114 protein-coding genes, 1 tRNA gene, 2 pseudogenes and 1 riboswitch (1 of these 118 cut by a window edge) are annotated in these 114,670 nt (G+C 41.8%); of the genes and pseudogenes, 70 read left to right on the top strand and 47 right to left on the bottom strand.

Annotated features, from left to right (window positions below; all coding sequences use genetic code 11):
• The 6 genes from ACFVS1_RS18275 to ACFVS1_RS18250 form a co-directional block, all read left to right on the top strand.
• Window positions 1-570: the 3' portion of a GTP cyclohydrolase II gene (locus ACFVS1_RS18275; RefSeq protein WP_387549585.1), read on the top strand. The gene continues 180 nt to the left of window position 1, outside the view; 570 of the gene's 750 nt are visible here — the last part of the coding sequence; its start codon lies beyond the left edge, outside the window; its stop codon occupies window positions 568-570.
• A gap of 13 nt (window positions 571-583) precedes the next feature.
• Window positions 584-1,684: a bifunctional diaminohydroxyphosphoribosylaminopyrimidine deaminase/5-amino-6-(5-phosphoribosylamino)uracil reductase RibD gene (gene ribD, locus ACFVS1_RS18270; RefSeq protein WP_387549583.1), complete on the top strand. Its 1,101-nt coding sequence runs from the start codon at window positions 584-586 to the stop codon at window positions 1,682-1,684.
• 17 nt (window positions 1,685-1,701) lie between these two features.
• The gene (locus ACFVS1_RS18265) at window positions 1,702-2,799 is read left to right on the top strand and encodes an FAD-dependent monooxygenase (RefSeq protein WP_387549581.1); all 1,098 of its coding nucleotides are present in this window, start codon (window positions 1,702-1,704) and stop codon (window positions 2,797-2,799) included.
• Window positions 2,800-2,814: 15 nt separating this feature from the next.
• Window positions 2,815-3,378 carry a 5' nucleotidase, NT5C type gene (locus ACFVS1_RS18260; RefSeq protein WP_241592773.1) on the top strand — a complete coding sequence of 188 codons (564 nt, stop codon included), beginning with the start codon at window positions 2,815-2,817 and terminating at the stop codon, window positions 3,376-3,378.
• Between the two features lie 116 nt (window positions 3,379-3,494).
• A complete protein-coding gene (locus ACFVS1_RS18255) occupies window positions 3,495-3,893 on the top strand; it encodes a hotdog fold thioesterase (RefSeq protein ID WP_352928006.1) in 399 nt (132 codons plus the stop codon).
• A gap of 98 nt (window positions 3,894-3,991) precedes the next feature.
• Window positions 3,992-4,711, top strand: a complete 720-nt coding sequence (locus tag ACFVS1_RS18250; RefSeq protein WP_387549578.1) for an MOSC domain-containing protein — start codon at window positions 3,992-3,994, stop codon at window positions 4,709-4,711.
• 53 nt (window positions 4,712-4,764) lie between these two features.
• On the opposite strand, the gene mnhG is transcribed toward ACFVS1_RS18250, so the two are convergent.
• The 7 genes from mnhG to ACFVS1_RS18215 are packed head-to-tail and all read right to left on the bottom strand — an operon-like array spanning window position 4,765 to window position 10,493.
• Window positions 4,765-5,103: a monovalent cation/H(+) antiporter subunit G gene (gene mnhG / locus ACFVS1_RS18245; RefSeq protein WP_387549576.1), complete on the bottom strand. Its 339-nt coding sequence runs from the start codon at window positions 5,101-5,103 to the stop codon at window positions 4,765-4,767.
• Window positions 5,087-5,359, bottom strand: a complete 273-nt coding sequence (locus ACFVS1_RS18240; RefSeq protein ID WP_370023645.1) for a Na(+)/H(+) antiporter subunit F1 — start codon at window positions 5,357-5,359, stop codon at window positions 5,087-5,089. Before ACFVS1_RS18240 ends, mnhG begins: the two co-directional genes overlap by 17 nt.
• An 11-nt stretch (window positions 5,360-5,370) precedes the next feature.
• Window positions 5,371-5,847, bottom strand: a complete 477-nt coding sequence (locus ACFVS1_RS18235; protein ID WP_101223618.1) for a Na+/H+ antiporter subunit E — start codon at window positions 5,845-5,847, stop codon at window positions 5,371-5,373.
• Window positions 5,848-5,853: 6 nt separating this feature from the next.
• A complete protein-coding gene (locus ACFVS1_RS18230; protein ID WP_387549574.1) occupies window positions 5,854-7,335 on the bottom strand; it encodes a Na+/H+ antiporter subunit D in 1,482 nt (493 codons plus the stop codon).
• Window positions 7,328-7,669, bottom strand: coding sequence for a Na(+)/H(+) antiporter subunit C (locus tag ACFVS1_RS18225; protein WP_076368129.1), 342 nt, complete (start codon window positions 7,667-7,669; stop codon window positions 7,328-7,330). The genes ACFVS1_RS18230 and ACFVS1_RS18225 overlap by 8 nt, the downstream gene beginning before the upstream one ends.
• On the bottom strand, window positions 7,669-8,091 hold the full coding sequence (locus ACFVS1_RS18220) for a Na(+)/H(+) antiporter subunit B (RefSeq protein WP_352927998.1): 423 nt from the start codon (window positions 8,089-8,091) through the stop codon (window positions 7,669-7,671). The genes ACFVS1_RS18225 and ACFVS1_RS18220 overlap by 1 nt, the downstream gene beginning before the upstream one ends.
• Window positions 8,088-10,493, bottom strand: coding sequence for a Na+/H+ antiporter subunit A (locus tag ACFVS1_RS18215; RefSeq protein WP_387549572.1), 2,406 nt, complete (start codon window positions 10,491-10,493; stop codon window positions 8,088-8,090). The genes ACFVS1_RS18220 and ACFVS1_RS18215 overlap by 4 nt, the downstream gene beginning before the upstream one ends.
• A gap of 331 nt (window positions 10,494-10,824) precedes the next feature.
• Here ACFVS1_RS18215 and ACFVS1_RS18210 point away from each other — a divergent pair, with 331 nt between their 5' ends.
• Window positions 10,825-11,382: a DUF5366 family protein gene (locus ACFVS1_RS18210; RefSeq protein WP_387549570.1), complete on the top strand. Its 558-nt coding sequence runs from the start codon at window positions 10,825-10,827 to the stop codon at window positions 11,380-11,382.
• 886 nt (window positions 11,383-12,268) lie between these two features.
• On the opposite strand, the gene ACFVS1_RS18205 is transcribed toward ACFVS1_RS18210, so the two are convergent.
• The gene (locus ACFVS1_RS18205) at window positions 12,269-14,128 is read right to left on the bottom strand and encodes a transglycosylase domain-containing protein (RefSeq protein WP_387549568.1); all 1,860 of its coding nucleotides are present in this window, start codon (window positions 14,126-14,128) and stop codon (window positions 12,269-12,271) included.
• Window positions 14,129-14,389: 261 nt separating this feature from the next.
• Between ACFVS1_RS18205 and kapD the strand changes: the two genes are divergently transcribed.
• Window positions 14,390-15,013 (top strand): 3'-5' exonuclease KapD, encoded by a 624-nt coding sequence (gene kapD, locus ACFVS1_RS18200; protein WP_387549566.1) that lies wholly within the window; start codon window positions 14,390-14,392, stop codon window positions 15,011-15,013.
• 40 nt (window positions 15,014-15,053) lie between these two features.
• Here kapD and kapB read toward each other — a convergent pair whose 3' ends face one another.
• Window positions 15,054-15,440 (bottom strand): kinase-associated lipoprotein KapB, encoded by a 387-nt coding sequence (kapB, locus tag ACFVS1_RS18195; protein ID WP_350300444.1) that lies wholly within the window; start codon window positions 15,438-15,440, stop codon window positions 15,054-15,056.
• A gap of 189 nt (window positions 15,441-15,629) precedes the next feature.
• On the opposite strand from kapB, the gene ACFVS1_RS18190 reads away from it, so the two are divergent.
• The 4 genes from ACFVS1_RS18190 (at window position 15,630) to ACFVS1_RS18175 (ending at window position 17,860) form a co-directional block, all read left to right on the top strand.
• The gene (locus ACFVS1_RS18190; RefSeq protein WP_098371439.1) at window positions 15,630-16,220 is read left to right on the top strand and encodes a peptidylprolyl isomerase; all 591 of its coding nucleotides are present in this window, start codon (window positions 15,630-15,632) and stop codon (window positions 16,218-16,220) included.
• A 135-nt stretch (window positions 16,221-16,355) separates the two neighbouring features.
• Window positions 16,356-16,580 (top strand): hypothetical protein, encoded by a 225-nt coding sequence (locus ACFVS1_RS18185; RefSeq protein ID WP_137016354.1) that lies wholly within the window; start codon window positions 16,356-16,358, stop codon window positions 16,578-16,580.
• A gap of 148 nt (window positions 16,581-16,728) precedes the next feature.
• Window positions 16,729-17,205 (top strand): GNAT family N-acetyltransferase, encoded by a 477-nt coding sequence (locus tag ACFVS1_RS18180; RefSeq protein ID WP_352926552.1) that lies wholly within the window; start codon window positions 16,729-16,731, stop codon window positions 17,203-17,205.
• Between the two features lie 40 nt (window positions 17,206-17,245).
• On the top strand, window positions 17,246-17,860 hold the full coding sequence (locus ACFVS1_RS18175; RefSeq protein ID WP_352926538.1) for a PH domain-containing protein: 615 nt from the start codon (window positions 17,246-17,248) through the stop codon (window positions 17,858-17,860).
• 40 nt (window positions 17,861-17,900) lie between these two features.
• On the opposite strand, the gene ACFVS1_RS18170 is transcribed toward ACFVS1_RS18175, so the two are convergent.
• Complete coding sequence (locus ACFVS1_RS18170; RefSeq protein WP_352926535.1) at window positions 17,901-18,758, bottom strand: manganese catalase family protein; 858 nt, start codon at window positions 18,756-18,758, stop codon at window positions 17,901-17,903.
• A 143-nt stretch (window positions 18,759-18,901) separates the two neighbouring features.
• Here ACFVS1_RS18170 and ACFVS1_RS18165 point away from each other — a divergent pair, with 143 nt between their 5' ends.
• A complete protein-coding gene (locus tag ACFVS1_RS18165; protein ID WP_352926532.1) occupies window positions 18,902-19,657 on the top strand; it encodes a TraR/DksA C4-type zinc finger protein in 756 nt (251 codons plus the stop codon).
• Between the two features lie 40 nt (window positions 19,658-19,697).
• Here ACFVS1_RS18165 and ACFVS1_RS18160 read toward each other — a convergent pair whose 3' ends face one another.
• Window positions 19,698-20,882 carry a MalY/PatB family protein gene (locus ACFVS1_RS18160; protein ID WP_352926549.1) on the bottom strand — a complete coding sequence of 395 codons (1,185 nt, stop codon included), beginning with the start codon at window positions 20,880-20,882 and terminating at the stop codon, window positions 19,698-19,700.
• 93 nt (window positions 20,883-20,975) lie between these two features.
• On the opposite strand from ACFVS1_RS18160, the gene ACFVS1_RS18155 reads away from it, so the two are divergent.
• On the top strand, window positions 20,976-21,236 hold the full coding sequence (locus ACFVS1_RS18155; protein WP_387549562.1) for a DUF1871 family protein: 261 nt from the start codon (window positions 20,976-20,978) through the stop codon (window positions 21,234-21,236).
• Between the two features lie 101 nt (window positions 21,237-21,337).
• Window positions 21,338-21,673, top strand: coding sequence for a hypothetical protein (locus ACFVS1_RS18150; RefSeq protein WP_387549560.1), 336 nt, complete (start codon window positions 21,338-21,340; stop codon window positions 21,671-21,673).
• Here ACFVS1_RS18150 and ACFVS1_RS18145 read toward each other — a convergent pair.
• Entirely contained in the window at window positions 21,635-22,477 is an 843-nt protein-coding gene (locus tag ACFVS1_RS18145; protein ID WP_387549558.1) for an alpha/beta fold hydrolase, read from the bottom strand. The genes ACFVS1_RS18150 and ACFVS1_RS18145 overlap by 39 nt on opposite strands.
• A gap of 297 nt (window positions 22,478-22,774) precedes the next feature.
• On the opposite strand from ACFVS1_RS18145, the gene ACFVS1_RS18140 reads away from it, so the two are divergent.
• Window positions 22,775-23,275, top strand: coding sequence for an Lrp/AsnC family transcriptional regulator (locus ACFVS1_RS18140; RefSeq protein WP_352926521.1), 501 nt, complete (start codon window positions 22,775-22,777; stop codon window positions 23,273-23,275).
• On the top strand, window positions 23,272-24,441 hold the full coding sequence (locus ACFVS1_RS18135; RefSeq protein ID WP_387549556.1) for an aminotransferase: 1,170 nt from the start codon (window positions 23,272-23,274) through the stop codon (window positions 24,439-24,441). Before ACFVS1_RS18140 ends, ACFVS1_RS18135 begins: the two co-directional genes overlap by 4 nt.
• Window positions 24,442-24,599: 158 nt before the next feature.
• On the opposite strand, the gene ACFVS1_RS18130 is transcribed toward ACFVS1_RS18135, so the two are convergent.
• Together ACFVS1_RS18130 and ACFVS1_RS18125 are read right to left on the bottom strand one after the other, a co-directional pair.
• On the bottom strand, window positions 24,600-24,953 hold the full coding sequence (locus ACFVS1_RS18130; RefSeq protein WP_387549554.1) for a helix-turn-helix domain-containing protein: 354 nt from the start codon (window positions 24,951-24,953) through the stop codon (window positions 24,600-24,602).
• A 139-nt stretch (window positions 24,954-25,092) separates the two neighbouring features.
• Window positions 25,093-26,436 carry a sodium-dependent transporter gene (locus ACFVS1_RS18125; protein ID WP_387549552.1) on the bottom strand — a complete coding sequence of 448 codons (1,344 nt, stop codon included), beginning with the start codon at window positions 26,434-26,436 and terminating at the stop codon, window positions 25,093-25,095.
• Window positions 26,437-26,781: 345 nt separating this feature from the next.
• Here ACFVS1_RS18125 and yugI point away from each other — a divergent pair, with 345 nt between their 5' ends.
• Complete coding sequence (gene yugI / locus ACFVS1_RS18120; protein WP_034310304.1) at window positions 26,782-27,186, top strand: S1 domain-containing post-transcriptional regulator GSP13; 405 nt, start codon at window positions 26,782-26,784, stop codon at window positions 27,184-27,186.
• A 156-nt stretch (window positions 27,187-27,342) separates the two neighbouring features.
• On the opposite strand, the gene ACFVS1_RS18115 is transcribed toward yugI, so the two are convergent.
• The gene (locus ACFVS1_RS18115; protein WP_063234087.1) at window positions 27,343-27,576 is read right to left on the bottom strand and encodes a DUF378 domain-containing protein; all 234 of its coding nucleotides are present in this window, start codon (window positions 27,574-27,576) and stop codon (window positions 27,343-27,345) included.
• A gap of 203 nt (window positions 27,577-27,779) precedes the next feature.
• On the opposite strand from ACFVS1_RS18115, the gene ACFVS1_RS18110 reads away from it, so the two are divergent.
• The 3 genes from ACFVS1_RS18110 (at window position 27,780) to ACFVS1_RS18100 (ending at window position 31,041) form a co-directional block, all read left to right on the top strand.
• The gene (locus tag ACFVS1_RS18110) at window positions 27,780-28,943 is read left to right on the top strand and encodes an iron-containing alcohol dehydrogenase (RefSeq protein WP_387549549.1); all 1,164 of its coding nucleotides are present in this window, start codon (window positions 27,780-27,782) and stop codon (window positions 28,941-28,943) included.
• Between the two features lie 147 nt (window positions 28,944-29,090).
• Window positions 29,091-30,437, top strand: coding sequence for a glucose-6-phosphate isomerase (locus tag ACFVS1_RS18105; RefSeq protein WP_387549547.1), 1,347 nt, complete (start codon window positions 29,091-29,093; stop codon window positions 30,435-30,437).
• Between the two features lie 199 nt (window positions 30,438-30,636).
• Window positions 30,637-31,041 carry a YugN-like family protein gene (locus tag ACFVS1_RS18100; protein WP_137016332.1) on the top strand — a complete coding sequence of 135 codons (405 nt, stop codon included), beginning with the start codon at window positions 30,637-30,639 and terminating at the stop codon, window positions 31,039-31,041.
• Here ACFVS1_RS18100 and ACFVS1_RS18095 read toward each other — a convergent pair.
• Entirely contained in the window at window positions 31,038-32,030 is a 993-nt protein-coding gene (locus ACFVS1_RS18095; protein ID WP_387549545.1) for a potassium channel family protein, read from the bottom strand. The two genes, ACFVS1_RS18100 and ACFVS1_RS18095, sit on opposite strands and share 4 nt — an antisense overlap.
• A 244-nt stretch (window positions 32,031-32,274) precedes the next feature.
• Window positions 32,275-33,561 carry a glycoside hydrolase family 18 protein gene (locus tag ACFVS1_RS18090; RefSeq protein ID WP_352926504.1) on the bottom strand — a complete coding sequence of 429 codons (1,287 nt, stop codon included), beginning with the start codon at window positions 33,559-33,561 and terminating at the stop codon, window positions 32,275-32,277.
• 166 nt (window positions 33,562-33,727) lie between these two features.
• Here ACFVS1_RS18090 and ACFVS1_RS18085 point away from each other — a divergent pair, with 166 nt between their 5' ends.
• A complete protein-coding gene (locus ACFVS1_RS18085) occupies window positions 33,728-33,937 on the top strand; it encodes an alpha/beta-type small acid-soluble spore protein (protein WP_034310322.1) in 210 nt (69 codons plus the stop codon).
• 60 nt (window positions 33,938-33,997) lie between these two features.
• On the opposite strand, the gene ACFVS1_RS18080 is transcribed toward ACFVS1_RS18085, so the two are convergent.
• A complete protein-coding gene (locus tag ACFVS1_RS18080) occupies window positions 33,998-34,747 on the bottom strand; it encodes a glycerophosphodiester phosphodiesterase (RefSeq protein ID WP_387549542.1) in 750 nt (249 codons plus the stop codon).
• Between the two features lie 147 nt (window positions 34,748-34,894).
• Between ACFVS1_RS18080 and ACFVS1_RS18075 the strand changes: the two genes are divergently transcribed.
• The 4 genes from ACFVS1_RS18075 to ACFVS1_RS18060 all read left to right on the top strand — a co-directional run bounded on the left by ACFVS1_RS18075 (window position 34,895) and on the right by ACFVS1_RS18060 (window position 39,190).
• Window positions 34,895-35,722, top strand: coding sequence for an undecaprenyl-diphosphate phosphatase (locus ACFVS1_RS18075; RefSeq protein WP_387549540.1), 828 nt, complete (start codon window positions 34,895-34,897; stop codon window positions 35,720-35,722).
• Between the two features lie 376 nt (window positions 35,723-36,098).
• Window positions 36,099-37,421, top strand: a complete 1,323-nt coding sequence (locus tag ACFVS1_RS18070) for an APC family permease (protein ID WP_387549538.1) — start codon at window positions 36,099-36,101, stop codon at window positions 37,419-37,421.
• Between the two features lie 148 nt (window positions 37,422-37,569).
• Complete coding sequence (locus ACFVS1_RS18065) at window positions 37,570-38,760, top strand: MFS transporter (RefSeq protein WP_387549536.1); 1,191 nt, start codon at window positions 37,570-37,572, stop codon at window positions 38,758-38,760.
• Between the two features lie 100 nt (window positions 38,761-38,860).
• Entirely contained in the window at window positions 38,861-39,190 is a 330-nt protein-coding gene (locus ACFVS1_RS18060; protein ID WP_387549534.1) for a hypothetical protein, read from the top strand.
• 107 nt (window positions 39,191-39,297) lie between these two features.
• Here ACFVS1_RS18060 and ACFVS1_RS18055 read toward each other — a convergent pair whose 3' ends face one another.
• The gene (locus ACFVS1_RS18055) at window positions 39,298-39,441 is read right to left on the bottom strand and encodes a hypothetical protein (protein WP_158226130.1); all 144 of its coding nucleotides are present in this window, start codon (window positions 39,439-39,441) and stop codon (window positions 39,298-39,300) included.
• Between the two features lie 144 nt (window positions 39,442-39,585).
• On the opposite strand from ACFVS1_RS18055, the gene ACFVS1_RS18050 reads away from it, so the two are divergent.
• The 3 genes from ACFVS1_RS18050 (at window position 39,586) to ACFVS1_RS18040 (ending at window position 43,673) form a co-directional block, all read left to right on the top strand.
• Entirely contained in the window at window positions 39,586-40,449 is an 864-nt protein-coding gene (locus ACFVS1_RS18050) for an STAS domain-containing protein (RefSeq protein WP_352926492.1), read from the top strand.
• Between the two features lie 177 nt (window positions 40,450-40,626).
• Entirely contained in the window at window positions 40,627-41,064 is a 438-nt protein-coding gene (locus ACFVS1_RS18045) for a hypothetical protein (RefSeq protein ID WP_387549531.1), read from the top strand.
• Between the two features lie 239 nt (window positions 41,065-41,303).
• A complete protein-coding gene (locus ACFVS1_RS18040; RefSeq protein WP_387549529.1) occupies window positions 41,304-43,673 on the top strand; it encodes a penicillin acylase family protein in 2,370 nt (789 codons plus the stop codon).
• Window positions 43,674-43,728: 55 nt separating this feature from the next.
• On the opposite strand, the gene ACFVS1_RS18035 is transcribed toward ACFVS1_RS18040, so the two are convergent.
• Both ACFVS1_RS18035 and ACFVS1_RS18030 read right to left on the bottom strand, forming a co-directional pair.
• A complete protein-coding gene (locus tag ACFVS1_RS18035) occupies window positions 43,729-43,947 on the bottom strand; it encodes a hypothetical protein (RefSeq protein ID WP_241592828.1) in 219 nt (72 codons plus the stop codon).
• Entirely contained in the window at window positions 43,940-44,563 is a 624-nt protein-coding gene (locus tag ACFVS1_RS18030; protein WP_387549527.1) for a sigma-70 family RNA polymerase sigma factor, read from the bottom strand. The genes ACFVS1_RS18035 and ACFVS1_RS18030 overlap by 8 nt, the downstream gene beginning before the upstream one ends.
• Before the next feature lie 156 nt (window positions 44,564-44,719).
• Here ACFVS1_RS18030 and ACFVS1_RS18025 point away from each other — a divergent pair, with 156 nt between their 5' ends.
• The 3 genes from ACFVS1_RS18025 to ACFVS1_RS18015 all read left to right on the top strand — a co-directional run bounded on the left by ACFVS1_RS18025 (window position 44,720) and on the right by ACFVS1_RS18015 (window position 46,613).
• Complete coding sequence (locus ACFVS1_RS18025; protein WP_081088496.1) at window positions 44,720-44,884, top strand: YvrJ family protein; 165 nt, start codon at window positions 44,720-44,722, stop codon at window positions 44,882-44,884.
• A gap of 410 nt (window positions 44,885-45,294) precedes the next feature.
• On the top strand, window positions 45,295-46,113 hold the full coding sequence (locus ACFVS1_RS18020; RefSeq protein ID WP_352926481.1) for a GNAT family N-acetyltransferase: 819 nt from the start codon (window positions 45,295-45,297) through the stop codon (window positions 46,111-46,113).
• A gap of 41 nt (window positions 46,114-46,154) precedes the next feature.
• Window positions 46,155-46,613, top strand: coding sequence for a DinB family protein (locus tag ACFVS1_RS18015; protein ID WP_352926478.1), 459 nt, complete (start codon window positions 46,155-46,157; stop codon window positions 46,611-46,613).
• A 191-nt stretch (window positions 46,614-46,804) separates the two neighbouring features.
• On the opposite strand, the gene ACFVS1_RS18010 is transcribed toward ACFVS1_RS18015, so the two are convergent.
• Window positions 46,805-47,290 (bottom strand): DUF2798 domain-containing protein, encoded by a 486-nt coding sequence (locus tag ACFVS1_RS18010; RefSeq protein WP_387549524.1) that lies wholly within the window; start codon window positions 47,288-47,290, stop codon window positions 46,805-46,807.
• 592 nt (window positions 47,291-47,882) lie between these two features.
• Between ACFVS1_RS18010 and ACFVS1_RS18005 the strand changes: the two genes are divergently transcribed.
• Window positions 47,883-51,701 (top strand): bifunctional 2',3'-cyclic-nucleotide 2'-phosphodiesterase/3'-nucleotidase, encoded by a 3,819-nt coding sequence (locus ACFVS1_RS18005; RefSeq protein ID WP_387549522.1) that lies wholly within the window; start codon window positions 47,883-47,885, stop codon window positions 51,699-51,701.
• A 64-nt stretch (window positions 51,702-51,765) separates the two neighbouring features.
• Here the strand turns inward: ACFVS1_RS18005 and ACFVS1_RS18000 are convergent, their stop codons facing one another.
• On the bottom strand, window positions 51,766-52,224 hold the full coding sequence (locus ACFVS1_RS18000; protein WP_387549520.1) for a TspO/MBR family protein: 459 nt from the start codon (window positions 52,222-52,224) through the stop codon (window positions 51,766-51,768).
• Between the two features lie 143 nt (window positions 52,225-52,367).
• Between ACFVS1_RS18000 and ACFVS1_RS17995 the strand changes: the two genes are divergently transcribed.
• Complete coding sequence (locus ACFVS1_RS17995; protein WP_352926465.1) at window positions 52,368-53,234, top strand: DUF4349 domain-containing protein; 867 nt, start codon at window positions 52,368-52,370, stop codon at window positions 53,232-53,234.
• 44 nt (window positions 53,235-53,278) lie between these two features.
• On the opposite strand, the gene ACFVS1_RS17990 is transcribed toward ACFVS1_RS17995, so the two are convergent.
• From ACFVS1_RS17990 to ACFVS1_RS17975, 4 genes are all read right to left on the bottom strand, one after another.
• Window positions 53,279-54,646, bottom strand: coding sequence for an amino acid permease (locus ACFVS1_RS17990; protein WP_387549518.1), 1,368 nt, complete (start codon window positions 54,644-54,646; stop codon window positions 53,279-53,281).
• Window positions 54,647-54,962: 316 nt separating this feature from the next.
• The gene (locus ACFVS1_RS17985) at window positions 54,963-56,120 is read right to left on the bottom strand and encodes an endonuclease (RefSeq protein WP_352926460.1); all 1,158 of its coding nucleotides are present in this window, start codon (window positions 56,118-56,120) and stop codon (window positions 54,963-54,965) included.
• A gap of 575 nt (window positions 56,121-56,695) precedes the next feature.
• Entirely contained in the window at window positions 56,696-57,043 is a 348-nt protein-coding gene (locus ACFVS1_RS17980; RefSeq protein ID WP_352926458.1) for a phage holin family protein, read from the bottom strand.
• A gap of 450 nt (window positions 57,044-57,493) precedes the next feature.
• On the bottom strand, window positions 57,494-58,384 hold the full coding sequence (locus tag ACFVS1_RS17975) for a TetR/AcrR family transcriptional regulator (protein WP_352926456.1): 891 nt from the start codon (window positions 58,382-58,384) through the stop codon (window positions 57,494-57,496).
• A 614-nt stretch (window positions 58,385-58,998) separates the two neighbouring features.
• On the opposite strand from ACFVS1_RS17975, the gene katA reads away from it, so the two are divergent.
• From katA to ACFVS1_RS17960, 3 genes are all read left to right on the top strand, one after another.
• Window positions 58,999-60,453, top strand: a complete 1,455-nt coding sequence (gene katA, locus ACFVS1_RS17970) for a catalase KatA (protein WP_352926454.1) — start codon at window positions 58,999-59,001, stop codon at window positions 60,451-60,453.
• A 202-nt stretch (window positions 60,454-60,655) separates the two neighbouring features.
• Window positions 60,656-62,191: a glycosyltransferase family 2 protein gene (locus tag ACFVS1_RS17965; RefSeq protein ID WP_352926452.1), complete on the top strand. Its 1,536-nt coding sequence runs from the start codon at window positions 60,656-60,658 to the stop codon at window positions 62,189-62,191.
• Between the two features lie 79 nt (window positions 62,192-62,270).
• Window positions 62,271-63,464 (top strand): M14 family metallopeptidase, encoded by a 1,194-nt coding sequence (locus tag ACFVS1_RS17960; protein WP_352926450.1) that lies wholly within the window; start codon window positions 62,271-62,273, stop codon window positions 63,462-63,464.
• Window positions 63,465-63,904: 440 nt separating this feature from the next.
• On the opposite strand, the gene ACFVS1_RS17955 is transcribed toward ACFVS1_RS17960, so the two are convergent.
• Window positions 63,905-64,231 (bottom strand): hypothetical protein, encoded by a 327-nt coding sequence (locus ACFVS1_RS17955; RefSeq protein ID WP_387549514.1) that lies wholly within the window; start codon window positions 64,229-64,231, stop codon window positions 63,905-63,907.
• Window positions 64,232-64,506: 275 nt separating this feature from the next.
• Between ACFVS1_RS17955 and purT the strand changes: the two genes are divergently transcribed.
• The 10 genes from purT (at window position 64,507) to rpsN (ending at window position 72,873) form a co-directional block, all read left to right on the top strand.
• Entirely contained in the window at window positions 64,507-65,664 is a 1,158-nt protein-coding gene (gene purT, locus ACFVS1_RS17950; RefSeq protein WP_387549512.1) for a phosphoribosylglycinamide formyltransferase 2, read from the top strand.
• 677 nt (window positions 65,665-66,341) lie between these two features.
• Window positions 66,342-67,709, top strand: coding sequence for an alkaline phosphatase (locus tag ACFVS1_RS17945; protein ID WP_352926441.1), 1,368 nt, complete (start codon window positions 66,342-66,344; stop codon window positions 67,707-67,709).
• Between the two features lie 22 nt (window positions 67,710-67,731).
• Window positions 67,732-68,379 (top strand): DUF4352 domain-containing protein, encoded by a 648-nt coding sequence (locus tag ACFVS1_RS17940; protein WP_352926438.1) that lies wholly within the window; start codon window positions 67,732-67,734, stop codon window positions 68,377-68,379.
• 103 nt (window positions 68,380-68,482) lie between these two features.
• Window positions 68,483-68,635 (top strand): YpzG family protein, encoded by a 153-nt coding sequence (locus tag ACFVS1_RS17935; RefSeq protein ID WP_072272311.1) that lies wholly within the window; start codon window positions 68,483-68,485, stop codon window positions 68,633-68,635.
• 200 nt (window positions 68,636-68,835) lie between these two features.
• Window positions 68,836-69,216: a nucleotide excision repair endonuclease gene (locus ACFVS1_RS17930; protein ID WP_170971597.1), complete on the top strand. Its 381-nt coding sequence runs from the start codon at window positions 68,836-68,838 to the stop codon at window positions 69,214-69,216.
• Between the two features lie 154 nt (window positions 69,217-69,370).
• Window positions 69,371-69,541: a hypothetical protein gene (locus tag ACFVS1_RS17925; RefSeq protein ID WP_156500230.1), complete on the top strand. Its 171-nt coding sequence runs from the start codon at window positions 69,371-69,373 to the stop codon at window positions 69,539-69,541.
• A 420-nt stretch (window positions 69,542-69,961) separates the two neighbouring features.
• Window positions 69,962-71,155, top strand: a complete 1,194-nt coding sequence (locus ACFVS1_RS17920; protein WP_387549508.1) for a GTP-binding protein — start codon at window positions 69,962-69,964, stop codon at window positions 71,153-71,155.
• Window positions 71,156-71,177: 22 nt separating this feature from the next.
• On the top strand, window positions 71,178-71,327 hold the full coding sequence (gene rpmG, locus ACFVS1_RS17915; RefSeq protein WP_034310390.1) for a 50S ribosomal protein L33: 150 nt from the start codon (window positions 71,178-71,180) through the stop codon (window positions 71,325-71,327).
• Window positions 71,328-71,394: 67 nt separating this feature from the next.
• Window positions 71,395-72,564 carry a SidA/IucD/PvdA family monooxygenase gene (locus ACFVS1_RS17910; RefSeq protein ID WP_387549505.1) on the top strand — a complete coding sequence of 390 codons (1,170 nt, stop codon included), beginning with the start codon at window positions 71,395-71,397 and terminating at the stop codon, window positions 72,562-72,564.
• Window positions 72,565-72,621: 57 nt separating this feature from the next.
• The gene (rpsN, locus tag ACFVS1_RS17905; protein ID WP_387549503.1) at window positions 72,622-72,873 is read left to right on the top strand and encodes a 30S ribosomal protein S14; all 252 of its coding nucleotides are present in this window, start codon (window positions 72,622-72,624) and stop codon (window positions 72,871-72,873) included.
• Between the two features lie 134 nt (window positions 72,874-73,007).
• On the opposite strand, the gene ACFVS1_RS17900 is transcribed toward rpsN, so the two are convergent.
• Complete coding sequence (locus tag ACFVS1_RS17900) at window positions 73,008-74,651, bottom strand: alkaline phosphatase (protein ID WP_387550121.1); 1,644 nt, start codon at window positions 74,649-74,651, stop codon at window positions 73,008-73,010.
• A gap of 173 nt (window positions 74,652-74,824) precedes the next feature.
• Window positions 74,825-75,229: a VOC family protein gene (locus ACFVS1_RS17895; RefSeq protein ID WP_352926418.1), complete on the bottom strand. Its 405-nt coding sequence runs from the start codon at window positions 75,227-75,229 to the stop codon at window positions 74,825-74,827.
• A gap of 289 nt (window positions 75,230-75,518) precedes the next feature.
• Between ACFVS1_RS17895 and ACFVS1_RS17890 the strand changes: the two genes are divergently transcribed.
• The 3 genes from ACFVS1_RS17890 (at window position 75,519) to ACFVS1_RS17880 (ending at window position 78,212) form a co-directional block, all read left to right on the top strand.
• Window positions 75,519-75,788, top strand: a complete 270-nt coding sequence (locus ACFVS1_RS17890) for a DUF1292 domain-containing protein (protein ID WP_137020263.1) — start codon at window positions 75,519-75,521, stop codon at window positions 75,786-75,788.
• Between the two features lie 381 nt (window positions 75,789-76,169).
• Window positions 76,170-76,598 (top strand): cell wall hydrolase, encoded by a 429-nt coding sequence (locus tag ACFVS1_RS17885; protein ID WP_387549501.1) that lies wholly within the window; start codon window positions 76,170-76,172, stop codon window positions 76,596-76,598.
• A 147-nt stretch (window positions 76,599-76,745) separates the two neighbouring features.
• On the top strand, window positions 76,746-78,212 hold the full coding sequence (locus tag ACFVS1_RS17880; protein WP_387549499.1) for a PAS domain-containing sensor histidine kinase: 1,467 nt from the start codon (window positions 76,746-76,748) through the stop codon (window positions 78,210-78,212).
• Between the two features lie 37 nt (window positions 78,213-78,249).
• On the opposite strand, the gene ACFVS1_RS17875 is transcribed toward ACFVS1_RS17880, so the two are convergent.
• On the bottom strand, window positions 78,250-79,242 hold the full coding sequence (locus tag ACFVS1_RS17875) for an NADPH:quinone oxidoreductase family protein (RefSeq protein ID WP_352926409.1): 993 nt from the start codon (window positions 79,240-79,242) through the stop codon (window positions 78,250-78,252).
• Window positions 79,243-79,404: 162 nt separating this feature from the next.
• On the opposite strand from ACFVS1_RS17875, the gene ACFVS1_RS17870 reads away from it, so the two are divergent.
• Entirely contained in the window at window positions 79,405-79,845 is a 441-nt protein-coding gene (locus tag ACFVS1_RS17870; protein WP_095679904.1) for a peptidylprolyl isomerase, read from the top strand.
• A 77-nt stretch (window positions 79,846-79,922) separates the two neighbouring features.
• On the opposite strand, the gene ACFVS1_RS17865 is transcribed toward ACFVS1_RS17870, so the two are convergent.
• Together ACFVS1_RS17865 and ACFVS1_RS17860 are read right to left on the bottom strand one after the other, a co-directional pair.
• The gene (locus ACFVS1_RS17865) at window positions 79,923-80,861 is read right to left on the bottom strand and encodes an oxidoreductase (protein ID WP_352926407.1); all 939 of its coding nucleotides are present in this window, start codon (window positions 80,859-80,861) and stop codon (window positions 79,923-79,925) included.
• Window positions 80,862-80,958: 97 nt separating this feature from the next.
• Window positions 80,959-81,729, bottom strand: coding sequence for a TSUP family transporter (locus ACFVS1_RS17860; protein WP_387549496.1), 771 nt, complete (start codon window positions 81,727-81,729; stop codon window positions 80,959-80,961).
• 212 nt (window positions 81,730-81,941) lie between these two features.
• On the opposite strand from ACFVS1_RS17860, the gene ACFVS1_RS17855 reads away from it, so the two are divergent.
• Window positions 81,942-82,724, top strand: coding sequence for a TrmB family transcriptional regulator (locus tag ACFVS1_RS17855; protein WP_387549494.1), 783 nt, complete (start codon window positions 81,942-81,944; stop codon window positions 82,722-82,724).
• 64 nt (window positions 82,725-82,788) lie between these two features.
• Here ACFVS1_RS17855 and ACFVS1_RS17850 read toward each other — a convergent pair whose 3' ends face one another.
• A complete protein-coding gene (locus tag ACFVS1_RS17850; protein WP_352926400.1) occupies window positions 82,789-83,142 on the bottom strand; it encodes a hypothetical protein in 354 nt (117 codons plus the stop codon).
• Between the two features lie 184 nt (window positions 83,143-83,326).
• On the opposite strand from ACFVS1_RS17850, the gene nagZ reads away from it, so the two are divergent.
• Window positions 83,327-84,565, top strand: a complete 1,239-nt coding sequence (gene nagZ / locus ACFVS1_RS17845; RefSeq protein WP_387549492.1) for a beta-N-acetylhexosaminidase — start codon at window positions 83,327-83,329, stop codon at window positions 84,563-84,565.
• Between the two features lie 91 nt (window positions 84,566-84,656).
• A complete protein-coding gene (locus ACFVS1_RS17840) occupies window positions 84,657-84,845 on the top strand; it encodes a hypothetical protein (protein WP_352926395.1) in 189 nt (62 codons plus the stop codon).
• A gap of 167 nt (window positions 84,846-85,012) precedes the next feature.
• Here ACFVS1_RS17840 and ACFVS1_RS17835 read toward each other — a convergent pair whose 3' ends face one another.
• Both ACFVS1_RS17835 and ACFVS1_RS17830 read right to left on the bottom strand, forming a co-directional pair.
• Window positions 85,013-85,414, bottom strand: coding sequence for an SET domain-containing protein (locus tag ACFVS1_RS17835; protein ID WP_034310428.1), 402 nt, complete (start codon window positions 85,412-85,414; stop codon window positions 85,013-85,015).
• A gap of 263 nt (window positions 85,415-85,677) precedes the next feature.
• The gene (locus ACFVS1_RS17830; protein WP_387549489.1) at window positions 85,678-87,303 is read right to left on the bottom strand and encodes a M4 family metallopeptidase; all 1,626 of its coding nucleotides are present in this window, start codon (window positions 87,301-87,303) and stop codon (window positions 85,678-85,680) included.
• A gap of 443 nt (window positions 87,304-87,746) precedes the next feature.
• On the opposite strand from ACFVS1_RS17830, the gene ACFVS1_RS17825 reads away from it, so the two are divergent.
• The 3 genes from ACFVS1_RS17825 (at window position 87,747) to ACFVS1_RS17815 (ending at window position 91,456) form a co-directional block, all read left to right on the top strand.
• Window positions 87,747-89,228, top strand: a complete 1,482-nt coding sequence (locus ACFVS1_RS17825; RefSeq protein ID WP_387549487.1) for an amino acid permease — start codon at window positions 87,747-87,749, stop codon at window positions 89,226-89,228.
• A 239-nt stretch (window positions 89,229-89,467) separates the two neighbouring features.
• Window positions 89,468-90,571 (top strand): CaiB/BaiF CoA transferase family protein, encoded by a 1,104-nt coding sequence (locus ACFVS1_RS17820; protein ID WP_387549485.1) that lies wholly within the window; start codon window positions 89,468-89,470, stop codon window positions 90,569-90,571.
• 360 nt (window positions 90,572-90,931) lie between these two features.
• Window positions 90,932-91,456 carry a hypothetical protein gene (locus tag ACFVS1_RS17815; protein ID WP_387549483.1) on the top strand — a complete coding sequence of 175 codons (525 nt, stop codon included), beginning with the start codon at window positions 90,932-90,934 and terminating at the stop codon, window positions 91,454-91,456.
• 107 nt (window positions 91,457-91,563) lie between these two features.
• Here ACFVS1_RS17815 and ACFVS1_RS17810 read toward each other — a convergent pair whose 3' ends face one another.
• The gene (locus ACFVS1_RS17810; protein ID WP_387549481.1) at window positions 91,564-93,024 is read right to left on the bottom strand and encodes an aldehyde dehydrogenase family protein; all 1,461 of its coding nucleotides are present in this window, start codon (window positions 93,022-93,024) and stop codon (window positions 91,564-91,566) included.
• A gap of 115 nt (window positions 93,025-93,139) precedes the next feature.
• Between ACFVS1_RS17810 and ACFVS1_RS17805 the strand changes: the two genes are divergently transcribed.
• A complete protein-coding gene (locus ACFVS1_RS17805) occupies window positions 93,140-94,018 on the top strand; it encodes a LysR family transcriptional regulator (protein ID WP_387549479.1) in 879 nt (292 codons plus the stop codon).
• A 55-nt stretch (window positions 94,019-94,073) separates the two neighbouring features.
• On the opposite strand, the gene ACFVS1_RS17800 is transcribed toward ACFVS1_RS17805, so the two are convergent.
• Window positions 94,074-95,177 (bottom strand): 5-methyltetrahydropteroyltriglutamate--homocysteine S-methyltransferase, encoded by a 1,104-nt coding sequence (locus ACFVS1_RS17800; protein ID WP_352926377.1) that lies wholly within the window; start codon window positions 95,175-95,177, stop codon window positions 94,074-94,076.
• Between the two features lie 82 nt (window positions 95,178-95,259).
• Window positions 95,260-95,361: riboswitch (SAM riboswitch) on the bottom strand.
• A 156-nt stretch (window positions 95,362-95,517) separates the two neighbouring features.
• On the opposite strand from ACFVS1_RS17800, the gene ACFVS1_RS17795 reads away from it, so the two are divergent.
• The 4 genes from ACFVS1_RS17795 to glpK all read left to right on the top strand — a co-directional run bounded on the left by ACFVS1_RS17795 (window position 95,518) and on the right by glpK (window position 99,223).
• A complete protein-coding gene (locus ACFVS1_RS17795; protein WP_352926374.1) occupies window positions 95,518-95,946 on the top strand; it encodes a hypothetical protein in 429 nt (142 codons plus the stop codon).
• 172 nt (window positions 95,947-96,118) lie between these two features.
• Window positions 96,119-96,661, top strand: coding sequence for a glycerol-3-phosphate responsive antiterminator (locus ACFVS1_RS17790; RefSeq protein ID WP_048683275.1), 543 nt, complete (start codon window positions 96,119-96,121; stop codon window positions 96,659-96,661).
• A gap of 225 nt (window positions 96,662-96,886) precedes the next feature.
• Window positions 96,887-97,711 carry an MIP/aquaporin family protein gene (locus ACFVS1_RS17785; protein WP_352926372.1) on the top strand — a complete coding sequence of 275 codons (825 nt, stop codon included), beginning with the start codon at window positions 96,887-96,889 and terminating at the stop codon, window positions 97,709-97,711.
• Window positions 97,712-97,732: 21 nt separating this feature from the next.
• Window positions 97,733-99,223, top strand: a complete 1,491-nt coding sequence (gene glpK / locus ACFVS1_RS17780; protein ID WP_387549476.1) for a glycerol kinase GlpK — start codon at window positions 97,733-97,735, stop codon at window positions 99,221-99,223.
• Window positions 99,224-99,401: 178 nt separating this feature from the next.
• On the opposite strand, the gene ACFVS1_RS17775 is transcribed toward glpK, so the two are convergent.
• The gene (locus ACFVS1_RS17775; RefSeq protein ID WP_387549474.1) at window positions 99,402-99,695 is read right to left on the bottom strand and encodes a hypothetical protein; all 294 of its coding nucleotides are present in this window, start codon (window positions 99,693-99,695) and stop codon (window positions 99,402-99,404) included.
• Between the two features lie 141 nt (window positions 99,696-99,836).
• Between ACFVS1_RS17775 and ACFVS1_RS17770 the strand changes: the two genes are divergently transcribed.
• The 3 genes and pseudogenes from ACFVS1_RS17770 to ACFVS1_RS17760 form a co-directional block, all read left to right on the top strand.
• Window positions 99,837-101,489, top strand: coding sequence for a glycerol-3-phosphate dehydrogenase/oxidase (locus ACFVS1_RS17770; RefSeq protein ID WP_387549472.1), 1,653 nt, complete (start codon window positions 99,837-99,839; stop codon window positions 101,487-101,489).
• Window positions 101,490-101,681: 192 nt separating this feature from the next.
• Window positions 101,682-101,858 (top strand): annotated as a pseudogene (locus ACFVS1_RS17765) (sodium:alanine symporter); the annotation flags it as partial.
• Window positions 101,855-102,172 (top strand): annotated as a pseudogene (locus ACFVS1_RS17760) (alanine:cation symporter family protein); the annotation flags it as partial. The pseudogenes ACFVS1_RS17765 and ACFVS1_RS17760, both read left to right, overlap by 4 nt.
• A 398-nt stretch (window positions 102,173-102,570) precedes the next feature.
• On the opposite strand, the gene ACFVS1_RS17755 reads toward ACFVS1_RS17760, so the two are convergent.
• The 4 genes from ACFVS1_RS17755 to ACFVS1_RS17740 form a co-directional block, all read right to left on the bottom strand.
• Window positions 102,571-103,791 (bottom strand): PucR family transcriptional regulator, encoded by a 1,221-nt coding sequence (locus tag ACFVS1_RS17755; RefSeq protein WP_387549470.1) that lies wholly within the window; start codon window positions 103,789-103,791, stop codon window positions 102,571-102,573.
• A 136-nt stretch (window positions 103,792-103,927) separates the two neighbouring features.
• On the bottom strand, window positions 103,928-105,394 hold the full coding sequence (putP, locus tag ACFVS1_RS17750) for a sodium/proline symporter PutP (protein ID WP_387549468.1): 1,467 nt from the start codon (window positions 105,392-105,394) through the stop codon (window positions 103,928-103,930).
• A gap of 167 nt (window positions 105,395-105,561) precedes the next feature.
• Entirely contained in the window at window positions 105,562-107,103 is a 1,542-nt protein-coding gene (pruA, locus tag ACFVS1_RS17745) for an L-glutamate gamma-semialdehyde dehydrogenase (protein WP_352926354.1), read from the bottom strand.
• A gap of 57 nt (window positions 107,104-107,160) precedes the next feature.
• Window positions 107,161-108,078, bottom strand: a complete 918-nt coding sequence (locus ACFVS1_RS17740) for a proline dehydrogenase family protein (RefSeq protein WP_352926352.1) — start codon at window positions 108,076-108,078, stop codon at window positions 107,161-107,163.
• A gap of 400 nt (window positions 108,079-108,478) precedes the next feature.
• Between ACFVS1_RS17740 and ACFVS1_RS17735 the strand changes: the two genes are divergently transcribed.
• Window positions 108,479-108,646, top strand: a complete 168-nt coding sequence (locus tag ACFVS1_RS17735) for a hypothetical protein (protein WP_352926350.1) — start codon at window positions 108,479-108,481, stop codon at window positions 108,644-108,646.
• 370 nt (window positions 108,647-109,016) lie between these two features.
• Here the strand turns inward: ACFVS1_RS17735 and ACFVS1_RS17730 are convergent, their stop codons facing one another.
• A complete protein-coding gene (locus tag ACFVS1_RS17730; protein WP_134782497.1) occupies window positions 109,017-109,247 on the bottom strand; it encodes a helix-turn-helix domain-containing protein in 231 nt (76 codons plus the stop codon).
• A gap of 238 nt (window positions 109,248-109,485) precedes the next feature.
• On the opposite strand from ACFVS1_RS17730, the gene ACFVS1_RS17725 reads away from it, so the two are divergent.
• From ACFVS1_RS17725 to ACFVS1_RS17715, 3 genes are all read left to right on the top strand, one after another.
• Window positions 109,486-109,881, top strand: a complete 396-nt coding sequence (locus tag ACFVS1_RS17725; protein ID WP_352926347.1) for a VOC family protein — start codon at window positions 109,486-109,488, stop codon at window positions 109,879-109,881.
• Window positions 109,882-109,905: 24 nt separating this feature from the next.
• Window positions 109,906-110,277, top strand: a complete 372-nt coding sequence (locus ACFVS1_RS17720) for an MmcQ/YjbR family DNA-binding protein (protein WP_387549464.1) — start codon at window positions 109,906-109,908, stop codon at window positions 110,275-110,277.
• A 330-nt stretch (window positions 110,278-110,607) separates the two neighbouring features.
• Complete coding sequence (locus tag ACFVS1_RS17715; RefSeq protein WP_387549462.1) at window positions 110,608-111,798, top strand: aminotransferase-like domain-containing protein; 1,191 nt, start codon at window positions 110,608-110,610, stop codon at window positions 111,796-111,798.
• 276 nt (window positions 111,799-112,074) lie between these two features.
• Here ACFVS1_RS17715 and ACFVS1_RS17710 read toward each other — a convergent pair.
• Window positions 112,075-112,147 (bottom strand) — tRNA-Ala (locus ACFVS1_RS17710).
• A gap of 114 nt (window positions 112,148-112,261) precedes the next feature.
• Complete coding sequence (locus tag ACFVS1_RS17705; RefSeq protein WP_352926340.1) at window positions 112,262-112,969, bottom strand: MgtC/SapB family protein; 708 nt, start codon at window positions 112,967-112,969, stop codon at window positions 112,262-112,264.
• Window positions 112,970-113,121: 152 nt separating this feature from the next.
• On the opposite strand from ACFVS1_RS17705, the gene ACFVS1_RS17700 reads away from it, so the two are divergent.
• Entirely contained in the window at window positions 113,122-114,021 is a 900-nt protein-coding gene (locus ACFVS1_RS17700) for a DMT family transporter (protein ID WP_387550119.1), read from the top strand.
• Window positions 114,022-114,053: 32 nt separating this feature from the next.
• On the opposite strand, the gene ACFVS1_RS17695 is transcribed toward ACFVS1_RS17700, so the two are convergent.
• Window positions 114,054-114,239 carry a hypothetical protein gene (locus tag ACFVS1_RS17695; protein ID WP_101223533.1) on the bottom strand — a complete coding sequence of 62 codons (186 nt, stop codon included), beginning with the start codon at window positions 114,237-114,239 and terminating at the stop codon, window positions 114,054-114,056.
• Between the last annotated feature and the right edge of the window lie 431 nt (window positions 114,240-114,670).

Here is a 114,670-nt window from a genome sequence, read left to right as displayed (position 1 = left end):
GAAGCGGTGCTTGATTCGCTTTCGGAAGCCAACCTCGCTTTTGGACAGCAATCCTCCGTATTGGTGTATGGTGACTTTAAAAAGTCGGAGGATGCACTTGTCCGGATGCATAGCATATGCCACACAGGTGATATCTTCGGCAGTAAACGCTGTGATTGCGGCTACCAACTCCACCAATCGATGAAGATGATAGCCGAGCATGGGTGCGGGGCCATTTTTTACCTTGCGGACCATGAAGGAAGAGGGATCGGCCTGTTTTCCAAATCTCTTGCCTATCTGCTTCAGCAGGAAGGTTATGACACGGTCGAGGCGAATGAGGCTTTAGGATTCGAAGACGATACGCGATCTTACGAGGGAGCCATCCGCGTGTTGAGGGAACTGCGCGAGGATCCGGTGACTTTAATCACGAACAACCCCAAAAAGCTGGACGCCCTCACGAAGCATGGTCTTGCGGCGAAGGACCATATTCCGCTTTGGGGCGGTTTGACGGAAGATAATAGTTTCTATCTCGATACAAAGGTTAAGAAGTCTGGGCATATTCCCGAAAAGAAGCCAACTTTGATTGTATAAGGAGAGCTGTAGTATGAATGATGATCAATATTACATGAAGCTGGCACTGGATTTGGCAGCCAGTGCAAAAGGAAAGACGAATCCGAATCCTGTGGTCGGAGCAGTCATAGTCAAAGACGGTGTGATAGCCGGGACAGGGATCCACCGTAAAGCGGGTGAACCGCATGCGGAAGTGCATGCGTTCAAAATGGCGGGTGAGTATGCAGAAGGTGCAACGCTATATGTGACTCTTGAGCCTTGTTCGCATTATGGAAAGACACCTCCTTGTGCAAATTTGGTGAAAGAATCAGGTGTGCGGCGGGTTGTGGTGGCTACTCAAGATCCGAATCCGGAAGTAGCAGGCAGGGGGATATCGATCATCAAGGATGCGGGCATTGAAGTGGAAGTTGGCATCCTGGAGAAGGAAGCTCAAAGGCTAAATGAGCGTTTCATTCACAATATGCTGACGAATCAGCCCTTTGTCATATCGAAGTATGCGATGACGCTCGATGGAAAACTTGCAACCCACACAGGCCATTCAAAATGGATAACAGGGGAAGAATCACGTCATTCCGTTCATTTGCTGCGTGATGAGGTGGATGCCATTCTCGTTGGTATCGGGACTGTATTGGCCGATGATCCATCACTGACGACCAGACTTCCGGAGGGCGGAGGGAAAAATCCGATCCGGATCATTTTAGACAGTGAGTTACGTGTTCCCTTGGATGCCAATGTTGTACAAGCATCAGATGCGAAAACCTTGATCGTAACGCATGAAAATGCATCTGCGGATAAAATGGACCTTTTACGTGAAAAAGGGATCGAATTCATTTTCGTACCTAAAAACGAGACGGGACTGAATCTGAGAGTTTTGATGGAAGAGCTGTATAAAAAAGGGATTACGGATGTCCTGCTTGAAGGCGGAAGCGAAGTGAATGCCTCTTTCCTTAGAGAAGGGCTCATCGATAAATACTTGATTTATATAGCCCCTAAACTATTGGGCGGGAGAAACTCACTAACTCCGTTTACTGGAATGAATGTGGATTCGATGGGTGAAGCGATGGATGTTTCCTTCTCTGGCGTGGAAACGTTTGGTGAGGATATACGCATCACGGCTTATCCTAAATTAAAATAGACAACAGGTGAAGAGGCATGTTGGTTAAATCAGATGTATGCATAGTCGGATCAGGACCGGGAGGAGCGCTGCTAGCTTATCTATTGGCCAAGCAGGACATTTCAGTCGTCCTGCTTGAGAGGCACTCTGAGGTTTCAAGGGAGTTCCGGGGTGAGTTCCTGAACGATGAAGGAGAGGCCATTCTTAATAAGCACGGTTTATTCGAGAGTGTGGAAAGACTTGGGTTACTTAGGATGGAACAAATTGAATATTGGAATGACGGTCAATTATTCAAAAGGATTTTCCCGGAATTTCCTATGGACCATGTTGGGATACATGTCCCTCAAAATCATCTGATTCCAGCTATATTGAATGAAGCCATAAAGCTGGAATCTTTTAAATTGATGATGAATACGAGGGTTACTGACTTGATACAGGATGAAGTGGGCCGTTTTACGGGAGTCAAGGCTCGAAATGGCGTAAATGACCTGGAAGTGCAAAGTTCATTGATAATCGGAGCGGATGGCAGATTTTCCATCGTTCGAAAAAAAGCGGGAATTCCAGTCGTGATTAAAAATCATGGCTATGATTTACTATGGGCAAAAATTCCAGCTCCGGAGGGGTGGAAGCCTTCGATCAAGATGGCATTGGTCAATGGTTCCCAAGTTGCCCTCTTTACCCAGGCAGGTGGTTTCATCCAAATTGGCTGGAATATAGAACATGGTTCATTTCCCCATTTGCGAAAACAGAATTTTGAACCGTTCATAGAAGATTTGCTTTTTGCCTTTCCTGAATTAAAAAAGGTTGTGTATGAAAATATCCGCTCTTGGCAGGACTTCATTTTATTGGATGTTTACAGCAGCTACTGTGAAACGTGGACAAAGGATGGCGTTGCTTTATTAGGTGATGCCGCCCATACGATGACGCCTACAGGTGCGTTCGGACTCAATTGTGCCATGAAGGATGCCGATATATTGGCCGAGCTTATTTCTGGATGCATCCTGCAGGAGGATACTGGCTTCCTTGGACTTAAAATGGCTGAGCCAAAAAGAAAAGCCGAGATTGAAAGATTACAGGCCATTCAGGTGGACAAGGAAATTTCCTTTGCATCACAGTTTGCCGCAGCTTATGTTTGAATAGGAGTGAAGGATATGAAATTCGGTTTTGATATTGACGATACCCTTATTAACTTGAGGGAGTTCGCGTTCCATCTTTATAATGAAAAGCTTAATACAAACATAGAGTTAACGAAATTCAGAGCTTTAAAGACGTTGGAGATTCATGAAGCTTTCGGGCTTGATAAAGAGGCTGGGGGCAAAATGTGGAACAGCCTTGCCGATGAAGTGTATTATTCATCCTGTCCGGCCTTCGAGGGCGCAGTGGAAACGCTGCAGGAACTTGAACGCGATGGTCATGAAATCTATTACATCACAGCCAGAAAAGCGGAGCATGGTGAACGGACGAAGAAATGGCTGATTGAAAACGGCTTTCCGGTTAAGGATGACCATTTTTACTGCGGGATGAAGGATCATGAAAAAATTGATACGATCCGCAAATTGGAATTGGATTATTATTTTGATGATAAACCGGCAGTGCTGGAAACGTTATTGGATATTCCAACGAAAGTGTACGCAATGGATAATTCCTATAACAGGGAATTGGATATTCCAAGACTGACAAGTTGGTATGAATTAAAAGAAATCCTCTCCAAATAATCCAAATCACATAATTGACGGATGACTTGATAGACTTGGGTCATCCTTTTTATGTATACTATTATGAATAATGATTCATTTTTCGGTGAAAAAACATGAGAGTCGGGGGTAATGGGATGGAGAGAAATATTGAAAAGTCATTGATAGGCACGCTTGGGATTGAAATGAAAGAAGTCGGCGATGGGAAAGTCATTGCGACGATGCCAGTGGATGAACGGACAAGGCAGCCGTATGGTTTATTGCATGGGGGAGCTTCCGTTGCCCTTGCGGAATCCGTTGCAAGCTTTGGAGGAATGCAGCTGGTAGATAGTACAAAACAAGCCGTCGTCGGCCTTGAAATCAATGCCAATCATGTTAGGGGCGTTCGTTCCGGTGTTGTTACCGCAGAAGGGAACATCATGCATCGCGGGAAGACAACGATGGTGTGGGACGTGAAAATCCGTGATGAAGAGGATCACCTTATCTGCATTTCACGCTGTACATTGGCGGTTATCGACTTACCAAAGCCAAAGTGAATCAAAAGAACGATCTCAATAAAGGGACGCAATGATTCTACGGTGTCCGGTTTAAGTATAAGATGGCAGTAGACTATTGTATGAAAAGAGGTTTTTTTATGCTGGTGGGTCATATACAAGAAATCACCCGTCATCCTGTAAAATCATTCACTGGTGAACAGGTACAGAAAACGAAGGTGATGGACTATGGACTATATGGAGATCGCAGTCATGCCTTTAAAGATAAAAATGGGAAGTTCCTGACGATAACCCAGGTCCCGGAAATGGTCCGTTATCAAGCTGCTTTTTCTGGTGAGGAAACCCTTGGCCTATATCCGGAAATCAAAGTGAAGACTCCTTCAGGAAACGTGCTGACATGGGGAGAGGAAGACTTTCAGGAGGAAATGGTCCGATTGTTAAAACAGGAGGCAGAACCCGTTGTTTATCACCCTGCACATATTCCGTTAGGAGCGATTGAAGAAGAAAACATCCTGATTGTCAGTGATGCCTCGATTGGCGAATTGACAAAACTTTGGGGAAAAGAACTGGATGGCAGGAGATTCAGGCAAAATTTAGTGCTATCTCTAGTGAACAAAACACCCTTTTTAGAAGAGAAATGGTTCGGAAAAAGGATCCTAATCGGAAATGAAGTGGAATTGGAGATCAAAAGGCATTGTGAACGCTGTATGATCATAACTGTCGATCCAAGCGATTCCCAGAGAGATCCATCGCTTCTGAAAACTGTGGTCAAGGAAAGAAAAAATCATTTTGGCGTATATGCCTCGGTCATGCAAACAGGTGAAATCAGAGTGGGCGATAAGGTATTTTTAAAGGATTGAGACAGAAAAGAGCTGCTCCTGTAATCAGGGCAGCTCTTTTGCAATGGCAGGAATCACCGGTTTTTCTTTAAATCATCCTGGACACTCCGATCCCACATTTTTACGCCAGTATGATAAGCCGAGCGCATGATCAAATGTCCGGCAACAGGGCTGGTCATGAAGATAAAGATGATCGCGAGCACGACACGGAAATCAAAATGGCTATGTTCATAATAAAAATATAACAAGGTGCCGATCAGGATGAACATGATTCCAAGCGTCGAGCTTTTTGAGGCAGCGTGATTTCTTGTATAGACGTCGGGCAGCCGGATGATGCCGAAAGCCGAGACTAAAAAGAGAAAGACTCCCATTAAAAGGAATAGGGCCGATAGGATTTCAACGATTGCGGTCATCTTCGATTATCTCCCCTTTCTCAAGGAATTTGGCGAAAGCGACCGTTCCAATGAAAGATAGGATCCCGAGCAGAAGAATGGCTTCCAGATATGCGCTTGTATCCATGACAATGGAGGCAAGGGCAACGATTGCAATAAGATTGATTCCCATTGCATCGAGTGCGATGACCCGGTCCGGTACGGAAGGCCCTTTGATTAAACGGTATAAGAATCCAATCATGGAAAGCGAAACACCTAGCAGCGCGATTTTAAGCATTAGATCGAACATTATTTGCTCACCTCCATAATCGCTTTTTCAAAAGTATTTTTAATGCTGTCCACGGCCTCAACTTTGTCGGCAATATCCATCGCGTGGATATAAAGAATCCGATTATCTTCCGATACTTCAACGACAAGTGTTCCTGGTGTCAGTGTAATTAGATTTGATAGTATCGTAATTTCCCAATCCTTGGTCAGCACGGTTTCAAATGCGAATATGCCAGGTCTCATATCCAGGTTCGGTTTAAGTACGGCCTTAAGGACGCTAATGTTGGAAAGTATGAGTTCCCTTGCGAATATGAGCAGCAATATAAAGACGGCATTCACCCTTTTCAAGTAAAAACGATCATTGAAAAAATGACGGAAGACGAACATGATGCCAAGCCCCAATATATAGCCGATGATAAAAGTGCTCCCGTTAAACTCATTTTTCAAAAACATCCAGATAACCGCAAGGAACACATTCAGTAAAATTTGGAATGACATCAGGCACTACTCCTTTAAAACCGCTTTGTTATAGATTTCGGGATTCATTAATGAATCTACAGCTTGTGAAATGTATGGGTATATTGATTCTGTTCCTACTCCGAATAAAACGGAAATGATGACAAGGAGTACGGCAGGAACCAGCATTTTATTTACCGTTTTATTAGTTAAGGCATAATTTGCTTTTGGAGTTCCCCAAAAGCCATTCATGAATATTTTCATCACGGAATATAGGACCATCAAGCTCGAAAGCAAGACAATGGCCATTCCTAAGTATGCCCCTTTTTCTGCTGCTCCTTGAAGAATCAGGAGCTTGCCGGCAAAACCGCTGAAAGGCGGAATTCCCGCCAGTGATATGGCAGCTATGAAGAAGGTCCATGCAACGGCCGGGTATTGCTTGATCAAGCCGCCCATGTTCCGCAAATCATCCGATCCGCTGATTTTGATCATGATGCCAACCAGCAGGAAGAGTGCAGCCTTGATCAGCATGTCATGAATGATATATAGAATGGAGCCTGATAAGGCCTGTTCATTCATGACGGAGATGCCGAATAGGATAACCCCGACGGCGATGATGATATTGTAAATGATGATTTTTTTTACATCCCAATAAGCTATCGCGCCAATGACACCGATGATGATGGTCAAGATAGCAAGTATCGCAAGGAAAGTATGGGTGAAATCCTGGTCATGATAAAACATGAGTGTAAAGGTCCTGAATATGGAATAGATCCCGACCTTTGTCAGCAATGCCCCGAATAGGGCCATCACTGGAATGGGCGGAGCATAATAGGAACCAGGCAGCCATTGGAAGAGCGGGAAAATCGCTCCCTTCAAACCGAATACGATCAGAAAGCCAATCGCTATCACCGAGATGATTCCAGGCTGGTTGACTTCCGTTATCCTCTGGCTGATGTCCGCCATGTTCAATGTGCCTAGAACTGAATAAAGATACGCCACCATGATGACGAAAAAGGAAGAAGAAAGCACATTGACGATGATATACTTCAATGACTCCCTTAGCTGGATTTTCGTCCCTCCCAGTACCAGCAGCACGTAGGAAGCCATCAGCATGACTTCGAAAAATACGAATAGATTGAAAAGATCCCCCGTTAGGAAGGCACCGTTCACTCCAATCAGCAAAAATTGAAATACAGGATAATAATAATGTCTTTCACGTTCCTCCCCTATGGAGTAAAACGAGTAAAGCAATATAGCCAATCCGATGACATTCGTGGTCAGTACGAGCAGCGAAGAAAGCATATCTGCGACGATCACGATCCCGAATGGCGCATCCCAGCTGCCAACACCTAAAGTCAAGATCCCTTGAGAATGGACCGAAAACACTAGATAAAGGGAAATCATAATTCCTATAAAAGAGGATGTAAGGGATATCCCTCTTTGCAGCTTGATTTTTTTTGCAAAGAATATGAGAAGGATGCCTGTGAAAAGCGGCCATAAAACAGGCATGAAAGTAAGATTATTCATTCGCTTCCGTCCCTCTCATTTCTTCCATGTCATCCGTACCGAGTTCCTGATAGGTCCGATAAGCAAGTACCAGCAAAAATGATGTGACTCCGAAACTGATGACGATCGCCGTCAAGATAAGCGCTTGCGGAAGCGGATCGACATAGGATGCAGCTTCATCACTTAGCAATGGAACGGAACCGCCTTTCAAACCGCCCATCGTCAAAATCAAAAGGTGGGCGCCGTGACTGAGCAGCCCGGTACCGATTATGATTCTTAAAATGCTTTTGGAAAGCATTAAATAGGTCGCACACATAAATAGTATTCCAATGACAATGGCCATTAAAAGTTCCATTATTCACTCTCTCCTATCGTTTGAATAATGGTCATCGTTACACCAACAACCACAAGATAAACACCTAGATCAAAAAGTACCGCGGTATGAAGCGAGATGTGCCCAAGGAGCGGTAAATCAACGTAATGATAAACATGTGTCATGAGGGGCACCCCGAAAAGTAGCCCGCCGGCTACGGTCAGGCTTGATATGAACAAGCCTGACCCGATCATTAACTTATAGTCAATCGGCAAGATGCCGGTGACGGTTTTAATGTCGAAAGCGAGCAACAGCAGGACAATGGCGGCTGAAGTCATTAACCCGCCGACAAACCCGCCTCCTGGCGAATAATGCCCGCCTAAAAAGATGGCCACCGCAAACAGCAAGATAACAAAGGCAGCGACTTTCGTAACAGTTTGGAGAATCAGGTCATTTTGCTTCATGATTTATCTTTCCCCCCTGTCAAACGCAATTTGATCATCGCGAATATTCCGAGCGCAGCGATGGAAAGGACACTGATTTCAAACATCGTATCAAGTCCGCGGAAGTCAACGAGAATGACATTTACGACGTTTTTCCCGCCTGCTTCCTTATAAGCATTTTCAAGATAGTAATTGGATATGGAATCAAATAGTTTATTGCTATGTGCCGATAAGGCAATCAATGTCACGATGACCCCTACACCAATGGATATCAGGGCATTATTCAATTTGAATGTCATCCGTTCTTCCTTTCTGCTTGCCATTAAAGGAAGGTGGAAGAAACAGAGCAAAAACAGCGATACCGAAATCGTTTCGATGACTAGTTGAGTCAAGGCTAAATCCGGTGCCCGCAGCAAAACGAAAAATAGGGAAATGGTATAACCGACGGCTCCTAAGATGATGATGGATGTTAAACGGGATCTTGCAAAAAGAATGGCGATCGAGCCAATCACGATGATCGAAGCTAATACCAATTCATATAGGCCGATCCGGGCAAAATTCCCTGTATCCAATTTAAATGCATCCTTCCAATAGAGCGTAAAGCCCAAGGAAAGAATGAAGAAAAGGAAGATTGAAAGCAGATACGTCCGAATAGAACCTGTCATCAATACTTTCATGACGAAGGAAGCTGAGCGTTCGAGCCCTCTTACCCCGTTATCATACAAAGCATTCAGGGATATACGTTCAGGAATCCACTGAGTGATCTTCTGCCACTTCGGAAGCGTTTTGTATAAAAGGATTCCAAATGCTATGATGCCTATAGTCATCCATACTTCAGGTTGGAATCCATGCCAGAAGGCGATATGGACTTGGAAATCCGGTCCCGCCAAGCTTGGTTGTATGCCGGCTACCGCAGGTTTAATGATTGATGAGGATAGCAAGTTTGGAAAAATACCGAAAACGATGACCAACGAAGCAAGGATGATCGGGGATATCAGCATCCCGATTGGCGCCTCGTGGGGCTTCTTGTCCAAAAGTTGCAACTGAAGTTTGCCTGTAAAGGGCTTGAGCACGACAATCATGCTATAAATAAAAGTGAATACACTGGCAACCCATGCCACCACAGGAAACAGGACCCCCCATGTCTCCATATTGAAGATGTTCAATTCCAATACATTCACCATGCTGGCCAAGAACATTTCCTTGCTCAAAAAACCATTGAAGGGCGGAAGTCCAGCCATTGAAAAAGCACCTATGACAGCGACGGTGAAAGTGATCGGCATCAACTGCATCAATCCGCCTAGCTTTCTGATATCACGGGTACCGGTTTCATGATCAATGATGCCTGCAACCATGAAAAGGCTGCCTTTGAAGGTGGCATGATTAATCAAGTGGAATACTGCAGCAACCGTGGCTGCCAAGTATATATTTTCCCCTAAAGATTCATAGTGAAGGGCCGCCGCACCAAGTCCCAAAAGCGACATGATCAATCCGAGCTGACTGATGGTGGAAAAAGCGAGAGTCCCCTTTATATCAGTCTGCTTGATAGCTGAGAATGAGCCCCAGAACAGGGTGATCAATCCGGCGATCGAAACGAGCCAGAACCATAATCCTGATTCTGCAAAAACAGGGCTTAATCGGGCAACCAAATAAATTCCGGCCTTGACCATTGTGGCGGAATGAAGGTAAGCGCTGACCGGTGTCGGTGCTTCCATAGCGTCAGGAAGCCAGATATGGAAAGGGAACTGTGCGGATTTAGTGAACGCGCCAAGCAGCACAAGCAAAAGTGCAGGAGTGAAGAGTGAGTGGTCCATAAGTTCCCCGCTTTGGGCAATCAATTCACGTATGCTGAATGTGTTCCCCATAACGGAAAGGAGAATGATGCCACCAAGCATGCTTAAGCCTCCAAGCACGGTGATCAGCAGGGATTTCTGCGCTCCATAACGTGAACGCTCCCTATCATTCCAATATCCTATCAATAGAAAAGATGATAAACTCGTGAATTCCCAAAAGGAATAAAGGACAATTAAGTTATCGGATAGAACGACACCAAGCATTGCTCCCATGAAAAGCAAAAGGAAGACGTAAAATTGGTTCAGCTTTTCTTTCTCTTTCGATAAATAGAAAATGGAATACAGAACGACGAGTGAACCTATACCTGTAATGAGCAAGGCGAACAAGAGCCCTAGTCCATCTACATAGAAATCAACATGAATTCCGAGAGAAGGAATCCATGTTGCCCTTTCCATAATGATATCCCCTTGCTTGGTCAAGGAAATGAACCTTGAAAAATAGGTGAAAAGGAGAATCGGTAAAATCAAAACAAACCATCCTGTATGTATTTGTCGAAATAGTTTGTACAATATTGGTACAATAAGTGCTAATAGAAACGGTGATAATACCGCCCAATGAAGTAAAGACATAAACTCCCCCCTTTTTTAAAACGAAGTCAGTCGTCTTATTATGCTTTTTTCGCGTAATTCTAGACGTTAGAAAATCTTCGTTGAATATGTATTTTATTAACGAATGCTTGTCTCGCTTAAAAGTATAACGCAATTTATGTGGGTTTGCATGACATTAAAAACGGTGAAGGCCAACTTGAATGATGTTTTATATATAGGTAGAAAAGGAGGGGAAACACACCTGAAAATTTATTGAAAAAAGTTTTTTCAGAGTGAATTAGTAGAGTATCCATTGTGAAATCGTGGATTATCTTGCATAATATAGGATAAAAGACACATGGATGGAGAAATCATGAAAAACACATATTTACTTAGTTATTTACCAATCATTTCAATTCTACTATTCAGCCTCTCCTTTGCCATTTATGGGGAAATGCAAATGCTCTCTTTATTTGGAAATTTGGGAATCTACCAAGGGATGCGGGAGTTTTTTTCTGAAACCGGCATTAAGCTGGCGCTGCTGATCGTATTGCTCTTATTATTCTTCATGGTTTTTGCCGCATTGAAGCTGATCTCCGATACGATATTGGAGCTGTCTTTATTATTCTTTTCCATGGATTCTGAAGGTCAAGCCCTGAACAGTGCAAGAAAGGGGTCTGTCATATATATGATTGGCGGTGCCTGTTCATTGTTCAGTGTTCAATTCATCATCGGGCTTGGGTCCATCTTTATCGCAACGAATATCGTGGCTTTAATTTATTTAGTCAATAAGTTAAGCCCGAGCCTGAATTTGTCGAGGCTAGTGGGATTGGTTTTCTTTCCAATCTTCGTTTGGACGGCACTGATTTCAATAGTCGCTTATGCAGGATTGAAGCTTTATAACAGCATCATCGCAAGCCTTCCCATATAGTAAAAAAGAAGGTGGCATCATACCTTACAGACTGTAAACAATAACGGAGTTGCCTACAGTTTTTTTGAGGAAATGAAAATTAATCTAATGTTGATTTCCACTCCAGGCATTCGCTTTCCGCGGGCGGTCCGGGATCCTCCTCGGCGCACTTGCGCCTGTGGGGTCTCCCTTTGACACGTATTCCCGCAGGAGTCTCGTACCTTCCGTTCCAATCCAATCAACTTTGTTTTAACATTTAGATGGAACGTCTTTTGTCTACACAACAGGAAGGTGCCATCAGACTGTAGAAAGTCGATAATAATGGAGATGCCTTATAGTTTTTTTGAGGAAATGTAAAATTAATCTAATGTTGATTTCCACTCCAGGCACTCGCTTTCCGCGGGCGGTCCGGGAGCCTCCTCGGCGCACTTGCGCCTGTGGGGTCTCCCTTTGACGCGTATTCCCGCAGGAGTCTCGTACCTTCCGTTCCAATCCAATCAACTTTGTTTTAACATTTAGATGGAACTTCTTTTGTCTACACAACAGGAAGGTGCCATCAGACTGTAGAAAGTCGATAATAATGGAGTTGCCTTATAGTTTTTTTGAGGGAGTGTAAAGTTAATCTAATGTTGATTTCCACTCCAGGCACTCCCTTTCCACCGGCTTTCTGCCAAGCCTCATCAAAGCAAGCATATATCAGGGGCTTGGCTTTGCAGGCTATTCGGCAGGAGTGTCGTAATTTTCTTCAATCCAGTGAGGTTTCATCCCATGTAAAACAAATCATGGAGTAGGAGCATGTTCATAGTAATGATTCCATTCCATGATCAAATCGCAACAGGGATTGAGACCGTTCCAAACCTCAATTTATCGACAAACTAAGAAGGTGCCATCTCGGCACCTTCTTTTTTCACTCGGCAGTCTGGCTGATATCTTTCCAAATCAATACATGGGGTGTATGTGAATAAATGGATTGTAGATTGGATGGCTTGTCCCTTCCAATCCAAACCCCGGTTGTATAGTTTGCTGTCAGGCCGACAAACCACATGTCTTTTACATCATTGGTCGTACCGGTTTTACCGCCGGCATATTCTGTAGGAAAGTAGGCTTTGCGGGCTGTCCCGGAAATGATCGTTTCATGGAGCAGCTGCCGCATCTTGGATACGGTGCTTTTGCTCCATATTTCCTTGGAGCGGTCTTTCCATTTATAAAGGACTTTACCGTCCTGATCGGTGACTTTAATAATGGCACGCGCTGGCTGATAGTTTCCGTCATTGAAGGAAGTATAGGCATTTGTCAATTCAAGGGGACTCATGCCATATTCGAATCCGCCTATGGCCGAACTCGTATGGTGGTCTTTTTTGCTCACCTTTTTAAAGTCGAAATCATCGAGGTACTTGAAACTCGTTTCCACCCCCGTCTTTTCAAAAATTCTTATGGCGGGTGTATTATAGGACTGAGCGAAGGCAGTTCTTAGTGTGACCATCCCGTAGCTGTCGCCGCTATAATTCTTTGGGCAATAGCTATTGCTGCAATAGCTTGCTCCGCTAACTAGCTGATTGATGTCAGCATCCGTTTCCTCCAAATAGGGAGCATAATCGAGAAGCGGCTTAATGGCTGATCCAGGCTGCCTATAGCTTTGGTATGCACGGTTGAAAGAATTTTTTTTATAATCTTTTCCCCCAATCAAAGAGACAAGCTCGTGCGTATGATGCTGTATAACCACTAAAGCTCCCTCGATATCATTGACACCGATTTTCGATTGTACGGCAGTCTTTGACTGTGATTGCAGCTTGGTATCGAGTGCGGTATGGATGGTTACACCGGAATTCAAAAGCTTTTTGACCTTTTTATCCAGCTCAGCTTCCGCTTTCTTACGGATGGCGACTTCAGGGCTTTGCAGAGATTTGTCAAGACCCTCGGAGGATGCCACCAGGTTTTTCAACTCCTGATGAACATATGTCACATAATCGGGATATAAGTCGACCGGGGTGGACAAGTCTAATTTAATCGTACTTTTAATGAGCTTCTCGTACTCGGCCTGTTCTAAATCACCTTCGGCCACCATTTGTTTCAGTAATCTCTCCTGCCGCTTTTTAGTCGCCTCGTAATGTTTAAGAGGGTTATAGAGTTCCGGATTATTAGGGATTGCGGCCAGGAAGGCAAGTTCCGCCTTGGATAACTCTCCAGTGGGTTTACTGAAATAATAGTGGGAAGCAGCTTCGATTCCATAAGCCCCATTACTGAAATATATGGCATTCAAATACAGCTCCATGATTTTCGGTTTTGATTTTTTTCGCTCTATCTGATAGGCGTAGATGAGTTCACTGAGTTTTCGGTTATACGTCCTATCATGTGAAAGATAAACATTCCTGGCCAGTTGCTGGGTAATGGTACTGCCGCCTTGTTCGATTGTTTTATTTTGTGAATTGATAAGAAGCGCCCTGCTTATGCCGGATAGATCAACGCCTGCATGATCATAAAATTTCTGATCCTCTGTAACGATGAATAGATTTTCCAGGAAGAGGGGGATGTCTTCAAGTTTTAGGTAAGTCCGTTTCTCACCAGTGGGAATTTCACTGATGACCTTTCCGTTTGCGGCCTTCATGTAACTATTCTGAGCCAGTTCTATCGATTCAATGGGAATTCGCTCGTCGAGTACATGATAGGGAGATTGCGCTAAGGACCACTCCTGATAGGAAAGGAAAATGAAAAGGATCAATACGGGAATCAAAAGGAAAATCGTGGTATAACCAAGATACGTGCGCATAGTTCAACTTCCTAACTAATATATTTTTAGTATGTCCTTGGATTGAAGGAATGAAAAAATGGTACTTTTGGTTTATTCATCCATCATAATCGAAATAATGTAGACAATAAAGAGTTTTGGTTAAATTAGGTATGACGGCTATAGCGTATCCTGATGGTGTATTACGGAAAACTTTCTAAATCTTCTGTTATAATAGTCTCGTGAGAAAAAACCATTTTTTGTTTATATGTTGATGTCAGGAATATGAAGGGGGTCATAAAAATGGAGGAACAACAGCAATATGTATTCATTGATTTTGAATTTACGATGCCGGAAGGAAAAGCCAATCCAGTAGGGTTTTATCCGGAAATAATTGAGGTTGGCTTAGTCACCGTCATTAATGAGACCATTCAGGAACAATTCTCATCTTTTGTTAACCCATTGAAATTTCCAGTATTAACGGGAAGATGCAAAAAGTTCTTGAACATTACCCAGGATCAGGTGGACCGGGGGATTTCATTTGAAGAGCTGGTTAATTTATTGAAGAAAGTAGATGAGCAGCACCCGACGACGATTGTTACTTGGGGTAATATGGATATGAAGGTACTTCGCCAGAACTGTCAGAAAGCAGGATTGGATTTCCCTTTTTCAGGGAAACAAAGTGATCTTTGCCTGGAGTATAAACGCTTTTTCGGGGATCAAAATCAAACCGGGCTTTGGAAAGCTGTACAGGCCTATGGCAAAGAAGGGACAGGCAAGCATCACCGGGCGCTGGATGATGCGATTACGACATATAATATCTTTAAGTTAGTGGAAAAAGATAAAAGTTATATGAAAAATCACGAACCTACGACAATTGGCGATCGCATTGATTTATCAAAAGTATTGAATCATTTAGCGTTATAAAAGCCAAATCATATACTATTGATTTGGCTTTTATCATGCTTTATTTAAAATAATCCGCCGCTAGATCTTCAAGCAACTGTAAGCTTTTATCATTCCACTCTGTTTGGGCTTCGCTTAAAGTGCCTTTCATTTTCTCAACAGCTTCTCTTAAGGATTCCTTATACTCAGGGATCTCCTCATTAAAGTTCCTGACCATATTCTTTGGCACATTGGTTTGCTCCCGGAAAGCTAGAGCACGCCGCTGATGGAACATGGACACTTCCGTTTGCTTCGGGTTATGAAGATCTCCCTGCATGGGATGCTTCAAGACAGCCAACACTTTAACAAGATATGCAGCAGGTCTGATATCGGTGACTTCCCCGATGTATTTTCCAGTTTTATATATGGCGGTGACCTTATCGCCGATTTTAAAATCCTGTTCTGACATTTCCCTACCACCTTTCTTTCTTTCTTTCTTTTAACTTCCTTCATGATACATAAGAACGACGATTTTTCACAGCGAATTTGTTCAATTTCGTAAAGATGCTTTTTTTATGAAAATCGTGTAAAGTGTACAAATGAAGATGAAAAATGGTGTTTCATGCCATTTAATTTTAAAAGAAAGAGGTTATGTAGTATGACAAACTTTCCACAATTAACAAGTGAAGTTTTGGAAAATGAAAAAGCGGTCATCATGCAAACGACGATGGGCGATATTAAAATTAAACTATTCCCTGAACTGGCTCCAAAGACAGTGGAGAATTTCTTGACACATGCTGAAAACGGTTATTACGAAGGAATCATCTTTCACCGTGTCATCAAGGATTTCATGCTTCAAGGCGGAGATCCGACAGGCACTGGAATGGGTGGAGAAAGTATCTGGGGAACTCCATTTGAGGACGAGTTCTCCATGCAATTATTCAATTTGCGCGGAGCTCTTTCTATGGCAAATGCAGGCCCGGGAACAAACGGCAGCCAATTCTTCGTCGTACAAGCCCAGCATGTGGACAGCAGGATGGGTGAGCAAATGAAGCAAGCTGGTTATCCGGAAGAAATCATCAGTGCTTATATGGAACAAGGCGGCACACCTTGGCTGGATCACAAACACTCTGTCTTCGGGCAAGTGGTCGAAGGCATGGACGTTGTTGATACGATTGCTAACGTAGAGACAGTTGCGGGAGACAAGCCTGCAGTGGACGTAGTCATTAAAGGGATCACCATTTTATAAATAAAAGAGAAGCGAGGGGCTCAATGCCTCTCTTTTTTTTGGGGGTTTAGGGATTAAGCTCCACTAGTGGATTCTTCTGGTAATTGATATAATGGGATAATGCAGTTTAATTCCCTATCAGGAAGGATGTATCGGATGGACTTTCTCAATCATGCTTTACTAGGTTTGTTTCTTTACTTTCCGGAAGACAAGACTGAATATATCTCAGCTGGTATAACTTGCTTCATTTTTTTAGTCGCAGCCGTTTTTACGATGAGGGCAATTATAAGATATTCAAAGAAGGAAGAAATGAAAACGAAGCAATTCGAAGATGAGGTCACCAGAAGGAACCAGCGAATAAAGGATGATACAATTTCTTGATCCCGGAAGATGCCTTTTGATATTGATTATCTTAATATGAATGGTATTATGTTTTGTTAGAAGGTGTAAAGAATTAAATGTTCCCTTATCAGCATAAGCATTTTATACTATAAGCATAGAGATAGAAATTTTGGGGGCGTAATTGGTTATGCAAATCGTGGCGAAAAGAATGATTGCGGCAGATACGGTTAAGGATTTTTTCATTCAGCACTGGGAGACGACCCAAGTCGTTTTTTCAAGAGGCTTGTTTCATTATGCGGAACTTGAGGGTTTTGGGGTGATGGACGAGAATGAAAAAATCACGGGGTTGGGAACATACAAATTATCCGACCATGTATGTCAGATCATCTCTTTGAATAGTGAGCATGAGAATCAAGGTGTTGGCTCATCATTGCTTTATGTGATGGAGAATAACGCTAAGGAAAAAAATTGCCATACGATTAAAGCGATTACAACGAACGATAATTTACAGGCATTGAAGTTTTTTCAAAAGCGTGGTTATGTCATTTCGGAAATCGTTAAAAATGCCGTGGAAGAATCCCGGAAGATTAAGCCTGAAATACCATTTTACAGTTTTGATGGAATTCCGATCAGAGACGAGATAATACTGGAAAAATACTTATAATAAGGTGTAATTCACCTGGATTTTGATAGGGGGAATAGGGATGTTCAAGAAAATGGCGGCAGATGCCCTTGGTCTTAGTGATATTGGTAGTGTGATTAGTCCTGCTGATTTCGACAAGGTGGATGCAGATGACTATATCATGCATGAAGATGGGGAAAAAATTTATTTCCTGATTAAATCAAAAACGGATGAGTACTGTTTCACGAATCAAGCGTTCATACATTTGGACGGTACAAGTGCGATAAGCAAAAAGCGTACACTAACGAGATATAGCTACAGCCAGTATACGATTTCCAATGCCACGCTTGAAACTGCAGGGACCGTGGATTTGGATGCTGAAATCAAATTTTCGATCGGTGCAAAGACTTTCTCCATTGATGTCCATAAGAAATTCATTGAAGAATTAAAGGACTTGTTCAAATCACTCGTGAAAATTTCGGAAATTTGCCATGAGAATGAGTTTGCCCTTCAATATGCCCATCAAAGCGTAAATCTTGCTTCTTCCACTTTGAACCAGGTTCGCACTGATGGAAGCCAAATGGCTGCAAGCTTCAAGGAAATTAATTCCGCCGCTTTCGAATGGCTGATGGACAGCCGGAAGAAGTACCATGTGAAAGATTTTGGCTTTGTTTTTGAAAAATATATCAATAATTAAAAAAGAAGGCGAACACGGAATGATGTGTCCGCCTTCTTTTTTAATTGTTCAAATCACTCAAGCCAGGGCTATGTTCATTTGGCATATCCGGCATTTCAGGCACCGGGAATCCTTTTGGCGGCTCGGTAACAGCAAGGTTTCCGCCATTTCGGCTCGGTGTTTCCCCTTTGAAAATCTCGCCGATTCGTGTTTGGTCCAGCCTGAAATTGAATTGTGCATTATGGTAGCCTAAATCCACATATTTGCGGCATTCAGGATATTTGTTCAAATCATAATTAGGTACAGGGAAGATTTTTCCCCAGTCAACCCCAAGCGTTTCCAATGCCTTGGCAAATGCATTTTGGTGGGCATTGTCGCGCACCATTAAAAATGCCAGTGTTTCGCGCATAGATTTATTGGAACTCATTTCATAAATCCTGGACTTTTGCAGGACTCCCGTAGATTCAAGCATGACATTGTTCAAAAGGTTGGCCACAAGATTACCGTGATCATAAACCCATGATCCGTTCCATGGATTGCCGCCGGCATCGACGGGCAGGGATGCTTTTGCACCGATGATGAAATGGTGAGGGTTTGCACCGCCTTTGATGACTTCATCCAATGGGGCGCCATCGGTAGCGACATCTCCAGGCATATCCCCGCCAGCATCATTCAGCAGCTGGTTTATGGTTGATTGGACAAGTTCAATGTGGCTAAGTTCCTCCAAGAAAACTCCACGGATTAAATCACGATATTGTTTAGCCTTGCCGCGGAAATTGGCGCTCTGGAAAGAATACTGCATCATCGTCCGCATTTCGCCGAATTGTCCTCCAAGTGCTTCCTGAAGCACTTTTGCTGCATTCGGATCAGGCTTATCGGGAACGATCATATTGATTAAGTCTTCTTTATAGAAATACAAATGGAAGCCCTCCTTGAAATTCATATTTCTAAGTTAGCTTCTGTTATCTGAATTAAATTATTCCTAAGGTAAAAAGTACCTTTATGGAATGATGGGAAGAGAGAAATACTAGAGGGAAGAACGATTTTGAAAGGATGTTGCACATGCTATCCAATCAGCAGCTTAAAGAATTTCAACAGCAATTGCAGCAATCGAAGCAAGAGTTGGAAGAGCGATTAAATGATTCAGGCAACTACGATTTAAGAAGAAGCTTGGAGGATTCGACAGGTGAGTTATCGAGTTACGATAATCATCCCGGAGATGAAGGAACCGAGTTATATGAACGGGAAAAGGATTTGGCCCTTTCCGAGCATGACCGTGATGAAATAAGGGATATTGAACGAGCGCTTTCCGCCATCGAGGCAGGTGATTATGGAAAGTGTGAGGTTTGTTCAAATGAAATACCGCTTGAACGTTTGAATGCCATCCCTACCACTACTTATTGTGTCGAGCATACCCCATCACAGGAAACTTCGGACAATCGGCCGGTGGAAGAGGAAGTTTTGGGACCGCCATTTGGAAGGTTTGATTTTGACGACCGGCACGAATCGGTTGCGTATGATGCGGAGGATTCTTGGCAGGATGTTGCCAGTTATGGAACATCTGAATCGCCTTCCGATTTTGTAAATCCGCCAAACGATTACGAAGATATGTATGTCGAGTCCGAGGAAAATGTCGGCTATGTCGAAAATTATGAAAATTTCGTTGGTGTGGATATATACGGTAAAGAGATAACGGTTTATCCGAACTCGCAATATGAAGAATTGAAGGAAGAATTATTTGAAGAAAACATCCAAACATCATTTGGGGATTTGCCCCGATATGAGCATGATCCTTATGTGGATGAAGAAAAAGATTGAAAAAGAAGAACCAGGATTCTAAGCCTGGTTCTTCTTTTATTTAAGAAAAAGCCAATTTCAAACGGTTTAGCCCATCCATCAGGACGGTGCGTGAACAACCGAGATTCATTCGGACGAAACCTTCTCCGCCAGGTCCGTATTTAGGTCCAGGCTCCAATGCGAGCTTCCCTTGATGAATCAGCCGATCCTTGATTTCTTTGTCGGTCAATCCAAGGTTGCGGCAGTCAATCCATAGCAGGTAAGAGGCTTCCGGATGCATGACATGCAGTGAAGGAATTTCGGCAGCAATGAATTCCTCTGCCACTTTTATATTCTCCTCAATGTAGCCAATCATGTCTTCAAGCCATTCCAAGCCCTCCCGATATGCGGCTTCCATCGCTGTTAAGGCGAAGATGTTTAGACCATGGAAGGCCAGTTTCGTTTGCGCCTTTTGCAATTGCTTCTGCAATTTTTCATTACTTGTGATCAGGAATGAAGCCTGAAGGCCGGCAATATTGAATGTTTTGCTTGGCGCCATCAATGTAACGGTCATGTCCGCCAATTTTTCTGAAAGCGAGCCGATCGGATAATGCCTTGATGTTGTATGGAATAAATCAGCATGTATCTCATCACTGACGATGACTACATCATATTTTTCACATAGCTCCCCGATCCGTAAGAGTTCGTCCTTTGTCCAAACGCGTCCGCCGGGGTTATGCGGACTGCAAAAGAGGAATAGTTTCACTCCGCTTTTCAGCTTGTCCTCAAAATCAGTGAAATCAATCTCAAAGCGGTCCTTATCCATGATAAGGGGACTATTGACCACTTCCCGGTCATTATTTTTGATCATATCAAAAAATGGTGTATAAACGGGAGATTGTAACAATATTTTATCGCCCGGGTTCGTGAATGCTTGGATGGTTGTACCGATTGCGGAAACGACGCCGGAGCTGAATGAAATCCACTCTTTATCGATTTGCCAGGAGTGCCGGTCTCTAAGCCAGCTCTGAATTTCAGTGAAGACCGTTTCAGAAGGGACGGTATAGCCGAAAATCGGATGATTCAAGCGTTCCATTAATGCCTTTTGAATGGCCTCGGGAGATGGGAAGTCCATATCGGCGACCCACATTGGCAGAACATCCTCGCGCCCATATAGGGATGTGAGGAAGTTTTTATCCCATTTTGCAGATCCTGAATTTTCCCTGTTGATTTGTTCTTCAAATATTGACTTGTTCAAAATATCCACCACCGAATAAAAATTTGTCGTCTTCGCGAAAAGCCTGTTGTTATGATATTATGATATCATGTTCTTTGAAAATATTGAGCAGGTGATGATTTTATGGATACACAGCAAATGAATTTAGCGTTGGTTGCCGTTATGCAAGAATGGGACCCTTTCAAGATAGGATGGGATCTATATGAGCCGGAAATTGCCGATACGGTCGTAGCAATCCGGGATATAGATGATCCAAAGGAACTGGCGGAAAAGATAAAATCCATTTATGAGTTCTCGTTCGATGAATCCGTTCAGATCGATAAGTGCATGGAAGTTGCTCAAAAGCTACTCATCATCAAGAATAATTCGAGCTGTTCGATCTAAAGGTGACAAAGGGTGTACCCGAAATCAGGGGCACCTTTTTTGCGTTTTTTAGATCTATACTCATAGTTTGTGCAGCTGACTCAAGAAATGGGCAATTACTCGTGAGTTTTGATGATTTACTCGTGAGATTGTGCAATTTACTCGTGAGATGGGCAATTACTCGTAAGTTTGCGCCTTTACTCGTGAGATTGTGCAATTTACTCGTGAGTTTGGACAATTTACTCGTGAGTTTGGACAATTTACTCGTGAGTTTGGACGATTTACTCGTAAGATTGTGCGATTTACTCGTGAATTTGGACAATTTACTCGTGAGTTTGGACGATTTACTCGTGAATTTGGACGATTTACTCGTGAGTTTGCGCCGTTTACTCGTGAATTTCGCCCATTTAATCGTGAGTTTACGTTGGGGTGGCCACTCCTATAAACCCCTTAATTAATTGATACACTTCTTCCGGTTTCTCCTCTGGAAGAAGGTGCCCGGAATCCTCAATGACAAAAAGTTCAGAATTAGGCAGATCTTCATGGAGCCTTTCGCCAATACTTAAAGGTACCACTCGGTCATGCCTTCCCCAAACAAGCAGGCATGGTGTATGAATATCACTAAGGTCCTCCTTCAACAAATCGATTTCCTTATCTCGAAGCATCCTCCCCAATGCCCGGAAAATATCATGCTTCTTAATGAATGGCCCTAGATATCCCTGCCGCATTTCATCGTCAATCATCGCCGGGTCATGGACGACATTTTTCAGATTCTTTTCGATACCCGATTTTTGCAGATACCGTTTTATCCCGTATGAAAAGAAAGGCAGGTAACTGACCAGCTTCATTTTTTCCGAATATCCGGGCTGATAGCCTGAACCGGCAAGTAGAATGGCATGGTCGACAAGATCAGGGTATGATTTGATGAGCTGCAGGGAAATCTGTCCGCCCATGGAATGGCCGATAATACTGAATTTCCTGATGCCTTTTCCCTCTAAGAATAGAACGACGGATTTAGCGATGTTCCGGAATGAATATGTATATCGATAATCTTTTCCGCTTTGCCCGAATGGCGGGAGGTCTATGGAGATCACATTGTATTCCTTGGTTAAATAGGGGACTAATTTACGGAAACTGAAGCTTGATGACAAAAATCCATGAAGCAGGACAAGGTTGGGGAGGGAATCATCGATTCGGTCATATTCAAAATAGATTTCGATATCACCCACCCGTTCGACACCTTTGATTGTATGACTTTCCATATAAGCTCCTCCTCCGTTATTGTAAAAACCCATGTTACCCTGAATATTCCAAAAAAGGTCCTGTATTACTGTTGCATAACAGTAATTGTAATAATAACGATGAAAAAACACAATTACTATAACAGGTCACCAACCAATTTTGATATAATAGTGTAAGTTTATCCTGACAGCATAGGACTTATTAAATTATATTGTCATATAGGATTTTTAAAAGAGTCTAATAACGTAATTCGTGAGACTATCTGCCAGCCGAACCATCACATCTAAATTAGTGAATTCCAAAAGGGGGGTTTTCCAATGCACTTGAATGAAGAGGAATTGGAAGTCTTGAGAATCATTGAAAATAACAGCCGGATTGATCAGAAGGATTTGGCTAAAATGACCGATCAATCAGAAGCGGACATTGAAATAACATTGAAGAAATTAGAAGATATGCGGATCATTGTACGTTACTTAACCGTCATAAACTGGGCAAAAGTGGATGAATACCATGGTGTCACAGCGATGATCGACGTAAAAGTCACTCCAAAACGCGGTGTCGGTTTCGATGAGGTCGCAAAAAGGATTTACAAATTCAAAGAAGTCCAGTCCGTATATTTAATGTCAGGGGCATATGATCTTTCGGTCATTGTCGAAGGGCGTTCGATGAATGAAGTGGCAAGCTTCGTTTCGGAAAAACTTTCGACACTGGATTCCGTCATTTCTACGACGACTCACTTCATCATGAAAAAATACAAGCATGATGGCACCATTTTTGATCAAACTGAAGAAGATAAGCGGATAGTGGTGTCACCATGATTAAAACGAGTTATGTTTCAAAAACGATTGCAGAGCTTAAACCATCAGGCATCCGCCGCTTTTTCGACTTGGCAGCCAATTTGGAAGGGGTCGTATCTCTTGGTGTGGGTGAACCGGATTTCGTTACATCTTGGGCAGTAAGGGAAGCGGCGATCAATTCCTTGGAGGAAGGATATACCTCATATACGGCCAATGCCGGATTATTTGAATTAAGGTCGGAAATCAGCCGGTATATGGAGAAGCAGTTCCATGTTTCGTATAGACCGGACGATCAAATCATTGTCACGGTCGGAGCAAGCCAGGCCCTAGATATTGCCCTGAGGACCATCTTGAATCCAGGTGAAGAAGTCATTGTCGTCGAACCTTGTTTCGTTGCCTATGCACCGCTTGTGACCATGGCAGGGGGAATACCGGTCACGGTCCAAACATCCAAGGAAGATGACTTTAAGTTGACTCCCCAACAACTCGAAGCGGCAATCACGCCTAAAACGAAAGCCGTTTTAATTTGTTCACCGAATAATCCGACGGGAACCCAGCTTGGGCAGGAAGAATTAGTGATGCTTGCTGACATCGTTAAAAAGCATGACTTGCTGGTGATTTCCGATGAAATCTATGCTGAACTTGCTTATGATGAGGCATTCACTTCTTTTGCTGCCATTGACGGCATGATTGAGCGGACAATTGTCATCAATGGGTTTTCGAAAGGGTTTGCGATGACTGGATGGCGTCTTGGGTTCGTTTGTGCGCCTAAGGAAATTTCCGAAGCGATGCTTAAGCTTCATCAATATGCGGTGATGTGTGCGCCGACCGTTGCTCAGCATGCTGCATTGGAAGCATTAAAGCACGGTATGCAGGATGTGGAAGAAATGCGTCGCAGTTATCGGAGAAGACGAAATTATATCGTGAAATCATTTAACGATATGGGTCTGGATTGCCATAATCCTGGCGGGGCATTCTATGCTTTTCCATCAATCGAGAAAACGGGGATGACTTCGATGGAATTTGCTGAAAAGCTTCTGACGGAAGAACTTGTTGCCGTTGTACCTGGAGATGTGTTTGGGGAAAGCGGAGAAGGCCATATCCGCTGTTCTTATGCATCGTCCATGGAGCAGCTTCAAGAGGCGCTTAGAAGAATGGAACGTTTCATGAAGAATCATTGCCAATAAAAGCAAAAAAATAGGGATCCGGTCTTTAACAGCCGGATCCCTTTCCATAGGGGGAATTAGAAAAAAGAGTTAATCTAATGGATTAACATAGAAAGTGTTAATCATAGTATATCCAGTACTCTGAAAAAAAATACACATACTACGACCCATTTTTTGAATTAAGCTTGTGTATTATATAAAGTATGCATAACTTTCAGAATTTTTTCTTCGCTAAAGTCCTTAGCTGTTCTTAGAATGAGCTCCGCTTTTTTGGTTCCGATTTCTTCAATCAATTTTTTTACGTCCTCGTCAATAGAAGCGGCGTTACCGGTCTGGGCATCCTTCAGGAATTCTGAAGCCGGAATGTCAAGAACGGTGGAAAGCCGTAAAATGGTTTGTGTATCAGGAACCGATTCACCTGATTCATACTTTTCGATTTTCTTTGTACCGATTCGTAATTTCAAAGCCAGTTCCTGTTGAGTGAGGTTATGATCTTCTCGGTATTGCCGGATATTCTTCGCGATATTTGACATAGTCAGACACTCCTTTTTCAGGAAATATATTTTTAGTATGTAATTATTTTACCATATTATTACTGAAGGGAAGTAACGGAATATGTAGGTTTTGTGAAAAAATGCCGCATCGAGAAATATCGAAACGGCACGTTGAATGTTAAATGAGATTAGTTGATTTCAGGAATACGAGTATGATCATGATCGGCACGATGTAGCGAATCAGGAAGTACCAAAGTTTAAAAAGTGATCGCCCGGGATCAGCGCCGGATTCGAACTCCTTTTGTACCTCGATCCTTTTCATTTGATAGCCGATGAAAAGGGATATGAACAAGGCGCCGACTGGCAGCGCGATATTGCTTGTCAGATAATCAGCGAAATCGAATATGGATAAATTGAATATCTTCACATCCGAAAGCACCCCGAATGATAATGCGCTTGGAATCCCAATTAAGAAAACGGTGATACCAGCTATCCAAGAAGCCTTCTTACGCTTTGCAGCATCCCCTTTGATCATGGCGGCAACGACGATTTCGAGAATGGAGAATGCCGTCGTAAGGGTGGCGAATAATAATAATATGAAGAAAATGAACATGAAGATCCCGCCAAGCGCCATTTCATTGAAAACGGCTGGCAACACGACAAATACTAGTCCAGGCCCGCTTGAAGGGCTGAAGCCTAGTGCGAAAACAGCCGGGAAGATGACCAAACCTGCCAGCAAGGAAATGAAGATATTCAGTCCAACTACCGAAAAGGCCGATTTTGTAATATCTTCTTTTTTGCTTAAATAGGATGCGTAGGTTACCATCACGGAAACACCCACACTTAGTGCAAAGAAGGATTGGCCCAGTGCCAATAGGATCGTTTCCCCTGTTAATGCGGAAAAGTCCGGCTTCAAGAAGAATGTAACACCCTCCATCGCTCCATCCAGAGTCAAGGACCGGATAAGAAGAATGATGAAAAGGATGAACAAGGAAGGCATCATATATTTATTCGCCTTTTCAATTCCTTTGGAAACGCCGCCTTGTACGACCCAAATGGTAAAGACCATGAATAATAACTGAGCGATAACCGTTTCATAAGGATTACTGATTATCTTATTGAAGAAGTTTCCATATTCTTCTTGAGTCAAGTTTGAGAGGGAACCTGTAAAGCTTCTGGCTAAATAAGAGATGATCCAGCCTCCGACAACACTGAAGAAGGAAAGCAGTATGATGGAAGCGACGACACCGCCATATCCAATCAATGCCCAAGGCTTCCCCGGGGCGATATGTTTATATGCGCTAATGGCATCTTTCTGTGCATTGCGGCCAATCGTGAATTCCGCTATTAATATCGGTGCACCGATAAGCAGGGTGAATAAAATGAAGAGCAGGAAAAAGACCCCTCCTCCATTTAGCCCAGTCATATATGGGAGCTTCCAAATGGCACCCAATCCAATTGCGGATCCAGCGGCTGCCAGGATGAACCCAAGTTTTGAAGTCCATTGATCTTGTTTTGACATGATGGAAAAACTCCTTTAGATGTAAAAAATATCTAGCTGCATATTGAATTTTTAAAACATTTTCTCATCTTACTATGATTATGCGGAATTGAATAGTGTTTTAAAATTACAATCTTTAGAAAAATGAGTAAATATATTAAGGGAAATAGAGGTTATTTGCAAATTATTAGGATAAGTTATAAATAAAGATCTTATAATATTTATTATTTCCAAAAAACAAACATTTTTAATGAGTAAAATCCTAAAAAGTATGGTATACTTAACTTTGATTATTTTCCAATTATGTGATATAATTTTTTATTGCGTGAAAAGACGAAAAAATATATATAAAATAGGAGTGTTACCATGTCTGAAAAATTCGAAATTGGTGCGGTAGTTGCTGGTAAAGTTACTGGTATTCAACCATACGGTGCATTTGTTGCTCTAGATGAATCAACTCAAGGTTTAGTTCATATTTCTGAAATCACTCACGGCTTCGTTAAAGATATCAACGAACATTTAAAAGTGGGCGATGAAGTGAAAGTTAAAGTGCTTTCCATCGATTCAGCAGCTGGAAAAATCGGCTTATCGATTCGCGCTACAGAAGAAGCTCCTGAGCGTACTGAAGCTCCGAAAAAAGCTCCGAAAAAACGCCAAGCATCTGTTAAAGCGACATCTCACATCGAATCTACTGAAGGTTTCAACACATTGAAAGACAAACTTCAAGAGTGGATTGAACAATCTCAACGCGAAGACTTAATCAAAAAATAATTTTTTTTGAACCGGCCGATCCTTAGATCAGCCGGTTTTTTATGTGCAATTTCATGGCTGGCAGCGGGACATATGAATGAAATAAAGCCGGGTCATGTGTTTATCCATGGTCCGGCTTTATTTTATCGAATAGAAACATTGTCCATTGTCATGATCTCAACGAGTCGGTTTGGTTTCAGGCTCTCTGGAAATTTCAGGACTTGGTTTGAAGAGAAGACCGAGATTAATGAGACCGGCAATTCCAACCAATCCATAAACGATACGGGCCAATCCGGCATCTTGCCCTCCGAAAATCGAAGCCACCAAGTCAAATTGGAAAAAACCTATTAAACCCCAGTTGATTGCCCCGATTATTGTAAGAACAAGTGCAGTTCTTTGTATTCCACTCATTGTACAGCCTCCTTTTTTTGAAAAAATCAGTTCTTTACTTATCATGCTTTTTCATCATGTAAATATACATCTACACAAAAGTTCCGGGCGGATATTTTGTATTTAAATGGAACATTGGTCATAATGAATAAAAGAAATACTAGCTCTTGGCACTGTCGATAATTCAAAAACGGAGCCAATGCGGCATAAAGGAGAGATATCCATTGGAAAATTTCACTTATAAAAATCCTACTAAAGTAATTTTCGGGAAAGGTCAGCTTGAAAGCTTAAAAGCTGAAATTCCTGCGTATGGCGATAAAGTTTTACTTGTATACGGCGGGGGAAGCATAAAGAAAAATGGCTTATATGAAAAAGTGGTCAATGCCTTGAAAGAAATCGATGCAGAGGTGCACGAACTTTCGGGAGTTGAACCGAATCCACGCATCTCGACGGTCAGAAAAGGTGTTGACCTTTGTAAAGAACATGGTATCGACTTTGTGCTTGCAGTTGGAGGAGGAAGCGTCATAGACGCTACAAAGGCCATCGTTGCAGGTGCTAAATATGAGGGCGATCCATGGGATCTTGTCATCAAGAAAGCACCAGTCGAACAGGCCCTTCCATTCGGAACGGTGCTGACTTTAGCGGCAACCGGCTCTGAAGCGAATTCTGGATCTGTCATAACAAACTGGGAAACGAAAGAAAAATATGGATGGGGAAGTCCATTGGTATTTCCGCAATTCTCCATTTTGGATCCTGAAAATACGTTTTCGGTACCAAAAGATCAAACGGTATACGGAATGGTCGATATGATGTCACATGTATTCGAAACGTACTTCCATCCTGAAACGCATGCGCCGCTTCAAGACCGTTTTTGTGAATCGCTGTTATCTACGGTGATTGAAACCGCACCTAAGTTATTGGAAAACCTGGAAGATTACGAGCACCGGGCCACTATCCTATATGCTGGAAACCTAGCCTTGAATGGGTCGCTTGGGGTTGGTTATAGCGGTGATTGGGCAACGCATAACATTGAACATGCCGTTTCAGCTGTTTATGACATCCCGCATGCTGGAGGATTGGCCATCTTATTCCCTAATTGGATGAAGCATGTGCTCCAAGAAAATGTCGGACGCTTTAAACAAGTTGCAGTCCGTGTTTTCCATGTGGATCCGGAAGGTAAAACGGATGAGGAAGCGGCCCTTGAAGGCATTGAAAGACTTAGGTCGTTTTGGAGCAGCTTAGGGGCGCCTGCCAATCTTTCGGACTATGGCATCGATGACTCACAATTGGAAGTCATGGCTGATAAAGCGATGAGCAGAGGGGAATTTGGACGATTCAAAGTCCTGAACCGTGAAGATGTCCTTGCCATTTTACGGGCTTCATTATAAAAAAGCGATAGGATCCTTTCTCCCGCCTTATTAGGTGGGAGATTACTTTATAGGCATAATTCGTTTTTTACTTGAGCGATTTCTTGATTATGAGAATTACATCAGATAAAGTGAAAGGGAAACTAAAGAATTCAAGGAGGAATTTGAATGGCCCATATTCGTTTCGATTATTCAAAAGCCCTGCCGTTTTTCGGGGAGCATGAGATTACTTATTTACAGGATGCTGTAAAGGTGGCACACCATTCCCTGCATGAGCAGACAGGGGCAGGCAATGAATATCTTGGCTGGCTTGATTTACCCGCCAATTATGATAAAGAAGAGTTCTCAAGGATCAAAGAAGCGGCAGCGAAAATAAAAGAAGATTCAGATGTTCTGCTGGTTATCGGTATCGGCGGATCATACTTGGGAGCACGAGCGGCAGTTGAGATGCTTCAACATAGTTTTTATAACATTTTACCGACGGATAGAAGAAATGCACCGCAAATTTTATTTGTAGGTAATAATATAAGCTCTACATATATGCAGGACGTAATGGACCTATTGGAAAATCGGGATTTCTCGATCAATGTCATCTCAAAATCCGGTACGACCACGGAGCCTGCATTGGCCTTTAGGATTTTCCGGAAACTGCTGGAACAAAAATACGGTGTTGAAGAAGCTAAGGGCCGCATTTATGCGACCACTGATAAAGAAAAGGGCGCATTAAAAACGGTAGCGACGGAGGAAGGATTCCAAACTTTCGTCATTCCTGATGATGTTGGCGGCCGTTACTCGGTCTTAACGGCTGTAGGACTGCTTCCGATTGCGGTCAGCGGGGCAGATATCGATCAAATCATGGAGGGAGCCGAGCGTGCTAGGGTCGACTTCAGTTCTTCAGAGTTAGGTGAGAATCAGGCTTACCAATATGCGGCGGTTCGGAATATCCTTTACAATAAAGGGAAAACGATTGAAATGCTGATAAACTATGAGCCTGGACTTCAATACTTCTCTGAGTGGTGGAAACAATTATTTGGAGAAAGTGAAGGAAAGGATCAAAAAGGGATATTCCCATCATCGGCCAACTTTTCGACTGACCTGCATTCATTAGGGCAGTATGTTCAGGAAGGACGGCGTGACCTTTTTGAAACAGTTATCAAAGTGGAAAAGGCCCGTCATGAAATCTTGATTGAAGAAGCGGGCAATGACTTGGATGGCCTGAATTACCTTGCAGGTGAATCGGTGCAATTCGTGAATAATAAAGCATTTGAGGGTACGCTGTTAGCCCATACGGACGGTGGCGTTCCGAACCTGATTGTAACGGTTCCGCAACTCGATGCTTATACTTTTGGCTACCTTGTATATTTCTTCGAGAAAGCTTGTGCGATGAGCGGATACTTACTGGGTGTAAATCCATTTGATCAGCCTGGAGTGGAAGCTTATAAGGTGAACATGTTTGCTCTTTTAGGCAAGCCGGGTTATGAAAACAAAAAAGCTGAACTTGAACAGCGCTTATAATATAAAAAGGCATCAAGCTGGAATTACATCCAGCTTGATGCCTTTTTTTGTTCGAAAAGCTAAATTAGTGTCTGGCGAAGAGAAAGAAACTTCACAAAAGAACTCCCTTCCTTTTGTCCAATTGAAGGAAAAATAGGCCTGGTTTTTTTATGGCACTTTGGTTAAGCTAATAGAAAATTAGCGAAAGAGGTTTTATACAATGATTAAAATTTCTTCTCAATTGGAAGGGAAAACATTCGGTTTATTCGATCTGGAGACGAAGTTAAAACCGGAAGGATATGCGATTGGCGGAGGATGGGATTATGACCACGGTTCTTTTGATTATAAGATTGATGACAGTGATGGCTACCAATTCTTGAGAGTCCCTTTCAAGGCTGTTGATGGTTCACTCGATCAGGACGGGGTAATGGTCGAACTTTTACAACCGTTTTTGTTATCTCATAAGTACGAGGACGGGATTGATGATGAAGGAAATATCGGAAACCTCTCCGCTTCCTTCAATCAGTTCGCCGAGCCTGAAAATCCGGATGCCGAATTTCCGGAAAACTATATTTCATATGGAAAAACGCTTGTCCGTGATTTGGAAAAGCTTTTATTACATTAATCATCAATGATGAGCAGAGTGTCATCACGTTGTATGATTACATCTCCAGGGGGCTTGATTAAGGTCTTGCCTCCTGAAATGATGCCGACCAATAAAATGTCTTGATCGAATAGCTTTACGTTCAACTGTTTAAACGTCAATTCCATCCAGTCATCCTGGATGGGCAGCTGTTTGAGGTTCAATCCATCCTGACCTTTTTGTGCTTCTGCTTCCACGATGATTCCCTCTGATAAGCACTCCTGCATATATTCACTCGCAAATTTATTCGTTTCGACTATACCGTCCGCTCCGGCCCGTAAAGCATTTTCTTTTTGTTCATGCGTCAATATTTCCACAAGACAATACACATGAGGGTTCAGACCTTTTACAGCCAGTAACGTTAAGATTGAGAACATATCCGTTTGCAGCTCGTCTTGTTTAAGATCTGCCGTGATCAGGACACGCATGGCTTGTTTAATATTGGCTTTCTGTAAAACGGAATCCAATGTAGCTTTGCCCTGGATAAAGTGGATATTCGTTCTTGGAAGTGGGTGCTTTTGCAGTGTATCATCAATAAGGACAATGGATTGATGGTGTTTACGTTCATGAATGTTTTGGATGATTCTCTTGGAACGGCCATTCCAGCCCACGATGATAATATGTCCGCCGCCGCCGAAAACTTTTTTTCCTGTTAGAAATTGCTGTTCATTGGATATGGAAATTTTAGCGATTGTGGCAAAATAAGAGGTGATCAGGCCTGCGCCTGATAAAATGAGGACCATCCCAATGATTTTGCCGAGATTTGTAACAGGAGTAAAATCTCCATAACCCACTGTTGACATAGTTACGATTGCCCACCAGATGCCATCAAGTAAAGTAGGGAATCTCTTCGGCTCTACAATGTGGATCAAGACCCCGAATGAAAATAAAAATAATGCGATGATAGAAAGCAATCTGATGAAACGCGGAAATCTGGGAACGGTACTGATGTATGAACCGATTCGAATCATTTTTTTCACACCCTTTGAGCTGTTCTTTATAGTATGGTCAAAAAAGGCTTGGCTCATAAGGATGCGGACAGACAAACTTTGAATGATGAATATCGCCATATTGCCTATCAAATTACGGTAAATGATAAAAGCCCTCCGGAAGATGTCGGAAGGCTTTTAGTGCTGAGTCACGTATCCTGAATGGACTTTATGCTCGATGATTGATTATATGCCCGTTTGAGCTTCGTTATTCGTTTATCTTTTCTTAAACCCTTCTCCGTACGTTGAAGTTATCACTGATGAGCAGCCAGTTTTGAGGGAAGGCTAAGCCGAGCTTCCAATAACTCATCCCCCTTAGGTTCAATTCTTTGAGTAAATCGAATTTTGCCTGAATGGATCTAGCATCTTCAAACCACACCTCATGCTGCCTATCCTCAACATCGGTATAATTGAAGTGTGGGGCCTGTGCGGTTTCATCATACTCGATGGAAACATCATTGTCCGCAGCAATCTGGATGGCCTGCTGCGGACTCACGGCCCTGGCAGTGGATCCCTGTACAAAAGGCAGGGTCCAATCATAGCCATATAGATTTTGCCCCATCAGGATCTTGTTGGAAGGAATATCGGTGACGGCATATTCGAGAACATCCCGAACAGGTCCAATTGGTGACACTGCCATTGGGGGGCCGCCGCTATATCCCCACTCGTATGTCATGATGATGACAAAGTCGACGATTTCACCATGTGCTTTATAGTCATGGGCTTCATACCAACGGCCTTTTTGCTCAGCACTTGTTTTAGGGGCCAGTGCCGTGGAAATGAACCATCCTTCCTTCTTGAAGCGATCTCTGGCTTTTCGGAGAAATTGATTATAGGCTTCTCTGTCGGCCGGCCGTAAATACTCAAAGTCAAAGTGGATATCGCGGAAACCATATTTCTTTGCCGTTGTAACGATATTGTTCAGGAACTTATTCTGAACGGAAGTATTCGTTAAGATGATTCGCCCGAGCTCATCGCTGAATTGGTCATTCTCCTGATTCGTGATCACCATCATCAGGACATTTTTATTTTCTCTGGCAATGGCAGGGAAGTCATTGAGTAAGGGCTCTTTTAAAGAGCCGTCTCGTAGCGCCTGGAAGCTGAAAGGGGCTAGGTAGGTCAAATAGGGCGCAGCTTCCCTGGCAGCCGTTACAAGGGCCGGTGCAACCGTCGTACCCCTCGGCTCGACATAGCCGTTGAATTCGGCGGTCCTTTTCCTCCGTGCCGGAATATAGAGCCGGTATCCAACCGATAGGGTTTGATTTTCGGAAATGCCATTTATATTTGCCAATTCTTGAACAGGGACATCAACCCTTTGGGAAATGGAATAAAGACTATCACCCGGTTGAACGAAATAATAACTGCCGACGATTGGAATAACAAGGGCCTGCCCCGAAACAAGATTATTTGGGTTAGGGATCTTATTTGATTCAACGAGCCTGTCAACGGTTACGCTGTACGTCTGGGCGATGCCATATAACGTCTGGCCTGGCCTAACCACATGTATTTGCAATTTCTTTTCCCTCCTACTGAAAGTTTCCTAACAGTTTATGAGCATAAAAAGAAATTCATGATAAAGAGCTTAGGATTGAGAGAAACACAGATGGAAAAATACAATAAATTGGCAATAATAATTTAAGCTTAAAATGCTAATTAATATTAGTAGGAGGTGAAAACACATGGCAAACAACAATAACAGCAATCAACTTTTAGTATCTGGTGCAGAACAAGCTCTACAACAAATGAAAAACGAAATCGCTAGTGAATTTGGTGTAAACCTAGGTGCTGACACTACTTCTCGCGCTAACGGATCTGTTGGTGGGGAAATCACAAAACGTTTGGTTCAAATGGCTGAACAACAACTAGGCGGTTCAAACTTTTCTCGTTAATTAATTGAATAAATATGGATTTGAAAGAGAAGGAGCATCGCTCCTTCTCTTTCGCATTGTTCAGCCATGTGACTGCCAAGCTTTTAAAATCTTGATTGCCTTTTCAGGGAAATCTGTCATGATGACGTCGACTCCCAACTCTGCCAGCTTGACGATGTCGGCTTCATCATTGGCGACCCAAGGCCGGATTTTATATCCAAGCTTTTTCGCTTTTTCTTTAACTGCTGGAGTCAGGCTGTTTTTATCTGGATGAAAACCCGATTCTTTTTTATCACGTAAGATCTCTTCGAAGTTTTCAGGAAGTCCCTCGAACAATAATGCACGTTCAAGGTCTGGGGCAAGCATCTTCACTTTCTCAATGGATTGATGGTTGAAGGAAGAGAGGATCACCCGACTTTCCATTCCATATTGACGAATTAAATCAATGATCTTCTGTTCAATTCCCTCGTAAGTGAGTTTATCCGTTTTGATTTCGATATTCATCAATAAAGCATTTCCCTTAGCCCAGTCGAAAACGTCCCTTAAAAAAGGAATCTGCTCCCCAAGGAATTCATTGGAAAATTTACTCCCGGCATCAGCCGTTTTCAGTTTTTGTGACGAATGATCTTTTACATAACCAGTAAGGGTGGTCGTTCGATCAAGTGTTTCGTCATGGATGATGACCAATTCCCCGTCAGAACTGAAGTGGACATCGAACTCGATTCCAACGGCTCCGATTTCTGCCGCCTTTTGGAATGCTGCCAGGGTATTTTCAGGATGTGTCCCCTTGGACCCTCTATGAGCGAAAATCAGTATGTTTTGCAAAATCATCACTTCCCCTTTAAACTTTATCTTGAACCCTATCATACATGTATCACGAAAATGTTTCAGCAATGTTTAATAGACAATATTTTAAACAACGAGTAAAATACATATGGTATTTCCATAAATAGGTGTTCGAATTATGAGGTGAATAAAATGAATATGTGGGAAATTTTTGTTGCAGTTATCCTTGGTCTTGTAGAAGGATTAACTGAATTTGCTCCTGTATCGTCTACAGGGCATATGATTATCGTCGATGATTTATGGCTGAAATCAACTGAGCTTTTCGGGAGTGAAGTAGCCAATGCCTTTAAGGTGGTCATCCAGCTTGGTTCGATACTCGCCGTTGTCGTGCTCTTCTGGGGACGTTTCATGGACTTGCTTGGTTTAAGGAAGCTGAAAGGCACATCCGCTGTAAAAGGACCAAAGCTTAACCTATTGCAGATCTTTGTCGGATTGTTACCGGCTGGCGTTTTAGGTTTATTATTCGAAGATTACATTGATGATCATTTATTTACGATGAAGACAGTTATCGTCGGATTGTTCTTGGGTGCACTTCTAATGATTGCTGCGGATAAATTCCATCCAAAGCTGACTGCAGAAACGGTTGATCAAATCACTTATAAACAAGCTTTCGGTGTAGGGTTGATTCAATGTTTATCACTATGGCCAGGATTCTCGCGTTCAGGCTCGACCATTTCCGGTGGAGTGCTTTTGGGAATGAGCTATCGGGCTGCTTCCGATTTCACTTTCATCATGGCAGTGCCGATCATGGCTGGTGCCAGTCTGTTGAAAATTGTGAAATACTGGGAATACTTCACGCCTGAAGTTCTGCCATTCTTCATTGCAGGTTTCATCAGTGCATTTATCTTTGCATTATTCTGTATCCGCTTTTTCTTGATTTTAATCAATAAAGTTAAATTGACTCCTTTTGCCATTTACCGAATTGTCTTGGCGGTTGTGCTTCTATTCATTATATGGTAATACGAAATGAAGCTTGAAAGAGGAGAGGAACCATCCCGTTGATTCGGGGTGGTTTTTTTTGTGTGTCCGAAAATAAGCAGAATTTCCATAAAATTATTAACGAATGATAATTGATTTTTATGTTTTTTAATTCGTTATTATAGAGTTAAATATCAATAATTCTTTTTGTAATGAAAAAATATTCGGATTTTGGTGAAGTTCCAGACATAATTAGTAAAAAAAATATAAATGTAATAAAGATCCCTGAGCGTAATGATACCAACGTGTTTGGGTATTTTTTGCAATATTCAAATGATTACATAAACTATTTCCGTATAATTTATATGATATAATTTTAGTATAAATAAAGTACATGTGTACACCTGGGGAGGACAACATGGGAAATGACCAATTGAAGAAAACGATTGGCTTTTGGGTTGGAACATCTATTGTAGTTGGAACGGTTATCGGTTCTGGTATTTTCATGAGACCTGGTGACGTGCTTGAGTTAAGCGGTAATTCAACCATGGCCTTATTGGCTTGGCTGATAGGTGGTCTCATTACCCTTGCAAGCGGGTTGACGATTGCGGAAGTGAGTACCCGGATTCCTAAAACGGGCGGCTTATATGTATATATGGAAGAAGTGTACGGAAAAGCATGGGGATTCCTATGCGGCTGGGTTCAGACATTGGTATATGGACCTGCAGTCATGGGCGCACTTAGTTTATACTTCGGCATATTAGTTGCAGGAATATTTAATATCGCTTCAGGCTACACTTTGGCGATAGGGATTTTTACGATCGTATTTATAGCAGGCATGAATCTTCTGGGAACAAAATACGGCGGTATGATCCAAACCATATCGACTGTTGCTAAATTGATCCCAATCATTTTCATAGCTGTGTTCGGTATCGCGCAAGGTGATATGCCTGTATTCAATATCAGTAGTGAAAGTTCAATGAAAATCAGTATGGCCGGTGCCATTTTGGCTACGCTTTGGGCGTATGATGGCTGGATGAATGTCGGCTTCATGGCAGGGGAAATGAAAGACCCGCAGAAAACGCTGCCGCGGGCAATCATAACGGGATTGGTCGTGGTCATGGTTGCTTACTTGGCTGTGAACCTTGCGATGCTTTCTGTATTGGGAGCAGAGGGAGTCATAGCTCATGGTACGAATGCTGCGAACGTTGCGGCCACGATGCTATTCGGTGAATTGGGCGGGAAATTGATAGCAATCGGAATAGCGATTTCAATCTTCGGTTGCTTGAACGGAAAGCTTTTGACCTTTCCGCGCATTACCTTGGCGATGGCGACTGATAAAATGATACCAGGACATGAACAAATCGGAAAAATATCGCCCAAGTTTAAAACGCCTATAAATGCGACGGTATTGCAAGTGATCATTGCCATCATCATGATGGTTGCAACAGACCCTGACAAACTTACCAATATGGCAGTATTCTCTGTCTTCTGTTTTTATGGATTAGCCTTCTTCGCAGTCTTCATCTTACGCAGAAAAGATCCGGATGCGAAAACTTATAAAGTGCCGTTTTACCCATTCATCCCCATCGTGGCGATTGCTGGCGCAATATACATTGTTGTAAGCACGTTAATCGCTACACCTTTCAATGCTCTGTACTCGGTGATCATCCTCATTATAGGTATGCCAGTGTACTGGCTCCTTAAAAAAAGTGAGCAAGATGGTAAACGTTCATATTAATGAAAAACCCTTCACTGCATGCAGTGAAGGGTTTTTTGTGAATTGCTGGAACATCACTTTTCCTTTGGACAAAAGTGATGAAATAGACAACTCGGGAAGTTCGTATTAACATAGGGGGAAAGTTAAATAGTGAAGGGTCTGAACAACAGTGAATTATATCGAGCCTGCTGGTAAATCATTCAGGAAAACAATCTTGGCTTTATTTCTTGGTAGCTTTGTAACGTTTGCGGATCTGTATAGTACCCAACCGGTCATTCCGGTTTTCGCAAAGCAATTCGGAGTCTCACCTGCAATGGCAAGCCTTACATTATCTTTCGCAACAGGAACGCTTGCACTCTGTTTATTGCTTGTTTCTTTTTTCTCAGAAAATATCGATAGGAAAAAAATAATGGGGACGGCGCTCACTCTGTCTGCTTTGTTATCCATATGTGTCAGCTTCATCCAGGATGATCTATACATCCTGATCGCGATACGGGCGATTCAAGGTGCTGTGCTTGCAGGTTTCCCGGCCATTGCGATGGCCTATATCAATGAAGAGTTTCATCCGAAAAGCCTTGGCTATGTGATGGGGATCTATGTGAGCGGTTCGAGTATCGGCGGATTGGCTGGAAGGCTGATTGTCGGCGTGCTGACAGACCATTTTTCATGGAACATAGCGATTGGAAGCCTTGGAGCTTTAAGTTTGATCATCAGTCTGGCATTTTGGTGGATGCTTCCGCCTTCACAGCATGCCGTCCGCGCAGGAGTCTCATTGTCGAGAATCAAAACCTCCCTAATCAATAACTTAAGGAATAGCGGACTAGTACTCTTATTCGGCATGGCCTTCCTATTAATGGGCTCGTTCGTTACCGTTTATAACTTTGTGGGTATACCTTTAATGGGACCGCCATATCATTTATCACAAACATTGATTGGCTTCATTTTCATAATCTATCTTGTGGGGACATTTAGTTCTACATGGATGGGAAAGCTCGCCGATCAATATACTCGGAGGATTGTACTTCTTACCGGAATCGCTATCATGTTGTTGGGCGCCCTTTTAACCTTATCGGATCCGCTTTTGCTGAAAATAATGGGGCTTTCACTGTTTACATTTGGATTTTTTGGAGCTCATTCAATTGCGAGCAGCTGGGTCGGAAGCTTGGCTGATAAGAGTGAAAAGGCACAAGCATCCGCTTTATATCTCTTATTTTACTATGCGGGATCAAGTATAGTGGGGGCATCAGGCGGTTTATTCCTGATGAAGTTCGGCTGGGGAGGGGTCATCTCGGCTGTATCGATCCTGATCATCCTGGCTGCCGCTTGTGTGATGATCGTTGAAAAGAAAATCGTTAAATGAAATTTATCTTTTCTATCATGTTTTTCCGGAATGCTGAATATAATCTAGTGAAAATGGATATTGAATAATAGATTGATAAGAGAAGAGGGTAATAGATAGAGTGAATCGAAAAGCAGTAATTCTCATTGGGTTAATAGCCGTTTTAATTATATTATTCGTTGTATACTTAACAAGTCCGGGCAGATTGGAAAAAGTGGAGATTGTTGAAAAATACTATCCTCATTTCTCCGATGGCAAGGCAGTCGGTTTTAAGACGAACGAAATCATTGATGTTACGGAAACCAAAGAGGGATCCAATTGCGCAATGAAATTCAGTAATGGGAAAACGTTGGAAATTGATTGTGACCGTTATTTAACATACAAAATTGATGAAACAGTCTATATTACCACTGAAGGAAACCATGTGAAGGAAATTCGGAGAAAAAGGTAGTGGCTTTTCAATAGTTAATGACGGAAGAGCTGGGTTTGCTTAATAAGCAAACCCGGCTCTTTATTTTTATCCATTCAAAAACCCAGACCATTTTGGACTGGGTTTTTTCATTTTTTATCTTTGCCTTTACTTTTATCCTTTTTATTACGCCGAAGTACATCCAAGATTCTTCGGCTGTTATTTTTACTGTTTATGAGTTCTACTAAATCGCTCATGTTTTCAGATTCGAAGTCTTGTTGATCTTTTTTCATGATAATCCCTCCAAGTCATATATCATAATACCCTTATAAAGAAAGGGTAAACGTCTATTATCATATTGGTAATAGAAGGATTTTATATCCTTACCCATTCATTATTTGATAAAATGTGATAAAAGCCCTGTATGGGAGGTCTACATGGAAGAATTAAGAATGATCGGGGAAAAAATTGCAAAATTTAAATATATCTTAGTGGAGCATATCGAGCTGTTTGAAGAAGAGGAACCGCTCTATGATTTTGAAACCAGTAAAGAGGTACGGTCAAAGCTTATTCAAATTCATGCAGATGCCTTGATTCATGGAAAGGCACAAGCAATGGAAAGTATGAAAATAACGGGTATGGAAATAGGTAAGCGCATCGTGGATATGGGCATTCCTTTAGATAAGAATATTGAGGAGGCTCAGCTAGTGCGTAACCTTTTCTGGAGTTTCATTGAAGAAGAAGTAAGCAATCGCTATTACTCGATTGAAATTCTGCTAAAGGCAAGCTCGATAATTGATGCAATCCTGGACCAGTTCATACACTGTGTGAGTATTAGTTACGTGAATCATTATAAAGAAATGGCGAAAATGGCAAACGATTCTTTGCAGAAGATAAAAGAAAACCAAGAAGTCATGGAAGAATTGTCGACCCCGATTGTTCAGACCGTATTAAAGGATGTGCTGCTCTTACCGTTGATCGGACGAATTGACGATTGCAGAATGGAGTCGATGAAATCGACGGTACTGCAAAAATGTGCAGATCTGCATGCAGAAGTATTAATCATGGATTTTTCCGGAATTACCTTTACGAAGGAAAGCAATATGCTCTCCCTGCTGGATCAATTAGTGGGGGCACTGGCGTTGATGGGCACGGAAACGATGTTTGTCGGCTTTACACCTGATGCCGTGAAAGAGATCGTCAAACTTGATTTCGTAAATCAGGTAAAAGCCTTCCTGTCATTCAGGCAGGCACTGCAATATCTGTTGAAACAAAGAGGGCTGGCACTTAAGCCAGTATGATGGAGGTATCCTTTTTTAGGGTATCTTTTTTTTTCTATGTCATATAGTTCCCAGGAAGCATTCATACTTTATCGTCCATCGATATTTCTTCATGATATAGTTAATGGCGTGAGGGCATGTTGATTTTCATTTAAGTAACGTGAATAATGTAAAGCGTGTAAGGAAGGTGGACGAAGAGTGTTTTTTAAGAAAAAGGGAGAACCTGATCATAACGAAAAATGGTATTGTGTAGGAATCATGACGGATAAAGGGTTGGAGGACGAAGAATATGATGTTTTGTCCAAACGAATCCTCGACTCGGTCCAAAATGTCTCGGTCATATCGGACTTGGTAAGGGTCGAATGGGACCGGGATAAATTGCGGGCCTTGAACGAGCGTTTTCGGGGCCCCTCATTTTCCGACCCATGTTTTATCATTAATGAATTCATACCAGAGGATATAAAAAAGGAAAGAAAACTTCTCGAGAAAACTCATAAATGGAAGAGGCTACTTGGTCTCCTCTCCCCGATAGAATACATGGAAGCCGAGACGAAGGCGGCCCATGACTTTGATAAAGCTCTCTTTTATACAGACGATGCAGATAAAGTCATTGAATACATTATTGCAAATAGCTAGCATTCCCTGCCACATCGATACATTGTATCGGTGTTTTTGCATTGATTTAATGTTTATCGGAGCAATTTCGCGGTAGTAATTCGACCTTGCGCAGGAAAAATTCTTCCTTGAACCTTTTCAGCCTTACTGAAATAAAAAGAGAGAATGTAAGGATGTTGGTAGGAAAGATGGGTGGAAACGAGGAATATCTTAAATAGAAAGAAAGAGAGTTTTATGGGGAGAGAGAGGGAGATGAATCGATGGAAGTTGCCATACCTCAGCAAAAGCCAAAACGGAAGTGGAGAAAGCGGGTGCTATGGGGTTTTGGAATCGTGATGATGCTTTTGTTGTCTGTCTTGATTGCTGCAAATGTATTTCTTTCAAGGTCCTTGCCGGTAACGAAGGGGGAAATATCGCTTCCAGGTCTTTTGAAACCGGTTACGGTAGTGAGGGATTCAAGTGGGGTCCCGCATATCAACGCAGCGAATGAACATGATTTGTATTTAGCCCAAGGGTATATCCAAGCACAGGATCGTTTATTTCAAATGGATTTAAGCAGGCGTCAGGCTTCTGGGAGATTGAGTGAAGTGATTGGTGAGAAAACCGTCAAAAACGATAAGTATTTCCGTACACTAGGGTTGAGGCGGGCGGCTGAAGCCTCTTATGCAGCATATACTAGTAACGGGAAAGAAGCCTTGGATGTGTTTGCCGAGGGGGTAAATCTTTATATCAATGAATTGAAGGGAAATGGGAAATGGCCGGCGGAGTTCACTCTGCTTGGATACGAACCAGAGCCGTGGACACCCGTCGATTCGCTGACCATCGGTAAATATATGGCATTTGATTTAGGCGGGAACTGGGAAGATCAGGCGTTTAGGCAGTATTTGCTGCAAACGTTCCCAAAGGAAAAGGCATATGATTTATTCCCTAATTATCCAAAGAGCGCTCCATATATCATCAGCAAGGAAGAACTGGATATTGAAAAAAGTTTTGCCGGGGCCGTTATTCCTTATGAATTCAACGGCAGCAATAACTGGGTAGTTTCAGGCAAGAAAACGGATTCCGGTCAGCCGTTATTGGCCGATGATCCCCATCTGGGATTAGCTACACCGTCCGTTTGGTATCAAATGCATTTGGAGGCCCCGTCGGTCCATGTGAGCGGTGTTATTTTTGCCGGTATTCCGGGAATCATCCTCGGTCATAACGAAAAGGTGGCTTGGGGTGTGACCAATACCGGTCCGGATGTACAGGATCTTTATATTGAGAGGAGAAACCCGGAAAACGAGAAAGAATTCTCCTACAAAGGTAACTGGGAAAAAGCTGAAATTTTGGACGAACCCATCAAGGTGAAGGATGGGAAAACACTCGACTATAAAGTGACGGTTACCCGCCATGGACCGGTTGTCTCCGAGTTTGCCGGGAAAAGCGGAAAAGATACTGTGCTTGCATTAAGGTGGACGGCACTTGATCCATCTGCCGAGCTTGAAGCGGTACTGAATATGAATAAAGCGGGAAGCTGGAAAGAATTCGAAAAGGCTCTCTTGCAATTCGAAACACCGGCCCAGAATTTTGTCTTTGCCTCAGTCGACGGGACTATTGCCTATAAGGCGAATGGGAAAATTCCAATCAGGAAAAAAGGCGATAGTATGCTGCCTGTACCTGGCTGGACGGATGAATTTGAGTGGAAAGGCTATATTCCCTTTGATGAACTTCCAAAAACGGTGAATCCGGAAGAGGGATTCATTTCGACAGCGAATAATAAAGTCATCTCAGATGATTATCCTTACCACATCAGCAATAACTGGGCACAGCCGTACCGTCAGATGAGGATACAGGAGTTTTTAAAAGCCAATAAAAAGCTTACGGCCGAGGATATGCAAAGCCTGCAGATGGATACAGTGAATTTGCAAGCCAAGGAGTTTGTTCCTCAATTCGTAGATGTTTTGAAAGGTCCATGGGGGAAACAGGAAGACCAGGCACTAACGATTCTGAAAAAATGGAATCATATAGATTCCGTTGATGAAGCGGCACCGATGATTTTTAATGTCTGGATGCGAAAAATAGGTGATGTTCTGCTTAAGGAAGAAATACCGGAAGAAACCCTCAACCTCTTTAATGGAAGGCGTTCGGCCGTCGATGAACTACTAAGGCGGGCACTGGACGGTAAGCCGGGCCCTTGGATTGAAGAGGCGGGCGGACTAGAGCAAGTGCTTGCCAAGTCGCTGCAGGGGACCTTAACGGAACTTGAAGAATCACAAGGTGGCGATATAGCCGATTGGGAATGGGGAGACTATCATCAGGTCAGGTTTAACCACCCGCTATCGAGTGTCGCCCCATTAAATTATTTATTTAACAGCGGCGGAGGAATGCCGGTAGGCGGCAGCAGTGTCACCGTACAGGCGGCTGCATTTTTAGATGATGGAACCGTTAATCATGGCGGCTCCTGGAGATTTGTCATCGACCTAGCCGACATGAATCAAGGCTATCACCTCGTTGGCCCGGGTCAATCAGGTAACGTGAAAAGTGAGTGGTATCACGATCAGCTTGATGATTGGGCAGAGGGTACTTATCATAAAACCACTTTAGACGATCCAAAAGGTGATACGCTGACAATGAAACCATCATACTGATATTCAGAAAAAAAAGTACCAAGTCCAGCATTCTTGCTCTGGACTTGGTACTTTTTCAATGTTTTTGCTTAGTAAGGAATTCTGCAAGGAACTCCTCAAAATTAGGGGCCTCGATTGCCGCGATTTTTTCATATGATTCAATGATCTTGAGTTTGATTTCTTGTTCCAGATCATTCCGGTCTTGATAGTTCGTGTTTTTTAACGATTTTTTTATTTTAGGATTCAAAGAGTCGATTAGATCCAACAATTCTTCTTTTGACAGTTTTTTATCCACAATGGCTTTTCTCCTTTCTAACATATACCTCATCCATATAGTGCTTTCGCAGTTTTTTTAGAGCTTGTTTACGGATGCTTGAGATATTCTGTGGCGACTCATTGAAATAGGCAGCAATTTCCTTGTTGGATAGGCCGTAGGAAAAGATCATGGTGAGCACCAGACTTTGTTTGACTGTTAACTTTTTCAAGGCTTTTATCATCTCTTCATCACTTATGTGTGAAGCGAGATCATTCGTTTCCCCCATCTTTTCAAGTTGAATGTCCATAGTACCGATTCGATCGATCAATCCGCCAGTATCCCTTGGTGCCACATCAAGGACCATTCGATAGCGTTCCCGCTGTTTCCGTGCCCTTTTATCAAAGTCAACAGAGAAAAAGTAAATTAAGGAGCACATGTATTTGTAAACTTTAGCCCGGTAATAGAAAATTTTGAATGTCTCGTTGAGATGGCAAAGGTTGTGGGAAGAAGGGGAATCAAGAGTTTCCGTGAAAATCTTTAAATGCTCTGGGTTCTGTAAAAATACTTGAATGATCGGTTGTTCAAAGAAAGATGAGTACTGTTGTTGCAGAAACTCCAATGAATGAGAAAAAAAATGAGAAGTTAATTGGTTCATTGTTATCCCTCCTTTAATTAATAAAGTGATAGACAAGGGGAATAAATCAATTATATACGAACATTCGTTCTTTTTTCCATGAATCAATAGTGCTAGATTGATTTTTTTAAACAAGTTTCACTTTAGATATCAGATACAAGAAAAGGGGTGAAGAGGATGATGATTGAGGATGCTACTATGTGGGTTTCATTAGTTAGCGAATTTGGCTATCCATTCGTCGTTTCTATGTTTTTGCTCTTCCGCTTCGGTAAACAATTAAAAGAACTGACAACGGACGTAGAGAACTTAAAAAAGTCCGCTCATAAAACGAAAAAACGATAACCTCAGGACGTATGTGCCAGGTGATAAACACCGAATTTCGGATTCTATTCAAAAAAGGGTCCGGAATTCGGGTATAAAGAAATGGGTACTATCTGAAACTCAAGACTTTGCAAACACCCCTCCCTTAAACTCAAATAAAAAATGGTAAACCATTATTTGGAATATAGCACAAAACAGGTAAAAAATAATCGTCATTTGGAATCATTTTACTACTATAATTCATCCGTCAATGGAATTAGATAGGAAATCCTCCCCTCATACGATTTTAGTTTTATGGATTAAAGTGAAAATACTTTTAAAAAAACAACATCATCAATAAACTTATGATAATAAGCGGCATCCAAGTAAAAGGATGCTGTTTTTCTTATTTTTTGGTAATAAACTGATAATATGGAAAAGGGGTGGAGAATTTGAAGGATATACAGCTAGAAGATATTCGAATCCTGCAGCATGAATGTGAACGGGAAGGTTTTACTTTAAAGCTGAACTGGGAAACACTTCGCAGTCGAAATGGCGTGAATAAGAATGACTTTCTTCACTATGAAGGATTGAAGCTTGTTGGTTTTCTCGGTCTATACGATTTTGGAAACAAAGCGGAGATGTGCGGGATGGTGCATCCTGATTACCGGAGGCAAGGCATTTTTACAACGCTTCTGGAAGAGGCTATAAGGAGTGCAGTGGAGCGCAACTATAAGTTGATTCTCTTGAACTCACCGGCTCAATCCCATTCAGGAACAGGATTTTTGAAACAGCTCAATTGTGAGTTTGCTTTTTCAGAGTTTCAAATGAAATGGTCACAAACGGAGCTTGCCGATTATGGTGATGCAGTCGTTCGCCCTTCACGGAGAGATGATGAGGAAACGGAAATTGAGCTGGATATTCAATGTTTCCAATTTACGAAACAAGAAGCGAAGGATTATTATCAGCGCATCCTATATGAGGATACTCTGAAAACCATGATGATTGAAAAGGGAGGCCTTGCAGTCGGTAAGATCCGTGTTGATCACTCAGGACGGGAAGCGTGGATTTATGGATTTTCCATTTTGCCAAAATACCAGGGAAAAGGACTTGGCAGAAAGGCATTGAAAAAGGTCGTAGCCGAACAAAGCCAGCTGGGATATGATATTTTTCTCGAGGTCGAGGCGACTAATGAGCATGCTTTAAGACTCTATGAATCTTGTGGATTCAAAACCATTCAAAGACAGGATTATTATCAATACAAAGGCTGAGGGATACTTCGATGACATTAAGTGTGAGGTGGATGGGACGGATGTTGATTTTATTCAATTATAATTGGCAGGTCCGAAATGAGTGGTTCAAGTGGTGCCGGTCCTTACCGAATGAGGAGCTGAAACGGCAGCGCATAGGAGGGATGGGGAATATATTGAAGACACTTGCCCATATCATTGATGTCGAATGCAGCTGGATCAGGGCCATACAAGGGAAGCCTGATGTCGCGATCGATTTGGAAGCTTATGATACGATCGAAAAAGTGGAGGATTTATCTATCCGTTATCATTCTGAGGTCATTGACTATTTGAACTCGCATGCCATTGAAGATGAGAACGGAATGATTCAACCAGCTTGGATGGAGGGGACATACGAAAAAGGCAGGATACTGCGCCATCTGATAGCACACGAAATTCACCATATAGGCCAGCTGTCCATTTGGTCGAGGGAGATGGGCGTCGAACCAGTATCCGCCAGTTTAATAGATCGGGATTTATAGGCTTTATACTTTTAAAACTGGTAATGCAACTTGCTTTACCAGTTTTTTAATTTAAAGGAATCCCGCAGGTTTTTTTCAAAAAAAGGGGATTATGGAGGGAGGACAAGCAGGGACTGGTTAATTCATAATATAAGTATTTTTTCGTCTTAACGCAGCAGGATATAACATAATAAATATTACTATTTACGCACTCAAACTTTTGTTAATTTTGGATTTTGTGTCGCTGGTTTAATGTATTTGGTTAATAACCAGCGTGAGATTGGTCCAACAAATAGTAACTGTGATGGAAGCGCCACGATAAAGTTTAGACCAACTGTTTTAAGGTAAGCTATGAAAATTGAACCCTCAATCCCTATCATTAAACTAGTTAAAATAAGCCCATATACTGACATAATAAGGACCATTACAGGGACCATACAAAAGGCATTTGCAATAATAAAGTTGGTTTCTTTCGATTTATCATAAGGCAGTGATAATGCAAGTTTACGCGCCTTCGGTTCAACTATTGACTCTGCAATTAAAGCGACGATAAATGTTACCGCAAATTGAATCACTGCACCCCCTACTGTAAACGATGAAAAACCGTGTAAAGTGGTGTTGTAAACGGTCATAATAAAGACCATACCAAAACACATAAAAAGTCCAAAGATTATACCTTCCTTTTTATTACTAGGCAAATAAAAACATCCTTTCTTTTAAGCATAAATGTAATTATATAGGCCAAGAAATTTTTACATAAGTGACATTTTTATGACTTTTATTTTGAGTTACGTTAAAATACACTTTTGTTTTGATGAAACCTTGTTTATAGAAACTTTGCCAAAAAACGAATGAGAAAAAATTAATAGATAAAGAAAACCATAAAGAATAATAACGAACTTAATTTATTTCATTGGTTTTGAGATGATTTATTAGATTCTTCAGTAAGCATTTCATTTTCAATTGGGAGTATGCTGGGGGGAGTGCCTTGGTCTTATAATAATCAAGCGGACTAACTTCAGCGGCGCTTCCGTTTACTGTTGAAGTAGAGAGCGTCGAAGAAGAAGGAAAGATCTTGAAATCCTATACGGTGTAAGCAGGCTAGCTCATGTGCATGGGCTAGCCCTTTATATATATTTGAAGGAAAAACGATCCATGTTCAGTGAATGAAAATAGATAAAAAGTACCATTTATTCAAAATTCGTAATATTACAGTAAATTTTGGCGTTTATTCGACAAAATCATGATATATTATTCTAGCATTTTACAAAAATAGAAGGGTTGTGAAGTATGTCGTTCAAAATGCATGTTAATAAGATGCTCGCTCCAATACTTGCTGTGAGTTTGATTGCAGCCCCATTTACCGTACCGGGGGAGACATCCGCCAATGAGTCTAATAAGAAACCGGTCAAGACTGAACCATTTACCATTTCAACTCCTACTGTTCATTACTCAAAAGGCACCAAAGCGACTGTAACGGTCACACCGAAAAAAGGAAACAAAGGAAATGAAACCGTTGTCTTCCAATTAATGAATGGGACGAAGGTCATTTCACAATCAGCCATTGAGGCGGATATTAAATCGGCCCAAAAGTTCTCTGCGTATTTCAACTCGTACCAATCGGGTTATTGGATCAAAGTATCGGTTGTCTCCAAGTATAACGGCAATACGAGTAACTTCGGCAACAGCCTGGCAGTCTCCGTTTCGGATGCACCTTTTGAACTAAGGATCATGGAAACGACAGATATACACACTAATCTGGTGAGCTATGATTACTATAAGGATGCCGTATCGGACTCTGTCGGCTTTTCCCGCACGGCTTCTTTAATCAAACAGGCACGAAAAGAAGTGAAAAATAGCGTTTTAGTGGATAACGGCGACCTTATTCAAGGGACACCGCTAGGTACGTACAAAGCAAAAATAGCGCCACTTAAAAAAGGTGAAGTCCATCCCGTCTATAAAGCGATGAACTTGCTTGACTATGATGTGGCCACATTCGGCAATCATGAATTCAATTATGGTTTAGCTTATTTGGACGAGGCCATCAACGATGCAAACTTCCCTTATGTCAATGCCAATGTTTATAAAAAAGATAAAGACAATAATTCAAACAATGATAAAAATAAATATACTCCTTATAAAATCGTCACAAAGAAAGTAAAAGACATCAATGGAAAAGAAAAATCAGTAAAAATAGGCTACATTGGATTCGCCCCTCCGCAAATCATGGATTGGGATAAAGCGAACCTTGAAGGTAAGGTCATTACAAAAGAAATCATCACGACTGCAAAAAAATATGTACCTGAAATGAAGAAAAAGGGCGCGGATGTCATCGTGGCGCTCACGCATTCCGGGTTTAATGGCGATATCAAGAATACAGAGGATGTCATCTATTCATTAAGCAAGGTATCCGGCATCGATGCCATCACTTTCTCCCACACGCATAAGGTCTTTCCGGCTCAAGATGAGGCTTCTTTAGACAGCCTATTCAAAGATAGCCAAGGAAAAGTCCTTAAAGGCGTGGATAATAAAAAGGGTACCATCAATGGTGTACCAGCCGTTCAAGCAGGATATGGCGGCAGTAATCTCGGGATCATCGATCTTGATATCCAGAATATCAAGGGGAAATGGAAAGTCGTCAATTCTGATTCATCAACACGGGCAATCAACGATAAATTAACAGGAAAAAAAGCAGCTGAAGATGCATCTGTCGTCAAAGCCGTGAAGAAGGATCACGAAGGAACGATCAAGTATGTCAACACGCCAATTGGAACGACGACAGCTCCAATTCATAGTTATTTCGCGCTTGTGCAAGACGATCCTTCGGTACAGGTCGTGACGAGTGCACAGAAATGGTATGTAGAAAAATACATCCAAAGCAACCGCCCTGAATACAAAGACTTGCCGATTCTATCTGTAGGAGCCCCTTTCAAAGCGGGTCGAAATGGTGTCGAGGAATTCACCGAAATCAAGGAAGGCGGACTGACCATTCGCAGCGCCGGTGATTTATATTTATACGATAACACCTTGAAGGCAATCAAGATCAAAGGGTCAGTTGTTAAAGAGTGGCTTGAGATGTCTGCCGGGAAATACAATACAATCGATCCTGCCAAATCTGAGGAACAGGAGCTGCTTAATGGAAAGTTTGCCGTTTATAACTTTGATGTGATTGATGGCGTTACGTATCAAATCGATGTCACCAAGGCTCCGCGCTATGATGAAAAAGGGATAAAAGTGTCGGATTCAAGCAGGATTGCAGATTTGAAATATAATGGTGAACCAGTGGACCCAAATCAAGATTTCATCGTCGTGACGAATAATTATCGTGCTTCGGGCGGGGGGAACTTCCCGGGAGTCAAGGGCAGCGAATATGTAGTTGACTCTGCGGATGAAAATCGTCAGATCTTGATGGATTACATCACACAAGAGGGTGAGATCAATCCAACTGCTGATAATAACTGGTCGATTGCCCCGATTTCAGGCAAGGTGAACGTTACTTTCACCTCATCACCAAAAGGTGCGGAATATTTAAAGGAAGACAGCCCGATTTCCTTTACAGGCAAAAAGGATGATAAAGGCTTTGGCATTTACAAATATAATTTGGGAAAAGAAAACGTTAAGGTGCAACTGCTCGGGATCAATGATCTTCACGGCCAGCTTGATACCACTTCTGATTTTGGCGGTATCAAACAAGGGCGTGCCGATTATTTAGCTGCGCACTTAAAGAAGCGTAAAGCTGAAAACCCTGAAAATACACTTTTACTTTCAGCAGGGGATGCTGTTGGGGCAAGTGCACCCGTTTCTTCTTTGATCCAGGACAAACCGACGCTTCAGTTTTTGAATAATATGAAATTCGATGTCGGAACTGTCGGGAACCATGAGTTCGACAAAGGGGTAGAAACCCTGATGGCTCAAATCAATGGCGGAAAGTCACCAACATCCGATGTGGTATTCGATAAATTGAACTTTCCATATGTAGTTGCCAATGTCGTATATAAAGACACGAAAAAACCGATTTTGGATCCTTACGTCATAAAAAAGGTCGGCGGGATTGATATTGGGTTCATAGGTGTAGTCACGAATGCCACACCTCAAAAAGTAAGTCCGGATGGCATTAAGAATGTGGAATTCATAGAACAGGCACCTGCCGTAAATAAGGCGGTTAACGAGTTGAAGGAAAAAGGCGTAAAATCGATTGTGATCATCTCACATGACCCAGGCACTGAAAAAGAAGGGGTCATCACAGGCGAAGTGGCTGATCTTGCTAATGCTGTGGATGATGAAGTAGATGTGATCTTAGCAGGGGATAATCATGCAAAGGTCAACAACTATGTGGATAATAAATTGATTGTACAAGCTTACTCTTATGGAACGGCTTTTGAAGATGTGGATTTGGAAATCGATCCAAACACTAAGGATATTGTCAAAAAGTCAGCTGAGATTGTCACGGTTACACAAGATGGCATCACACCGGATGCCGGGACGACGAAATTCATTAACGACTATCTAGACATGTTCCCCGAGTTGAAAGCCCCGCTTGGGACAACGGATGAGAAAATTTTAAGAGCCAATGCGTATACGCAGGAAACGGGCCTTGGGAATTTAATTGCCGATTCCATGAAGGCAGATTTGAATTCCGATTTTGCCTTCATGAATCCAGGCGGAATTCGTGCAGATATTCCAAAGGGGGAAGTCACTTTTTCCGATTTAGCGAAAATCCAGCCGTTCGGAAACGTATTGGTTAAGCTGGAACTGACTGGAGCGGAAGTGAAAACGCTGCTTCAACAGCAATGGATCGTTGAAGGATCTCCGAAAACTTTGCAAATTTCTGGACTGAGCTATACAGCCGACTTCAGTAAACCTGTCACGGAACGTGTCACCTTATTGAAGAAAGCGGACGGAACACTGATCAAGGATACCGAAACATACACGGTGGCCGTCAATGATTTCATGGCAAGCGGCGGTGATAACTATACCGTCCTGAAAGGAAAAGAGCGTGTGTTTGGACATGCTGATCTGGAAGCATTCGTTAACTATGTAAAAGAAACGTTCAAAGGCGGGAAAATCACGGCAGATATTGAAGGCAGAATTACAAATATCAATAATTAATAGAAGTTTACTCGTGAAACTCTAAGTGGGCGCTCCTTAATAGAAGGGGCGCTTCCTTTTGTGATTAATTGTTTCTGAAAATGGAGAAGTTCAATCCCAATGCAAAGGTGACCCATGCAATATAGGGAACCATGGCTAAACCGGATGTACGGTCTATTTTATAAAACTCGAATGCCGTTAATGTAATCAAGGTCAGCAGTGCAGCCATTTCAATAAAGGCTGTTCCGCGCAAGCCCCATTTGAAGAATAAAAAAGACCATAAGAAATTCAACCCTAGTTGAGTATCATAGAGGCGTTCAGCGGACTTCGATGCTTTTTCTTTGGATGCAATGCGATATTTCGCTATTCCCATGATTGTATAAAGGCTGGTCCAAGCAACGGGGAAAGTCCAGGAAGGAGGTGCAAAAGACGGTTTCTTGAGTTTGTCATAAATTTCTTTGGAATTCCTTGTGGCGAATATCCCCACAAGTGAACCTCCGAACACAGGTATCCATACACTTTTTGCTAATTTTCCGTAATTCATAATGCAATCCTCTTCTTTCTTCATTATTTGGATGTTCTTATACTTTTACCTTCTTATCTGAAAATAAATCATTCTCTTTAATCAAGAAGTGTAACTTTCTTCCAAACTTTACGTCGGTACTATTAAGAAAAGGGGGAATACCGATGAACCGTAAAACACTGATGTTTATGTTCTGTTTGTTCCTTTTACTTTCTGGATGCAGCAGTAATGAAAAAGATGATTCAGCATCGAAATCACAGGATGAAAAGGCGGAAAGTAAAATGGACGCTTCAATTTCCGGGAATATGGTGCAGCAGGAAGAAGCAGCGGAAAAGGAAGGGGTGACAGATGAAAGAAAGGTCATCCATCAAGCCCAGCTTGAGTTGAAGGTGAAGAACCTCGAAAAGGCACAAATGAAGATTGAGAATAAGGTGGCTGAATACGGGGGATATGTTGTCGAGTCCAATGTTTACAGAGAAGATGAAGAACTGGTGGAAGGAACGATCACTGTTCGGGTCCCTGAAGCCCATTTTCAGGATTTTCTAGCCGATAGCGAGGGCGAGGCTTCAGAAGTGGTCGGAAGGAATGTGACAGGACAGGATGTAACGGAGCAATATGTAGATTTAAAAGCAAGATTGAAGTCAAAAAGGGCAGTAGAGGAAAGGTTGCTTGCATTCATGAAGGATGCTGAGAAGACGGAGGATTTGCTGAAAATATCATCCGATCTTGCCGTGGTGCAAGAAGAAATAGAGCAGCTGACCGGGCAAATGAAGTATCTTGAGAACCAGACTTCATATTCGACGGTGACCATCACGTTATCACAGGACCGGATAGTTGTGCCGGGCATTGATAATAAAGAATGGAATACATGGGAAAGAACGAAGAAACAACTTGCAACAAGTGCGAATCTATTACTTAAAGCGGGTTCAGGAATCATTGTTTTTATAATAGGAAACTTGCCTATCCTCATTATTTTGGTCGGAGCTGGTGCGGCGGTCCATTGGGTGATCAATAGAAGGGGTAAAAGGTGAAGGCAGAAAGAGAGGGTGCCAATTAGCTTGGCACCCTCTGACATTTATCTTTTCCGTTTATGTAAGCCGGTCACATAATACAGGGCTACCAGCAGTAAGATCCAAATCGGACCAACGATTAAAGCGATTCTTGTATCTGCTGAAAAACCGAGTACTACCATTACGAATACTAAAAAGGCTAAAGTTAAGTAAGAAGTGAATGGGAAAAGAGGCATTTTGTAAGATAAGCCTTGTTTTTCTCCCTGACTCATTTTCCGTCTAGACATGATCTGTGTGACAAGTATGGTTCCCCATGTCCAGAGGGCACCGAATGTAGCAACACTTGTGACGTAAGTGAAAACTTTATCGGCTTCCATGTAGTTAAGGTAAACACCGAAAAGAAGCACGATAGCCGAAACGATAATGGCAACGCCAGGAATGCCTGACTTTGTTGTACGTTCGAAACTTTTTGGTGATTCACCTTGCTGCGCTAGGTTGAATAACATTCTTCCTGTACTGAAGATACCGCTGTTACAAGATGAAAGGGCTGCTGTCAGTACGACAAACTGAATGATCCCTGCTGCGCCTGGAATACCGATTTTATCGAACATCATAACGAATGGGCTGTTTTCTCCATTCATTTCATTCCATGGAGTGATCGATAAAATGACTGTCAGAGCTAAAACGTAAAATAGTAAAATCCGATAAAAAACGGTATCGATGGCTCTTTTTAAGGATTTTTCAGGGTTTTTAACTTCACCTGCGGTTACACCGAGCATTTCAATTCCCAAATAGGCGAACATGACCATTTGAAACGAGAGGATGACACCAGAGATCCCATTCGGGAAAAATCCTCCATTTTCAACAAGATTGCCGAATCCGACCGCGATTCCGCCGTTCCCCAGTCCAAAGATGATCATTCCGAAGCCAAGGACGATCATAAGGATGATCGTTACGATTTTAATAAGGGCGAACCAAAACTCCAATTCACCGTAAGCTTTTACAGCAAGAAAGTTAATCGTTGTCATGATGGCAAGTGCGGCTAACGCCCAAGCCCATTGCGGAGTACCTGGGAACCAAAATTGCATATAGATTCCGACTGCCGTAATTTCAGCCATACAGGTGGCAATCCAAACGAACCAGTAATTCCATCCGGTTATATACCCGGCAAGAGGACCGACAAATTCGCTTGCATAGCGACTGAAAGAGCCTGCAACAGGATTTTTTATCGCCATTTCACCAAGTGCACGCATGATAAGATAGATCATAAGCCCGCCAATTGCATAGGAAATGATGATGGCTGGGCCTGCTAATTTAATTGCAGATGCCGAGCCGAGAAATAAACCGACTCCAATGGCTGCGCCAAGAGACATTAATGCGATATGTCTTTCTTCCAAACCTCTATGCAGTTGAGATTCTTTGGAGTTTTGCATAATTTTCCCCTTTTCTATGTTGGAGTTTAATATTCTCTATCTAGCATTTTATCACTAGTAGAGGAGAATACATATTATTCATTGGTTTTTCACATAATATTACAACTAAATAATATATTTTAATAGTCAGAATGTAAAGAAAAAAATGAAAACGCTTACCACGGAAGCGATCCTATCTGTTATCATCGTCTAACAAACTTTCAAAACTAATTGGAATGCTATTCAACCAAAATATAATTATGTGATTTTTCAAAAAATTTAGTTATTTAATAGTGTAAAAGCTGCCCCGAAAATAAGGAACAGCTTGTTCGTTTTATCATTGCCAGATGGTGGAGGCCCATTCTGGATGATCTATGAAAGGGTTGCGATTATGCTGATATTCATTGTAAATGATCTCATTCCGGTTACGCTCGAAGGCATCTACTGGGTCCTGTTCATTCCATTCCAGTAAAACAGCCAATTTACCATGATATGGGGCGGTACCATTGTTCACTTGATTATTTAATTCTAAATCGACTTCCCCTGCATCACCCTCGTATCGAACTGCCATATAAAACAGCATCCGGGCGACATCACCTTTGACACTATCGCGAGGTTCCCATGAATCAGAATCATAGTAATTTCCTATTGCTTCGGTATGTTCAGAACCTCCATTATCAAAGTCCAGGTTGTTTCTTGTACTGTTGACAGAGACATCAGTCGGCCGAAGATGGTGCAGATCGGTGCCGGGACCTAAAGTGGTACCAAAATCACCATGTGATTTTGCCCATACATGCTCGCGATTCCAATCATTAACGCCAGATCCATTCATCGTTTTTCCTTGGGAGCGCCCTGTATAAAGAAGAATGACATGATTGGGGTTATTCGGGTCCTCATCGGTTTTCCGTAAAGCGTCCCATACATTTGAATAGGATATTTCCGAATGGTCATCGATGATTTGATGGAGGGCATTCTTAAGCGCCAACCCTGATTTTCCGCTGGCTGAATCATAGTATGAGCCAACCCCTGGTATCTCCGGTTCTGGTGAATCATTCCCTGAAAACATGGCAGATACATCTTTTAAGCCTGGATGGGTGAAATAGGCACTCAGTGTGCCAGTAACGGTGATTTTTTTTCCTTTTAAAGAAGGATTTGTTTTTAAGCCAAATTCAGAGCGGAAGGAGGATGGAATCTGAACATATACCATTTTGGCATTGTTAGTTTCCGATGAGCTTTCTGCCAATGCTATGGCATAGTCATTCGGATAGCCGCTCGTGACGACGGTATTGGCTGAAGTGGGCTGACCCGTCACATAGCCACTGACCGTTTTAACCGTGCTGTCTTGATTCGCAATCGCTTGGGAAATGGAGTAAGGATATGACAAGCTGCCATCGCCAGCCGCGGCTAATGATGGGGGAGTGAAAAAACTGGGAATAAAGAAAGCAAGCACGAGTAAAATGGGCAGGGCCAATCTTGGTTCAGGTTTTGTGAACATGTCATTCCTCCATAAATCGATTCATACCCATTTCGAGAGAAATCGGCATGTATATGTAAAGTTATGGATTTGAGGCGCTTTCTCCTTCTGCATTGTCAAAAATGAGAGAATACAGCTAGTGAAGCTTAGCGGAATTTGGGGATATAGCCCGGGAAATATCGAAGGCTGTTTTGAAAATGAAAAATATATACGAAAAACAATCAGTATCCAACTTACTGATTCAGTTTGTAGAAAAAAGGGGTAAGTCATTTGAAATGAAGGGGATTTTTAACAAAAATACAGGTTCTAAACTTTGGCGATTGACTTCGGAACGCGTATCTTTTACCAAGTCAAAAATAAAAGGAAATTGAATAACTCAACTAAATGATGTTCAGTAACCAATTGGCCCAAGTTATGATTTCTATCTGAATTTTAAAACAAAGTTGATTGGAGCGGGGTGTACGAGGCTCCCGGACCGCCCACGGAAAGCGAGTGCCAATAGAGGAAATCAACGTTCATATTGTATAAACTCAAAAAAACTGTAGAAAAATTCGATTTTTGCATCGAGTTGTCTACAGTCTGAAACCGTCAGTATGCTACTGACGTTTTTTTTTACTCTGTTTTATAAGAAGACTTTGAATGAAACTCAATAACAATGATCCGATTAAAGCTCCCCAAAAAGAATTTATGACAAAGCCACTGACGGCATAGGAAGTGATTTGGAATGTGAAGGCATTGATAATGAAAGAGAACAACCCGAACGTCAGGATGGTGATTGGCAATGTGATAAGCTGGAGAATGGGCCTAACCAGCAAGTTCATGATGGATAATATAAAGACCGCCAGCAACGCTGTTCCGTAAGATTTAATCGTGATGGAGTCGAGAAGCCAGTCAATAACGAGCAATACCAGCCCGTTGATAAGAAAACGCATGATTATGTTCATGAAAAAACTCCTTCTGAAGTCACCTTTACTACAAGTCATTATACTAAAATTCCATGAATTTCAGTTATATGTTTGCAGAATTGTCACAAAAAAAAAGAGGAATACGATATGTATTCACTCAGAGTGAAAAAAGGCCCATTAAAGGGTTTAAAGCAGTTTTTCTTTAAAAACAGTCCAGTTGATTGGAGCAGGTGTTCGAGATCCTGAGGGAAAAACACGTCCAAGGGAGACCCCACATGCTTGCGCCGAGGAGGCTCCTGGACGCCCGCGGAAAGCGAGTGCCTGTAGAGGAAATCAATGTTCTATTTTACTAACTCTTAAAAAGAACGTTTCAGCTAGTTTTCTTCAATCCATTGAGGATTTCATATAACAGTAAAAAACCATTTAGTTTAACTTATTCTTATTGTGGTTTGGAATAAATTCCGAACCCCATTTGTCTTCTTTTTCTATTTAATTGTTCGCAATGATCTTTTCGAATTCACTTAATTCCAATGTGTTTTGCAATTTTGGATTGGTGTTTAAGGAAAGCAGGGCACTTTCAATGAGAAAGGTTCGCGGTTCAACGTTTTGTAATAATTCCTCTTGGATAAAGTGAATCAATTTTAGGTTTTTAACCCGTTCTGCTTCATCATCTTGACATAGCCTTAGGATCTTCTTTTTTAGGTCGTTTGCAGAGTGAAGGAGTGCAGTATGAAAATCCTGCTGTGAATGGAAACACTCTGGCAGCCATTGCTTTATGATGTCGGGTTCCAAAAGTTGTGCATTTGACTGGCTGACATCTTCGAAAATCGATTTAATCCTATCGACGCAATAACGGATAATTTCAGTAGGGTTGAATTCAGGCTCTTTAGCTAAAGCATTAAAATGAATCGTTTGATGCATCATTCCCGAGTAAAGAATGGCACAGTCCAAAATATAGGGTTTTTTATCAGCACCGAAAATGTCCAGAAACCGTTTTGATAGCCAATGGATATGCTGGAATTTAGCATGTGTGATGAAGTTCTTAAGTTCGGAATCATTTGAAATCATTACTTCTTCATATAAGAAAAAGATTTTATTGTTTTTGTTGGAGTGCATTTGTAATTCTGATTGTTTGATGAATATCTCAATATCTGCAAGGTTTTGCCCAATCAGCAATTCATTCCGCTCTTTTTCGAATTTTTCTTGCGAAGTTAGGAAGACTGCCTTAAGCAATTCGCTTTTAGAAGAAAAGTAGTTATAAAATGTTCCTTTTGAAATGCCGCTATAATCTAAAATATCCTGAATGGAAGTTGCTTGATATCCCTTTTCAATAAATAATTGGTGTGCATATTTAACTACCAATTGTTTGCGCTCATTCATATATATCACCCTTACTCTTATTGGACGGTCATTTTAACGTAATAGTATCTTATTTTCTAAACGAACACAAACCGGTATGTTTACATTTGCTCTAGCAAATAAAGGGTGAAGGCTTCTTGTTTCAGTCCATTCATGAAGTGTACTGCTGAAGATAGGATTCACAAAAGCAATGAAAAATTAGTTTCTATGCATTCTTCTATTCACCATGTAAAAAAAGGCAGATGAAGTGAACAAAGTCACAGGAGAACACTTCGGTTTGATATAAGATAAATAGAAGGAGATGGGTGAAGTAGCGCAAAGTATCTATGCATATTCAGCATCATTCTCGATTACTAACCCATTGGTAGGAGAAATGATAAAATCACTTGTCGTGAAGGAATATTGGTTATAAGGGTCGTATACCATTATTAGGAATGTAATTATGGGAATATGCGGTTCCTTCAACGGTTTGCATCATTATGTTTTTCCATATGTTAGGAGTGTTTGAAATCGTAATAGCAATAAAAAAATAATGAATTGATTATTATATTAAAATTATTATAAATAAGTATTGATTTTTTTCTGAGAAGCTTTATCATTATATACATAAATAATAAGGAAAAGGTGGTTCAATAATGACAAATAAGAAAAACCTTACTACAAGCTGGGGAGCGCCAGTTGGGGATAATCAAAACTCGGTCACTGCCGGCGAACGCGGCCCGGTGCTCATTCAAGATGTACACTTATTGGAAAAACTAGCCCACTTCAACCGTGAACGTGTGCCTGAACGTGTAGTTCATGCGAAGGGTGCAGGTGCATTCGGAACTTTCGAAGTAACGAACGACCTTTCTCAGTACACGAAAGCTAAACTTTTCAATGGTGTGGGCAAGAAGACAGATCTATTTATCCGTTTCTCCACTGTTGCAGGTGAATTGGGTTCTGCTGATACAGTCCGTGACCCGCGTGGATTTGCTGTTAAATTCTACACGGAAGAAGGAAACTACGATATCGTCGGTAATAATACGCCTGTATTCTTTATTCGCGATGCGATTAAATTCCCCGACTTCATCCATACACAAAAAAGAGATCCTAGAACTCATTTGAAAAACCCTACGGCAGTATGGGATTTCTGGTCACATTCACCGGAATCTCTTCACCAAGTGACGATCCTGATGTCCGACCGGGGCATTCCTGCTACACTCCGTCATACACATGGTTTCGGAAGCCACACATTTAAATGGGTGAATGCTGAAGGAAAAGGCGTTTGGGTGAAATACCACTTCAAAACAGAGCAGGGCATCAAAAACCTTGATGTGGATCTAGCAGCAAAACTAGCGGGTGAAAACCCTGATTACCATACGGAAGATCTTTTCAATGCTATTGAAAAAGGGGACTTCCCTGCATGGAAATTGTATGTTCAGATCATGCCTCTGGAAGATGCGGATACATACCGTTTCGATCCATTCGATGTGACGAAGGTATGGTCTCAAAAAGATTATCCGCTGATCGAGCTTGGTCGTATGGTATTGAACAGAAATCCTGAAAACTACTTTGCAGAAGTGGAGCAAGCCACGTTCTCACCGGGAACATTCGTACCGGGAATTGAAGCTTCCCCAGACAAGATGCTTCAAGGACGCCTATTCGCTTATGGAGATGCACACCGTTACCGTGTGGGCTCGAATCATAACCAGCTTCCGGTTAACCGTCCGAAAGTGGAAGCGAATAACTATCAGCGTGATGGCTTCATGCGTGCAGATGACAATGGCAAGGGATCTGTTTATTATGAGCCGAATAGTTTTGGAGGCCCTGCCGAATCAACGGAAAATAAAGTCACTCCTTTCGAGGTGACTGGGCAAGCTGCACAAGTCGGTCATAATAGTGATGATCACTACACCCAAGCAGGTGACTTATACCGTCTATTAAGTGCCGAAGAGAAAACTCGCCTTGTTGACACGATCGTGGGCGCAATGAAACCTGTGGAATTAGAAGAAATCAAGCTTCGTCAAATCGGCCATTTTTACAAAGCCGATCCGGAATATGGAACGCGCATAGCCGAAGGTTTAGGTTTATCTGTACCGCAAGAAGTGTAAAATATAGGACTACCAATCTAGTAAATGCAAACAGGCATCCATTCATGAATGGATGCCTGTTTTGTTTTGTTTATGGAGGGCTCCGTTATATAAGTGGCACCCGACAAGTTCGGTAAGAATATATAGTTATAAATGTTTGTAAGGAAGTCAGGCTGTCAGATTAATTGGGGGCCAGTTACTTAAATTATAAAGGGTGGAATTTATGACTAGTAAAAAGAATCGGGTGTTAGTAGGCAGTCCAATTTACCAGAAACCAGATATTTTACAAAAGTTCCTGCTCTCACTTAAAAGGTTGGATGTGGAGGGACTGGAGCTTGGCATTATCTTCATTGATGACAATGAAGATGAGCGATCAAGCAAAATGCTAGAGGATTTCGGTCAGGAGCGGAACAATGTCAAGATACTGGCATCCAATCAAAGCGATGTATATGTGTGTAATGGCATTACCCATTACTGGAATGAGAATCTAGTATGGAAGGTCGCTGATTTCAAAAATATGATGATCGAACACGCGATTAAGGAAGACTATGATTATTTATTTCTAATCGACTCGGACCTCCTGCTATACCCTTTGACCATCAAGCAGCTTATTTCTGCCAAAAAGGATATCATCTCTAATATTTTCTGGACAAAATGGCAGCCTGATGCCCAAGAACGGCCCCAAGTATGGTTATACGATGAATACACCCAATGGGAGATATCACGCGGTCAAGAGTTGGCGGACTCGGAGATCACCACACGTTATCAGTCGTACATCCAACAGATGAGAACACCTGGTGTTCATAAAGTTGGGGGCCTGGGTGCCTGTACACTCATCAGCCAAAAAGCGTTGAAAGCAGGTGTGAATTTTAAAATGATTGAGAATCTATCATTTTGGGGTGAAGACCGGCATTTTTGCATCCGTGCGGCAGCTTTAGGGTTTTCCCTGTATGTTGATACCCACTTGCCCGCTTATCATATATACAGGGATTCGGACCTGGATGGTGCGATGGAATTCCTTGATCGGACGGATAAAAGGGGGGCTTCACCTTCAGGGGCATCCCGACCCAAATTAACGCTGAGCATGGTCATCAAAAATGAAAGTGACCGTTATCTAAGGAAGGTTTTAGAGGAAATTCGTGATTATATTGATGAAGCCGTGATTATTGATGATGGAAGCACGGACGATTCCGCAGAGGTTTGTTTAGAGGTATTGAAGGGGATATCGGTGCGTATCATCAGGAATGATCTCTCCAAGTTCTCCAATGAAATAGAACTGCGTAAACAACAATGGTCGGAGACGGTGAAGTCAAATCCCGAGTGGATTTTAAATCTTGACGCTGATGAAATGTTTGAAAAAAGATTCAAAGAGGTAGTCAGGCAGCTGATAAGTGATCAAGAAGTGGATGTATATTGCTTCCGATTATATGACTTTTGGAATGAAACCCATTACAGGGAGGATGAACACTGGTGCGCTCACCGGTATTACCGGCCGTTCCTGGTCAGGTATCGGGAGGGGTTTGAATGCAAATGGAACGATAGGCCGCAGCATTGTGGGAGATTTGCAGAAAATGTCTTTGAATTGCCTCACAAGTTATCCGACATTCGCTTAAAGCATCTGGGCTGGGTCAAAGAAGAAGATCGGATGGCGAAATTCAAAAGATATCAGGAATTAGACCCTGAGGGGACATATGGAAGTAGTGAGCAATATGTAAGCATTCTGGATGATGCCCCCAATTTGGTTCGTTTTGAGGAGTGACTTTTCTATTGGTGAGGGTGCGTTGCGTTGGCAATAATTAAATCGAATCAGCATACATTTGGTTAAGAGGAGGTGCAGTATGGACGTTTTTGTGCGGCAAAATGATTCCTTGTGGTATTATAGCCAATTATTCAAGGTGAATTACCAACTTATTATTGATTCCAATAGTGGGATTGATCCACTTGCACTTATGATTGGCCAACAAATCAAAATTCCTGGCTTTACGACGACCAGTTATCATATTAAACAAGGTGATTCGTTATGGGCAATTGCCAGGTCACGTCATCTTACTTTGGATACGCTATTATTGGTTAATCCCAATCTCAACCCGAATGCCCTGCAAGTTGGTCAGACAATTTCTGTGCCATTAAGAATTACATGGAGGCTAATTCAAGGAAACAGGGAATATGATTATGAGACGATGATGACCGATGTAAGACGTTTGAAAACGATCTATCCATTTATTAAAACCGCCCCGATCGGTGACTCTGTGCTTAAAAGGGATATCCCTGAAGTGCAGATTGGAAATGGTAACAAACGAGTTCACTATAATGGTTCCTTTCATGCGAATGAGTGGATAACCACGCCTGTGATCATGACCTTTTTAAATGATTATTTACTTGCAATCACGAATCAGGCTGACATCCGCGGTCTATCCCTGTTTCCCTTTTATCAACAGACGATGCTGTCGATCGTCCCAATGGTGAATCCGGACGGAGTGGAGTTGGTTCTGAAAGGCCCGCCTGCAGATGAGTCATTGAGACGACGACTCGTGGAATGGAATAATGGAAGCGAAGACTTCTCAAGCTGGAAAGCAAATATTAACGGGGTGGATCTGAATGATCAATTTCCCGCCAAATGGGAACTGGAAAAAGAACGCAATAATGTAACGGAGCCAGGTCCGGCAAATTATTCCGGTGAAGGGCCGCTTACACAGCCAGAAGCCATTGCAATGTCAGAGTTGACAAGAAAACGTGATTTTGGCAAAGTCCTTGCATTCCATACCCAAGGAGAGGTCATTTATTGGGGGTTTGAAGGTTTGGAACCGCCTGAGTCGGAAACGATAGTCAATGAGTTTGCGAGGGTCAGTGGATATGAGCCTGTCAAATCCGCCAATAGTTACGCAGGGTATAAGGATTGGTTCATTCAGGATTGGCGCAGGCCGGGGTTTACCGTGGAGCTGGGCAAAGGAACGAATCCCCTCCCTATATCACAGTTCGATGAGATTTATCAGAAGTCGCTTGGGATTTTCTTGGCAGGATTATATATGTGAATTTTGTCCAAATGAAAAAGCTCAACTCCGTTACCATGGGGAAGAGCTTTTTAGTCTTATAAACTATTAGATCTGAAACGATGAGGGCTGCTGCAAAAAATAAGTAAAGTTATGCTTTACTTATCGATTGCATGATTAACTCGCTTTTTAGCCTAAAATTAACGGACATTCTCCATGCCCCAGTAATATTGCAGCCCTTGCCAAAAGGAATTCTAATAGTTTTGCGGAAAAGAAGATTAACTCCTTAGCGCTAGTATTGGCCCCACCTACGCCATATACTTTGACGGCCACGCATGCCATCCAACCTAATTTCATTATAATAGAAAGCGCTTACATTTTCAAAAATAATCGTATTGCAAATTTCGACATTCGTATAAGTGTCCCTTACCAGTAGGAGGAGAATGGGCCATAATACTGATAAGGGCCTTATAAGATTCAGGTTAATCTGCAATGAATTCCTGCAACTTTTGCTTTAGGCCACCATTGCCGAATTTAATGAACTTTGTTTTTCCGGCTTCTTGTTCAGGGGTAGAAGCGAAATCCAAAAAGGCTAAAAGGTTGATCCGGCGGTGAAGAATATGGACAATGCCATATTCATAGAACCAATGATCGATTGTGTTGTAAACCCCTCTGTTCAGTCGATATTGCTGTTGGCGCCAATGGAAAAATATTCTGTCCGGCAGATTAAGGTACTCCATATTTTCTAAGCCCCCATTTTGCTTCTCATTCATGATAAGGGAAATAATCCGTAGTGATCCCTTTTGCATCGTGTAATCCTCCCTCAATGATAAAAACGAAAAACCCCCTATCCTTGTTGAATAGAGAGCCTCCAGTGAACTAGTCAGCTTATATATTTCCCTTATATAAAAGCAGCATGAAAAATATTAATCCAATTTGTCAAGTTGGTATTAAGAATACTTAAAATATATATGTTTATTTTATATTTTCTGAGTGAAATGATTGAAAATACGAATAAATATTTATGTTTATTCGTTTATAGTTCGTATATAATGTTTTTGAGGAATTAAGGAGGAGAGACTGAATGTATAAATCAAAAAAGATTTTATTATTGGGCTCAGGTGAATTGGGGAAAGAGGTCATACTTGAAGCACAGCGGCTTGGTGTGGAGACCGTTGCTGTAGACCGCTATGAACATGCCCCTGCCATGCAAGTCGCTCATCGCAGTTATGTGATCGATATGCTTGATGCGGAACAACTAAGAGGAGTTGTAGAGAAAGAACAACCCGATTTGATTGTGCCGGAAATCGAAGCCATCGCTACTTCCGAATTAGTCAAGTTGGAAGAGGAAGGCTTCCATGTCATTCCAACGGCAAGGGCGGCTAAATTGACTATGGATCGTGAAGGAATCAGGAGGTTGGCTTCTGAAACTCTGGAGATTCCGACCGCAGCCTACAAATTCGCCGATACATATGAAGAATTTGTCCAAGCTGCCAAGGAAGTTGGCTTTCCGAATGTCGTCAAACCGCTGATGAGTTCTTCAGGTAAAGGACAAAGTGTGTGCCGCACGGAAAGTGACCTGGAGGATTGCTGGAAAATCGCGATGGAAGGCGGCCGGGTTCAAAATGGACGGGTGATCATTGAAGAATTTATCCGTTTTGATTCGGAAATCACGCTGCTTACTGTCCGGGCTGTAAATGGTACCATGTTTTGTGCTCCCATCGGTCATATCCAGCAGGGCGGTGATTATATTGAATCCTGGCAGCCGCATAGTATGACAGAAACGCAAATAATGGAAGCGAAAAAAATCGCCCGTTCCATTACAGATGAACTTGGTGGGTACGGATTATTCGGGGTTGAGCTTTTCCTCTCAGGGGAAAAAGTCTATTTCAGTGAAGTTTCCCCACGTCCGCATGATACGGGGCTAGTGACATTAGTGACTCAAAATTTGTCTGAGTTTGCCCTTCATATTCGGGCAATTCTAGGGTTCCCCATTCCGGAAATCAAGCTGATCAGCCCAGGTGCCAGCCGGCCATTAAAAGCTCAAGAAGAGTTATCGGAATATTCAATAGTCGGTGTTGAAAAGGCTTTGGCTTTACCTAATACACAGGTGCGTCTTTTCGGAAAACCTGTTACAAAGGCAGGCAGAAGGGTGGCAGTCGCCTTGTCATCTGCCAATTCAATCGAGGTGGCGAGAGTCAATGCGGCCCGTGCTTTGGAATGTTTAGTTGTAGAGAAATAATAGTGAAAAAAGCGCTCTTTAAATGGAGAGCTTCAGTTTGTCGACAAAAGGGGGCGGAAAGGGAGCGGATTTCTTTAATCAAACGTTTGATTACTACTCCAGGCACTCGCTTTCCGCCCTAAAGAAAAATTGTAGGCTGGTCTCATCCCGAACTGTTTAAGACTAGTTTATTCCATGGTTTTTTAATGTTTTATAAAACTTCTATTGAATTGAAGAAATTTGTGACACTTCTGGCGAATAGCTAGCCAGCCGAGACTCCAAACGCGCTTGATTTGATGAGGGTTGGCAGACAGCCGCCGGAAAGGGAGCGGATTTCTGGAAAACTGTAGGGATAGAATTTGTTTGAAGTCTGGCTCTGAAGCATCCTGATAGGGTGCTTTATTTTCTTTTATCCAATTTTTTAGCACTTTCAAATTACCCTGATTTGATGAAGTTAAATGAAAGATCACTTATCCACGCTGGTGTTTACTCCGCTAAACCCTGTAACATGCCCCCAATACTGATGATTTTCCTGAATAACCAACAACTTCATGAAAGTGCATATAATTTTGTAACATTGCTGCCTTTACCTTGTCTTAACAATTATCCTGCTGCTTTTTTACATAGCCTTGACAATGAGTTCATGTTCTTCACCTATAGTTAAATTAAATAGAAAAGATTAACGGGAGGTCATTCATTTGAATCGCACATGGAGTAAAAAGGTGTTACCGATTACACTTGTTTCGGCATTAGCATTTGGAAGTTTATCATGGTCCGCTGCGGATCATGTTTCGGCAAAGGGTAACCAAAAAAAAGAACCGGAAATTAAGAACGTGATTTTCCTGATCGGTGACGGCATGGGTGTTTCCTATACCTCCGCTTACCGGTATTTAAAAGATAATCCTGGTACGAAGGTGGCAGAACGGACAGAGTTTGATAAATACTTGGTTGGCCAGCAAATGACTTACCCAGAAGACTCTGCACAAAATATAACGGATTCAGCATCAGCCGCAACGGCAATGTCTGCCGGAGTGAAGACTTATAACGCTGCCATTGCAGTGGATAATGATAAATCCGAAGTCAAAACGGTATTGGAAGCAGCAAAGGAAAAAGGAAAAGCGACGGGATTGGTTGCCACTTCGGAAATCACTCATGCTACACCTGCATCTTTTGGCGCCCATGATGAAAATCGGAAAAACATGAATTCAATCGCAGACGATTATTATAATGACTTAATCAAGGGCAAACATAAAATTGACGTCCTATTGGGCGGTGGGAAATCCAATTTTGTCCGTCCTGATGTCAATTTGGCGAATGCCTTCGAAAAAGACGGTTACAGTTATGTGACGGATAAAAATCAAATGCTTAAGGACAAAAATGAACAGGTCCTTGGTTTATTCGCTTCTGAAGGACTCCCGAAAATGATTGACCGCCCAAGTGAAACGCCTTCTTTGGCAGACATGACAAGTTCGGCGATCCAGCGCTTGAATAAAGATAAAGATGGATTCTTCCTTATGGTCGAGGGAAGCCAGGTCGATTGGGCCGGACATGATAATGATATCGTAGGTGCAATGAGTGAAATGGAAGACTTTGAAAAAGCATACAAGTCAGCCATGGAATTCGCGAAGAAAGACAAACATACCTTAGTGGTGGCTACTGCGGATCACTCTACAGGAGGATTCTCGATCGGAGCAAAAGGAATATATAACTGGTACGGTGAACCAATCAAGGCAGCCAAACGCACCCCTGACTTCATGGCGGATGCCATCGTCAAAGGAGCCGATGTTGAAAAGACGTTAAAGCAATATATTAACCAAAATGAAGTGAAGCTAACGGATGATGAAATCAAAACGGTAACAGAAGCCGCCAAATCAAAAAATGTGACGAAAGTCGATAATGCCATCGAAGCTATATTTGATAATCGGACCAATACTGCCTGGACTACCGGAGGACATACGGGTGAAGATGTTCCGGTCTACGCATACGGCCCATATAAAGAACGTTTTGCCGGGCAGGTCGATAACACGGATCAGGCCAAAATCATCTTTGACCTATTAAAGAAGTAATAACACTTCAGGGAGGGATTCAATGAACAGACTGATGATTGGTGCCTTGTTATTAACCGCTTTTGGCGCTCTTAATACCCAACCAGCTTACGAAGAAGAAACGACGGCTAAAGATAAAACAGAGGAAATTGCACGACCACTGGAAAAAAAGGATGTCTATGTTCCGAATCCACAGCTTCCTGATGATGTAAACTTGAACCAGATCGGTCAGAATGTTTCTGATGCCAAAGGCGAATTAACTTTGAAGGCCTATAAAAAAGTGAATGAAACGCTGAATGTTGGCCCGATCGAGGTTAAAGTCAAAGAAATGAAAGTGATGCATGCTACTCCGGATTACAGCATGATTGATTTCTTCCACGGCTATACGCATGATGAAGATTTCGATATCGTAAAAGTGAACGTGGAAATCAAAAACAATACCGATAAAAAAATTAAGTTTTCCCCAGTTGCTTTCCTTGAAACGGACAGAGGAGAACATCTGACATGGGAAGATGAGATCTACTTGGAAGAACTTACTGGTGAAATAGAAGGAAACGGTTCAAAAAGCGGAAACATTGGTTTCATTCTAAATGATGGAGACATAAAGGGCATATCCCTCATGACAAGTGATGCGGTAAATGAAGAAGGGGAAGTCCTTGCAAAAGGCAAGTTAGCTGAATTCGCTTTTTAAGGAAATGGCGTATGAATCTTTATAAAAATCAAATACTAGAACAAGTGATGGTAATACTATCACCGAACGGAATATCCAAATCCTAATGATGAGGTGACACAGAATGAGCTATAAAGATCAATTAGATCCACATTCTCAAAAGTTTCACCATAATTGGACAAGACCTAAGCGTTCAAAATCTCAAGTTAATGGCCATACGCAAGAATCGCAAACAAACATTATACTAAGAAGCAATGCAAAGGCTCACAGGTGGTAACGGATATTCCCGACAAAGAAGGAGACTCTTAGCGAGTCTTCTTCTTTATATTAAATATAATTCATCTAAACAAATCAAGGCATACATGGCTTTTCATTCATAATTATGATAACATTTACCTTTAAGATTGAAGTGATTAGCGTGAAACCGGAGTTTTTGATTCCGATTGAAGTTTCACCTTATACAAATAGAGGACGTGAATTGTAATGATTAAAATTGAAATCCCTGCAGCGGATATAAGCATCAAACAAAGAAAGCAAGTTATAGAAGGAGACGAACCTGTCATTCCTGAAATTTACGGGTTTATCGATTTTCATTTGATTCCCCGTGATAAAGGCGGCATCATCTTGTTTTACAATGAAAACGATGAGCTGATTTTTGTCGGGAAAGCTCGTAAATTAAGACCAAGGGTCAAGAAGCATTTCGAGGATAATGTTTCTCCGATTAAAGATCATCGTAATGAAGTCAAGAAAATTGACATTCTTATAGTTGAAGACGCTATGGAACGTGAAATCTATGAAACGTACATGATCAATAAACTTCATGCCAAATACAACGTCGACAAAGTGTTTTATAAATAAGAAACACCTATGAAAAGCTGACTGCATATGCATTCAGCTTTTTTGTGTTTACATTTGTACAAAAATAATTTCGTACATTTACAGCAGCTACATGTGAGGTTAACAATGTTGGTTTATATTTAGAGTATTCCAATACATTCTCAGGAGGAAGCTATTGAAGAAAATACTTTGTAAAAAGGTGTTAGTTATCTCGATCGGGACAGTGATTGCTTTTGGGAATTTAACGTGGTCCATGTCACAAGCTTCTAAACTGGCGAAACAGAGAGAAATTGAAACTTTTGAACAAAAGACAGTAACATCTTCAGGATGGGAAATGGCGGAATAAGCACAATAGCCAATAATTTTTTTCTCGATTGGCAACATAGAAAAAGAAAAATGAATTGGATTTTGAAACGTTGTTGATGAACAGCAGCTTGTCAAAAGTACATTTAATGATAAAACTCAATGGAGGTTCATTACACATGATGTTATGTGGAGTGGGCTTCCATTTAATTTTTATTTTCATTTCATGAAGAATGTCAGCACCTTTCATTTATCCTTGATTGCCCATGAGCAGTATTGGAGCAATCGTGATTACATTTGTTCAGAAAAAGTATTTGGGGGCATTTTCGAAAAAAACTTGCAAATAGTAATGATTACGTTTTATTATTAAGGGGTGTTTTTGCATGAGTGATAGCTTCGGTACATAAATCGTAATGATTTCGATTTATGTACAGCAAAGAAATCAGGTAAAGGAGTGGGATGGATGGAGATGAAGAAAATTCCGGTTACGGTATTGAGTGGATACCTTGGTGCGGGAAAGACGACACTTTTGAATCATATTCTTGAAAATCGGAATGACCTGAAGGTTGCCGTCATCGTTAATGATATGAGTGAAATCAATATTGATGCTTCGCTGGTGAAACAGGGAGGGTTTACCCGGACAGATGAAAAACTGGTGGAAATGCAGAACGGCTGCATTTGCTGTACGCTTCGTGAGGATTTGATGATTGAAGTGGAGAAATTGGCGAAACAAGGGAACATTGATTACATCGTGATTGAATCGACTGGGATAAGCGAACCGGTACCTGTAGCCCAGACCTTCACCTATGTTGATGAAAGCATGGGAATTGATTTATCGGAATATTGCCGGCTTGATACGATGGTCACCGTTGTTGATGGGTATAACTTTTGGAAAGACTTCACTTCCGGAGAAACACTTATTGACAGGATGCAGGCAACTGATGCTGCCGATGGCAGGGAAGTGGTCGACCTACTAATAGATCAGATAGAGTTTGCCAATGTCATCTTGTTAAATAAAATCGATTTAATGGATGCTGATGCCGTTGAGGAATTAAAGGCGGTTTTTCATAAAATGAATGCGGATGCGAGGATCATCGAAACGAATCATTCCAAGGTGCCGCTAAAGGATGTATTGAACACACAGTTATTTGATTTTGAAGCGGCAAGCCAAGGAGCGGGCTGGATAAAGGAATTGAATGAAGAGCATATCCCGGAGACCCTGGAGTACGGGATTTCATCCTTCGTTTACAGAAGGCAAATACCGTTTCATCCCGAACGGCTGATGGATTGGTTAGAAAACTGGCCCGTACAAGTGGTGAGGGCAAAGGGGTTCCTTTGGCTGTCATCGAGAAATGATATGGCAGGCTTGCTTTCACAGGCAGGACCGTCCTTAACATTACAAGCCGCCGGTAAATGGATCGCAGCATACCCTGTGGACGAACAACGCCAAATTTTAAAGGAAGCACCTGAATTATTGGAACGGTGGAATGCAGTATATGGTGACAGGATGACGGAGCTTGTGATGATTGGCATTCAAATGAATCAACAGGAAATCGAAAGTGAATTAGATCAATGCTTATTGACGGAAATGGAGATGCAGCAGGATTGGTCTCTTTATGAAGATCGATTGCCTGCATTTACGGAAAGCGTTCAATAAAAACTTTAGGAGGATAATGAAAATGAGAGTAAACATTACGTTAGCATGCACAGAATCAGGGGACCGCAATTATATCACGACGAAAAACAAGCGGAATAACCCGGACAGGATCGAATTGAAGAAGTACTGCCCGCGATTAAAGAAACACACGCTTCACCGTGAAACGAAGTAATTTTTTAGGTTTAAATCGTAATGATTATGTTTTATTGAAGAGGATGGATATAAAAGGAGGGAAGTTCATGTTGGAATGGATCATTATTGGCGGAGGCATTCAAGGTATGACGATGGCAGCATTTTTACTTAAGTCAGGAAAAACGACAGTGGACAAGCTGGCGATTGTTGATAGAAATGAAGAACCATTGGCAAGATGGAAGCATTGTACGGAAGTCATTTCAATGCCTTATTTACGTTCTCCATCCGTACACCATCTGGATGTGAATCCATTCAGCCTGCAGAAATATGTGGAAAAGGCAGACTGGAACAATAACTTTTACGGCCACTATAAGCGGCCGTCCCTAAAATCCTTCAATGAACATAGTGTTCATTTGGCTGATGATCTATCCATTAAGAAGGCATGGGTGCAAGGGGAGGTCACCTCTGCCTGCAAAACGGGACAGGGCTGGAAAATCCAATTGCAAAACAAACGACGGCTTTTAGGACAAAAACTTGTGATTTCAATTGGTATTGGTGAACAGCCTTCTTGGCCTGAATGGGCACGGCAATTCAAACAAGAGCATGGGGGTCCCATTTACCACATATTCGATGAAAATATTCCGGAGCTGACACAATTACAAGGACCCATCACGATCATTGGGGGAGGCATATCTTCTGTCCATCTTGCTTTAAAGCTAAGTAAAAGCTATCCCAATGACGTAACGCTACTAAAGCGGCATCCATATAGGATTCATGATTTCGACAGTGATCCTGGTTGGTTAGGGCCGAAAAAACAGCGCCCTTTCCATGCTATAACTAGCTATCAAAAAAGACGCGAGACCATTATCCAGGCCCGTAATAAGGGATCCATCCCACCTGACTTACATAGAGCGCTGATGAATCAGGTTAAACAGGGATTATTGCGTGTCATGGATGTTGAGGTGATAAGCGCTGTGTGGAGGGACGGCCATATCAGCCTCAGGGATAAAAATGAAAAGGTCATTCAACAAACGGGGACGATCCTATTAGCGACCGGCTTTAAGTCATCAATGCCAGGGAAGGATTGGCTGACGCCAGTCATACGGTCGCATGATTTACGCTGCGCGGGATGTGGTTATCCAATTGTATCGCAGTCGTTGCAGTGGGGACCTGGTTTATATGTCACGGGTGCATTGGCTGAACTTGAAATGGGACCGATATCCAGGAATATATCGGGAGCAAGACAGGCAGCGGAGCGAATTGTGAATAGTTTATAGATTTTCATAAATTTAAGGTCTTAAAAAAGGAGAATTGAAATGGCGAAAAAATCCTAGGTGATAAAAGCGCAAAAACAGCTGGCAATGGTCGAAAAGTATGCAGAACTAAGAAAGGAATTGAAGGAGAAAGGGGATTATGCCGCATTGGCCAAACTCCCGCGTGATTCCTCGCCGACAAGGGTCAGCAATCGCTGTGGCGTAACGGGGAGGCCCCGTGGATATATGCGCAAATTCAACATGTCACGTATCATTTTTAGGGAACTTGCTCATAAAGGGCAACTGCCGGGTGTCAAAAAGTCAAGCTGGTGAAGCGGGGAGAAGGAAGGTGATTTAATGTCTTTCTTTCATTCACTTTTTTTTTGAAAAGGATCAAGAACTAAATCTTGAGAAAAGGAGCCCTTGTTAAAAACAAGGGCTCCTACATCGTTATAAAGAAGTGTTGCTTACTTGACTGCCTTTAATGCTTGTTCAGATATATAGAAGTCTTTTCCGTTGTAAACGGTGATGGCATTTATTTCCTTTTGTTTAGTGGATTTAGGAGTCTTGCTAATAACGATATTCTTATTTGCAGGCAACTCCACTTTTTGCTGCCCCTTTTTCGCTACGAAAACTGGGTTATTCGGGTCTGTCACATCAATACGGGTAGAATATCCTTTTTTCTCAAAGGAATCTTTAGCATTCATGTATAGTTTGTTCGATAATTTTTGTAAATCAAAGCCCATGAATTCGGCCATTTTTTTAGCGAGGTCTGTATTCTCCACTAATCCAGTAGGTTTTGAAGGGCCATAAGAATACAGGAATACGTCTTCTCCTGTATGACCTCCTGTTGTAAAGCCAATGTTTGCACGGTTAGCAAGCAGCTTTGTCATTTCAGTACCTAGGTTTTTAGAAGAGGTAAGTTTTGCTGTTTCTTCAGAAGTCAGATCATCAAGTCCATAAAGTGCTGCAACTTCTTTTAGATTGGAATGATCGGGTTTTAACTTACTTAAAGCTCCTTCAACCGTCATCTTCGCTTTCTTTAAAGGATCGATATAGGCTGATACGGGTGTTTCCGGGTAGGAGGAGTTCGTGTTTACGTTACCCATTGTAATTCCGCTGTTCCCATGGTCCGTTACAGCAATGACCATCGTGTTTCCGTCATTTTTTGCAAACTTAAGGGCTTCGTTCACGGCATCATCAAAAGCTAAAGTATCACTAATCATTCCAATCGTGTCGTTTCCGTGAGCAGCCCAGTCAATCTTGCTTCCTTCGACAAATAAGAAGAAGCCATCTTTATCTTTTTTCAAGGTTTTAAGGGCTTTATTGGTCATTTCGGCTAAAGTGGGCTCACTTGGCTTTGTTGTTTCACGGTCTAAATCATATGCTAGGGCACTTGGTGCAAAGCTTCCCCAAATTTTATTCGATTTAGAGTTTAACAGCTCGTCACGGGTTTCAACAAAATCATATTTTTCTTCATCAAGCACTTCCAAAAGGTTTTCTCCATCATTTCTTGCATTTTTTGTTTTACCTGGTAAAAGGGATTCTTTGCCCCCTCCCAAAACAACGTCAATCCCCTGATAAACCTGCTGTTCCGCAATATCACCATAATTGCTTCGATGTGTCACGTGAGCGGAGAAGCCTGCGGGTGTGGCATGCTGGATTTCAGATGTAGAAATGATGCCAGTAGCCTTTCCGGCTTGTTTCGCACCCTCCAAAACGTTAGCGACTGGTTTATGGGCATTTTTCGGATTAACCGGATCGAGCCCTGGAGAATTAACGATGGTTGGCAGGACACCGACAAATTTATCATTGGATTTATTTCCTGTCGCAAGCGCTGTTGCTGCAGGAGCTGAGTCTGTAATGGCCGATTCAGCAGAATATGTACGCATACCGCCAGACAGCATTTCGTCCATCGCTAGATTATCGCCTTTATACCACCTTGAAAGGGTTGTGGCTCCTGTGCTTGTCCCATCCATCACCATCATGATGACGTTTGTTGGTTCTTTTTTCTTGTCTTTTGCCTGAACATCTTCCTTTATCGTTGAAATACCCAGTGATGAAATGGCTACCGCGCCCGCTAACGTAATACCTGCTACCTTTTTGCTCATTTTCCCCAAAATGCATACCTCCAAAAATATTATTACTTTTAGGATAAATGCAGTATATTAAGAAATTACTTCGGTTAAGTAAAGAAAGGTTTTTTATCTGTAAATTTTGCCAAAATATTGAAGAAACGTTAAAAAGCAGAAGTCTTTAAGACTCTGCTTTTTTAGTATGCTTTTTACCTTTGGAAAAATTCAATCCACTCTTTTTCCGGTCCATATATGTAGAAATAGCGATAACCATTTGGAAGAGTGACGATCTCTTCATCAATCAGCTCGGTGTTATCCAAGCTTTTGATCCGGGCATATTCTTCTTCGATATCATCCACGGTAATGGCAAAATGGTGGATCGTTGCTTCGGATGGCAGTTTGTCGCTATATCCCTGAATCAATTCTATTTCTGTTTCATCGGACTCTTCGTAACCCAGGAATGCCAGTTCGATTACCCCATTAGTATGAGTCATGCGTCCTTTTAATTTTAAATCCAGCACATCTTGATAAAAGGCGATGGATTTTTCAATATCTTTTACAACAACGCCAATGTGATCTACCCTCTTCACAGCCAAGAAATCTTCCTCCTTCATTAAATTCAATTTGCTAATATTAGTATATATAAGATTATTCGGAATATAATTACATTTTTATAGCCGTTTTTAGATAATTTTTAAATGATGTTAATAAAGGTAAAGTATTGGTAAATAATGAAAAATGCCAAATGGCTTCTGGGATAATACTTTTCTTCCATAATATCTATTGATTCATTCTTAAGAATGAAATTTAACATTTTCCAGGGCAAAAATTTGTTTCTAAATGGAATAGTAGATATACTATGGAAACAACTCCATTATTAATGGATATGAGAGGAGAGGTAGTATGGGGAAAATTCGTGAAGGTGAAATATTCACTCTTACTGATGACAGTGATGAAGGCCATGAAGTTGAGGTTTTAGGTTCATTGGATGTAGAAGGAACGGAATATGTTGCAGTAGGTTTGCTTGAAGATATTGAAGAGGATACAGATGAAGATATCGATATTTTCTTTTTCAGGGTCGAAGGCGAAGGTGAACTGCTTGATATCGAATCGGATGAAGAGTTCGAAAAGGTATCCTTGGCGTTTGAAGCGGCATTTGAAGCGAAAGAATGACAAGATAAAAAGACGGAACAATGTGTGCGGCCTCCGTTTACAGACAAAAAGGTTTCGGAATGACACCATTCCGAAACCTTTTTGAGTTAAGAGAGTGCCTTAAGGCAATTGTACAAACCCTTAAAAACTGTAGATAAACTAGACTTTGATCGAGTTTGTCTACAATCCGAGACGCACAATATGTGCGCCTTTTTTATATGTATAAAGTAAGTATTGGCCCCGCCTTCGCCAAATACCATGATAGCCACGCGTGCTATCCAGCCTTACTTAAGTATAGGGTTGTATTATTGATAGGACGTGTACTCCATATGAAGATTTTGTTAATAAACGGAGTATTTTTCCATCTCCGAGGCATAGGATAAAAAAAGTGGAGGTGATGGAATGGCCGTTGTAAAGCACACTGATGCCGATATAGCCTTATTGGCAAGATTGCTTAGAGCGGAAGGCGAGGGCGAAGGTGATCAGGGCATGTTGATGATCGGTAATGTAGGGATCAATCGGATTAGGTCGAATTGTTCTGATTTCAAAGGGCTGAGGACGATTCCAGACATGATTTATCAGGAGCATGCCTTTGAAGCTGTACAGAAGGGGTATTTTTATCAGCGGGCACGAGACAGGGAAAAAAGACTTGCACGCCGAAGTGTAAATGGTGAAAGGATATGGCCCTCGAAATTTAGCCTATGGTACTTCAGGCCACCGGGAGATTGTCCGGAAACCTGGTATAATCAACCTCTGGTTGGACGTTTCAAGCTTCATTGCTTTTATGAACCAACAGGTACGGAATGTCCAAATATTTATAATACATTTTAAGAAAGAGGCTGAACCTTATGCGGGTTTGGCCTCTTTGTGCATCAATCCTTAACTTGGAAAAATCATATGATAATACTGGCAAATGATTTACTGATACTGTAAAATTGAGACTGTAAATTTCCGGATAAGAAAGGAATAAAAAAATTGATGAGTAAAAGGCTTATTAATTATGGACAAGGGAAAATGGGGGAACGGGCGGAGGATAATACCGAGAAATTTAAGTCTTTCATGAAGAATAACCCGGACGCCATTTCCATTGTTGATCTGGAAGGAAAGGCCCTTCAAGTGAATGCAGCTTTTGAAGAGTTTTTCGGTTGGACGAATGATGAGCTCATAGGCATGCCGTTTCCAATCATTCCTGATTTCTTGAAGAAGTCAGTCAATGAGCTGCATGACCAGATTAAGGCAGGGGTACAAAAGAAAGGCTTTGAAACGGTCAGGCTAAGGAAGGATGGCCAGTTAATCGATGTAAGTATTTCCCTGTTCAATATCCGTAATGATGAAAATGAGCCGTGTGCACTCGTTTTCGCTTATCGGGACATCACGAATCAAAAACTTGCTGAAGCTGCCTTGAAGGAAAGTGAGCAAAGGTATCGCAGTTTAGTTGAGGTCTCACCTGAAGCGATTTTTGTACATCGCAATGGGATCATCGAGTATATGAATCCCATGGGGGCAAAAATGCTTGGGATGGATAGTGTGGAAGATATTATCGGTAAATCGGTTTTTCAGTTCGTTCACCTGGAGTCCCGGGAAAGTGTACAAAAAAGAATCGAGATCATGAGGGACGATCATCAGGCTGTTGGTTTACTGGAACAAAAGTTCATTCGACTTGACGGACAAGTATTTTATGGAGAAACACTCGGTCTCCCGATTATATATAAAGGTCAACCGGCCATACAGGTATTTTGCAGGGATATTACGGAGCGTAAAAAGACCGAAGAGCTGCTCTGTAAATCCAATATGTTATCGGCGGTAGGACAGATGGCTGCGGGCATCGCACATGAAATAAGAAATCCATTAACTACGGTCAAAGGATTTTTACAATTATTAAGGGAATACCCTGAGCAAAAGGACTATCTTGAAATGATGGTCAGTGAAGTAGAAAAAATCGAAAAACTTGCCAATGAGTTTTTAAGTTTAGCAGAGCCTGAAGCGAAGGTTTGTGAAGTCATTCAGCTTAACGATATATTGGATAGTGTGATTACGTTAGCTGAGTTTCAAGCGATATTGAATGATGTCGAAGTCATCAAGGAATATAATACGGATTCGGCATCTGTCTTTGGCGAACCGAATCAGTTAAAACAAGTATTCACGAATGTCGTCAATAATGCGATAGAAGCCATGCCGAATGGCGGCAAACTTCATATACAGTTAAACCATGAAGGTGACTCTGCAATGATCCGGTTCACTGATCAAGGCTGCGGAATCTCAAATGAGCGCATGAAGCATCTAGGGCAGCCTTTTTATAGCACCTCTGAAAAAGGAACAGGGTTTGGGCTCATGGTCAGCACTAAAATCATCCATGAGCATAATGGGGAAATTCATTTCAGCAGCGAAGTGGGAGAAGGGACGATTGTAGATATCAGTCTCCCTATCAATGAAAGTTCACAATGAAAAGTGACGAGAAGCCATGCTCTCGTCACTTTTTGGATTATAGCTTAACGATCGTTCTGCCTCTTGCTTCCCCTTTTAATAGGGTAGGAAGGACGTCAGGCAATTCTTCAAGTGTAATTTCCTGTTGAACGAGCTGTTCTAAATGCTCTAGTTTAAAGTCGGTGGCAAGGCGATGCCAAACTTTCAATCTTGTATCCATAGGGCAATTGACCGAATCGATCCCAAGAAGATTAACCCCTCTTAGGATGAAAGGAAAGACGGTGGCAGGAAGGCTTGTACCAGCTGTCAATCCACTGACCGCCACAGCCCCGCCATACTTGATTTGGCTAAGGACCGATGCTAACGGTTCACCGCCGACGGGATCTACCGCCCCGCTCCACTTCTGCTTGCCCAGTGCCCGCAGCTTGCCATCATATACATCTTCTCGCGATACAATGGTCGCTGCACCGATTTTCTTCAAGTATCCATGTTCCGATTCTTTTCCTGTACTCGCCTCAACGGAATAGCCAAGTTTGGAAAGGATCGAGACAGCGAAACTCCCGACCCCGCCAGTTGCACCAGTGACGAGAACGTTCCCTTGCTCAGGGGTGAGGTTATTTTCTTCCAATCGCAGAACCGATAGTGCTGCAGTGAAACCGGCCGTTCCGATGATCATCGCCTCTTTCATTGTAAGGCCATCAGGAAGCGGGACGATCCACTCTGCAGGAACACGGGCAAACTGACTATAGCCTCCTGATTGGGAAACGCCAATCCCGTAGGAGGTCGCAATGACTTCGTCTCCTTCTTTAAAGCGGGAATCCTCAGATGAAACGACAACACCAGCCATATCAATGCCCGGAACGATCGGATAGCTGCTGACGATGTTTCCATTCGGAATGGCCGCAAGGCTATCTTTATAGTTCACACCGGAATAATGAACACGGATGAGCACTTCGCCTTGAGGTAGATCATCGAGTGATAGTTGCTGAATGTTAACGGTGAATTGATCATCTTGCTTGTTCACGACTAAAGCATCAAATTGCTGAATCATGGTACGTTCCCCCTTATAATAATGAATCTACTCCATTATAAATGAAAAAATATAGGAATGTATAATGATACTATTCGAAATAAGTACCGCTCGCTTTTCTTTCTGCTTCTAAAAATGGTACTATTAGATTTGATTCAGTTCATATTAAAGGAGATGTTTTACATGGCTAAAAAAGGATACATACTTATGGCAAACGGAGAAAAAATCGAATTCGACCTTTTCCCGAACGAAGCGCCGAACACAGTGGCTAACTTCGAAAACTTAGCAAACACAGGATTTTATAATGGTGTGGTCTTTCACCGTGTCATTCCTGGTTTCGTAAGCCAAGGCGGAGACCCAACAGGTACAGGCGCAGGCGGAAGCGGCACGCAAATCAAATGTGAAACAGAAGGAAACCCTCACAAACATGAGGCAGGCAGTCTATCTATGGCACATGCCGGAAAAGATACTGGCTCAAGCCAATTCTTTATCGTGCACGAACCACAACCGCATCTTAACGGTGTTCACACAGTATTCGGTAAAGTGACATCTGGACTTGAAACAGCCAAAGCTATGAAAAATGGCGACAAAATGGAAAAAGTAGAAGTTTTTGACGCTGAATGATGAAAGCGAAAAGAGGGGGCATTATGCTCCCTCTTTTTTTTGCACTGTTCATGAGCGAAAACAGGGGAAAGATACAGTCATTTTGGTGTAATGCTTTCGGTGAAACGATATTTGACCTCTGTCAAGGTTTCTGAAATATCCCATAATCTTTTTGAAGTTTCTTCATTATATAAGGTATCGATGATATCGTCTTTTCTAGGAAAGCCTTTTCTGCTCTTCTTTCCATCGGGTCCGATATACTCCCCGCCTGTTAATGTAGGTTCAGTTGCGGCATAAAGGGTAGGCAATGCTCCCATACTTGCCGGCTGGGTGATGGTTTTCGAAAGAAAGTGCACGAATCTATTTATGGGTTGGCCAGATCCGCGTGACATGAGATTAGTATGGGAAAGGCCAGGATGACAGGCAACACTGATCGGGGTTGCACCATGCTGGTTGAATTTACTCTGTAATTCGCGGGCGAAGAGTAGATTGGCCAGCTTGCTTTGCCCATAGTATTTCATTGGTTTATAACCGTTTTCACCATTTAAATTTTCGAAGTCTATATATCCATTGATGGCGGCTAAGCTGCTCAATGTGACCACACGCGATTTTGGCGTAGAAAGGATACGCGGAAGAAGGAGACCTGTCAAAGCAAAATGACCGAGATGATTGCTGCCGAATTGAAGCTCAAAACCATCTTTCGTTTTACTGTAGGGAGGAATCATCACACCTGCGTTATTGATGAGGACGGAGAGAGATTCATAGTTTTCCTGAAAGGAATCAGCAAAATGACGAATGCTGCTTAAATCACTTAAATCGAGCTGCATCACTCGTACATTTGCCTTAGGGTGGACCCCTAAGATTCTATCGACCGCCTTTTCTCCCTTTGAAGCATTCCGGACAGCAAGGATGATCTCTGCTCCCTTACCGGCCAGTGCAAAAGCCGTTTCGAAGCCAAGGCCACTATTGGCACCAGTGATCACAATGGTTTGCCCTGATACATCTGCCATTTCTTCGCCATTCCACTTTTCAATCATCCAACCACACCTTTCCACCAGTCTATACCTATCATATACCCAAATAATTCCTATATGTCACATAATGTGGCGGGAATCAGGTGCTGAATTCGATTTTTTAAGAAAAAGTTAAGTAATCCATTATATTTTTCATGATCAGAATGACGGTTACTATGATAAATAATACTCTTACATATGCCACTCCCTTCTTAATGGCGAATCTAGAACCGGCCAAGGCTCCAGCTATCATGGAAATCCCCATCGGTATTCCATAGGTAAAGTTGACGGTATCAAGGTATATGAACATGATCAGTGCTGCCAAATTACTTCCGAAGTTCAAAAATTTTGCATTTCCTGCAGAGTGCAAAAAATCAAAGCCAATCATTAAAAAGGCAAATAAAATGAAAGATCCCGTTCCAGCACCCAAAAAACCATCATAAAAACCAATGGCAAATATAGCGAACGCAAATAGTGCAGTCTTTTGCCATGTGAGTTTATGGTAAGTCGATTTCTGTCCCCAGTCCTTTTTAAAAAAGGTATAAATGGCAATAGCTATTAATAGAACCAAAATCATTGGCTTTAATAATTCAGGGGAGACGAAATTGACAACCCAAGCTCCTAGCAGGGAACCTATGAAAATTAGTGGGAAAAGTTTGGAAACCTGTTTGAAATCAACCTTACCTGAGCGAATGAAGGCGATGGTACTTGTTAAAGACCCCATGGAACTTGCTAACTTATTCGTTGCGATTGCTGCTGAAGGGGAAAGTCCTGAAAATAATAAAGCGGGTATGGAAATCAGGCCGCCGCCTCCGACTACAGAATCAATGAATGCTGCCAAAAACCCGAAAAACATCAGCAGCAAAAGTGTTGAAACTTGTATATCCTCCATCTAAGAAGCCTCCGTATCAATAGCATTATGGCTGGATTGCTTGTTTTGCTGAAGCCATAACCCATTTATATTAGTCACTATTAAGATAGTAACTAATAGAAGCTGTTCTGTAAATAAGAATATTATGAGTCATACCGATTGAAATCGAATAGATTTCGATAAGAGATTTGGTATGATAGGCATATAACTTACTAAAAGCACTAGGAGGTACTATGCAAGATATCATTCAAAAAATACAGTCTCTCGGGTTTAGTCAATATGAAGCAAAGGCTTATGTTTCTTTGGTTCGCCAAGGCCCAGCCAGTGCCTATCAAGTAAGCAAGGAATCAGGAATTCCAAGGGCCCGTATCTATGAAATATTAAATGGACTGCAAGAAGAAGGAATCGTCTTAAAAGAGGAAATCAATGACTCGATACTATATTCACCGCTGCCAGTCGATGTTTTTTTGGAATCGGTTCAATCAAAATGGAACAATACCTATCAATCCATCAGCCATACACTAAAGCAATTCGAGAAAATCGAACCGATGTCCGACAATCGTGTAATGACGCTTAAAGGTGAAGGGCACATCCTATCCTTCTGCCGTACTTTGATTCACAAAGCCGAGAAAAGGGTGGTAGTTTCCTTATGGGACGAGATGTATGGAAAACTTGAACAAGAGCTAATAGGGGTCGCCGGGCATTGCACTCTCAAGGGGATTGCATTTCAGGTTGAAAACCCATTATCAGGTATAGATAAACATCGCAAAACAAGCTATGTGGAAAATATCGGAGAAAATAAATGGTTCATTTTATCCATCGATGGCAAGGAGACGATTTACGGCCCTTCTCCCGAAACGAGGGAAACGGCGTTTTACACAGATGATCCCATTCATATCAATTTTCTCGAAAATTACATTTGGCATGATATCCTCGTTAACCGCTTGGTTAAAAAGGATGAAGAAGATGCCGAGAAATGGATTTCAAGTGAAAGAGACCGTTTTTTCTCCCTATAAGATTTGAAAAAAGCTGATAACCCCATATGCAGGGGATATCAGCTTTTTTATTTTTGTAACGAAGTCATTCGGATAGAAGGGTTTTAGGAAATCTAATGGCCATGGGCAAGCTGGATTTATCCCGATAAGACCTGTAAGACACAATCGTGTGATTATGCGCTTGAACATCCAACTGGAGAACCTGTGAGCTTTTCATTTCCAAATAGTACGTAACGTCTTCTTTTTGTAAATGATAAAAAGAAAAAGGTATCCCTAAAAGGTTTTTCCTGATTAGTTTTGTTTCAGGCTGATTGATGATGTGCTCACTCAATTCCGCTATTGTAACAGAAGTTGTTCCTGTAATGGCCGTTATTTTTTCTTTTGCATAATCGACTGCATGACTGAAAGTGACGGCAATATTCTTCAAGATTCCGTTCATGGGGGGGCATCTCCTTTGAATTAGGCTATGTATGTAGTATTGTACGCGGCTAAAGGTTTATGCAAAAAAATCGGCAATGATGATATAGAACTGTCACTTTATGAACATGATTAAGAAGTGTGCAGCGAAATCAATAAAAGGGCTATCAAGGAAGGACAGAGAAAATGTCAAAGAAGGTCAAAGCATGAAGAATAAAAAAAATATATATTGGGGTCTGTTCCTCATTGCAATCCTCGCTTTTACAGTGTTGCTCATTCAGTTGAATATGGATGTGAATTCCAGAGAGGAAAAACGAAAAGACACCGGTGCGGATAGTCACGAGAGGATAGAAAAATTGCTGAAAAAAATGACGCTTGAAGAAAAAATCGGACAGCTTATGATGGTAGGTTTTAAGGGAACTGAAAAGAGCAGTGAAATTACGGAGCTTATTGAACAAAAACATATAGGGGGCGTCATTTATTTTGACCGTAATATGAAATCCCCTAAACAAGTTGCTAGGTTATCCAATTCACTTCAGCAAATGGCCAATCAAAGTACCCATTCGCTTCCGTTGATGGTGGCCATCGATCAGGAAGGCGGGGACATCATTCGGATGAAGGAACGGGTATCGCCCCTCCCTGCACAACAGGATCTTGGAAAAAATGCATCTGCTGAAGACATGTACAAGGTGGCCAAATTGAATGGGACAGAACTAGGATCCATGGGAATTAACATTAATTTCGCCCCTGTTCTTGATCTATCGAAAACGGATAATCGCTCATTTGGACAAGATCCGGAAAAGGTGTATCAATATGGAAAGAAAACCATTCAAGGCTTGAACGATGTATCGATAACTGGTGCATTGAAGCACTTTCCTGGAAACGGACGGAGCGAAATCGATCCGCATGTCGAAACATCATCCGTGGAGGCAAACCAACTTGATCTGGAAAATTCGGATATTTATCCTTTTAAGCAAATCATAAGTGAACTGGATAACCAAAAGTTTTTCGTGATGGTGACCCATATTAAATATCCAGCCTATGATAAAGAAAAACCAGCAAGCCTTTCTAAAATAATCATCGAAGACCTGCTTCGGGGGAAACTCAACTATGAAGGACTTGTCGTTACCGACGATTTGGAAATGGGTGCTGTGAACAAGTATTTCTCCTATGAAGAGATGGGGAAGCAGGCAATCCTTGCAGGAGTTGATTTATTACTTGTCTGTCATGAATATTCCCATGAGCTTGAGGTATATAACGGATTACTGCAAGCAGTAAAAGCAGGGGAAGTTCCAATGGATAGAATTGACGAGTCAGTGAAAAGAGTGCTGACATATAAACTTTACAATATGAAGCAAACGAAAGCTGACCCGGAACAAGCTGAAAAAGTCGTGAAAAATCCCGATAGCATAAAGTTTATCGAAAGGCTGAGCGATGATAAATAAAAGCGAAACCGCTCTCTCAAAAGGATGCTTTTGTTTAAATCGGCTGATAGGGGGAATACTATATAGGACTAACTTGAAGGAGGAAACTAACATGCCATCAAACAAAATGCTTGGAACCGTCCTGATAGGAGCTGCTGCATACTTAATGCGCAATAAGAAAACCCGTGAAAAAACGATGAGTCAAATAAGATCCTTAGCCACACCGGAAACTATTGATAAGGTTAAGGGCCAATTCCAATCAATTACCAAAACGAAATCAAGTAACCCGTCCATACGTTAAGGTTGACCCCATTAAGTTATTCTTAATGGGGTTTTTTATTGCTTATATCCTTTTAGTATAGTCCAGCAGTGAATGCATCAAGCAGGAAAAAGGAAAAGCACCCGCTCTTTCGAAGACCCTTGGACAGGTCCTTCAAAAGTACAAATGCTTTCATGAATGATCAATGATCATTCAGCTTCATCTTCACCGTCATTTTCTTTATTGAACCAAAGCGGATCCTCATTATCGACTTCACCATTATAATTAATCAGGATTTCTTCCCCTGCTTTTATGTCGGTGTAAGCAAAGAAATCAAACGTATGATTCTTGAAGTTAATATCATACGTAGCGTTGGGTGTATAAGAATGATTAAACAGCATGCCATAGCCTAAAAGCATGGCAGTATGGTTTATACCATATTCAAACGCATAATCAGCCAGCAATGTCTTCTCTATGAAAACATGCTCCTCGTTTGGATATGCAATGACAGGTGCCTCATGCAAAAGCTCACCTTTTTTAATATCTCGTGTTGCGAATACGCCTCTATTGAACTCACCATCACTGAGTGTGGAAGTTTTAACTTCAATCATGTTCGTCACCTACTTGTTCTATTCAATATAGTCCAGATCATCTAAGCTTGACAGTTAATAAGAAGAAAAGCAACTATTTTACGGAATTAATCATTTTTAGCAAACGACAAGATTGTTTTTATTGGGGTTCTTCCCATACCAAGAGACGGAATTCTTCACAGGAAGGCCCAAAAAAGGGCAGCGAACTGCTCAAATAATCGGGATAGCCCCGCATAAGAAAAAACACCTCCGCTAGAGAGGTGTTTGATATATAGGTAAATCTCTTAATTCACACCGACAGCTGTAAAGGCATTTTTGACTGCCGTGACTTCTGCACTGCTTGAACCGTATAAATCAGAGGCCGCTTGTATGACTGCCGCTCTAGCTTGTGAAAAAGTCGAAGAGGAAGTTAAATAAGTTGTGTTTGCCCGGTAAAAGATGGTTCCCAGTTTATCAATGCCGATCCCGGATACGGTCACGCCATGGTGAGTTCCGCCTGCAGAGATTAAATAAGCTGCCTTATTAATGATTCCGCTGTTCGTGTGAACTCCGCCGTTATCACCCGTTCCCGTATAACGGTTCGAATAATGGTCAGGGTCACCATTCAAGGTGGGATTAGCCATCGAGCGGAGTGCATCACCGGAAATGTTAGGTGTGTAAATATCTTCTCCTACCAAATAATCGGCTTTGGCACTTTGATTTTTAAATTCTACAACGGTTCCAAAAATATCAGATATCGCTTCATTCAAAGCACCGGATTCATTTTGATAGGTAAGGTTCGATTCCGAGGAAGTCACGGCATGCGTCAATTCATGTGCAACGACATCGAGCCCCCCGGACAATGGGATGAATGTCGTGCCATCTCCATCACCGTAAACCATTTGGGTGCCATCCCAGAAAGCATTATTGTATCTTGAGCCATAATGGACGGTTGATTTCAGGATGGTTCCATTTCCATCATAAGAGTTTCGTCCAAATGTCGATTTGTAATAATCATAGGTTTTACCCGCATAATAATGGGCATCCACCGCAGCTTTATCGGCAGAAGCAGTAAAAGCATTTGTTGTGTTGGAAAAGAGTGTACCAGGCAATTTTGAACGGTTATTGGCATTATAAGTGAAGATACCTTTACCGCGTGTATTGTCTTGTAAGTAGTATTGACCGTTGGATAAGGTAGTGTTCAGCGACACGGTATTGTTTAAGACTCCCGTGCCCGTTCCGACGGAATTGGTTCCCGTCACTTCATCTAGTGTATTATATTTATTCAGGATTTTACCCGTTTTGACTGAAATGAAATAATTATGATTTCCCGGTTCCGGACTTAAGAATTTCAAATTGACTTTATATACATAATCGGCCTTGCCTTCATTTGCGTATACATATAGGTCAGATTCAGGTGATTGTTCATAGGCAGGAGTGAACCCAAGATCCGCTTCCGCTATTTTGATAGCTTCGGATTTACTGATGCCTTTTTTAGCCTTTTTGCCTAATTTCGTGTTTAGATTGGCTTCAACGGTACCGGAAACGACGGTCAATACACCTTTAGCGTCAATCAATACGGCTTGTGTGGAATTCCATACAGGTACGCCTTTATAGGTTTGTTGCAATCTAAGGACGGTATTGCCTAGCTCATCCTTGCTTTCTTTCTGAATCGTGAAGGAGTCTTTCGCCTTTTGCCTTTCTAGCTTGTAAGACTTTTTGTTTTCATCAAAAAAGGTAAGGATGATATCTTCTGCCGTTTGCTTCGATGGGTCCGTAAGTTTCCCAGACTTGAATTCTAGCGAATCCTTATGCTTATTGTACTTTTCAACACTTAACACTTTTTTTGCCGCTAAAGCTTCTTGATGGGGAATAGCAGAAAATAATAGACCGATGGATAGTGCAGTTCCTAAAAATACCTTACCTTTCATAACACTCAACTCCTTCATGAGAATACCTCATTTTTACATTGTTTCATATTTATTATCAAATGGAGTAAACTTGCAAAAAATATGACATTTAAAGGAATAAAATGGAGAAAAATGGTTTTTAATAGTAATATTCTTTGAATATATTCTTTTAGTAATATTTGGAATGCATTAAAATTAAACCAAATGAATAAAAGTGCAAAAAAACATGGCATAATGTGCAAAAAAACGTGGCGTAAAGTGCAAAAAAATTTGTCTATTTAAGGCGATTTCTTTGATGATTTGTTGAATATTGCGTTTTATAAATTTGGCATGAAAATTGCATATATTCAGAAAAGGAATTCTAATTGTAAATTAGGTCTATTTGAAAGTCTATGAAATAGGAAAATTTATTAAATGGATTTCTCCATATATGAAAGCGCTTATATAGAAAGGGATGAAAATTTATGATACCAAAACAAGAACAAGACATCTTGCATCCTCCACAGCAAGAAGGACAAGAACTAAAGCGCGGTTTAAAATCCCGCCATTTAACGATGATTTCCATTGGCGGGGCTATCGGCACCGGGCTGTTCCTCAGCAGCGGGGCAGCCATTCATACAGCTGGACCAGGCGGCGCATTACTTGCTTATGCCTTAGTTGGGGCAATGGTGTACTTTGTGATGACGAGCTTAGGGGAACTGGCAGCATTCATGCCGACAAGCGGCTCATTCAGTACCTATGGATCGAAATTCGTCGATCCGGCATTTGGGTTTGCCTTGGGATGGACATATTGGTTCAATTGGTCGATGACGATAGCGGCAGAGTTGGCAGCTTCGACAATGATCATGAAATTCTGGTTTCCGAATAGTCCATCATTGTTGTGGAGTTCATCATTCTTAGTGCTCATTTTCCTATTGAACTATTTATCCGTTAAAGGATATGGTGAAGGGGAATACTGGTTTTCCTTCATAAAAGTCACGGCCATCGTTATTTTTATAATCGTCGGGCTGCTAATGATCGTCGGCATTATGGGCGGCGAAGCAGTAGGTTTTAAAAACTTCACCGTCGATGATGCTCCTTTCCCGGGTGGGTTCATGGGTGTCTTCATTGTATTCATAGCGGCTGGTTTTTCTTTTCAAGGTACTGAAATTGTCGGTGTGGCTGCCGGTGAGAGTGAAGATCCAGCAAGGAATATACCGAAGGCCATTAAAAGTGTATTCTGGAGAATCCTGCTCTTTTACGTATTTGCAATCTTCGTAATTGGACTGCTTATCCCTTATACGAACTCAAGTTTACAAGGCGATAACGTCATGGTAAGTCCATTCACGCTCATTTTTGAAAAAGCTGGAGTGGCCTTTGCTGCTTCGCTTATGAATGCCGTCATTTTAACAGCGGTATTATCAGCAGGTAACTCCAGTCTATATGCATCAACGCGTATGTTATATTCAATGGCAAAAGATGGACAAGCACCGCGTATTTTTGCAAAACTTAATAAACGCGGAGTACCGGTTGCAGGCATGATTTTGACATGTTCCATCGGCATGCTAGCCTTTTTAGCCTCCGTATTCGGTGATGGTAAAGTGTATATTTGGTTAATGAATGCCATTGGAATTACAGGTTTCATCTTTTGGCTGGGCATCTCCATCAGCCATTACCGTTTCCGGAAAGCATTCATCGCTCAAGGTCATTCATTGGAGAAGCTGCCTTATAAGGCATTATGGTTTCCGATAGGTCCGATCTTTGCCATATTAATTGGCCTGATCGTCATCCTGTCCCAAAATATCCAAGCCTTTTTCTCAGATCAGATCGATTGGGGCAGTGTTATGGCTGCATACCTAGGAATCCCGCTTTTCCTTGGTCTATGGTTTGGCTATAAACTGATAAGAAAAACTAAATTCGTTAAACTTGATGAAGTTGAATTTGACTTTGACAAAAAATATGAATGAACAACCTTAAAGTGAAATCAGCCGGACAATGCAGTATTGAGTTGTCCGGCATCTACATATTAAGCTCATTATCAAAAAGCTAGGAAGCCGATTCCTAGTTTTTTATTTTTGTTAAATGGAAATTAATACAAATCCAATGAGAGGTGTTATATGATAATCGTAATCTCTGCTAAATTGAATGTACAAAACGAGGGGGAAAGCTTTTAATATTTTCAATGGAAAGGGAAGGTGCACGGCTGATGACCTTATTGACTCATTTAAAAGTATTGGACTTTTCAACGTTACTGCCAGGCCCATTTGCCACTTTGATGCTAGCGGATTTAGGAGCGGATGTTTTGAAGGTAGAGAGGCCGGGAGCAAAGGATTCATGGGGTGTGAACCAATATCTTAACAGATCGAAGAAGTCGATTACACTGGATTTAAAACAATCTGAATCAATCGAATCTGTAAAAAACCTAGTGAAGGAATACGATATCGTCATAGAACAATTCCGTCCAGGAGTGATGGAACGTCTGGGGCTGGGGTATGAGGCATTAAAATTGATCAATCCAAAGCTGATTTACTGTTCCATCACGGGCTTCGGCCAGACTGGTCCCTACAAAGACCGACCGGGACATGATATCAATTATATTTCGATTGCAGGCTTATCAGGCTATTCCGGTACGAAAAAGGGCGGACCGGCAAAAAACGGAACCCAAATAGCAGATCTTGCTGGAGGCTCACTGCATGCTGTTATTGGTATATTATCTGCAGTCATTCACAGGGAAAGAACGGGATTCGGCCAAGCCATCGACATCAGCATGACCGACTGCAGTTTTGCCTTGAATGCCATATCCGCACCTTTGAATTTACAAGGGGGCCTCGAGCTTGAACCTGAAAAAATGATGTTAAACGGAGGGTCCTTTTATGACTTTTACGAAACGAAAGATGGACGCCATTTTTCAGTAGGGAGCCTTGAGCCCCCATTTCGAAAAGCATTATGCGAAGCAATCGGTGCACCCGAAATGTATGAACTGAGCATGAAAAGCGATGAAGAAAGCGAAATCAGGTTTAAAACGGCCATCCGACTGGCCTTCCTTGAAAAGGATTTTCATGAATGGCAGGAAATATTCGCTGATTTCGAGGCCTGTGCAGAACCAGTGCTGACCTTCACCGAAGCGGCCGAGCATCCCCAATTGAAGGAGAGGGGAATGATCGTCGAGGTACCTGACGGAAAAGGAAATGTCCAGAAGCAAATCGCCTGCCCGATCAAAACATCGGTTTTCACCCCTGAATATAAACATGCAGGCTTGAGGCCAGGGCAAAACAACGCAGAAATTCTTCGCCCCCCCATCATTAAATAAAGATGAAACGCTATCACTTTTCCGGAATTTCAGGGAAGGAGATAGCTTTTTTTTGGCGGAAGGTCGAATAAAGCTGAGATAGGTCGAATTAATCGGTGAAAGGTCGAATAAAGCTGGAGATAGGTCGAATTAATCGGTGAAAGGTCGAATAAAGCTGGAGATAGGTCGAATTAATCGGTGGAAGGTCGAATAAAGCTGGAGATAGGTCGAATTAATCGGTGGAAGGACGTAAGGAGAAGAGAACAATTATCCCCTTTTCACTTGTGGAAAGCAACATATGTTTACTGTGAAAATTTACTAGTTATAACCAATGTGTGCAGGGTATCAGAGTAGCATCTTGGTAAGGAGGGTTGCTTAAACATGTTTGGTCTCTCTGATATCATTAAATTTCTATTTTCCTTTTTTTTAATCATGCCGATCGTTACGCTGATACATTTGAGCGGGCATATTTTCTTTGTTACGATCTTTGGAGGATCAGAAAAGAAAATCTTGATTGGTTGTGGTAATAAACTTTTTGCTTTTCGGAACATAGAGGTGAGGAAATATTATTTTTGGAATGGGACTTGCGAGTTCAAGGGTTTGAAACATGATAATCGATTGACGAATACGATGATATATTTAGGGGGGGCTATCTTTAATTTAATCAGCATGCTGATCATATATAGCTTAGTGTATCAGAATATCCTGGACAGGTCGGTAATCTGGTATCAATTTATCTATTTCTCTTTCTATGTTATGTTTTTCTCCTTGTTTCCGATGTATTTCTCGGACGGATCGCCTAGTGATGGGAAGGCTGCGGAATTAGCCTTGAGGAACAAGCTGGAAGATAGGGTGACGGATGATATATTTGTGAAGAAAATGGATGATGATGATTGCTGCAAGTGAAAAGGGGACGTGCTGGTGGCCGTCCTTTTTTTGTGACCTTTCCTTAGTACAAAAAGGCATCTGTATACATCCTGAAAGGTTGTACCAGATGCCTGATGAATTAATGGTTAAAATGGATATTCACGATATTGTGTTTGAAGGGAAATCCATTTCGTAACAGTGAATTCTTCGACAATCCATGGGCTTCCGAATCTGCCTAAACCACTCATTTTGTTCCCGCCGAATGGTATGTTCGTTCCATCGTTAACGGTTTGATCATTGATGTGTGTCATTCCGCTGTCGATTTGCAACCCTAAGCGTTCTCCCTTTTCCAGATCAGAAGTGAAGATAGCCGAGCTTAAACCATAAATGGTGTCATTGGCGATATCGATGGCTTCTTCATCTGTTTCTGTTTGAATGATGGACACGACAGGAGAAAACATTTCTGTTTGTGCGATTTTATCCGAGTTCTGTACGTCCCGGAAAATAGTTGGTGTCAGTACATTGCCAATGCGTTCTCCCTCGAGTGCAACATTGACCCCAGCAGCTTTAGTTTCCTCGATGATTTGTTGTACTTTTTCTAATTGACGCTCGTTCACAAGTGGTCCAATGATTGTTTTAGGATCTAATTGGTCACCAAATGGAAGAGCTTTTGCACGTTCAACGAATTTTGCAGTAAAGTCTTCGTAAAGGTCTTTATGCACGATTATGCGGTTAATGCACATGCAAATCTGTCCTTGGTGAATGTACTTTCCAAAGATTGCAGCATCAACGGCACGGTCCACATCTGCATCAGATAATACAATGAAAGGATTATTACCGCCAAGCTCCAGCGCAACTCGTTTTAGGTTTTTCCCTGCAATGGCCCCGATGTGCTGTCCTACAGGAGTAGAACCTGTGAAGCTGATTAATTTGGGAATCGGGTTTGTCAGCATGCCATCACCGATTTCTTCCAGGTCAGTTAGGATCATATTAAAGACTCCTTTTGGAAGACCGGCATATTCAAATGCTGCAGCAATGATGATTCCTCCAGTAAATCCAACTTGAACGTCCGGTTTATGAACGACTGCATTTCCTAATGCAATGGCTGGTGCGATGGTTCTCATTGACAAGTTCATCGGAAAGTTAAACGGAGATATTGAAGAAATAACTCCTAGTGGCAGTCGATGTATATGATTGACTTTATGATCTATTGCTGACGGAACCTCATGCAGTTGATATATTTCATCCACCATGTTAGAAGATTCTTCGACTATTTCCATAGTAAGCTGAAATTCAACATTTGCTTTAATAAGCGATCCACCCGTTTCACGGGAAATCATTTCAACGATTTCATTCCGATTTTCCTGGAGGAATTCACCAACTTTAATCAGGACCTGACGACGTTTTTCAGCTGTTGTTTTTGCCCAACCTTTTTGAGCGTTTTTTGCTATTTCAAATGATTCATCGAGCTGTTTTGATGTAGCCAAGCTCACATTTGAAATCACGGCATTATTGTATGGGTTTAAAATATTATATCTGCGTTGACTTGAGCCTTCCACCCATTCCCCATTGATGAAACTTTTGTTTAGTTCCTTGAATTTCTCCATTTTGAACACCCCTTTATGTTGTAAACAAATATATTTTACTGCTGTTTGTATCATATTTAAAATATCTATATAATTAAGTTTATATACGATTTACATATATATCAGAGGTGCCAAGATGGATATTAGACAATTACGATATTTTCTTATTCTTGCAGAAGAAGGCCAGGTTTCCCGTGCAGCAAAAAAATTGAATATGTCACAGCCGCCATTAAGCCAGCAGCTCCGCCTTATGGAAGAAGAATTAGGGACTACTTTACTTGAGCGAAAAAGGAACGGTAAAAGTATGGAGTTGACCGAAGCTGGGAGGGTACTTTACGAGAAGGCTAAGAATATGCTGCAATATTTCGAGGACTCCTTGCTCGAAGTGAAGGAAACGGGTGAGGGAATTAAAGGTACCCTTTCAGTAGGTTCCGTACTTGCTTATATGTCTTATTTACCTGATAAAATTAATAATTTCAAGAAAAAATATCCTTCCGTTGCCTTTAAAATATTCGCAGGAGATCCATATGAAATAAGTAATTATTTGGAGAATCAGGATATTGAACTTGCCATTGTTCATTTACCTGTCGAGATGAAGGGTCTTTCCATTTTGAACATAGGACAAGTGCCGAATGTTTTTGTTGTACCTGAGGGGTGGGACAGTTTCACTTCGAAGGATAGGGTCCATTTAAAGGATATTGAAAATATCCCATTGCTTTTAGTGCATAGGGAAAAAGGACAAGGGATTTATGAAGAAATTATCGAGGAATTTAAAAAGCGGGAAATACAGCCAAATATTTTATGCGAATGCCATGATGTAAATGTTCTGCTCTCACTGGTTTCAGCTGGAGTTGGGGCGAGTATTGTTCCGAAATCAGCTGTTTCACCTCATATTATAAAAGGAGTGAAAGTGTTGGATATTATCGATTCTTCAATTCAATCGAATATAGCTTTGGTTTTTAGACAAGATCGTTATCTTTCAAAAACGGCAAAACATTTTATTGAGCTGTTTTGAAGAAAAGCTAGGCCTTCTTAAAGTGCCTAGCTTTTACGTTACATGTAAAGATGAATCATTCCCATACTTCTTTTGCTACATCAACAACGAATTTCAGTTTTTCCCATTGCTGGTCTTCGGTCAGCTTGTTGCCGTGATGGGTGGAGGCAAAGCCGCATTGCGGGCTTAAGCATAATTGTTCGAGAGGAACGAAGTCTGATGCCTCCTTGATGCGAGCCCTGACTGCTTCCTTGTCTTCGATTTCTCCATTTTTTGAAGTGACGACACCCAGTACGACCCGTGCCCCGCCATTTGGAATGAATTCCAATGGTTTGAAATCCCCTGAGCGTTGATCGTCATATTCCAGGAAGAATCCATCGACTTTTTCTTTTGCCAATAAAGTTGGGGCGATACGGGCATAGCTTCCTTCAAACGCCCAAGTTGACTGGTAGTTCCCACGACAGAGGTGTGTGGTGACGACAAGGTCTTCTGGTTTTCCTTCCAATGCGCCATTAATTACGCGAAGTGCAAGGTCGATTAACTGTTCCCTCGTATATTTTCCATCTTTGAACTGGAAATCCGGAGCTGAAAGTCTGGCAATATAAACATCATCCAATTGAAGATAACGCACACCTGCTTCATAAAAGGCTTTCAAAGCATGCTGATACGCCTTGATGATATCATTTGCATAGTCTTCAATATCAGGGTAGACGTCTTCATTATGAATGCCTGCAGCAAATAATTGATTCGGACTGGGAATGGTTTGCTTGGCCACGGCACGTCCGTTCACGATTTTGTTCAATTCAATGAAATCACGGATGAAGGGATGTTCAGGATTGAATGAAACCTTCCCGGTATTGCGAACGTTATATCTCTCTGTTTCCACACCATCGAACGTGAGACCTTTTTCAGTCACATATCCCTCGATGCCATTTAAATGTTCGAGGAAGTCGAAGTGCCACCATGTTCGTCTGAACTCACCGTCGGTAACGGCCTCTAATCCAACTTCAATTTGTTTTTCGACAATCCGATTGATTTCTTCGGTCTCAACTTCACGAAGACGCTCTGCTGAAATGGTACCTTCCTTATAGTTCTTTCTGGCAATATGTAAACGTTCTGGTCTTAATAAACTTCCAACGTGGTCGGCCCTGAATGGCGCTTTCGTTAATGTGATTGACATGTTGCATTCCTTCTTTCTCTTTAAAAATAAAAAACCTCTTCTTAAAAATAAGAAGAGGTGTAGGCAACGAAGCTATATACTCTTCTTATCTTCAAGTTTTTACACTTCTGGAATTAGCACAGTACATGAATCGTCTGTTGCTGAGGCATCAAAGGGCCAGTCCCTCCACCTCTCTTGATAAGAGTTGTCTATTGAATTAAGTATGACTATACAGGTAGTTTGTACAAAGGTCAAGCGTTGAAGGTGGAAAATTTAGAATTTACCGATTATTAATTTGGGCAGAAATGTTAACTGCATCGGGGAACCCGGCATATGCTTTGAGTAGGGAGGGAATGCGAGGATGAGTACATTCAATCCATTCAAAAATGGCATACCGATAACGGTTACTGAAGCTATGATAGAGAGAATCATAAAAATGAAATCCTCTGGTCCGGATATTAAAGTCGAGATTACGCCAAAGCATATTGTGCTTTCCGGAACGATGGAAGTGAAAAAAATGATGTTTAAGAAAAACGTAGCTTTCCGGATTACATTAAAACCGGTTTCTGTGGAAAAAAGAACGATATCATTTGAATTAGTGGAAATGGAACCAATTGACAGGAATTTCATCAACCAAAGGATATTTAACAGACCGCCATTTTTTGAATATGAAAAAAGAGCGATCAAAATGAATGTTAATGCTTGGGACATCGTGAGAAAAATTCCAGTGGGCACAATTAAATCGTATGAACTTGTCGAAGGTGCATTGAAAATGAAACTCTCATTATGAGTTAAGGGATATTTTACATACAACCTTATCCGCAATCTATAAAGGGAGTGCCAGGTATGTTAGTGTTATGGTGAGATTGGTCATGAAAAAAATGTGATTGATAAATCAAGCTCTTTAAAATATACTAAATAACTTGAAGTTTTGAGTTTTTCTGGGAATGAGGAGGATAATGATGGATCAAAAGATTTTACCTGCTTCAGCAAGCATGAAGGATTTTGAAAGATTTCTAGAAAGCTCCTATGAAATAGGTGTGTTTCTTGATTTGCATATATCACAATTGAAAAATGTAAGTATGATGGCAAAGCAGCATAATAAGAAAATGATTTATCATGTCGATTTGATCCATGGCATAAGAAGTGATGAGTACGCGACAGAATTCATTTGTCAGGAATATAATCCCTATGGGCTGATTTCGACTAAATCAAGCGTAATATTGAAGGCAAAGCAAAAGGGGGTCATTGCGATCCAGCGAATCTTTTTAATAGACTCACATGCGCTTGAGAAAAGTTATAAGCTGGTGCAGAAAACCAAGCCGGATTATATCGAGGTGTTGCCGGGTGCCATGCCATGGATGATAAAAGAAGTGAAGGAACGATTGCAGACACCCATTTTTGCAGGTGGCCTCATACGTACTTCGGATGAAGTCCTGAACGCTCTTGATGCCGGAGCGTCGTCGATCACCACTTCCAAAACTGAATTATGGGATATCGTCTAATAGGGGGAAATTGAAAAAAATACAGAAAAATAGATTAATTTTTCACAAAATATTGACAGCGTTTTCATAACCTAGTATATTTTACAGTACAAGTTAATATATGTGACGGAGACTAGGAGATTCACAACAGATCTATTCATAATTTATTTATGAAGATAGTTCTGCTGTGGATCTCCTTTTATTTGTTGGCAAGGTTTAAAAAATTATCAGGGGAGGGGTTTTATCATGACTCCATTTTGGGGAGAAGTGTTAGGCACGATGATATTAGTTGTATTCGGAGCAGGTATTGGGGCTGGGTCATCCTTAAAGGGTTCCTATGCAAAAGATGCCGGCTGGATCGTTGTCACGATTGCGTGGGGATTGGCCGTTACCATGGGTGTTTTTGCAGTGGGATCCATAAGCGGGGCGCATTTAAACCCGGCGGTCACAGTAGGGTTTGCCATTATTGGAGAATTTCCTTGGAGTGATGTGCCCGGTTACATCGTTGCCCAAATGATTGGCGCAATCCTGGGCGCAACTCTAGTATTCCTGCACTATTTGCCACATTGGAAAGCAACGGATGATCCAGGAGCGAAGCTTGGTGTGTTCGCGACTTCACCTGCGATCCCGCACACATTTTCAAATCTATTAAGTGAGATGATTGGAACTTACATCCTTGTTCTTGGATTATTATTTATAGGTGCCAATGATTTTACAGAGGGTCTAAACCCATTCGCAGTCGGGTTATTGATTGTCGTGATCGGGATGTCACTTGGCGGAACGACAGGATACGCCATTAACCCGGCCCGCGATCTGGGTCCGCGCATCGCTCACTTTTTGCTGCCGATACCTGGTAAAGGCAATTCTAATTGGGGCTATTCATGGATTCCGGTCGTTGGACCGATTGTTGGGGGTTCACTTGGTGCCGTTTGTTATCAAGCATTCTTTAAGGGGGAAATAACAGCAGGATTTTGGTCTGTTTTGGGTGCAAGCCTGGTACTATTGATATTAGCCTATGCTTTTGGTAAAAAACAGTCACATGAAATGGAAAGCAGAAATATCGCCAGTTAATTAAAAGGAGGGGCATACACAATGGAAAAATACATTTTATCATTAGATCAAGGAACAACAAGTTCGCGGGCGATTTTATTTAACGAAAAGGGGGAAATCGTCCATTCCTCCCAAAAGGAATTCACGCAGCATTTCCCTAAACCAGGCTGGGTCGAGCATAACGCCAATGAGATTTGGGGATCGATCCTGGCAGTGATTGCAGGTGTACTATCTGAATCCGGTGTAAAGCCAGAGCAAATTGCCGGGATCGGGATCACTAATCAGCGTGAAACGGCCGTCGTTTGGGATAAGGAAACAGGTACCCCTGTTTATAATGCGATTGTATGGCAGTCCAGGCAAACAAGTGAAATCTGTGATGATTTGAAGGAAAAGGGACTTAATGATCTATTCCGGGATAAAACGGGATTGTTGATAGATGCCTATTTTTCCGGAACGAAAGTGAAATGGATCCTCGATAATGTGGAAGGGGCACGACAAAAGGCGGATGAAGGCAAGCTATTATTCGGTACCATCGATACTTGGCTGATCTGGAAGCTATCAGGAGGCAAGGCTCATGTAACGGACTATTCCAATGCATCCCGGACATTGATGTACAATATCCATGAACTGAAATGGGATGAAGAACTGCTTGAGATATTGACTGTACCAAAGTCGATGCTGCCGGAAGTAAGGCCTTCCTCTGAGGAATATGCACGTACGATCGAATATCATTTCTTCGGCCAATCGATTCCAATCGCAGGGGCAGCCGGTGATCAGCAGGCAGCATTATTCGGCCAAGCCTGCTTTAATGAAGGAATGGCTAAAAATACGTATGGAACAGGCTGTTTCATGCTCATGAATACAGGATCCAAGGCTGTCAGCTCCGAACACGGACTATTGACGACCCTTGCCTGGGGACTGAATGGGAAGGTCGAATATGCACTGGAAGGCAGTATATTCGTAGCGGGCTCCGCCATCCAATGGCTGCGCGATGGCCTGCGGATGCTTCATGATGCCAAGGACAGCGAAGCCTATGCAAAACGGGTGGAAAGTACAGATGGAGTATATGTGGTACCGGCTTTTGTAGGACTTGGAACTCCATATTGGGACAGCGAAGTGCGGGGAGCAGTTTTTGGTTTGACGCGCGGCACATCAAAAGAACATTTCATTCGTGCCACACTTGAATCACTGGCATATCAAACGAAGGATGTCCTTGATGCAATGGAGGCGGATTCAGGAATCGAGCTGCAAACATTAAGAGTGGATGGCGGGGCAGTCAAGAATGACTTCTTGATGCAATTCCAAAGCGACTTACTACGTGTGCCCGTGGAGAGACCGACCATAAACGAAACTACAGCATTAGGTGCTGCATACTTAGCTGGCCTGGCTGTCGGGTATTGGAAGGATCAAGAAGAAATCTCCCGGCAATGGGCGGTAGACAAAACCTTTAAAAACTCCATGGAAGAGCAAAATAGTGAAAAATTATATGAGGGCTGGAAAAAAGCTGTACATGCCGCTATGGCGTTTAAATAAAAAAACAAGATGTATTCTTTCTCAAATGAGCTGGAGTATGCTATAATGAAATCAAGTTAATAACTCGGCCGGAGAACAGGAGAGACCATGAATGCGTTATCGTTAATTCGATAATGTGCATTTATGGTCTCTTTTTTTGTTTTTAATGGCAGATTAGGGATATTAATATCTATATAAACTATACGAACAAATGAACCAATTGAATATAATGGCCGAACTCACGAGTAAACCGTGTGAATTCACGAGTAAAACACTCGAATTCACGAGTAAAAGTGGAGAATTCACGAGTAAAGAGCTCGAATTCACGAGTAAATGTGCAGAACTCACGAATAAAGCGTGCAAATTCGCGCGTAAAGAGCGAGTTCACGAGTAAAAGTGCAGAATTCACGAGTAAAGAGCTCGAATTCACGAGTAAAAGTGCAGAATTCACGAGTAAAGAGCTCGAATTCACGAGTAAAAGTGCAGAATTCACGAGTAAAGTGCTAGTTCACGAGTAAACCGTGTGAATTCACGAGTAAAAGTGGAGAATTCACGAATAACTGCACGAATTCACCAGTAAACGCAGAATCCATACAAAAAAACTAGAATGCAATACTTTAAGGAGGAGTCAGGGATGAGGTTTTCAAATATACATCGGGAAGAAACGATCGAACTTTTAAAAAAAGAGAAATATGATGTGGTTGTCATTGGCGGGGGAATTACCGGTGCAGGGATCGCCCTGGATGCAACGACCCGTGGAATGAAAGTGGCTTTGGTTGAAATGCAGGACTTTGCAGCAGGTACTTCAAGCCGCTCGACAAAACTTGTTCATGGCGGATTGCGGTATTTGAAGCAATTTGAAATAAAAATGGTTGCCGAGGTTGGTAAAGAGCGGGAAATCGTTTATGAAAATGGACCGCATGTGACCACGCCGGAATGGATGCTGTTACCGATGCACAAAGGTGGCACCTTCGGGAAATTCAGTACCTCCATTGGACTTCGGGTATATGATTTCCTTGCGGGTGTTAAAAAAGCTGAACGCAGGAAAATGCTATCGGCGGAGGAAACACTTAAACGGGAGCCTCTCGTTAAGAAAGAGGGACTGAAGGGCGGAGGCTACTATGTTGAATATCGGACAGATGATGCACGCCTTACGATTGAAGTGATGAAGGCGGCTGTCGATAAAGGGGCAACTCCGATAAATTATACAAAGGTAGAACAATTGTTATATGAAAATGGAAAGGTGAACGGCGTCCAAGTTGCCGATTTACTTTCAGGTGATGCTTATGAAATATACGCAGACAAAGTCATTAATGCAGCAGGTCCATGGGTGGATTCCATTCGTGAGAAGGACCAATCGAAACAAGGGAAAACGCTGAAGTTATCCAAGGGGGTTCATGTGGTCATCGACCAATCGAAATTCCCGTTGAAGCAGGCGCTTTATTTTGATACGCCTGATGGCCGGATGATTTTTGCCATCCCGAGAGCTGGTAAAGCTTATGTAGGGACAACGGACACTTTTTATGATGGTGATCCTGCAGTGCCGGCGGTTACTTCCGAAGACCGTGCCTATTTATTAAAATCGATACATTATATGTTTCCAGAAGTGAACATTACGAATGATGATATCGAATCTAGCTGGGCTGGGGTAAGGCCGTTGATTCTTGAAGAAGGGAAAGATCCTTCTGAAATATCAAGGAAAGATGAAATATGGGAGTCCGATTCTGGCCTTATCACGATTGCGGGAGGGAAATTGACCGGTTATCGCAAAATGGCTAAAACGACGGTCGACCTTTTGGCAGGGAAGCTTGCCGAGCAATCCAATCAAACTTATCCAGCCAGCAGCACTAAGGGCATGCCGATTTCCGGAGGGGATGTCGGGGGATCAAGTAATTTCTCTGATTATATCAAGAAACATATTCAAATGGGAGTAGCCTCAGGACTCGCTGTAAAGGACTCCGAAGCGATATTGGCCATGTACGGGTCCAACGCACCTGTGTTATTCGATATCGCAAAAAGCGAAGGAGACGGAGGAGCAAGCAGCGGCCTTCCGCAGAAATTGTTCGTACAGCTGAAATACGCACTAGATCATGAAATGGCCGCAACTCCAGTGGATTTCTTCTTCCGCAGGACGGGGACGCTATTATTCGATATCGATTTAGTCCAAACGCATAAACATGCAGTGATCGATTATATGGCTGGATATTTTGGATGGACGGAATCAACAAAAATGGAGAGAGCCAATCAATTGGAACAGGAAATATCGGGTGCGATTAAAGTATCTTGACCTATATGCAAAAAAATGACGCCGGCGGAATCGCTGGCGTTTTTTGAATTCGGGATGTGATTTTCGGGATATTTGCAAGTGAAAAATAAAAATATTCATGTAAGGTTTCCTAACGCAAAAACTATAGTTTAATTAATCCAGATGAAATATAATCATTAGATAAATTAGAATTTTCAAAAAATAGGAGCTTTATTGTCAGAGTTTATTACGGCTTTAAATGGAGTATTATGGAGTGCGCCAGTCATTTATATTTTATTGGGAGTAGGCTTGTTATTTTCGATTTTAACCCGTTTTCTGCAAGTGAGGCATATTAAGGAAATGTTCGTTTTGATGTTCCAAGGCAAAAGTTCGGAAGCGGGGGTTTCTACTATTATTATGCCGAAACCAATATCGCTTATTTAATGCGCAACCGGAATGGTAAATGGGCCATGTTCGCCTTGAAAATCATTATCCTGGCGGCCAGTTTTTACGATCCGTGCGTACAGCAGAACTGGCCTGGGCATAATGGTGTGGCTCAATGTCATTGCCATTTTAATTCTGGCTAAACCGGCGCTTATTGCGTTAAAGGATTACGAAAAGCAAAAGAAGGCAGGACTGGATCCAGTTTTCAATCCGAAAGCTTTTTAAAAAATGCCGATTTTTGGGAGCGTGAATACCCCGGCAACAAAGAAAACGTTTCTTGAAGGAAAATGCCCTTATTTTAATATAAAATAGGAAAATACATAAAAAACCAGCTCAAGGTATTTGAGAGCTGGTTTTTTATAGTTTTGTGGATTGGACACACCTGTGATGGATTCCATGATCACCTACCTTGGGGGATATTCTTGTTGGCGGCACTCCGCAAGTGGAAGGACCATCGAAACTCTTGGTCTTAGCAAACTATCGAAAGAGGAAATCATTGATTTTGTTCGTACTGGGACGCCTAAAGTTACCGTATAGGGTGAATCAGTAAAATCGTTATAACCCTTTAGAAAGATAATAGTGAAACATGTATAAGGAGAGAAGAATACGGCAGACCTAGCCGCGTTTTTTCTCTCCTTTGCTTTTTGAATCTCCCGAACTTAAAAACAGGATCCTCTGTTTATGATCTCTGCTTTATAAGCTGTAAATCGATGTATAGTTGCATTCTCGAATGAAAGTCATCAAAATCGATTGAGGTGAGATCGGTTATTTGATTCAATCTATATTTCAATGTGTTGGTATGAATGTATAGCTGTTCAGCTGTCGGTTTGATCCGGCAATTGTTCAACAGATATATTTCCAGAGTTTGAAGGAGTTTGGTCTGGCTTTCCTGGTCCTTCTTTTGAAGAATCTCTAAATCCGTATTGATATAATTCGTTTTAGCATGATGGTTGGAGATCATTTCGAGGTAACGGAAAATCCCAAGCTTGCTATATTGGAAGGGAAACTGTTCAGGTTCACCGATGAACTTGGCTGCGTTGATCACTTCCAGGGCTTCGAGATAGGATTTTCTTAATTGAAGAATCGAAGAATACTCATTTCCGATTCCCGGGAATACCTTTTTGTCATTGAATTGGGAAAGAACGGTGTTCGTTAAATCATTGGCGCTATCGGTAAGCAGGTCTTTCCCTTTTCCGTTGCTGCCAATCAAGACGATGATCTTCAATTGGTTTGTGAATACATGGGTGAAATGATTCAATGCATTGGCAAATAGACTGACTGTGTCCGTTAATTCATCGAAATGTTCCGCATCGGATTGAGCGATGGTAAAGACATTAACAAGGAAAGTTTCCGGAATGAGAAGACTCATATTGGCGGCTTCCCATTTTATTTGGTTTTCGGTTTGATAGACTTCGTCAATGACCTTTTGATAAAACTCATTTTTTTCTTCATCTTTTTTCATGTTTATCTGTTTTTTCTGATAAAGGAGCTTGCCGATATGATGGGAAACTTCATGTAAAAATTCCAAATCGGAATCAGTCATCATTTCCGTTTCCTGGACCCAAATGAATCCGAAGACTTGTCCTTTGTGAACGGCGCTCACAACGACTCTTTGATTTAATCCGATTTCCTCGATTTGCTTGACCCTAAATGGATGCTCTACGGTTTTAAGCTGTTCGACAATGCCCTCATCCATGAATTTTTCCAGAATTGGAATCGGCCAATGCTTTGTGAAGATGGTTTGCCGATTGGCTTGGTCGAAGTGTTCGATATAATATGAACTATATGCCAGCAATAAAAATTGGTCATTTTCGATGACGACTGGTTTTTTTAAATAAGTGCTGACCATATCCGTTATATCGTTGATGTTTGTGAGAGTTAGGATTTTTTCTAATGACATATATGGCCCCCTGTTATTTTTTGAAGTATATGACAACTAAGTTTAATAATACTTTTAAAGTAATGATGTGTATAGGGGGGAGAAGAACAAAGAAGGAACGGTATATGAAAAAATACCGTTCCTTTTAGGGGTTTTATTATTGTTTTAAAGTTTTTTCGAATTCTTCGAATTTCGCTTCTACTTCTTTTGATGGTTTCGCTGTTAGAAGACTGACCAGGATGATGGCAATCAAGCTTGCGCCAAAACCAGGAATCATTTCATAAAGCGTATCGGATAATCCTGCCATCGACCAGAAAATTACAGTCCCGGCACCAACGATCATCCCTGCTAAAGCGCCCCATTTTGTCATTCGTTTCCAGCAGAGGCTTAGTATGACCAATGGACCGAATGAAGATCCGAATCCAGCCCATGCATACCCGACAAGTCCAAGGATCGTGTCATTCTGTTCCCAAGAGAGAATGAGCGCTATGACGGATATGGTCAGTACGGAAAGTCTGCCCAGGAAAACAAGCTCTTTATCTGAAGCGGAACGACGGAAGAAAGTTTTGTACATATCCTCCGTTAATGAGCTGGCCGTAACCAACAACTGTGAAGAAATCGTGCTCATGATTGCTGCCAGTATTGCGGAAATCAAGAAACCAGTGATAAGCGGGTGGAATAGTATTTCCCCTAACTCTATGAAAATCGTTTCAGGATCAGCTAACTTCAGGTTGTTCTGATGGAAATACGTGATACCGATGAATCCAGTCAGCATGGCACCGACACTGGAGAAAATCATCCAACCCATCCCGATAGTACGGGCTTTTTTGATCTCTTTAATAGAACTGATGGCCATAAAGCGGACAATGATATGCGGCTGTCCGAAATAACCCAATCCCCAAGCAAATAATGAGATGACTCCTAAAAAGCTCGTCCCCGTGAAAATATTCAATAGAGCAGGATCAATGGAACGTGGCGTGTCAATCGCAGGACCGAAACCGCCAACATGGAAAAGGGTGACGATCGGTACAAGAACCAAGGCGACAACCATGATGATCCCTTGAACAAAGTCTGTCCAGCTCACTGCCAGGAATCCACCGAATAATGTATAGGCAACGGTGACGCCTGTTAAGATCCATAGGCCTGTATGGTAATCAAGGCCAAATGTACTTTGGAATAAGACTCCGCCGGATACCATTCCGGAAGAAACGTAAAAGGTAAAGAAAACGAGGATAACCAAAGCCGAAATGAGCCTTAAGATCTGTGAGCCCTCGCCAAAACGATTTTCCAAGAAAGCGGGGATCGTAATCGAGTTATTGGCGACTTCCGTATAGGTCCTCAATCTAGGTGCAACATACAGCCAGTTCATATAGGCTCCTAATGTGAGACCGATTACAATCCAGATTGAACTTAGTCCTGTTGCGAACATGGCACCAGGCATACCCATTAAAAGCCAACCGCTCATATCCGCGGCACCGGCGCTTAATGCAGTGACAGCAGGTCCAAGACCCCGGTCGCCCAGCATATAATCATTTAAATTGGAAGTCCTTTTGTAAGCGAAGTAACCGATGAGAAGCATGCCAGCCATGTAAATGCTGATGGAAATTATTAATGCGTAATCCATAAAAGACTCCCTTCGTGATGAAATATATAATTTTTTGTTTTAAAAGAGGAAGCAACCTATTTGTCACTTCCTCCATTTAACTTCATTTTGGTTTCCGTATCCAGAATGGAGGATACGGAAACCATAGGGGTTTCAAATCATCTTCCAAATTGCTCAATAGAACATTATCAGAATGTTTCGGATGTTGTTTTTGCTTGCATATGAAGCTGCAAGTAGTCCGGTCCGCCTGCCTTGGAATCAGTTCCTGACATGTTGAACCCGCCGAATGGCTGATAACCTACGATTGCACCAGTACAGCCGCGGTTGAAATACAAGTTCCCGACATGGAATTCTTCGCGTGCCTTTTCCATATTAAGGCGATTTGTCGTAATGACAGCCCCAGTCAAACCATATTCAGTGTTATTGGCAATCTCAAGTGCTTCGTTAAAGTCCTTGGCTTTTGAGAAGGCAACGACTGGTCCGAAGATTTCTTCTTGCATCAAGCGGGCTTGAGGATCGACATCAGCAACGATTGTCGGCTGAACGAAGTAGCCTGTAGAGCTATCTCCTTCTCCTCCAGTCAGAATGCGTCCTTCTTGGTTCCCGATTTCAATATAGCTCATGATTTTGTCAAAAGCAGCTTGATCGATAACTGGACCCATGAAATGATTTTCTACAGGATTGCCAACTGTAAGTTGTTTTGTTAATTCAACAGCCCGATCTAATACTTGATCGTATACATCTTCTACGATGACAGCACGTGAACAAGCAGAACATTTTTGTCCAGAGAAGCCAAATGCAGATTTCACGATCGATTGAGCGGCCAATTCAAGATCTGCCTCTTTGTCGACAACGATTGTATCTTTGCCGCCCATTTCAGCAATGACACGCTTCAGCCAAATTTGGCCTTCGTTCACTTCTGAAGCACGTTTGTAAATGCGCAGTCCTACATCACGTGAACCTGTGAAGGAAATGAAACGTGTTTTTGGATGATCGACCAGGTAGTCGCCGACTTCGGCTCCGCTTCCTGGAACGAAATTCAACACACCTGCTGGTAGGCCTGCTTCAAGCATCACTTCAACGAATTTCGCAGCAACGATAGGAGTTGTAGAAGCTGGTTTCAACAGGATTGTGTTACCAGTGACGATAGCGGCAACAGCTGTACCTGCCATGATCGCAAATGGGAAGTTCCAAGGAGAAATGATGATGCCTACCCCTAATGGAATATAATCATAGCGGTTAAATTCTCCCGGACGGCTTTGAACAGGCACACCATCTTTAAGCGTAAGCATTTGACGAGCATAGAATTCAAGGAAGTCGATCGCTTCCGCTGTATCCGCATCAGCCTCATTCCAAGGTTTTCCCGCTTCTTTCGTCAATAACGCAGAGAATTCATGTTTGCGTCTGCGAATGATGGCAGCCGCTTTGAACAAAACGTCAGCGCGGATTTCCGGCTTCACTTTTTTCCAGCTTTCAAAAGCGGTAACAGCTTCCTGCATGGCTTTTTCAGCAAGATCCCTGTTCGCTTTCGATACGCGGCCGATGACCTCTTGCTTATCTGCAGGGTTATATGAAACGATTTTCTCCTCAGTCGTCACTTGCTCTGCCCCGATATAAAGAGGGTAGTCTTGCCCTAAGTAGCCTTCAACAGTTTGAAGCGCTTCCTGATACGCTTTTTTGTTTTCCTCGTTTGTAAAATCGACAAATGGTTCGTGTTTATATGAAATCATTGATCATCACACCTTTTAATAGATTTTTTGTAGCAATTAATAATGTTGAATGTATATTTAGCTTCTGACCATCCCTTTGAAGGCAAAGGCAATATTGGATGGCCTTTCTGCAAGCCTTCTCATGAAGTATCCATACCAATCCAGACCATATGGTACATAGACGCGCATTTTGTAACCTTGCTTAACCAATTCGTATTGAGTTTTGTTTCTCATGCCATAAAGCATTTGGAATTCGAATTGTGTATTTGGGATGTCATGTTTCTTAGCCAGCTCTTTCGTATATTCGATGATTTTATCATCATGTGAGGCAATGGCCGTGTAATTTCCGTTAAGAAGACTTTGCTTAATCAACTTTTTATAGTTTTCGTCTACATCATCCTTTTCGGGAAAAGCCACCTCGGGAGATTCCTTGTAGGCACCCTTTACGAGACGCAGGAATGGCTTATACTGGGCAAGGTCCTCCAAATCTTTCTCTGTGCGGAATAAATATGCTTGTAGAACAGTACTTATGCAGCTGTATTTTTCTTTGAATTGCCTAAAGATATCGATTGTTGCCTGACAGCGAACTTCATCTTCCATATCGATCGTGACCATGACCTTATGTTTTTCGGCTGTATCAAGAATTTTCGTCATATTCTCAATCACGAGTTTATGATCGATATCAAGTCCCAAAGAAGTCATCTTCAGAGAAACCTGTGAGTCAAGTTTTTCCCTGCTGATCATTTCGATGGTTTCGATGCATTCTGCCGTACGTTCCAGGGTCACTTCCTTCGAATCAACGAATTCCCCAAGATGGTCGACTGTAACCGACAAGCCGCTATTATTAAGTTGTTTAATGAATTTAATGGAACTTTGGAAATCAGTTCCCCCAATGATCTTTCCAGCAGCAAAATTTCCTCCGCTTTTTTTAGCAATATTATTAAGCAGATTATTTTTAGATAAAAATAAGAAAAAGTCCCTTGTAATGGCTTCCATATAAAGCGCACCCCCTAAGAAGATGTATTTCAATAAATTAAGCTTACGGTTTTTCGACAATATTCTCAATGTTCCAAAAAAACAATAATTCTGTCATTTGTTTGTCGGTTTTGGACAAATGAAAAGGTTTACATTGTTTCTTGTATGTTCAGATGAAACGAAGGTTTATATTTTAATGTAAAGAGAAACGCTAGAGGCAGAGCCTTTATTAGTAAGCAATGATGTGAATGACAGCAATAAATACGTTTAAAAGTGGCATCTCGACCATAATCATCCAATGCGTTATAATGAACCTTATTTAACAGAATGGGCAAGGCCCAAGAAAAAACGAAAAATGACAAAAGTAAAATAGATGTAAAACCGTAATTAAGTCGCATCGGCAAGCCGGGGAGGTTAAGGAATGATAGATGCTGTACTTGAAGAACTTAGAGAAACATCAGGATTGATAATAGGATTAATAATGGCCCTGATAATAATGGGGCTGATCGGTTATGCCCTTACGAATGTACATGAATCCATTGTGTCACCTGTGGTTCAGTTCATAAAGAAAATGGTTAGTCGAAAATAGCTGAGACGGAATACATATCCCTTTGTCTTTCAGTGATAACAAGCCCTAATTATTGAAATCCCTGCAGGGCTTGTCTAAAAGCGACAAAAGAGCCGCAAGCTATAAGCATATTATCCGAGATAGATGAAAATCCCCCGCTCCTAATGGAAGTGGGGGATTTTCATTCAGGGGATGCTGTTGCTCTCATATGAACTTTCACCTAATAATCTCTTCCGCGGAACTCTAAGGAAATAAGTTTGAAAAGCTGGGGGCAGTTGGAATGAAGGGATTTCGAAAGTATTGAAAATGGCAGTGGATGCAGGCAATAGGAGAGTTTGAACAAGAATTGAATAATACATTTAGCTCCGGCCATAAGCTAGGGCCTTTTTGTTCACAAATCAAAGTAGTCATCTGCCTTTGCGCCTGCATCTATACTCCGAACCGCCTTCATGATTTTCTTTAAAACCCCGGCTGACGGTACATACTTGGGGTCGCTGCAAACTCTGCTTATCGTATTGCGTGAGATTCCTGACGCACTTACAAACTCCTCTTGTGTATATCCGTGCTTATCGATTAATTTACCTACCTTGCTCCGCGGTTTTCTCTTCCCGAATCTAAACATTTTGATAACCTCCTAGAATTATTTACTAGCAGTCTCGTCAAACTTTCACAAAAATATACTCATAGTTTCGCAAATATTTGGTATACAAAATAATAGAAAAGCGTTTCCCGGGTTATTGTGTGATAAAGCTCCAATCTCTTTGAATTTATTTCCATTTAAATTATAATATTAAATGGGTAGCGAACACAGATTGAATAATGTAAGGAATGGTTAATTCATATGTACTTAGGAGGGAATCATGGGAAGAATCGTTCATTTCGAAATTCATGTGAATGACATGGAACGGGCAAAGAAGTTTTACGGAGAGGTATTCGGATGGTCATTTCAAGATTGGAGTGATTATGCAGGAATGCCTTACTTTGGAGCAGTAACTGGCAATGAGAATGAACTTGGGATCGATGGTGCCTTGATGCAGCGTCGTAGTGCTCCGCCGGAAACGCACCAAGCATTAAATGCATTTGCTTGTACCATGGGAGTGGAAGATTACGATTTAACGGAAGCTAAAATCATTGAGAATGGCGGCAAGGCCGCAATGCCCAAATTTGCCCTGCCCGGAATGGCTTGGCAAGGATACTATATTGATACCGAAGGCAATACTTTTGGAATTCATCAACCCGATGTGAATGCAAAATAGAGTGGATAATAGGTGAATTAAAACATGAAATCCCAAGACACGGCAGGCATGCTTGAAAATGTACGTAATATCTGTCTTGCGCTGCCCGAAGCTGTTGAACATATTGACGGATTCGGTCACAATACTTTTAAAATCAATGGGAAATCCTTCGTGATTTCAGGTGAAAGTGAGAAAGGATTCAGCTTGTCGTTCAAGTCAGATCGAGAAACTCAAGAATTATTGCTACAGAAAGAGAATTTTTTCAAAACCCCATATATAGGACGTCACGGTTGGGTTTCCATTCAAAATCCGGATAGGGAAGACTGGGATGAATTGACCCATCTAATTCAAGAAGCCTATTTACATGCGGCACCGAAGCGTATGGTTAAGAAATGGAATGAGTTGAATGAAAAGTGAAGGAAGGCGGACGATCTGCCTTTCTTTATTTTTTCGGAATTTTATTTTCTATCAGTTCTAGAGATACTGATAGACTAAACCGCATAGTTAAAAGAAAAAAGCTAGCGGTCAAGCGAGTTCTGTGTAAGAGGGACTCCGGAATTTGTAAAATATAAAGAGAGGGATTGTTGTCTCCCACCGGAAGAAAGCTTAAAATTAATAGTAGGTTATTTTTACATAAGATGGATGACTACCTGCGGGAATTTTTGATTTGTATCGTAAATAAGCAGCTATCTTCAAAAATCACGAGTATCAATTAAGATTTGATTGACGGGGAGGTGTATGGTTGAAGTGAATGTTGAATCTTTTTTTTCTCAAAACATTAAAACGGCACTTAAGAATGACCCGCCCGGTGCATGGATGCCAGATCTGCCGGATGGTTGTATTCGCTTGAGTTCAGGCTATCCTGATCCTTCGCTCGTTCCCGCTGGGGAACTCAAGGCAGCTGTTGTAAAACTTCTTGATGAGGAGCAGGATTTGCCGCTCCATTACCTTGGAAGTCCACGAATTGCAAAACTGAAGCAGCGAATCCAGAAAAGATTGGCAGAGCGTGGAATTTACACTTTGGAAGAACAGCTTTTGATTACATCAGGAGCTTGCCAAGGAATTGACCTCATTGCCCGGATTCTCCTTGATGATAAAGCGGTCGTAGCGGTGGAGTCTCCCACCTATATGGAGGCTCTAGAGATTTTTCAAAACTATACGAAGCAGATTATCAGTATACCTATAGATAAAGAGGGGCTTCAAACATACCGATTAAAAGAAATGCTGGATGAAAGGAAACGTACAGGTCAGACGCTCCCGCGTTTTCTTTATACTATCCCAAGCTATCAAAATCCAACTGGCACGACTATGACAATTGAGCGCCGGAAGCATTTATTGGAGCTCTCCATCGAGTTTGATTTTCTCATTCTAGAGGATGATGCGTACGGTGAATTATCCTTCGATAAAAATCCGGTGCCAATAAAATCTATGGATGAACGCGGGCGGGTCCTCCACGTTGGATCCTTATCCAAGGTTGTTGCGCCAGGAATGCGGATTGGATGGATAGCAGGAGAAAGTGAATTCATTAAGGCTTTAGAGTGGTTTAAAAAAGATTTAGACCATCCATTTGCTCAAAGTACAATGGCTGTATACTTAGAAAACAACGATTTTGATAAACGGCTTGACCTACTAAAAGATGTGTATCGTTCTAAATGTAATGCGTTAATCCGTTCGATGGAACAATTTCTTCCAGAATCCGTTTCATGGTATGTACCAGATGGTGGTTACTTTGTTTGGGTGAGAATTCCAGGTGTGGATACGTCGCATTTATTATCACAGGCTCTGGCTGAGGGTGTTTCATATGTTCCAGGAAAATACTTTTTCTTGGATCAAAACGATGGATCCGAGTTTCTCCGGCTTTCGTTCAGTTATGCCAATGAGAAAGACATATTCAAGGGAATTCGAAGACTAGGACAGCTTATCTCATCTTTTTCATAGATTGTCCTGAAGGATTGTTAGTTGATTAATAATTGCACACTATAAGCTATTTCGAAGCGTTTATTGAAAAAAATTGAAAGTACCTACCTCCTTAAAGGAGGTAGGTACTTTGTTAATGAGGATTCTTTAACTTCTTCGAGATGATTTTTTCGCAAATTGGTTCATACTTTTAATTCTTGAAAGGAACTAATGACGTTTTTGAACAAAGTGTGATCTGTACGTTTGTTTTTTAAAAAGCCAAAGAAAAAACCCTTGCTACACAAGGGTTTCTAAGTATGGAGCATAGCGGGATCGAACCGCTGACCTCTACGCTGCCAGCGTAGCGCTCTCCCAGCTGAGCTAATGCCCCGAATTGAGGTACAATAATTATTTTATCGGATTTTGGTGAAAAGTCAATATAAAATATGAGATTTTTGCAAAAATGATAAAAAACCCGTTTGAGTGTAGTCAAACGGGTTTTCTATTATGCATTTTCAATCTCTACCCTTTCAATCTCCTTAAGGTTGGAAACGGTGTAGTACACTTCCGATGTTCTGACTTTATGATCGACCAGAACTTTAAGTGTCAAGAGATGGTTGTCATTTGCGACATCTTTGATTCTAAGGTTTTTGATGAATATTTTTTCGTCTTTTATTTTTTTCAGTACGAGGGCAATGTCATCTTTATTTTGTACGACCAGCTGCAGAAAGATTTCTTTTTGCCGTAGCTTCATCGGTCCGAGCCAGGTGACGATTGCGGGCACCAATTCGACACTTATGATCAATAGGATGACGCCCGCTATGGCCTCGAGGAAAAATCCAGCTCCAACGGCGATACCGATCCCTGCTGCTCCCCAGATGATGGCGGCGGTCGTTAAACCGGATATGCTGTTGTTGTCCCGCCGGAGAATGACACCAGCGCCGATAAAGCCTACGCCAGAAACGATTTGGGCCGCTAGACGTAAGGGGTCCATCGTGATATTTACGTCATCGCTCCCCGGGAACTTATAAGCAGATTCCATGGAAACGATCGTTAATAAACAACTCACGATAGAAATGACCAGGCTTGTTTTTAATCCTACGGGTTTTCGTTTCATTTCTCGCTCGAGTCCGATAATTAGTCCAAGGAGAGCTGAAATGCCCAATTTGATAAGGATTTGAAGTTCCGATTGAGGGTCGAATGTCCATTCCACTTTGTTTCACCACTTCCGAATTATTATCGAAGAATAAGATCGTCTGTTGCCATATACCCGCTTTTCAAAAAAAACTACCCTAATGATTTTAACATAGTAGAATAGAGTTCAATGAAATGTAATTCTGTTTGAATGGAGGAATTTGAGTGCAAATGCCAAAAGTCAATCCCTATGTAGCGTTGGCGATCGGTGTGGCATCCGTATCGTTTTCGGCCATCCTTGTTAAATTGGCGACCGCTCCATCGGGTGTTATCGCTTTTTATCGTTTATTATTTACCGTCCTACTTATGTTGCCGGTTTTCTTGATGAAATACCGTCATGAACTTAAATTCATTGAAAAAAAGGATTGGCTGTATTCGATTGCGGCAGGAGTGTTTTTGGCTTTTCATTTTATTTTATGGTTTGAATCGCTTAATTACACATCGGTTGCGAGTTCAACTGTGCTTGTCACCCTCCAGCCCTTATTCGCTTTTGCAGGAGCTTACCTGTTTTTTAAAGAAAGATTTTCAATGAAGGCAATATTGAGCGGCATCATTGCGATAGCAGGCAGCCTCGTCATTAGCTGGGGTGATTTGAGAATTAGCGGTATGGCGCTTTGGGGAGATATTCTTTCGCTTATCGCATGTGCGCTGGTAACCGGTTATTTACTGTTTGGTCAAAATGTCCGAAAACGCATCTCTTCTATAACATATACATTTGTCGTGTATGCAATCAGTGCTGCCGCATTGTTTTTATATGTGATCTTCAAGGGAGAGGCATTAGCACCTTATCCTGCTTCCGATTGGGTCTATTTCATTTTGCTTGCGATTTTCCCGACTTTATTAGGGCATTCTTTATTCAATTGGTCACTAAAGTGGTTAAGCACTTCGACGCTTTCGATGGGAATCTTACTTGAACCGGTGGGAGCGACAATTCTGGCTTACTTCATATTAGATGAACCGATACTCTGGACCCAGGTCCTGGGAGGCACCATCATATTGGGTGGTTTGATGATGTTCTTAAAAGATGAGAAGAAAAGCAAGGCACATGGAGAAGCGCAAGTTTCCGTATAAAAGCAGTAAGTCTCCCGACTTACTGCTTTTATTTAATAGGGGTGAAACAAATAGGTGATCCTTGTGAAAACCAAAGCGAAAGTAAAGCTGAATAAAAACGTCGTGCCATTCACCTTGCCTTTTTCTCTGCTGAACTTGATGGCTTCGTAATAAGCGGTACTGAATAAGTAAAGGGTCATACTGTAAGAAATGAGTAATCCGATTAATGGTAGATTCATTGCTTCACCTCATGGAAAAAGATATCTATATATGACTATTTGTGTTTCTTTGGAAATATGCTTCGTTTATTCATAAACCGTGAGCTTGGCCCAGAAAGCAGGGATAAGGGTGAGTTGTATAAAGAATATATAGAAGAAAATAGGTGAAACGTTTTTTTTTTGAAAAAGTTTTAAAAAACGTATTGCAAACATTTTTAGTACATGGTATATTATTTCTTGTCGCTAAGACAGCAACTTAAACAGCTAACAAGCTGTGAAAAACATTTTAAAAAAAGTTGTTGACGAAACGTGACAGAATGTGTTACATTATAGAGGTCGCTTCTGAGAGAAACGACAATAAATTGCTCTTTGAAAACTGAACAAAACAAAGCGCCAACGTTAAATTTTAAGTGAGCACACACTATCAAAAAAGCAAATGAGCAAGTCAAACA

Source organism: Peribacillus sp. NPDC058075 (assembly GCF_042885195.1).
Taxonomy (GTDB): Bacteria; Bacillota; Bacilli; order Bacillales; family DSM-1321; genus Peribacillus.
The sequence above is the reverse complement of the archived record's forward strand: the minus strand, read 5'-3'. Positions and strand labels throughout refer to the sequence as shown.

What these genes read in the sequence shown, in the direction of transcription:
- rpmG (WP_034310390.1), top strand. Translation starts at nt 71,178, where the DNA reads ATGAGAGTAAACATTACGTTAGCATGCACAGAATCAGGGGACCGCAAT.
- yugI (WP_034310304.1), top strand. Translation starts at nt 26,782, where the DNA reads ATGTCTGAAAAATTCGAAATTGGTGCGGTAGTTGCTGGTAAAGTTACT.
- purT (WP_387549512.1), top strand. Translation starts at nt 64,507, where the DNA reads ATGTATAAATCAAAAAAGATTTTATTATTGGGCTCAGGTGAATTGGGG.
- ACFVS1_RS17875 (WP_352926409.1), bottom strand. Translation starts at nt 79,242, where the DNA reads ATGATTCAGCAATTTGATGCTTTAGTCGTGAACAAGCAAGATGATCAA.
- ACFVS1_RS17820 (WP_387549485.1), top strand. Translation starts at nt 89,468, where the DNA reads ATGACCTTATTGACTCATTTAAAAGTATTGGACTTTTCAACGTTACTG.
- ACFVS1_RS17910 (WP_387549505.1), top strand. Translation starts at nt 71,395, where the DNA reads ATGTTGGAATGGATCATTATTGGCGGAGGCATTCAAGGTATGACGATG.
- ACFVS1_RS17860 (WP_387549496.1), bottom strand. Translation starts at nt 81,729, where the DNA reads ATGGAGGATATACAAGTTTCAACACTTTTGCTGCTGATGTTTTTCGGG.
- ACFVS1_RS17695 (WP_101223533.1), bottom strand. Translation starts at nt 114,239, where the DNA reads ATGAATCTACCATTAATCGGATTACTCATTTCTTACAGTATGACCCTT.
- ACFVS1_RS18210 (WP_387549570.1), top strand. Translation starts at nt 10,825, where the DNA reads ATGAAAAACACATATTTACTTAGTTATTTACCAATCATTTCAATTCTA.
- kapD (WP_387549566.1), top strand. Translation starts at nt 14,390, where the DNA reads ATGGAGGAACAACAGCAATATGTATTCATTGATTTTGAATTTACGATG.
- ACFVS1_RS17720 (WP_387549464.1), top strand. Translation starts at nt 109,906, where the DNA reads ATGAAATCCCAAGACACGGCAGGCATGCTTGAAAATGTACGTAATATC.
- ACFVS1_RS18115 (WP_063234087.1), bottom strand. Translation starts at nt 27,576, where the DNA reads ATGAGTGGAATACAAAGAACTGCACTTGTTCTTACAATAATCGGGGCA.
- ACFVS1_RS18175 (WP_352926538.1), top strand. Translation starts at nt 17,246, where the DNA reads ATGTTCAAGAAAATGGCGGCAGATGCCCTTGGTCTTAGTGATATTGGT.
- ACFVS1_RS17830 (WP_387549489.1), bottom strand. Translation starts at nt 87,303, where the DNA reads ATGAAAGGTAAGGTATTTTTAGGAACTGCACTATCCATCGGTCTATTA.
- ACFVS1_RS17855 (WP_387549494.1), top strand. Translation starts at nt 81,942, where the DNA reads ATGCAAGATATCATTCAAAAAATACAGTCTCTCGGGTTTAGTCAATAT.
- ACFVS1_RS18225 (WP_076368129.1), bottom strand. Translation starts at nt 7,669, where the DNA reads ATGGAACTTTTAATGGCCATTGTCATTGGAATACTATTTATGTGTGCG.
- ACFVS1_RS18050 (WP_352926492.1), top strand. Translation starts at nt 39,586, where the DNA reads ATGGAAGAATTAAGAATGATCGGGGAAAAAATTGCAAAATTTAAATAT.
- ACFVS1_RS17895 (WP_352926418.1), bottom strand. Translation starts at nt 75,229, where the DNA reads ATGAAGGAGGAAGATTTCTTGGCTGTGAAGAGGGTAGATCACATTGGC.
- ACFVS1_RS18075 (WP_387549540.1), top strand. Translation starts at nt 34,895, where the DNA reads ATGAATATGTGGGAAATTTTTGTTGCAGTTATCCTTGGTCTTGTAGAA.
- ACFVS1_RS17800 (WP_352926377.1), bottom strand. Translation starts at nt 95,177, where the DNA reads ATGTCAATCACATTAACGAAAGCGCCATTCAGGGCCGACCACGTTGGA.
- ACFVS1_RS18015 (WP_352926478.1), top strand. Translation starts at nt 46,155, where the DNA reads ATGTTGATTTTATTCAATTATAATTGGCAGGTCCGAAATGAGTGGTTC.
- ACFVS1_RS18145 (WP_387549558.1), bottom strand. Translation starts at nt 22,477, where the DNA reads ATGGAAAGTCATACAATCAAAGGTGTCGAACGGGTGGGTGATATCGAA.
- ACFVS1_RS18055 (WP_158226130.1), bottom strand. Translation starts at nt 39,441, where the DNA reads ATGAAAAAAGATCAACAAGACTTCGAATCTGAAAACATGAGCGATTTA.
- ACFVS1_RS18165 (WP_352926532.1), top strand. Translation starts at nt 18,902, where the DNA reads ATGCTATCCAATCAGCAGCTTAAAGAATTTCAACAGCAATTGCAGCAA.
- ACFVS1_RS17795 (WP_352926374.1), top strand. Translation starts at nt 95,518, where the DNA reads ATGAGTACATTCAATCCATTCAAAAATGGCATACCGATAACGGTTACT.
- ribD (WP_387549583.1), top strand. Translation starts at nt 584, where the DNA reads ATGAATGATGATCAATATTACATGAAGCTGGCACTGGATTTGGCAGCC.
- ACFVS1_RS18235 (WP_101223618.1), bottom strand. Translation starts at nt 5,847, where the DNA reads ATGTCATTCCAAATTTTACTGAATGTGTTCCTTGCGGTTATCTGGATG.
- ACFVS1_RS18135 (WP_387549556.1), top strand. Translation starts at nt 23,272, where the DNA reads ATGATTAAAACGAGTTATGTTTCAAAAACGATTGCAGAGCTTAAACCA.
- ACFVS1_RS18250 (WP_387549578.1), top strand. Translation starts at nt 3,992, where the DNA reads ATGCTGGTGGGTCATATACAAGAAATCACCCGTCATCCTGTAAAATCA.
- ACFVS1_RS17960 (WP_352926450.1), top strand. Translation starts at nt 62,271, where the DNA reads ATGGACGTTTTTGTGCGGCAAAATGATTCCTTGTGGTATTATAGCCAA.
- ACFVS1_RS18040 (WP_387549529.1), top strand. Translation starts at nt 41,304, where the DNA reads ATGGAAGTTGCCATACCTCAGCAAAAGCCAAAACGGAAGTGGAGAAAG.
- ACFVS1_RS17850 (WP_352926400.1), bottom strand. Translation starts at nt 83,142, where the DNA reads ATGAACGGAATCTTGAAGAATATTGCCGTCACTTTCAGTCATGCAGTC.
- ACFVS1_RS18180 (WP_352926552.1), top strand. Translation starts at nt 16,729, where the DNA reads ATGCAAATCGTGGCGAAAAGAATGATTGCGGCAGATACGGTTAAGGAT.
- ACFVS1_RS18215 (WP_387549572.1), bottom strand. Translation starts at nt 10,493, where the DNA reads ATGTCTTTACTTCATTGGGCGGTATTATCACCGTTTCTATTAGCACTT.
- ACFVS1_RS18140 (WP_352926521.1), top strand. Translation starts at nt 22,775, where the DNA reads ATGCACTTGAATGAAGAGGAATTGGAAGTCTTGAGAATCATTGAAAAT.
- ACFVS1_RS17920 (WP_387549508.1), top strand. Translation starts at nt 69,962, where the DNA reads ATGGAGATGAAGAAAATTCCGGTTACGGTATTGAGTGGATACCTTGGT.
- ACFVS1_RS17735 (WP_352926350.1), top strand. Translation starts at nt 108,479, where the DNA reads ATGATAGATGCTGTACTTGAAGAACTTAGAGAAACATCAGGATTGATA.
- ACFVS1_RS17810 (WP_387549481.1), bottom strand. Translation starts at nt 93,024, where the DNA reads ATGGAGAAATTCAAGGAACTAAACAAAAGTTTCATCAATGGGGAATGG.
- ACFVS1_RS17955 (WP_387549514.1), bottom strand. Translation starts at nt 64,231, where the DNA reads ATGCAAAAGGGATCACTACGGATTATTTCCCTTATCATGAATGAGAAG.
- ACFVS1_RS17770 (WP_387549472.1), top strand. Translation starts at nt 99,837, where the DNA reads ATGAGGTTTTCAAATATACATCGGGAAGAAACGATCGAACTTTTAAAA.
- glpK (WP_387549476.1), top strand. Translation starts at nt 97,733, where the DNA reads ATGGAAAAATACATTTTATCATTAGATCAAGGAACAACAAGTTCGCGG.
- ACFVS1_RS17790 (WP_048683275.1), top strand. Translation starts at nt 96,119, where the DNA reads ATGGATCAAAAGATTTTACCTGCTTCAGCAAGCATGAAGGATTTTGAA.
- katA (WP_352926454.1), top strand. Translation starts at nt 58,999, where the DNA reads ATGACAAATAAGAAAAACCTTACTACAAGCTGGGGAGCGCCAGTTGGG.
- ACFVS1_RS18190 (WP_098371439.1), top strand. Translation starts at nt 15,630, where the DNA reads ATGACAAACTTTCCACAATTAACAAGTGAAGTTTTGGAAAATGAAAAA.
- kapB (WP_350300444.1), bottom strand. Translation starts at nt 15,440, where the DNA reads ATGTCAGAACAGGATTTTAAAATCGGCGATAAGGTCACCGCCATATAT.
- ACFVS1_RS17985 (WP_352926460.1), bottom strand. Translation starts at nt 56,120, where the DNA reads ATGTTCACAAAACCTGAACCAAGATTGGCCCTGCCCATTTTACTCGTG.
- ACFVS1_RS17880 (WP_387549499.1), top strand. Translation starts at nt 76,746, where the DNA reads ATGAGTAAAAGGCTTATTAATTATGGACAAGGGAAAATGGGGGAACGG.
- putP (WP_387549468.1), bottom strand. Translation starts at nt 105,394, where the DNA reads ATGGATTACGCATTAATAATTTCCATCAGCATTTACATGGCTGGCATG.
- ACFVS1_RS17700 (WP_387550119.1), top strand. Translation starts at nt 113,122, where the DNA reads ATGCCAAAAGTCAATCCCTATGTAGCGTTGGCGATCGGTGTGGCATCC.
- ACFVS1_RS17805 (WP_387549479.1), top strand. Translation starts at nt 93,140, where the DNA reads ATGGATATTAGACAATTACGATATTTTCTTATTCTTGCAGAAGAAGGC.
- ACFVS1_RS18125 (WP_387549552.1), bottom strand. Translation starts at nt 26,436, where the DNA reads ATGTCAAAACAAGATCAATGGACTTCAAAACTTGGGTTCATCCTGGCA.
- ACFVS1_RS18155 (WP_387549562.1), top strand. Translation starts at nt 20,976, where the DNA reads ATGGATACACAGCAAATGAATTTAGCGTTGGTTGCCGTTATGCAAGAA.
- ACFVS1_RS17740 (WP_352926352.1), bottom strand. Translation starts at nt 108,078, where the DNA reads ATGGAAGCCATTACAAGGGACTTTTTCTTATTTTTATCTAAAAATAAT.
- ACFVS1_RS18080 (WP_387549542.1), bottom strand. Translation starts at nt 34,747, where the DNA reads ATGATTTTGCAAAACATACTGATTTTCGCTCATAGAGGGTCCAAGGGG.
- ACFVS1_RS17965 (WP_352926452.1), top strand. Translation starts at nt 60,656, where the DNA reads ATGACTAGTAAAAAGAATCGGGTGTTAGTAGGCAGTCCAATTTACCAG.
- nagZ (WP_387549492.1), top strand. Translation starts at nt 83,327, where the DNA reads ATGAAGAATAAAAAAAATATATATTGGGGTCTGTTCCTCATTGCAATC.
- ACFVS1_RS17755 (WP_387549470.1), bottom strand. Translation starts at nt 103,791, where the DNA reads ATGTCATTAGAAAAAATCCTAACTCTCACAAACATCAACGATATAACG.
- ACFVS1_RS17840 (WP_352926395.1), top strand. Translation starts at nt 84,657, where the DNA reads ATGCCATCAAACAAAATGCTTGGAACCGTCCTGATAGGAGCTGCTGCA.
- ACFVS1_RS17935 (WP_072272311.1), top strand. Translation starts at nt 68,483, where the DNA reads ATGAGCTATAAAGATCAATTAGATCCACATTCTCAAAAGTTTCACCAT.
- ACFVS1_RS17825 (WP_387549487.1), top strand. Translation starts at nt 87,747, where the DNA reads ATGATACCAAAACAAGAACAAGACATCTTGCATCCTCCACAGCAAGAA.
- ACFVS1_RS18095 (WP_387549545.1), bottom strand. Translation starts at nt 32,030, where the DNA reads ATGATTCGAATCGGTTCATACATCAGTACCGTTCCCAGATTTCCGCGT.
- ACFVS1_RS17890 (WP_137020263.1), top strand. Translation starts at nt 75,519, where the DNA reads ATGGGGAAAATTCGTGAAGGTGAAATATTCACTCTTACTGATGACAGT.
- ACFVS1_RS18025 (WP_081088496.1), top strand. Translation starts at nt 44,720, where the DNA reads ATGATGATTGAGGATGCTACTATGTGGGTTTCATTAGTTAGCGAATTT.
- ACFVS1_RS17785 (WP_352926372.1), top strand. Translation starts at nt 96,887, where the DNA reads ATGACTCCATTTTGGGGAGAAGTGTTAGGCACGATGATATTAGTTGTA.
- ACFVS1_RS18240 (WP_370023645.1), bottom strand. Translation starts at nt 5,359, where the DNA reads ATGCTTAAAATCGCGCTGCTAGGTGTTTCGCTTTCCATGATTGGATTC.
- ACFVS1_RS17815 (WP_387549483.1), top strand. Translation starts at nt 90,932, where the DNA reads ATGTTTGGTCTCTCTGATATCATTAAATTTCTATTTTCCTTTTTTTTA.
- ACFVS1_RS18105 (WP_387549547.1), top strand. Translation starts at nt 29,091, where the DNA reads ATGGCCCATATTCGTTTCGATTATTCAAAAGCCCTGCCGTTTTTCGGG.
- ACFVS1_RS17990 (WP_387549518.1), bottom strand. Translation starts at nt 54,646, where the DNA reads ATGCAAAACTCCAAAGAATCTCAACTGCATAGAGGTTTGGAAGAAAGA.
- ACFVS1_RS18230 (WP_387549574.1), bottom strand. Translation starts at nt 7,335, where the DNA reads ATGAATAATCTTACTTTCATGCCTGTTTTATGGCCGCTTTTCACAGGC.
- ACFVS1_RS17870 (WP_095679904.1), top strand. Translation starts at nt 79,405, where the DNA reads ATGGCTAAAAAAGGATACATACTTATGGCAAACGGAGAAAAAATCGAA.
- ACFVS1_RS17730 (WP_134782497.1), bottom strand. Translation starts at nt 109,247, where the DNA reads ATGTTTAGATTCGGGAAGAGAAAACCGCGGAGCAAGGTAGGTAAATTA.
- ACFVS1_RS18255 (WP_352928006.1), top strand. Translation starts at nt 3,495, where the DNA reads ATGGAGAGAAATATTGAAAAGTCATTGATAGGCACGCTTGGGATTGAA.
- ACFVS1_RS18005 (WP_387549522.1), top strand. Translation starts at nt 47,883, where the DNA reads ATGTCGTTCAAAATGCATGTTAATAAGATGCTCGCTCCAATACTTGCT.
- ACFVS1_RS18070 (WP_387549538.1), top strand. Translation starts at nt 36,099, where the DNA reads ATGGGAAATGACCAATTGAAGAAAACGATTGGCTTTTGGGTTGGAACA.
- ACFVS1_RS18000 (WP_387549520.1), bottom strand. Translation starts at nt 52,224, where the DNA reads ATGAATTACGGAAAATTAGCAAAAAGTGTATGGATACCTGTGTTCGGA.
- ACFVS1_RS18205 (WP_387549568.1), bottom strand. Translation starts at nt 14,128, where the DNA reads ATGCGCACGTATCTTGGTTATACCACGATTTTCCTTTTGATTCCCGTA.
- ACFVS1_RS18030 (WP_387549527.1), bottom strand. Translation starts at nt 44,563, where the DNA reads ATGAACCAATTAACTTCTCATTTTTTTTCTCATTCATTGGAGTTTCTG.
- ACFVS1_RS17900 (WP_387550121.1), bottom strand. Translation starts at nt 74,651, where the DNA reads ATGAGCAAAAAGGTAGCAGGTATTACGTTAGCGGGCGCGGTAGCCATT.
- ACFVS1_RS18085 (WP_034310322.1), top strand. Translation starts at nt 33,728, where the DNA reads ATGGCAAACAACAATAACAGCAATCAACTTTTAGTATCTGGTGCAGAA.
- ACFVS1_RS18260 (WP_241592773.1), top strand. Translation starts at nt 2,815, where the DNA reads ATGAAATTCGGTTTTGATATTGACGATACCCTTATTAACTTGAGGGAG.
- ACFVS1_RS18130 (WP_387549554.1), bottom strand. Translation starts at nt 24,953, where the DNA reads ATGTCAAATATCGCGAAGAATATCCGGCAATACCGAGAAGATCATAAC.
- ACFVS1_RS18265 (WP_387549581.1), top strand. Translation starts at nt 1,702, where the DNA reads ATGTTGGTTAAATCAGATGTATGCATAGTCGGATCAGGACCGGGAGGA.
- ACFVS1_RS17940 (WP_352926438.1), top strand. Translation starts at nt 67,732, where the DNA reads ATGAACAGACTGATGATTGGTGCCTTGTTATTAACCGCTTTTGGCGCT.
- ACFVS1_RS18100 (WP_137016332.1), top strand. Translation starts at nt 30,637, where the DNA reads ATGATTAAAATTTCTTCTCAATTGGAAGGGAAAACATTCGGTTTATTC.
- pruA (WP_352926354.1), bottom strand. Translation starts at nt 107,103, where the DNA reads ATGATTTCATATAAACACGAACCATTTGTCGATTTTACAAACGAGGAA.
- mnhG (WP_387549576.1), bottom strand. Translation starts at nt 5,103, where the DNA reads ATGACCGCAATCGTTGAAATCCTATCGGCCCTATTCCTTTTAATGGGA.
- ACFVS1_RS17975 (WP_352926456.1), bottom strand. Translation starts at nt 58,384, where the DNA reads ATGAATGAGCGCAAACAATTGGTAGTTAAATATGCACACCAATTATTT.
- ACFVS1_RS17725 (WP_352926347.1), top strand. Translation starts at nt 109,486, where the DNA reads ATGGGAAGAATCGTTCATTTCGAAATTCATGTGAATGACATGGAACGG.
- ACFVS1_RS17865 (WP_352926407.1), bottom strand. Translation starts at nt 80,861, where the DNA reads ATGATTGAAAAGTGGAATGGCGAAGAAATGGCAGATGTATCAGGGCAA.
- ACFVS1_RS17995 (WP_352926465.1), top strand. Translation starts at nt 52,368, where the DNA reads ATGAACCGTAAAACACTGATGTTTATGTTCTGTTTGTTCCTTTTACTT.
- ACFVS1_RS18220 (WP_352927998.1), bottom strand. Translation starts at nt 8,091, where the DNA reads ATGAAGCAAAATGACCTGATTCTCCAAACTGTTACGAAAGTCGCTGCC.
- ACFVS1_RS17835 (WP_034310428.1), bottom strand. Translation starts at nt 85,414, where the DNA reads ATGATTGAAGTTAAAACTTCCACACTCAGTGATGGTGAGTTCAATAGA.
- ACFVS1_RS17980 (WP_352926458.1), bottom strand. Translation starts at nt 57,043, where the DNA reads ATGAACATAATCATGCGTTTTCTTATCAACGGGCTGGTATTGCTCGTT.
- ACFVS1_RS17885 (WP_387549501.1), top strand. Translation starts at nt 76,170, where the DNA reads ATGGCCGTTGTAAAGCACACTGATGCCGATATAGCCTTATTGGCAAGA.
- ACFVS1_RS18185 (WP_137016354.1), top strand. Translation starts at nt 16,356, where the DNA reads ATGGACTTTCTCAATCATGCTTTACTAGGTTTGTTTCTTTACTTTCCG.